Annotated in this window: 106 protein-coding genes, 1 pseudogene and 1 riboswitch (2 of these 108 only partly in view); of the genes and pseudogenes, 36 read left to right on the top strand and 71 right to left on the bottom strand. The window is 63.7% G+C overall.

Annotated elements, in window-relative coordinates; genetic code table 11:
- The 6 genes from GRI99_RS09655 to GRI99_RS09630 form a co-directional block, all read right to left on the bottom strand.
- Window positions 1–821 carry the 5' portion of a sugar phosphate isomerase/epimerase family protein gene (locus tag GRI99_RS09655; RefSeq protein ID WP_160771838.1) on the bottom strand. The gene continues 37 nt to the left of window position 1, outside the view, so 821 of the gene's 858 nt are visible here — the first part of the coding sequence; it begins with the start codon at window positions 819–821; the stop codon falls past the left edge of the window.
- Entirely contained in the window at window positions 818–2,116 is a 1,299-nt protein-coding gene (locus GRI99_RS09650) for an MFS transporter (protein WP_160771837.1), read from the bottom strand. The genes GRI99_RS09655 and GRI99_RS09650 overlap by 4 nt, the downstream gene beginning before the upstream one ends.
- A 2-nt stretch (window positions 2,117–2,118) precedes the next feature.
- A complete protein-coding gene (locus GRI99_RS09645) occupies window positions 2,119–3,030 on the bottom strand; it encodes a ThuA domain-containing protein (protein WP_160771836.1) in 912 nt (303 codons plus the stop codon).
- A 128-nt stretch (window positions 3,031–3,158) separates the two neighbouring features.
- Window positions 3,159–3,929, bottom strand: a complete 771-nt coding sequence (locus GRI99_RS09640) for a TIM barrel protein (protein ID WP_160771835.1) — start codon at window positions 3,927–3,929, stop codon at window positions 3,159–3,161.
- Window positions 3,926–4,927: a sugar phosphate isomerase/epimerase family protein gene (locus GRI99_RS09635; RefSeq protein ID WP_160771834.1), complete on the bottom strand. Its 1,002-nt coding sequence runs from the start codon at window positions 4,925–4,927 to the stop codon at window positions 3,926–3,928. The genes GRI99_RS09640 and GRI99_RS09635 overlap by 4 nt, the downstream gene beginning before the upstream one ends.
- 14 nt (window positions 4,928–4,941) lie before the next feature.
- On the bottom strand, window positions 4,942–5,325 hold the full coding sequence (locus GRI99_RS09630) for a C-glycoside deglycosidase beta subunit domain-containing protein (protein ID WP_160771833.1): 384 nt from the start codon (window positions 5,323–5,325) through the stop codon (window positions 4,942–4,944).
- 136 nt (window positions 5,326–5,461) lie between these two features.
- Here GRI99_RS09630 and GRI99_RS09625 point away from each other — a divergent pair, with 136 nt between their 5' ends.
- Entirely contained in the window at window positions 5,462–7,084 is a 1,623-nt protein-coding gene (locus GRI99_RS09625; RefSeq protein WP_160771832.1) for a GMC family oxidoreductase N-terminal domain-containing protein, read from the top strand.
- 3 nt (window positions 7,085–7,087) lie between these two features.
- Here GRI99_RS09625 and GRI99_RS09620 read toward each other — a convergent pair whose 3' ends face one another.
- Window positions 7,088–7,909, bottom strand: a complete 822-nt coding sequence (locus GRI99_RS09620; RefSeq protein ID WP_160771831.1) for a 3-keto-disaccharide hydrolase — start codon at window positions 7,907–7,909, stop codon at window positions 7,088–7,090.
- Window positions 7,910–8,052: 143 nt separating this feature from the next.
- Between GRI99_RS09620 and GRI99_RS09615 the strand changes: the two genes are divergently transcribed.
- Window positions 8,053–8,655, top strand: coding sequence for a TetR/AcrR family transcriptional regulator (locus GRI99_RS09615; RefSeq protein ID WP_160771830.1), 603 nt, complete (start codon window positions 8,053–8,055; stop codon window positions 8,653–8,655).
- A gap of 134 nt (window positions 8,656–8,789) precedes the next feature.
- Window positions 8,790–9,299, top strand: coding sequence for a hemerythrin domain-containing protein (locus GRI99_RS09610; RefSeq protein ID WP_160771829.1), 510 nt, complete (start codon window positions 8,790–8,792; stop codon window positions 9,297–9,299).
- Between the two features lie 71 nt (window positions 9,300–9,370).
- Here the strand turns inward: GRI99_RS09610 and GRI99_RS09605 are convergent, their stop codons facing one another.
- From GRI99_RS09605 to GRI99_RS09575, 7 genes are all read right to left on the bottom strand, one after another.
- Complete coding sequence (locus GRI99_RS09605) at window positions 9,371–11,593, bottom strand: TonB-dependent receptor (protein WP_160771828.1); 2,223 nt, start codon at window positions 11,591–11,593, stop codon at window positions 9,371–9,373.
- A 42-nt stretch (window positions 11,594–11,635) separates the two neighbouring features.
- On the bottom strand, window positions 11,636–12,886 hold the full coding sequence (locus GRI99_RS09600; protein ID WP_160771827.1) for a serine hydrolase domain-containing protein: 1,251 nt from the start codon (window positions 12,884–12,886) through the stop codon (window positions 11,636–11,638).
- Window positions 12,887–12,993: 107 nt separating this feature from the next.
- A complete protein-coding gene (locus GRI99_RS09595; RefSeq protein ID WP_160771826.1) occupies window positions 12,994–14,088 on the bottom strand; it encodes a helix-turn-helix transcriptional regulator in 1,095 nt (364 codons plus the stop codon).
- A 388-nt stretch (window positions 14,089–14,476) separates the two neighbouring features.
- A complete protein-coding gene (locus GRI99_RS09590; protein WP_160771825.1) occupies window positions 14,477–15,916 on the bottom strand; it encodes an efflux transporter outer membrane subunit in 1,440 nt (479 codons plus the stop codon).
- An 11-nt stretch (window positions 15,917–15,927) separates the two neighbouring features.
- Window positions 15,928–19,119 (bottom strand): efflux RND transporter permease subunit, encoded by a 3,192-nt coding sequence (locus tag GRI99_RS09585; RefSeq protein ID WP_160771824.1) that lies wholly within the window; start codon window positions 19,117–19,119, stop codon window positions 15,928–15,930.
- A gap of 52 nt (window positions 19,120–19,171) precedes the next feature.
- Window positions 19,172–20,422: an efflux RND transporter periplasmic adaptor subunit gene (locus GRI99_RS09580; RefSeq protein ID WP_160772006.1), complete on the bottom strand. Its 1,251-nt coding sequence runs from the start codon at window positions 20,420–20,422 to the stop codon at window positions 19,172–19,174.
- Window positions 20,423–20,741: 319 nt separating this feature from the next.
- On the bottom strand, window positions 20,742–21,341 hold the full coding sequence (locus GRI99_RS09575) for a TetR/AcrR family transcriptional regulator (RefSeq protein ID WP_160772005.1): 600 nt from the start codon (window positions 21,339–21,341) through the stop codon (window positions 20,742–20,744).
- Between the two features lie 402 nt (window positions 21,342–21,743).
- Window positions 21,744–21,940, top strand: a riboswitch (cobalamin riboswitch).
- Between the two features lie 105 nt (window positions 21,941–22,045).
- On the opposite strand from GRI99_RS09575, the gene GRI99_RS09570 reads away from it, so the two are divergent.
- The 10 genes from GRI99_RS09570 (at window position 22,046) to GRI99_RS09525 (ending at window position 32,219) form a co-directional block, all read left to right on the top strand.
- Window positions 22,046–23,965, top strand: coding sequence for a TonB-dependent receptor domain-containing protein (locus GRI99_RS09570; RefSeq protein ID WP_160771823.1), 1,920 nt, complete (start codon window positions 22,046–22,048; stop codon window positions 23,963–23,965).
- Window positions 23,962–24,825, top strand: coding sequence for an ABC transporter substrate-binding protein (locus GRI99_RS09565; RefSeq protein ID WP_160771822.1), 864 nt, complete (start codon window positions 23,962–23,964; stop codon window positions 24,823–24,825). Before GRI99_RS09570 ends, GRI99_RS09565 begins: the two co-directional genes overlap by 4 nt.
- Window positions 24,822–25,784 carry a FecCD family ABC transporter permease gene (locus GRI99_RS09560; RefSeq protein WP_160771821.1) on the top strand — a complete coding sequence of 321 codons (963 nt, stop codon included), beginning with the start codon at window positions 24,822–24,824 and terminating at the stop codon, window positions 25,782–25,784. The genes GRI99_RS09565 and GRI99_RS09560 overlap by 4 nt, the downstream gene beginning before the upstream one ends.
- Window positions 25,784–26,527: an ABC transporter ATP-binding protein gene (locus tag GRI99_RS09555; RefSeq protein ID WP_160771820.1), complete on the top strand. Its 744-nt coding sequence runs from the start codon at window positions 25,784–25,786 to the stop codon at window positions 26,525–26,527. Before GRI99_RS09560 ends, GRI99_RS09555 begins: the two co-directional genes overlap by 1 nt.
- Before the next feature lie 99 nt (window positions 26,528–26,626).
- A complete protein-coding gene (locus tag GRI99_RS09550; protein WP_160771819.1) occupies window positions 26,627–27,274 on the top strand; it encodes an acetyltransferase in 648 nt (215 codons plus the stop codon).
- Entirely contained in the window at window positions 27,271–29,058 is a 1,788-nt protein-coding gene (locus GRI99_RS09545) for an AMP-binding protein (protein ID WP_160771818.1), read from the top strand. The genes GRI99_RS09550 and GRI99_RS09545 overlap by 4 nt, the downstream gene beginning before the upstream one ends.
- Window positions 29,055–29,903 (top strand): hypothetical protein, encoded by an 849-nt coding sequence (locus GRI99_RS09540; protein WP_160771817.1) that lies wholly within the window; start codon window positions 29,055–29,057, stop codon window positions 29,901–29,903. Before GRI99_RS09545 ends, GRI99_RS09540 begins: the two co-directional genes overlap by 4 nt.
- Window positions 29,900–30,976 (top strand): MBOAT family O-acyltransferase, encoded by a 1,077-nt coding sequence (locus GRI99_RS09535; protein WP_160771816.1) that lies wholly within the window; start codon window positions 29,900–29,902, stop codon window positions 30,974–30,976. The genes GRI99_RS09540 and GRI99_RS09535 overlap by 4 nt, the downstream gene beginning before the upstream one ends.
- Window positions 30,973–31,128 (top strand): hypothetical protein, encoded by a 156-nt coding sequence (locus tag GRI99_RS09530; protein ID WP_160771815.1) that lies wholly within the window; start codon window positions 30,973–30,975, stop codon window positions 31,126–31,128. Before GRI99_RS09535 ends, GRI99_RS09530 begins: the two co-directional genes overlap by 4 nt.
- A gap of 14 nt (window positions 31,129–31,142) precedes the next feature.
- Window positions 31,143–32,219 carry a ketopantoate reductase family protein gene (locus GRI99_RS09525; RefSeq protein ID WP_160771814.1) on the top strand — a complete coding sequence of 359 codons (1,077 nt, stop codon included), beginning with the start codon at window positions 31,143–31,145 and terminating at the stop codon, window positions 32,217–32,219.
- Between the two features lie 211 nt (window positions 32,220–32,430).
- Here the strand turns inward: GRI99_RS09525 and GRI99_RS09520 are convergent, their stop codons facing one another.
- The 6 genes from GRI99_RS09520 to GRI99_RS09495 all read right to left on the bottom strand — a co-directional run bounded on the left by GRI99_RS09520 (window position 32,431) and on the right by GRI99_RS09495 (window position 35,117).
- Window positions 32,431–32,664, bottom strand: a complete 234-nt coding sequence (locus GRI99_RS09520; RefSeq protein ID WP_160771813.1) for a hypothetical protein — start codon at window positions 32,662–32,664, stop codon at window positions 32,431–32,433.
- 50 nt (window positions 32,665–32,714) lie between these two features.
- Window positions 32,715–33,275 (bottom strand): JAB domain-containing protein, encoded by a 561-nt coding sequence (locus GRI99_RS09515; protein WP_160771812.1) that lies wholly within the window; start codon window positions 33,273–33,275, stop codon window positions 32,715–32,717.
- 8 nt (window positions 33,276–33,283) lie between these two features.
- Entirely contained in the window at window positions 33,284–33,754 is a 471-nt protein-coding gene (locus GRI99_RS09510; RefSeq protein WP_160771811.1) for a hypothetical protein, read from the bottom strand.
- Window positions 33,755–33,791: 37 nt separating this feature from the next.
- The gene (locus GRI99_RS09505) at window positions 33,792–34,115 is read right to left on the bottom strand and encodes a hypothetical protein (RefSeq protein WP_160771810.1); all 324 of its coding nucleotides are present in this window, start codon (window positions 34,113–34,115) and stop codon (window positions 33,792–33,794) included.
- A 56-nt stretch (window positions 34,116–34,171) separates the two neighbouring features.
- Window positions 34,172–34,762, bottom strand: a complete 591-nt coding sequence (locus GRI99_RS09500) for a helix-turn-helix domain-containing protein (protein ID WP_160771809.1) — start codon at window positions 34,760–34,762, stop codon at window positions 34,172–34,174.
- Between the two features lie 145 nt (window positions 34,763–34,907).
- Complete coding sequence (locus GRI99_RS09495; protein ID WP_160771808.1) at window positions 34,908–35,117, bottom strand: hypothetical protein; 210 nt, start codon at window positions 35,115–35,117, stop codon at window positions 34,908–34,910.
- 306 nt (window positions 35,118–35,423) lie between these two features.
- On the opposite strand from GRI99_RS09495, the gene GRI99_RS09490 reads away from it, so the two are divergent.
- Window positions 35,424–36,074, top strand: coding sequence for a response regulator (locus GRI99_RS09490; protein WP_160771807.1), 651 nt, complete (start codon window positions 35,424–35,426; stop codon window positions 36,072–36,074).
- 243 nt (window positions 36,075–36,317) lie between these two features.
- Here GRI99_RS09490 and mobF read toward each other — a convergent pair whose 3' ends face one another.
- From mobF to GRI99_RS09455, 8 genes are all read right to left on the bottom strand, one after another.
- On the bottom strand, window positions 36,318–39,227 hold the full coding sequence (gene mobF / locus GRI99_RS09485) for a MobF family relaxase (RefSeq protein ID WP_160771806.1): 2,910 nt from the start codon (window positions 39,225–39,227) through the stop codon (window positions 36,318–36,320).
- 44 nt (window positions 39,228–39,271) lie between these two features.
- Entirely contained in the window at window positions 39,272–41,638 is a 2,367-nt protein-coding gene (locus GRI99_RS09480) for a type IV secretion system DNA-binding domain-containing protein (protein WP_160771805.1), read from the bottom strand.
- Window positions 41,628–41,957: a hypothetical protein gene (locus GRI99_RS09475; protein ID WP_160771804.1), complete on the bottom strand. Its 330-nt coding sequence runs from the start codon at window positions 41,955–41,957 to the stop codon at window positions 41,628–41,630. Before GRI99_RS09475 ends, GRI99_RS09480 begins: the two co-directional genes overlap by 11 nt.
- Window positions 41,958–42,630: 673 nt before the next feature.
- A complete protein-coding gene (locus GRI99_RS09470) occupies window positions 42,631–42,852 on the bottom strand; it encodes a hypothetical protein (protein WP_160771803.1) in 222 nt (73 codons plus the stop codon).
- A 312-nt stretch (window positions 42,853–43,164) separates the two neighbouring features.
- A complete protein-coding gene (locus tag GRI99_RS09465) occupies window positions 43,165–43,563 on the bottom strand; it encodes a single-stranded DNA-binding protein (protein ID WP_160771802.1) in 399 nt (132 codons plus the stop codon).
- Window positions 43,564–43,830: 267 nt separating this feature from the next.
- Window positions 43,831–44,040 carry a hypothetical protein gene (locus GRI99_RS18485; protein ID WP_237438275.1) on the bottom strand — a complete coding sequence of 70 codons (210 nt, stop codon included), beginning with the start codon at window positions 44,038–44,040 and terminating at the stop codon, window positions 43,831–43,833.
- 28 nt (window positions 44,041–44,068) lie between these two features.
- On the bottom strand, window positions 44,069–45,361 hold the full coding sequence (locus GRI99_RS09460; RefSeq protein WP_160771801.1) for an ATP-binding protein: 1,293 nt from the start codon (window positions 45,359–45,361) through the stop codon (window positions 44,069–44,071).
- Complete coding sequence (locus GRI99_RS09455; RefSeq protein ID WP_160771800.1) at window positions 45,361–46,068, bottom strand: response regulator; 708 nt, start codon at window positions 46,066–46,068, stop codon at window positions 45,361–45,363. The genes GRI99_RS09460 and GRI99_RS09455 overlap by 1 nt, the downstream gene beginning before the upstream one ends.
- Before the next feature lie 194 nt (window positions 46,069–46,262).
- Between GRI99_RS09455 and GRI99_RS09450 the strand changes: the two genes are divergently transcribed.
- The 3 genes from GRI99_RS09450 to GRI99_RS09440 all read left to right on the top strand — a co-directional run bounded on the left by GRI99_RS09450 (window position 46,263) and on the right by GRI99_RS09440 (window position 48,300).
- Entirely contained in the window at window positions 46,263–46,871 is a 609-nt protein-coding gene (locus tag GRI99_RS09450; RefSeq protein WP_160771799.1) for a hypothetical protein, read from the top strand.
- A gap of 137 nt (window positions 46,872–47,008) precedes the next feature.
- The gene (locus GRI99_RS09445) at window positions 47,009–47,431 is read left to right on the top strand and encodes an EF-hand domain-containing protein (protein WP_160771798.1); all 423 of its coding nucleotides are present in this window, start codon (window positions 47,009–47,011) and stop codon (window positions 47,429–47,431) included.
- Window positions 47,431–48,300 (top strand): sterol desaturase family protein, encoded by an 870-nt coding sequence (locus GRI99_RS09440; protein ID WP_237438257.1) that lies wholly within the window; start codon window positions 47,431–47,433, stop codon window positions 48,298–48,300. The genes GRI99_RS09445 and GRI99_RS09440 overlap by 1 nt, the downstream gene beginning before the upstream one ends.
- A 182-nt stretch (window positions 48,301–48,482) precedes the next feature.
- Here the strand turns inward: GRI99_RS09440 and GRI99_RS18700 are convergent, their stop codons facing one another.
- The 3 genes from GRI99_RS18700 to GRI99_RS09425 all read right to left on the bottom strand — a co-directional run bounded on the left by GRI99_RS18700 (window position 48,483) and on the right by GRI99_RS09425 (window position 51,418).
- A complete protein-coding gene (locus tag GRI99_RS18700) occupies window positions 48,483–48,653 on the bottom strand; it encodes a CPBP family glutamic-type intramembrane protease (protein WP_230292605.1) in 171 nt (56 codons plus the stop codon).
- Between the two features lie 162 nt (window positions 48,654–48,815).
- Window positions 48,816–49,589 (bottom strand): hypothetical protein, encoded by a 774-nt coding sequence (locus tag GRI99_RS09430; RefSeq protein ID WP_160771797.1) that lies wholly within the window; start codon window positions 49,587–49,589, stop codon window positions 48,816–48,818.
- Window positions 49,590–50,014: 425 nt separating this feature from the next.
- Window positions 50,015–51,418, bottom strand: coding sequence for an NAD(P)/FAD-dependent oxidoreductase (locus GRI99_RS09425; protein ID WP_160771796.1), 1,404 nt, complete (start codon window positions 51,416–51,418; stop codon window positions 50,015–50,017).
- Between the two features lie 57 nt (window positions 51,419–51,475).
- On the opposite strand from GRI99_RS09425, the gene GRI99_RS09420 reads away from it, so the two are divergent.
- Genes GRI99_RS09420 through GRI99_RS09395 form a run of 6 tightly spaced genes read left to right on the top strand, consistent with a single transcriptional unit; the run spans window position 51,476 to window position 60,303 of the window.
- Window positions 51,476–52,516, top strand: a complete 1,041-nt coding sequence (locus tag GRI99_RS09420; protein ID WP_160771795.1) for an efflux RND transporter periplasmic adaptor subunit — start codon at window positions 51,476–51,478, stop codon at window positions 52,514–52,516.
- 3 nt (window positions 52,517–52,519) lie between these two features.
- Window positions 52,520–55,660, top strand: a complete 3,141-nt coding sequence (locus tag GRI99_RS09415) for an efflux RND transporter permease subunit (protein ID WP_160771794.1) — start codon at window positions 52,520–52,522, stop codon at window positions 55,658–55,660.
- A gap of 3 nt (window positions 55,661–55,663) precedes the next feature.
- On the top strand, window positions 55,664–57,151 hold the full coding sequence (locus tag GRI99_RS09410; RefSeq protein WP_053833465.1) for an efflux transporter outer membrane subunit: 1,488 nt from the start codon (window positions 55,664–55,666) through the stop codon (window positions 57,149–57,151).
- Complete coding sequence (locus GRI99_RS09405) at window positions 57,132–58,370, top strand: patatin-like phospholipase family protein (protein WP_063612557.1); 1,239 nt, start codon at window positions 57,132–57,134, stop codon at window positions 58,368–58,370. Before GRI99_RS09410 ends, GRI99_RS09405 begins: the two co-directional genes overlap by 20 nt.
- A 32-nt stretch (window positions 58,371–58,402) precedes the next feature.
- Entirely contained in the window at window positions 58,403–58,792 is a 390-nt protein-coding gene (locus tag GRI99_RS18480) for a hypothetical protein (protein WP_046903475.1), read from the top strand.
- Window positions 58,793–58,821: 29 nt separating this feature from the next.
- Window positions 58,822–60,303 carry a phospholipase D-like domain-containing protein gene (locus tag GRI99_RS09395; protein WP_191229312.1) on the top strand — a complete coding sequence of 494 codons (1,482 nt, stop codon included), beginning with the start codon at window positions 58,822–58,824 and terminating at the stop codon, window positions 60,301–60,303.
- A 21-nt stretch (window positions 60,304–60,324) separates the two neighbouring features.
- Here the strand turns inward: GRI99_RS09395 and GRI99_RS09390 are convergent, their stop codons facing one another.
- Window positions 60,325–61,605 (bottom strand): mechanosensitive ion channel family protein, encoded by a 1,281-nt coding sequence (locus GRI99_RS09390; protein ID WP_230832551.1) that lies wholly within the window; start codon window positions 61,603–61,605, stop codon window positions 60,325–60,327.
- Between the two features lie 110 nt (window positions 61,606–61,715).
- Here GRI99_RS09390 and GRI99_RS09385 point away from each other — a divergent pair.
- A protein-coding gene (locus tag GRI99_RS09385; protein ID WP_160771793.1) for an IS3 family transposase occupies window positions 61,716–63,067 on the top strand; the annotation gives its coding sequence in 2 pieces (ribosomal slippage) (window positions 61,716–62,051 and window positions 62,054–63,067; 1,350 coding nt in all).
- 49 nt (window positions 63,068–63,116) lie between these two features.
- On the top strand, window positions 63,117–63,536 hold the full coding sequence (locus tag GRI99_RS09380) for a hypothetical protein (RefSeq protein WP_160771792.1): 420 nt from the start codon (window positions 63,117–63,119) through the stop codon (window positions 63,534–63,536).
- A 218-nt stretch (window positions 63,537–63,754) separates the two neighbouring features.
- Here the strand turns inward: GRI99_RS09380 and GRI99_RS09375 are convergent, their stop codons facing one another.
- On the bottom strand, window positions 63,755–63,955 hold the full coding sequence (locus GRI99_RS09375; RefSeq protein WP_174539186.1) for a hypothetical protein: 201 nt from the start codon (window positions 63,953–63,955) through the stop codon (window positions 63,755–63,757).
- On the opposite strand from GRI99_RS09375, the gene GRI99_RS09370 reads away from it, so the two are divergent.
- Both GRI99_RS09370 and GRI99_RS09365 read left to right on the top strand, forming a co-directional pair.
- Complete coding sequence (locus GRI99_RS09370; RefSeq protein ID WP_082347913.1) at window positions 63,954–64,499, top strand: sensor histidine kinase; 546 nt, start codon at window positions 63,954–63,956, stop codon at window positions 64,497–64,499. The two genes, GRI99_RS09375 and GRI99_RS09370, sit on opposite strands and share 2 nt — an antisense overlap.
- 71 nt (window positions 64,500–64,570) lie before the next feature.
- Window positions 64,571–65,029 carry an ion channel gene (locus GRI99_RS09365; RefSeq protein WP_087910621.1) on the top strand — a complete coding sequence of 153 codons (459 nt, stop codon included), beginning with the start codon at window positions 64,571–64,573 and terminating at the stop codon, window positions 65,027–65,029.
- A gap of 422 nt (window positions 65,030–65,451) precedes the next feature.
- Here the strand turns inward: GRI99_RS09365 and GRI99_RS09360 are convergent, their stop codons facing one another.
- From GRI99_RS09360 to GRI99_RS18475, 5 genes are all read right to left on the bottom strand, one after another.
- Window positions 65,452–65,829: a hypothetical protein gene (locus tag GRI99_RS09360; RefSeq protein ID WP_063612560.1), complete on the bottom strand. Its 378-nt coding sequence runs from the start codon at window positions 65,827–65,829 to the stop codon at window positions 65,452–65,454.
- 65 nt (window positions 65,830–65,894) lie between these two features.
- Window positions 65,895–66,164 carry a hypothetical protein gene (locus GRI99_RS09355; RefSeq protein ID WP_046903470.1) on the bottom strand — a complete coding sequence of 90 codons (270 nt, stop codon included), beginning with the start codon at window positions 66,162–66,164 and terminating at the stop codon, window positions 65,895–65,897.
- A 129-nt stretch (window positions 66,165–66,293) separates the two neighbouring features.
- Complete coding sequence (locus GRI99_RS09350) at window positions 66,294–66,764, bottom strand: MarR family winged helix-turn-helix transcriptional regulator (protein ID WP_046903469.1); 471 nt, start codon at window positions 66,762–66,764, stop codon at window positions 66,294–66,296.
- Window positions 66,761–67,186: an organic hydroperoxide resistance protein gene (locus GRI99_RS09345; protein WP_046903468.1), complete on the bottom strand. Its 426-nt coding sequence runs from the start codon at window positions 67,184–67,186 to the stop codon at window positions 66,761–66,763. The genes GRI99_RS09350 and GRI99_RS09345 overlap by 4 nt, the downstream gene beginning before the upstream one ends.
- A gap of 232 nt (window positions 67,187–67,418) precedes the next feature.
- Complete coding sequence (locus GRI99_RS18475; protein WP_202393023.1) at window positions 67,419–67,712, bottom strand: hypothetical protein; 294 nt, start codon at window positions 67,710–67,712, stop codon at window positions 67,419–67,421.
- 924 nt (window positions 67,713–68,636) lie between these two features.
- On the opposite strand from GRI99_RS18475, the gene GRI99_RS09335 reads away from it, so the two are divergent.
- From GRI99_RS09335 to GRI99_RS09325, 3 genes are all read left to right on the top strand, one after another.
- Window positions 68,637–69,974, top strand: a complete 1,338-nt coding sequence (locus tag GRI99_RS09335) for an Ivy family c-type lysozyme inhibitor (RefSeq protein WP_237438256.1) — start codon at window positions 68,637–68,639, stop codon at window positions 69,972–69,974.
- A 96-nt stretch (window positions 69,975–70,070) separates the two neighbouring features.
- Entirely contained in the window at window positions 70,071–70,409 is a 339-nt protein-coding gene (locus tag GRI99_RS09330; RefSeq protein WP_160771791.1) for a WYL domain-containing protein, read from the top strand.
- A gap of 217 nt (window positions 70,410–70,626) precedes the next feature.
- On the top strand, window positions 70,627–72,249 hold the full coding sequence (locus GRI99_RS09325; RefSeq protein WP_237438255.1) for a hypothetical protein: 1,623 nt from the start codon (window positions 70,627–70,629) through the stop codon (window positions 72,247–72,249).
- A 103-nt stretch (window positions 72,250–72,352) separates the two neighbouring features.
- On the opposite strand, the gene GRI99_RS09320 is transcribed toward GRI99_RS09325, so the two are convergent.
- Window positions 72,353–72,985 (bottom strand): tyrosine-type recombinase/integrase, encoded by a 633-nt coding sequence (locus tag GRI99_RS09320; RefSeq protein ID WP_160771789.1) that lies wholly within the window; start codon window positions 72,983–72,985, stop codon window positions 72,353–72,355.
- A 119-nt stretch (window positions 72,986–73,104) separates the two neighbouring features.
- Here GRI99_RS09320 and GRI99_RS09315 point away from each other — a divergent pair, with 119 nt between their 5' ends.
- Together GRI99_RS09315 and GRI99_RS09310 are read left to right on the top strand one after the other, a co-directional pair.
- The gene (locus GRI99_RS09315; protein ID WP_160771788.1) at window positions 73,105–73,395 is read left to right on the top strand and encodes a type II toxin-antitoxin system RelE/ParE family toxin; all 291 of its coding nucleotides are present in this window, start codon (window positions 73,105–73,107) and stop codon (window positions 73,393–73,395) included.
- Entirely contained in the window at window positions 73,385–73,687 is a 303-nt protein-coding gene (locus GRI99_RS09310) for a HigA family addiction module antitoxin (protein ID WP_202393022.1), read from the top strand. Before GRI99_RS09315 ends, GRI99_RS09310 begins: the two co-directional genes overlap by 11 nt.
- 372 nt (window positions 73,688–74,059) lie before the next feature.
- Here GRI99_RS09310 and GRI99_RS09300 read toward each other — a convergent pair whose 3' ends face one another.
- The 9 genes from GRI99_RS09300 to GRI99_RS09260 form a co-directional block, all read right to left on the bottom strand.
- Window positions 74,060–75,445, bottom strand: coding sequence for an efflux transporter outer membrane subunit (locus tag GRI99_RS09300; RefSeq protein WP_160771787.1), 1,386 nt, complete (start codon window positions 75,443–75,445; stop codon window positions 74,060–74,062).
- On the bottom strand, window positions 75,445–76,638 hold the full coding sequence (locus GRI99_RS09295) for an HlyD family secretion protein (protein WP_237438254.1): 1,194 nt from the start codon (window positions 76,636–76,638) through the stop codon (window positions 75,445–75,447). Before GRI99_RS09295 ends, GRI99_RS09300 begins: the two co-directional genes overlap by 1 nt.
- Window positions 76,635–78,311, bottom strand: a complete 1,677-nt coding sequence (locus GRI99_RS09290) for an MFS transporter (protein WP_160771786.1) — start codon at window positions 78,309–78,311, stop codon at window positions 76,635–76,637. The genes GRI99_RS09295 and GRI99_RS09290 overlap by 4 nt, the downstream gene beginning before the upstream one ends.
- Window positions 78,304–78,939: a TetR/AcrR family transcriptional regulator gene (locus tag GRI99_RS09285; protein WP_160771785.1), complete on the bottom strand. Its 636-nt coding sequence runs from the start codon at window positions 78,937–78,939 to the stop codon at window positions 78,304–78,306. The genes GRI99_RS09290 and GRI99_RS09285 overlap by 8 nt, the downstream gene beginning before the upstream one ends.
- 113 nt (window positions 78,940–79,052) lie before the next feature.
- Entirely contained in the window at window positions 79,053–79,742 is a 690-nt protein-coding gene (locus GRI99_RS09280; RefSeq protein WP_237438253.1) for a glutathione S-transferase family protein, read from the bottom strand.
- Window positions 79,739–80,230 carry a MarR family winged helix-turn-helix transcriptional regulator gene (locus GRI99_RS18860; RefSeq protein ID WP_160771784.1) on the bottom strand — a complete coding sequence of 164 codons (492 nt, stop codon included), beginning with the start codon at window positions 80,228–80,230 and terminating at the stop codon, window positions 79,739–79,741. The genes GRI99_RS09280 and GRI99_RS18860 overlap by 4 nt, the downstream gene beginning before the upstream one ends.
- 11 nt (window positions 80,231–80,241) lie before the next feature.
- A complete protein-coding gene (locus tag GRI99_RS09270) occupies window positions 80,242–80,667 on the bottom strand; it encodes an organic hydroperoxide resistance protein (protein ID WP_160771783.1) in 426 nt (141 codons plus the stop codon).
- A gap of 274 nt (window positions 80,668–80,941) precedes the next feature.
- The gene (locus GRI99_RS09265; RefSeq protein ID WP_160771782.1) at window positions 80,942–82,123 is read right to left on the bottom strand and encodes a tyrosine-type recombinase/integrase; all 1,182 of its coding nucleotides are present in this window, start codon (window positions 82,121–82,123) and stop codon (window positions 80,942–80,944) included.
- The gene (locus GRI99_RS09260; protein WP_160771781.1) at window positions 82,120–83,112 is read right to left on the bottom strand and encodes a tyrosine-type recombinase/integrase; all 993 of its coding nucleotides are present in this window, start codon (window positions 83,110–83,112) and stop codon (window positions 82,120–82,122) included. The genes GRI99_RS09265 and GRI99_RS09260 overlap by 4 nt, the downstream gene beginning before the upstream one ends.
- Before the next feature lie 470 nt (window positions 83,113–83,582).
- Here GRI99_RS09260 and GRI99_RS09255 point away from each other — a divergent pair, with 470 nt between their 5' ends.
- Window positions 83,583–83,777, top strand: a complete 195-nt coding sequence (locus GRI99_RS09255; protein ID WP_160771780.1) for a hypothetical protein — start codon at window positions 83,583–83,585, stop codon at window positions 83,775–83,777.
- Between the two features lie 102 nt (window positions 83,778–83,879).
- Here the strand turns inward: GRI99_RS09255 and GRI99_RS09250 are convergent, their stop codons facing one another.
- A complete protein-coding gene (locus GRI99_RS09250) occupies window positions 83,880–84,113 on the bottom strand; it encodes a hypothetical protein (protein ID WP_160771779.1) in 234 nt (77 codons plus the stop codon).
- 340 nt (window positions 84,114–84,453) lie between these two features.
- On the opposite strand from GRI99_RS09250, the gene GRI99_RS09245 reads away from it, so the two are divergent.
- Window positions 84,454–84,690: a DUF6437 family protein gene (locus GRI99_RS09245; RefSeq protein ID WP_160771778.1), complete on the top strand. Its 237-nt coding sequence runs from the start codon at window positions 84,454–84,456 to the stop codon at window positions 84,688–84,690.
- Window positions 84,691–84,802: 112 nt separating this feature from the next.
- On the opposite strand, the gene GRI99_RS09240 is transcribed toward GRI99_RS09245, so the two are convergent.
- From GRI99_RS09240 to GRI99_RS09190, 11 genes are all read right to left on the bottom strand, one after another.
- Window positions 84,803–85,204, bottom strand: a complete 402-nt coding sequence (locus GRI99_RS09240) for a single-stranded DNA-binding protein (RefSeq protein ID WP_160771777.1) — start codon at window positions 85,202–85,204, stop codon at window positions 84,803–84,805.
- Window positions 85,205–85,521: 317 nt separating this feature from the next.
- Complete coding sequence (locus GRI99_RS09235) at window positions 85,522–85,959, bottom strand: DUF6915 family protein (protein ID WP_160771776.1); 438 nt, start codon at window positions 85,957–85,959, stop codon at window positions 85,522–85,524.
- A gap of 11 nt (window positions 85,960–85,970) precedes the next feature.
- Entirely contained in the window at window positions 85,971–86,456 is a 486-nt protein-coding gene (locus tag GRI99_RS09230) for a DUF6878 family protein (RefSeq protein WP_160771775.1), read from the bottom strand.
- A 124-nt stretch (window positions 86,457–86,580) separates the two neighbouring features.
- Entirely contained in the window at window positions 86,581–87,534 is a 954-nt protein-coding gene (locus GRI99_RS09225) for a DUF2493 domain-containing protein (protein ID WP_160771774.1), read from the bottom strand.
- Between the two features lie 344 nt (window positions 87,535–87,878).
- Window positions 87,879–88,304, bottom strand: coding sequence for a hypothetical protein (locus GRI99_RS09220; RefSeq protein ID WP_160771773.1), 426 nt, complete (start codon window positions 88,302–88,304; stop codon window positions 87,879–87,881).
- An 11-nt stretch (window positions 88,305–88,315) separates the two neighbouring features.
- Window positions 88,316–89,257 carry an ArdC family protein gene (locus GRI99_RS09215; RefSeq protein WP_160771998.1) on the bottom strand — a complete coding sequence of 314 codons (942 nt, stop codon included), beginning with the start codon at window positions 89,255–89,257 and terminating at the stop codon, window positions 88,316–88,318.
- Window positions 89,258–89,415: 158 nt separating this feature from the next.
- On the bottom strand, window positions 89,416–91,401 hold the full coding sequence (locus GRI99_RS09210; protein WP_160771772.1) for a ParB/RepB/Spo0J family partition protein: 1,986 nt from the start codon (window positions 91,399–91,401) through the stop codon (window positions 89,416–89,418).
- A gap of 153 nt (window positions 91,402–91,554) precedes the next feature.
- Window positions 91,555–92,277: an RES domain-containing protein gene (locus GRI99_RS09205; protein WP_160771771.1), complete on the bottom strand. Its 723-nt coding sequence runs from the start codon at window positions 92,275–92,277 to the stop codon at window positions 91,555–91,557.
- Window positions 92,274–92,687: an MbcA/ParS/Xre antitoxin family protein gene (locus GRI99_RS09200; protein WP_160771770.1), complete on the bottom strand. Its 414-nt coding sequence runs from the start codon at window positions 92,685–92,687 to the stop codon at window positions 92,274–92,276. The genes GRI99_RS09205 and GRI99_RS09200 overlap by 4 nt, the downstream gene beginning before the upstream one ends.
- A gap of 57 nt (window positions 92,688–92,744) precedes the next feature.
- On the bottom strand, window positions 92,745–96,980 hold the full coding sequence (locus GRI99_RS09195; RefSeq protein ID WP_160771769.1) for a strawberry notch-like NTP hydrolase domain-containing protein: 4,236 nt from the start codon (window positions 96,978–96,980) through the stop codon (window positions 92,745–92,747).
- 80 nt (window positions 96,981–97,060) lie between these two features.
- Window positions 97,061–97,963 carry a DUF7146 domain-containing protein gene (locus GRI99_RS09190; protein ID WP_237438252.1) on the bottom strand — a complete coding sequence of 301 codons (903 nt, stop codon included), beginning with the start codon at window positions 97,961–97,963 and terminating at the stop codon, window positions 97,061–97,063.
- Window positions 97,964–98,089: 126 nt separating this feature from the next.
- On the opposite strand from GRI99_RS09190, the gene GRI99_RS09185 reads away from it, so the two are divergent.
- Window positions 98,090–98,767: a lytic transglycosylase domain-containing protein gene (locus GRI99_RS09185; protein WP_237438251.1), complete on the top strand. Its 678-nt coding sequence runs from the start codon at window positions 98,090–98,092 to the stop codon at window positions 98,765–98,767.
- A gap of 293 nt (window positions 98,768–99,060) precedes the next feature.
- Here GRI99_RS09185 and GRI99_RS09180 read toward each other — a convergent pair whose 3' ends face one another.
- The 4 genes from GRI99_RS09180 to GRI99_RS09165 form a co-directional block, all read right to left on the bottom strand.
- Window positions 99,061–100,356 carry a fumarylacetoacetate hydrolase family protein gene (locus GRI99_RS09180; RefSeq protein WP_160771768.1) on the bottom strand — a complete coding sequence of 432 codons (1,296 nt, stop codon included), beginning with the start codon at window positions 100,354–100,356 and terminating at the stop codon, window positions 99,061–99,063.
- A complete protein-coding gene (locus GRI99_RS09175) occupies window positions 100,346–101,326 on the bottom strand; it encodes an MBL fold metallo-hydrolase (RefSeq protein WP_160771767.1) in 981 nt (326 codons plus the stop codon). Before GRI99_RS09175 ends, GRI99_RS09180 begins: the two co-directional genes overlap by 11 nt.
- Before the next feature lie 267 nt (window positions 101,327–101,593).
- Entirely contained in the window at window positions 101,594–102,466 is an 873-nt protein-coding gene (locus GRI99_RS09170) for a methylenetetrahydrofolate reductase (RefSeq protein WP_160771766.1), read from the bottom strand.
- Window positions 102,467–102,493: 27 nt separating this feature from the next.
- Window positions 102,494–104,158, bottom strand: coding sequence for a formate--tetrahydrofolate ligase (locus GRI99_RS09165; RefSeq protein WP_160771765.1), 1,665 nt, complete (start codon window positions 104,156–104,158; stop codon window positions 102,494–102,496).
- 635 nt (window positions 104,159–104,793) lie between these two features.
- Between GRI99_RS09165 and GRI99_RS09160 the strand changes: the two are divergent.
- Window positions 104,794–105,195, top strand: a pseudogene (locus GRI99_RS09160) (transposase); the annotation flags it as partial.
- On the opposite strand, the gene GRI99_RS09155 reads toward GRI99_RS09160, so the two are convergent.
- The 7 genes from GRI99_RS09155 to GRI99_RS09125 all read right to left on the bottom strand — a co-directional run.
- A complete protein-coding gene (locus GRI99_RS09155) occupies window positions 105,161–106,396 on the bottom strand; it encodes an NAD(P)/FAD-dependent oxidoreductase (protein WP_160771764.1) in 1,236 nt (411 codons plus the stop codon). The pseudogene GRI99_RS09160 and the gene GRI99_RS09155 sit on opposite strands and share 35 nt — an antisense overlap.
- Before the next feature lie 5 nt (window positions 106,397–106,401).
- Window positions 106,402–106,719 carry a 2Fe-2S iron-sulfur cluster-binding protein gene (locus GRI99_RS09150; RefSeq protein WP_160771763.1) on the bottom strand — a complete coding sequence of 106 codons (318 nt, stop codon included), beginning with the start codon at window positions 106,717–106,719 and terminating at the stop codon, window positions 106,402–106,404.
- Window positions 106,719–107,831: an S-(hydroxymethyl)glutathione dehydrogenase/class III alcohol dehydrogenase gene (locus GRI99_RS09145; protein ID WP_160771762.1), complete on the bottom strand. Its 1,113-nt coding sequence runs from the start codon at window positions 107,829–107,831 to the stop codon at window positions 106,719–106,721. The genes GRI99_RS09150 and GRI99_RS09145 overlap by 1 nt, the downstream gene beginning before the upstream one ends.
- Window positions 107,832–107,999: 168 nt before the next feature.
- Window positions 108,000–110,510: a TonB-dependent receptor gene (locus tag GRI99_RS09140; protein WP_160771761.1), complete on the bottom strand. Its 2,511-nt coding sequence runs from the start codon at window positions 110,508–110,510 to the stop codon at window positions 108,000–108,002.
- Window positions 110,511–110,823: 313 nt separating this feature from the next.
- Window positions 110,824–112,008: a cytochrome P450 gene (locus GRI99_RS09135; protein ID WP_160771760.1), complete on the bottom strand. Its 1,185-nt coding sequence runs from the start codon at window positions 112,006–112,008 to the stop codon at window positions 110,824–110,826.
- Between the two features lie 49 nt (window positions 112,009–112,057).
- On the bottom strand, window positions 112,058–113,293 hold the full coding sequence (locus GRI99_RS09130; RefSeq protein WP_160771759.1) for an amidohydrolase family protein: 1,236 nt from the start codon (window positions 113,291–113,293) through the stop codon (window positions 112,058–112,060).
- Window positions 113,290–113,432: the end of a Rieske 2Fe-2S domain-containing protein gene (locus GRI99_RS09125; RefSeq protein WP_160771758.1), read on the bottom strand. 934 nt of this gene lie beyond the right edge of the window; 143 of the gene's 1,077 nt are visible here — the last part of the coding sequence; its start codon lies beyond the right edge, outside the window; it ends in the stop codon at window positions 113,290–113,292. The genes GRI99_RS09130 and GRI99_RS09125 overlap by 4 nt, the downstream gene beginning before the upstream one ends.

Raw genomic sequence — 113,432 nt, 5'->3', positions numbered from 1 at the left:
CCGTCGCTGACCACCTCCATCGGATCGGCGAAAAAATCGCGCCATACGCGGGTGGCGGCGGCAAGCTCGGGCACGGCCTGGCCGAAGGCCTCGATGGTCAGCCAGCCATCGTATCCACGCGCCTGCAGCAGGGCGATGGCTTCAGCGATCTTGGCGTGGCCCTTGCCGGGTGTGCCCCGGTCATTTTCGGCAATGTGGATATGGGCGACAACCTGCGCCGCCAGCAAACTGTCCAGTGCCGCGATCGGATCCTTTTCCTCGATGTGCGCATGGAAAGTGTCATACAACACGCCAACTGCGGACGAATCGACACGGCGCATCATGGCTTCGGCCTGCGCGCCAGTGTTGAGCAGATAGGCCTCGAACCGGTTGAGCGGCTCGACCGCACAAACCAGTCCCGCATCGGCAAACAACGGCCCGATAGTCCGCAGAAATTCGGCACAATGGTCCAGTTCCTGCGCGGTCGCCGGACTGCCAGTGAACTCGCCAAGCGGCTGGAACAGCGGGCCGACAATGCTCTGCGCGCCAAGTTCGACCGCACAATCGAGCAGCCGGCGCACGTGATCAACTGCGGCCGTGCGGGCGGCAGGATCCGGCGAAACCGGGTTGTGCGCCGCATCGGGTATGGTGGAACAAACCGTTCGCGCCAGGCCCAAATCATCCAGCAACTGCCCTAGCCGGCGATAGTGCGCGGGGTCCGAGGTATCGAACACGGGTATCTCTGCCCCGTCGTACCCCGTTGCGGCGATGGCTTCGAGCATCGGGCGGTGGGCCGGGGTCACATGCCCGGTCCACAACAGCAGGTTGATACCGATCTTCATCGCGTGTTCTTGCCCCGCTCGAAGAACCAGACCGCACCGAACACGAAGAACAGCACCACCGGGATCACCGCCACGGTCTGGAATGATGTTTCCGCCGCATAGGCCAGTACGCCGTGCATTTCGGGCGTGCCCGGTTGCAGCGCGGCCAGTGCTTCTGCCCCGCCGGCGCGCGCCAGCTTGGCCTGGTCATAGATCGCGCCCAGTTGCGGCAGGACGAAGCGGATCGCCAGCGCCCCGGCAAAGCCGACGAGGCCAATGCCCCAGGGCCCGCTCTTGGGAAAGCGGCGGGCCACGGCGGCCAGCATGGTGGGCCACATGAAGCACACGCCAAAGGCCCAGAACGTGGCCGCGAACAGCGCAGTGGCGGCCGATGTCGCCGTGCTCAGCAGGTAAAGCCCGATGGCGGCGGGCACGGTGGTGAACCACAGCAGGCCCATGTCGGAGAAGCGGTGCTCCAGCGCGCCGGCAAAGTGGCGCATCACGAACATGATCGCGCTGACATAGACCAGCACCAGGATGCCCGAGAAGCCGACCGTCTCGGTCAGCGTCACGTCCACCCACGCGCCGGGGGCCAGTTCCGCGCTGGCGGTGAGGAACATGATCGCAAAGAAAATCCAGAAGGTGGGCCGCTTGAACGGTTCGGCCATCATTTCATTGAAGCTGACCCCCGCCACCGTGCTTTCCGTCTGCGGAAACGTGTGGCGCATGGCCCAGACGGCCAGCGCCAGGCCGGGAATGATCGGCAGGGCAACCAGCAGCCGCCAGTCAAGGTCGAGCTGGCGGAAGAACAGCACCGACAGCAGCCCGCCGACGATGATCCCCGCCGGCCACCAGGCGTGGAGCGCGTTCAGTTTGCCCGTCTTGTCATCCGGATAAAGCGTGGCGATGACGGGGTTGATCGATGCCTCGGTGGCCCCCCAGCCGAAGCCCCACAGCACCATGGCGACGTTGAGCACGGCATAGATGGCACCGCCCGTCCCCGCGCTGGCCAGCACCAGCGCCGGGCCCACCACGAAGCAGAAGGCGGCAAACAGGATCACCTTCTTCGCGCCGAACCGGTCCAGCAAAGGGCTGATCACAAGCAGGCTGAGGGCAAAACCCAGGAAGCTGTTGCCCAGCACCGTGCCGATCATTTCGCCAGAATGGATGGCATCGATCGGGTCGAGCAGGTCGGCCTTCATTGCCCCGGCCGCCCCGGCACGAACGGCATTGGCCAGCGCGGCGGTGAACAGCGCAAGCACGCTGATCCAGTAGATGGCCGATCGGTTGATCGCCGGTTGTGGCTGGCTGGCCATTCCTATTCCCCTTCCCCGTTGGTCCCGTTGGTCGGTGCCGGATCGCAGCCCTCCCCTTCCAGCCGCAGCGCCCAGCGCGTGGCACCCAGCAGCAGGGCGACATTGCCGGCCTCGGCGTAATATTCCGCCTTGTGGCCCAGCGCCGAGAAGAACGCGCGCCCCTGGCCCTGGCAGTGCCACCAGACCATCGGGTGATCGGCCCCCATCGCCAGGTCCTGCCCCATCAGCCCTTCGGGCTGGTAGGTCGCCTCATCCAGCGTCAGCAGCACGTTGTAGCCCTTGGCCCGGGGCGAGGCGGCGAAGGAATACCACTCCTCCTCGCGCGTCCATTCGTCCGGCAGCGTGGCCGTGGCGGGGTGGTTCTTGTCCTCTACCCGCAAGGTGGCCTGCTGGAACTGCGGGTCCATCGGGTGGCCGATGAACTGCGCGCCGATCAGCTCGTCGACATACCAGGTCCAGGCATATTCATTATCGCCACCGCTGCCGTGGAAACCCACGAAGCCGCCGCCGTTCTCTATGAAGGACTTGAAGGCTTCGCGCTGATCGGGGGTGAACACGTCGCCCGATACGTTGTTGAACACCACCGCATCGAAGCGGGCGAGGATTTCGGGCGAGAAGGCCGCGCCGTTTTCAGTGGTGTAGATGCCCCAGCCGTTCTCCTGCGCCAGTCGGGCAAACAGGTCATTGGCAGCCGGGATCGCCTCTTCGTGGCGGAAGCCGTTGGTCTTGGAGAAGACCAGGATGGCCGGGCGCGGCAGGTCGGCGGGAATATCGGGCGCCTGCGTCTCGTAGACTTTCACCCCGCCCAGGAACATGCGCTGGATCGTATCGCGGTTGACCAGCAGAAACAGGCCCAGAGCCACGATCACGCCCAGCACCAGCAGGCCGCAGCCCTTGCGCGAAACCAGCTTCATCGATCCACCCCTTATCGCCGCGCCATGCTGCGCGGTCCGTTCAGGGCAGACCTTAGGGCCAATGGACCGATTGATGAACCGCTTTGAACGGATAGGGAGCTATCCGCCCGCTGGATAGCTTTGCGGCCTCAGCGGCAAAGGTTCCGGATGTGGGCGAAGGCTTCGGCCGACGGACGCTGCGGCTGGCATTCGATGCCGATCAGGCCGCGGTAGCCCAGCCGTTCGAGCATCGCGAGCGCGCCCGGCCAGTCGATAGCGGCAGACCCCGGTTCACCCCGCCCCGGCGCATCGGCAATCTGGACGTGCACCACCTGGTGCATCGCGGCCTGCAACTCGGCTTCCGGATCTTCGCCCTCCACCACCGAATGGTAGAGATCGTAGAGCACCTTCACGCGCGGACTATCGACCATGTCGGCTACCACCACGCTGTCTTGCGTGGTCGAGCACAGCACGCCGGGATGATCGTGCCGGGTATTGGCCGATTCCAGCAGGATCGTGGTGCCCAGTTCCTCGGCAATCGGCACGATCTTGCGCAGCGCATCGGCAAAGATGGCAAGCTGCACCGGCCGCTTCAGCCAGGGCACGCCGCGCCCGGAAGTGACCACCACGTTGCCGCAGCCCAGGAACCGGGCGTTCTCGGCCGCCTCGCGGAAGGTTTCGCAGAAGCCGTCATGCGTGGCGGGGTCGACCAGCTGGGTGACGTAGTCCGCCACAGTGCTGACCAGTTGCACGCCGTTGGCATCCAGCGCCGCCTTGATGGCTGGCAGGTCGCGGCCCTTGAGAAGGAACAGTTCCACCTTGGTAAAGCCCGCAGCGGCGGCTGCGGCAATGCGGTCTTCGATCTTCTCGCCCGCTTCAGTGAAGCCATATTCGAGGTTGACGGATAGCTCCCAGCTCATGCGTCCGGCCCCCACACCCGGCGGGCCATCGCCTGGTGGCGGCGCACCTGTTCGAAGGCGTCGCGCATGTCATAGGCGTGGCCTTCCCACTCGCTCACCATCGTGCCGGTGAAGCCGCCATCCTTGAACAGGCGCAGGATCGTGTCGTAGTCGATCGCTTCCTCAACCAGGTCCTCGCTCACGCCGTAGAACTTGCCGTGGATGTGGATCGTGCGGTCAACCAGCGCGGCCCAGCTTTTGGGGTCGTGGTTGGAGAGGATGAAGAAGGCCAGGCACGCCGCCTGGATGTGCAGCGGCTCATGCCCGTGGGCCATGCCCCATTCGCGCAAACGCCCGGCCTTTTCGTAGCTCTGCCCGTCCTGCAGCCAGACTTCCTTCAGCTTGTTCAGCAGGTCTTCCTTCGCACCCTTGGCGCGGGCGGCGTCCAGCATCGATTCCGGGATGCGGCTGGCCGTCCCACCGAAGTCCGGAATCCAGCCCAGGTAGGGGGTGTTCAGCTTGTCGTACATCTCGCCATAGGCCTGCACGGCCGGGTGGCCGGCCCACATCGGCGCGTGGACTTCCACGCCCATGCGGATGTCCAGCTCCTCGGCATAGGGAGCGACCTCGGGCAGCAGGTGGACCGGCAGCGCGAACTGGTAGCGGACCAGCTGGAAGCCCAGCTTCTTGGCGCTGCGCAGCTGGCGCTTGTGGTACTCCACCAACGCCGCGTCCTCGATCGGCTGCTGGCCGGGCTTCAGGAAGCGGTCGGAATTGATCGCGCAGGACACGGGGTTAAGGCCGGTATCGGCCATCATCTGCTGGAACTGCTCGGCGAAGGCGTCCGACACGTCGGGGAACTCGCGGAAGCTCTGGAAGCCGATGATCTCGATGTTGGGACCAAGCTTGCGCTTCGCCACTTCGGCCAGCAGCGTATCCAGCTCGAACTGGCGGGTGAGGAATTCGTTGGTGAACGAATAGAGCGTGACGCCCACTTTGGGGCCGGTGGCGGTGGTCATTGTTCGATCCTCTCTCAGGCGGCCACGCGCAGCGTGTCGGTCTGCGGGTTCACGCGCTTCATGCCGGGAATGTAGGGCGGGCTGACGAACAGGTTCAGCGCCACCTCGTGCTCGCTGTCGACCGGAAGGGCCAGCGAGGGAAGCACCAGGAACGACGAATCGCGGATGAACCAGAAGGTGTCGACCTTCTCGCCATTCTCGGCCAGCGGCCAGCTCTCGCCATTGTATTCGATCTGCGCGTCGGAGAGGTCGACCGCCCTGCCGTCAACCTCCAGGCTGGCCACTTCGACCACCGAGAACGGCAGGCTGCGATACCACGGCAGGCGCATGGCCAGTTTCACGCCGCTGCCGCTGGCAGCAAGCCCTTCTTCCCCGATCACACGTTCGACTGGCAGCATCGCTATCCTCACCCACAGAATTGGAAGTGACCTTGGGGCCACTAATAGAATTGGGCTTCTAATTTTCTGGACGAGCGCGGTCAAGCCCATTATGACGCGCCGGACAAACGCAATCAGGCCCCAGGGGACGGGATCAGTGGACAGCTTCGACTACATCATCATCGGCGCAGGCTCGGCCGGCTGCGTCCTCGCCAACCGGCTCAGCGCCGATCCTGCCACCCGCGTCCTGCTGATCGAGGACGGGGGCGACAACCAGCACCCCTTCATCAAGATGGCCGGCGGCTTCGTGAAGATCATGGGCAACCCGGCCTACTTCCGCGTCTACCCGCTGAAACCGCGCGAAGGGATGCGCGGCGGCATCCACACCTATGGCCGCGGCATGGGCGGATCGAGCGCGATCAACGGCACCTGGTACCTGCCCGGCATGCCGCAGGACTTCGATAGCTGGACCGCCATGGGCCTGCCCGGCTGGGGCTGGGACGAGATCGCCCGCTGCTACAAACAGGTGGAAAGCTATCGCGAGGCCGGCGCCCACCCCGGCCGTGGCCGCGATGGCGAGCTGCAAATCACCGCCAGCACCTATCAAAGCCCGGTGTTCGACGCGCTGGCGCAAGGTTTCGCCACGCAAGGCATGCCCTGGCTGGACGACATCACCCAGCCCTACTCCCACGGCGTGGGCCGCTCGCAATACACGGTGGACCGCAAGGGCGTCCGCGAGAGCACCTACAAGGCCTTCATCAAGCCGGTGGAGGGCCGCCGCAACCTGGCCGTGGCCATGCACACGGCGGTGAAGCGCATCGTGATCGAAAACGGCCGCGCTACCGGGGTTGTCACCGAGGCCCACGGGCAGGAACGCACGTTCACCGCCAAGGGCGAGGTGATCCTCTCCGCCGGGGTCTATGGCTCGCCCCACCTGCTCCAGCTCTCCGGCGTGGGGCCGGGCGCAGCACTGCAGGGCCTCGACATCCCGGTGCTGGCCGACCTGCCCGCCGTGGGCCAGAACCTGTCCGATCACACCAAGTTCGGCGTCTCGTTCGACCTGACCAACCACCCCGGCACCAATCGCGAGTTCTTCGGCTGGCGGCTGTACCGCAATGCCCTGCAGTATTTCCTCACCGGCACCGGCCACCTGGCCCGCGTGGGCATGCCGCTGACCGGCCTCGTTGCCAGCGAGGGGGTGGACGCGGACTGGCCCGATTTCCAGGTGGCCGCCGCCCCCTTTGCCATGCGCACGGTGAACGAGATGGCCGCCAAGCCCGGTAGCCCGCTCACCCCCAATCCGGGCCTCACCTTCTCCGGCTATCACCTGCGCCCCAGGAGCCGTGGCAGCGTGACGGTGACGTCACCCGATTTCCGCACCGTGCCGGTGATCGACACCGCCATCTGGGCCGACCCCTACGACAAGGCCAAGTCGATCGAGCTGTTCAAGCTGTTCCGCGCCATCGCCACCAGCGATCCGCTGAAGCCCTTCATCGGCCGGGAGCGGATGCCCGGACCGGAAGTGCAGGATGACGAGGCCATCGCCGCCGAACTGGCCAAGATGGTAGAAGGCGGCCTGCACGGCACCGGCACCTGCCGCATGGGCACCAGCCCGGCGGATTCGGTCACCGATGCGCGCTGCCGCGTTCACGGCGTGGCAGGGCTGCGGGTCATCGACTGCTCGATCATGCCCACGCCCGTTTCCGGCAACACCAACGGCCCTGCCATCGCGGTGGCGCAGCGGGCGGCCGAACTGGTGCTGGAAGACGCGCGCGGCTGAGCCTTACAGCGAGCGGATGCGGACGTTGCGGAAAGAAATTTCCGCGCTTTCGATCTGCAACAGGATGCGCCCGCGCGTGACACTGGCATAGGCGCGATCGGCCTCATGCTGGGCCTGCAGGCCATAGAGCGCGGTGACAATGCGCCCGTTGACCACGTGGGCCGCGCTGTCACCCCGGCAGATCAGCTCCACCGTGTTCCAGCCTTCCAGCGTATCGAAGTTGCCGTCTGCCCGGATATGCTGGCGCAGGTTGGGCCCGGCATTCACCTGCGGCGCATACTGCGTGTTGCCGGGGAAGTCGCGCGGCCACGAAGGCAGGCCCCCGGCGGATATCGCCTGGATCGCCCGGTGGTTGACCGGGATGGCATCGCCCGTGCTCTGCTCCATGATCTGGTATTCCACGCAGTCCGGCCACAGGTAATCACGGCCCGAGGGGGCGTGGTAGAGGATGCCGCTGTCACGCTTGGCCAGTTCACGCGGGGCAAAGCGGCGCGGGCCCCACTTGTATTCCAGGCTCAGGTGATAATCGCCGTATTCCTCCGCCGTGGCGATATAGCCCATGCCGGGGTTCTCCGGGCCTGTGTATTCCGGGCCCAGCACGTGCATCTCGCCATCGTGGAAGGCGATCACCCCGTCGCGGTCCTGCGCGCCCACGCCATCCTGGAAGAAAGTCCAGCCGGTCAGGTCACGCCCGTTCAGCAAGGGCCGCCAGTCGCCGCCCGCGCTCCCGGCTTGCGCCAGCACGCCGCCCGGCAGCAGCGCCGCTGCTCCCGCACCCAGGCCGAGATGGGCCAGCAGGCCGATGGCTTCGCGTCGTGTCGTCATGGTCTGTCCGCTCCCCGGCGGGGCGATCCTTGCGCCCTTCGAAACGCTATCTAAGCGTTGCTTAAATTAGATGCAAGCGCCAGATTGGGCTGGCCCCCGCGCCAATCGGTGTTAGGGCGGCAGCGAACGGAAAGCCCAAAGCGATGGCCAGCAAGAAGCCCTATCACAAGGAAGACCTGCGCGGTGACCTGCTGGCCGCGGCACGCGGCTGGGTGGCAGCGCACGGCCACCTGGGCCTGTCCATGCGCACGCTGGCCCAACAGGTGGGCGTTTCGCCCGGGGCCCCCTATCACCATTTCCCGGACCGGCGGGCCCTGCTGCTGGCCGTTGCGAGCGAGGGCTTTGCCGAGATGCTGAGCCTGTCGCGCGTGGCTGTGGCGGCGACGGGCGATCCGGTGGCGCGGCTGCGCGAACTGGGCCGCGTGTTCGTGGCCTTTGCCGCCGCCAACCCCCACCTGGTGGACCTGATGTACGAAAGCGAGCTGACCACGCCCGCGATCGATCCGCTGCTGCTGGATTACCAGCTTGGCGCGCACGAAATGCTCAGTGGCGCGGTCGTGGCTGCCTGCCCGGATATCGACGGCGCGGAAGCTGGCCTGCGGTCCATCGCCTACTGGTCGGCCATCTATGGCTTCGCCTCGATGGTGCGCAAGGGCGTGATCCGTTCCAGCCGGGTCCTGCCTTCCGCCGAGAAGCTGGGCGATGCGGTGGTGGAACGGGCCTTGCGGTCGGCCATTGGCGCCTAGGAATGGCCGGGGCTTGAAAACGGCTGGCCGGCAGGCCCGGCGCTAGCGCGTTTCCACTCGTCGCGAAACTGGGAACGGCCCTGCCCGTGCATGATTAGCGGAGTCCCCCACCCGCTTACCGGAGAGGTAATCCCATGCCGACCAAGACCACTCGCGCCAAACCCAAAAAGGGTGCGCGCACTACCCGCCGTGCCACTGCCGCCGCCAAGCGCCCGCAGGATGCCATCGCCCTGCTTAAGGCCGATCACCGCGAGGTGAAGAAGATGTTCGCCGATTACGAGAAGCTGGAGGAGGATGCCGACAAGCAGGCCCTCGCCACGCAGATCTGCGATGCCCTGACCGTGCATGCCCAGATCGAGGAGGAAATCTTCTATCCCGCCGCCTACGAGGCGCTGGACGAGGACGACCTGATCGACGAGGCCGAGGTGGAGCACGCCAGCGCCAAGGACCTGATCGCCCAGATCCAGGCCAGCAGCCCGGCCGAACCGCTGTTCGATGCCAAGGTGAAGGTGCTGGGCGAATACATCGACCATCACGTGAAGGAAGAGGAAGGGGAGATGTTCCCCGAATGCCGCTCCAGCGACATGGACCTGAAGGCGCTGGGCGAGCAGATGCGGGCACGCAAGGCCGAACTGGCCGCCTGATCGCGGTTACCCGCAAGGAAAGGCCGGTGGCGACACGCGGTCGCCACCGGCCTTTCCCTTGGCGGCTGCGCTCAGTATCTGGCAGAGACGCGCACGCCGAACTCGCGCGGGGCACCATAGAATTCGTTGAGCCCGAACTGGCCCGAGACGTAGCGTTCGCGCGTCAGGTTGGTGCCATAGGCTTCCACCGTGACTGGATCCATCGCCAGCGTCAGGCTGGCGGAGACCAGGTCATAGCCCTCGATCAGGTCGGTCACCGGATCATAGGCCAGGTAGGTGAAACGATCGCCTACGTGCGAGTAGTTGACCCGCGGGGTCAGGTACATGTCGCCCCCCAGTTCGATCTCGTAGGCTACACTGGCGTTATAGGTCCACTTGGGCGAATAGAGGCTTCGCCCGCCCTGGGTGGTGACGATGGCCGGGGTATAGTCGAAGCATACCAGCGGGTCGGCAGGCACGCCCGCCGGGCACTGCGGCACGGTGGTGCCGCTGGGCACCAGCCGGGTGTTGACGAAGGTCAGCCCGTCGATGTTCGACTTCACATAGGCCACGCTGCCATCCAGCATCAGCCCGCCGAAGCGGCCCTGCACCTGCGCCTCCAGCCCCTTGATGGTGCCGCCGGCCACGTTCTCCACCCCGCTGAAGCCGGTGGACGGCTCCAGGATCTCGAACTGGAAATCGTTGTAATCGTAATAGAAGGCATCGACCTGCGTGCGGATGTGGCGGTCGAACAGCTCGCTCTTCAGCCCCACTTCGTAGTTCCACACCGTTTCCGGCGCGAAGCGCGAAGTGGCGGAGTTGAAGCCGCCCGGCTTGTAGCCGCGCGAGGCGAAGGCATAGAGCAGGTGGCCATCGTCCACCGTCCAGTTCAGCGCCACCTTGCCGGTCACCATGTCGTCCTTGTGGCGGCCGGACAGGTCTGCCACCGGCAGGCCATCGGGCGGGAAGCCTGGAATGCCGCGCCCGATCAGCACCTCGCCCGTGCCGCTGGCTTCGTACGATGACCAGCGCGTGCCCACCTGCAATTCCAGGTCAGGATCAAGCTGGTAGTTGACCTGGCCGAACAGGCCCAGCGTGGTGCGCTTGTTGTCCGGGAAGATGTCGGTGGGAAAGCCCGCCTGGTCCTGGAAGATGCGCACGGTGATCAGGTTGCGCTGGAAATATCCGCCGACCACCCAGCTCAGGTCCCCATCGGTGGGGGAGATCACGTTGATTTCCTGGCTGTACTGCTTCTCGCCCGCGAAATAGTCCGAGCTGACCTCGCCGCCGACGATGGTAGGGGGGCCGTTGGGATCGGGGATCAGGAACGGGGCCTGCGAGGCATCGTCGTCGTTGAGCGCGTTGATCCGCTTGTGCTGGAAGCCGCTGAGCGAGCGCAGCACGGTGCCGTCGCCCAACTCCTGGCGCAGTTCCAGGCTGGCCTGCACCGCCCGCTCGCGCCGCGCGGTGGGGGTGTCGAAGCTGAGCGTGTAGATGTCGCCCGTGCGATAGGTGCCGAACTGGGTGCCCGCGATGGGGCGGTAGGCATAGCCGCCGGTTTGCCGGTCGTTGATCTGCACGCGGGCCAGCGCCTCGAACGCACCCGGCTGCCAGCGCAGGGTGAAGCGGCCCGCCGTCTCGTCCAGCCGCCCGGCCTCGTTGGCGAAGGGGCCGACATCGGTGTAATAGCTGTCGCGCTGGCGGTGCAGGCCGGCGGCGCGGAAGGCCAGGTCTTCGCCCAGCGGCACGGTAACCGCGCCTTCCACGGCGAACAGGTCGTAACTGCCCGCCTCGGCCTGGGCATACCCCTCTACCGCGCCGAATTCCGGCTTCTGCGAATTGAGGAAGATCGCCCCGCCGGTGGAATTGCTGCCCACGAAGGTGCCCTGCGGCCCGCGGAACACTTCCACGCCGGCCAGGTCGAAGAAGCTGTTGGATTGCACGATCGGTGGCTGGAACAGCCCGTCGACATAGGTGGCAACGCCCGCAGTCACGTTGGGCGACCCGGCGGCTAGGCCGATGCCGCGGATGTTGACCGCCTGGGTAATCCCGGCATCGGTGATCGAGACGGCCGGGGCGATGGTTTCCAGCCCCAGCGTGTTGATCACCCCGCGGTCGGCCAGCGCCTCCCCATCAAGCGCGGTGGCGGCCACGGCCACGTTCTGCAGGTTCTCCTCGCGCCGCTGGGCGGTGACGATGATATCGCCCAGCCCTGCGGTGTCGGCACTGGTGGCAGCCTCATCCTGCGCCGCGGCGGCCTGCGGCAGGGCCAGCGCCAGCACACTGGCAGCGGCAAGATAGCGGGTGATGCTCATGATGGTCTTCCCCTCTGATATATTATGGTTTTGTCGTGACTGTCAGCGCGGCTGCCAGGCCGATGCGGCGCGCAGGAAAGCCTGCGTCTCGTTGTCCGCCTCATCGCCCAGCGGCGGGAAATAGCTGAGCTTGACCACCACGGTGCGAGTGGCCGGATCGACGAAGATGTACTGTCCCTGCAGGCCGATGGCGGAATAGGCGGTATCGCCCATGGTCCACCACTGCATGCCATAGCCAAGGCCCGGCTCGGGCACGCGCTCGGTAGGCCGGGTGGACTGGGCCACCCAGTCCGCCGAAACGATGCGCCGGCCGTTGGCCACGCCGCCGTCCAGCATCATCTGACCCACGCGGGCAAAATCGCGCAGCGTGGCGTTATAGCCCGCGCCGCTGAACTCGCGGCCCACACCGGGCGCGCCGTCCATGATGAAGAAGCCGTCCGCCTCGGCCCCCAGCGGCTCCCACAGGTTGCGCGCCATGTAGGCGGCCAGCGGCATCCCGCTTACCCGTTCGAGCAGCAGGCCCAGCACGGCAGTATCCAGCGTCTTGTATTCGAACAGCGCGCCCGGCTCAGCCTTGCGCTCGATGGTCCGCGCGGCATCCACGAAACGCACCCGGTTCTGCACCAGCGCACCGATGTGGTTGCTGGCCGCCGCGCCGGGATTGGCGAAGTCGTAACGCTCCTCGTAAGCCACGCCCGATCGCATCTGCAGCACCTGCCGCACCGTCACCCCGCGATAGCCGCCTTCGGCCAGTTCGGGCAGGTAGCGGTCAACGGGATCGTCCAGCGAGGCGATCAACCCCTGCTCAGCCGCCACGCCGACCATGATCGAGACCAGCGACTTGGTGGCCGACCAGCCCATGAACCGGTCCGCCGGGGTGCTGTTGTTGCGGTACGCCTCATAGACCACGCGCCCGTCCTTCAGCACCATGATGGCGTTGGTATAGGTCCGCTCGATCCCCTCCTGCGCCGACCAGGTGCGCCCGCCGAAGTCATAGCTGAAATCCAGCGCGTGGCTGGCCTGCGGCAGCACCCAGGGCTGGCCGGCATGTGGCACGGTGCGGGTGGTGAACAGCCGGTCCATGCTGCGAAACGCCAGGCTGCTGAACGGCTGGTCCAGCATCAGCCAGCGCAGGTTCTGCACCGTCACCGGCACTTCGCTGGCCGCCGCGCCACCCTGCAGCACCTCAGGCAGCACGGGCTGGCCAAACGCGGCAGTTCCGGAAACCGCAGCGGCCAGCGCGCACAGGCTGGCCAGCCCGGTTCTGATACGGCCGGTTCTGAAACGGGTCATCGGTAATCCTCCTCCATGTTTGGAGGCCGGATTACCGGGGCGCGAAACTCGCGATCAGTACCAAATGGGATATGCGGGGCCGAATTGTGACAGGTGCTGCGGTGCGGTTACAGCCGCGCCAGCGCAGTGCACACGTGGCGCACCAGATCGGTCTGCCGGCCCACCCCGGCCTTGGCGAGGGCACTTTTTAACTGCATCCGCGCGGTCCCTTCGGCAATGCCGCGACCGGCGGCATACTCCTTCACCGTCAGCCCCTGCACCAGCGCAGCGGTCAGCAGCGCCTCGGCGGGCGTCAGGCCGAAGAACCGCTCGATCGCAGCCGCGTCCACCTGCGGCGGCATGCGCGGCGAGGTGAGCGCCAGCAGCGTCAGGTCCCGCTGCCAGGTGTCGGGTCCGGGGCTGGCGCGCTGCAGGTAGCGCAGCAGCACCCCGTCCAGCGGCAGGTCTCCCGCCACCAGGCAGGTGCCGCCTGCCGATCCGCGCACAAGGTCGCGCACGGCAGCAGCGGCCTGCGGCTGGCGGAACTGCAGCGCGTTGCCCGCCAGCCGCACCTGCGGCAGCGCCTGCAGCAACCGCTCCGCCGCGCCGTTCAGCCAGTGCACCCGCAGGCCATCGTCGCAGGCCAGGATCGGCAGGGTGGCGGACTGCATGATCTGTTCCGCCAGGGCAAACCGCGCGCGCGCTTCCGACAGGCTGGCGATCTGCCGCGAGATCTGCCCGAAATGCGGGGTCAGCGTGTCCAGGAAGCGCTGCTCGCGCGGGGTAATGTCATGCCATTCGCCGCGCGGACGGTGGCAGATCAGGGTTATGAAGTCGCCCGGCTCCAGTCGGTAGCCGATCCAGAAGCCCGATCCCAGGCCGCACCCGGCCAGGCCTTCCTGCAGTTCCTGCCGGTCCTCCGGAGTGAAGGCCTCGCTGCGCTGGTCGCTGTCGATCTCCAGTTCCACCGTCTGCTGGGTATCGCTGCGAAAGCGCGGGCTGGCGGGGGAATTGGCCCAGGCATCGTGCTCTGCCGCGTGGGCGCTGGACCAGGAATCGCGGAAATTGACCAGCGGAAGCAGCAGGTTTTCCTGCGTGCCCAGCCGCTGCACCACCACGCTGGCCAGGCCCAGCCGCTGCTTGATGGCATCGAGCGTGGCCGTCCACCGCGCGGGGTCGGTCGTTGCGCCGTAGAGCGAGGCAATCAGCGCGTTGTCGTCCATGTCCAGGTGCTCCTCCCCAGCAGCCTGCGCCCGTTGCCGGGGTGACGATCATCGTCGCCCTGCGGTCTAGCCGTGCGGCCATACCCGCGCAAGCGAAGCGCGGCCCCCCGCCTATCGAGCCCGTCACCTTCGATCCGCCCGAATGGGCGGCGCCCCAGTGAATCCGCCCGAGTGGGTGCCGCCCGAATTCGATCCGCCGGAAATCACGCCGTTCGACTGGACCAGTTTCGACGATGCCGACTACCCGGGCTCCGAGCCGACGGCCGGATCGTGTCGATCCACGTGGGCCGCTGAGCCCTACCGCCGTGCCAGCAGGGCCACTCCACCATCTTGCCGGACCGCCCCAATTTGCGGATCGCCCGGGTCCGGTAATCCGGCCCGGCTGTCACTATGACCGTACGTCGTCGGCACGAGCGGGAGTCTGCGCCGACCACCCCCCGCCAAGAGCGAGGAAGACCCGGATTTGCGCACGCGAGACAAGGGCGTCCTGCTCGGCCAGTGCGGCCCGGGCCTCCGCCAGGGTGCGTTCGGCGTCCAGCCGCTCGAGCGCGTTGGTGGTCCCTTCGCGCTGGCGGGCACGGCTGATCTGCATCGCCCGCGTGGCCGCAGCCTCGGCCGCCTGCAGCCGCTGCCGCCTGTCGAGCGAGCGGGCGTAGGTGCTGAGCGCTGTCTCGGTTTCCTGCAGTGCGATCAGCACGGCACCGTCGAACGCCGCCAGCGAGCCCTGTGCCTCGGCATCGGCGGCGTCGATGCGCGCCCGCACCGCTTCGGTGTTGGGAAAGGCCCAGTCCACCAGCGGGCCAAGGAGGAAGCGAAGGGCTCCGCCGGTCAGCAGGTCGCCCAGCCCCGCAGCACTCGCGCCTACCGACCCGCCCAGCGTCACGCGCGGGTATAGGTCTGCGGTGGCAATCCCGATGCGGGCGGTGTCGGCTGCCAGGCGACGCTCCGCCGCGCGAATATCCGGGCGACGGGCGAGCAGCGCGCTGCCATCGCCCACGGGCAATGGCGTGGCGATGGTCAGCGCCACGCTGCGCTCCCCCGCAACCGGCGGAAGTGCGGCAGGCGTGCGGCCGGTCAGCGTTGCCAGGGCGAAGAGCGCCGCCTGCCGCTCGGCCTGCAGCAGGGGGATGGCGGCGGCGCGCTGTTCGCGCAGGGCCTGCAACTGCGCCAGGCCAAGTCCGCTTTCCACCCCGGCTTCGTGGCGGCGGCTGGTAACGGCAATCGACCGGTCCAGCAGCGCCACGATATCCTGCGCCACGGCAACCTGTGCTGCCGCGCCGGCGGCATCGGCATAGGCGCGAGTGGTCTCTGCCACCACGAGCACGCGCACCGTGTCGGCATCGGCCTGGGCGACTTCCACGTCCGCCCGCGCCGCTTCTACCCCCCGGCCCACCCGGCCGAACAGGTCTGCCTCGTAGCTGATCGACAAGCCGCCATCATAGGCAAAGCCTTCCCGGTCCGCGCCCGGCGGCAGCGTGCTTTCAGCCGCGCGGCCATAGCTGGTGCCGGCCCCGAGCCCGGTCTGCGGCAACTGCCCGGCCCGCGCCCCGCGCAAGGCAGCACGGGCGCGCTGTATACGGGCGCTGGCCTGGCGCACGTCGGTGTTGGCGGCCAGGGCATCGGCCACCAGGCCATCGAGCACGGGATCATCGTACAGCCGCCACCACTGGTCGGGCAGCGGGGTGGGCGTCACCACGCCCGCCTCGACGGAAAGAAAGGGGCCGGTCGTCGCCAGGGGTGGGGGGACTGGAGCGACGTAATCCGGCCCCACCGCGCAGGCCGCCAGGGCCAGCGTGGATAAGGTCAGGGTAAGAGAGCGAAGACGCATGGCGAACTCCATCATTCAGCGGGCGTGGCCACGGGCGAGCCGGCAGCCGGGCGGGACCAGGAGGCGCGCAAAGCGGCCAGACGGTCACCCAGCGCGCGGCAGACGACGTAGAACGTGGGCGTGAACACCAGGCCGAACCCGGTCACCCCCAGCATCCCGAAGCATACCGCCGTGCCCAGCGCCTGGCGCAGTTCCGCGCCTGCCCCGGTGGCGACCACCAGCGGCACCGACCCCAGGATGAAGGCAAAGCTGGTCATCAGGATCGGGCGCAGGCGGGTGCGGGCGGCCTGCACCGCCGCTTCCACCGGGGTGAGGCCGTGGTGCTGCTCACCCTGGCGGGCGAACTCCACGATCAGGATCGCGTTCTTGGCTGCCAGCGCAATCAGCACCACCAGGCCGATCTGCGTCAGCACGTTGTTGTCCATGCCGCGCAGGTTGACCCCGATCATCGCCGCCAGCAGGCACATCGGCACGATCAGGATGATCGCCAGCGGCATGATCAGGCTTTCATACTGCGCCGCCAGCACCAGGAAGACCAGCAGCACGGCCAGCGCGAAGACGATGGCGGCGGTGTTGCCGGCCGTATCCTGCTGGTAGGCGATGCCGGTCCATTCCACGTCCCAGCCGCGCGGCAGCACCTGCGCCGCCACCTGCTCCATCGTCTCCAGCGACTGTCCGGTGGAGAAGCCGGGTGCGGTATCGCCGTCCACCGCCACGGCCGGCACCAGGTTGTAGCGGGTGACGCGGTAGGGGCCGGTGGTGTCGGTCAGCGTGGCCAGCGAGCCCAGCGGCACCATCGCCCCGGTATTCGACCGGGTGTAGAGCCCGGCAATATCCGCCGCATCATCACGAAACGGGGCATCGGCCTGCGCGGTCACGCGATAGGTGCGGCCCAGCAGGTTGAAATCGTTGATGAAGGCGCTGCCGAGATAGACCTGCAGCGTCTCGAACACGGCACTGGGGGACACGCCCAGGATCTGCGCCTTGTCGCGGTCGATATCGGCGTGGACGCGCGGCGTGCCGGTGTCGAAGAAGGTATAGACCCCCGCCAGCCCCGGCCGCTGGTTGGCCTCGGCAATCACGGCATAGGCCATGTCCTGCATCGCCTTGTAGCCGGCACCGTTGCGGTCCTCGATCATCATGCGGAAGCCGCCGGCCGAGCCAATGCCCCGGATCACCGGCGGCTTTACGATCATCAGGCGCGCCTCGTTGATATCGGCCGTGGCAGCCTGGGCGGCGGCCATCAGGCTGTCGATATCCTGGCCAGCCGCCGCGCGATCTTCGAAATCATCAAGCACCCAGTAGGCCGCGGCCGAGCTGGCGCTCTGCGTCTCGCTGGTGCCGTCGAAGCCCGACAGCATGACCGTGCCCGATATCCCCGGGATCGGCAGCATCCGTTCGGCCACCTGCTTCATCACCGCATCGGTGCGCTGCGTTGAACTGCCCGGCGGCAACTGGATCACGGTCAGAAAATAGCCCTGGTCCTGCTGCGGGATGAAGCCGGTGGGGGTGGCGAACAGCGCCAGCGCGGTGGCCGCGATCAGGCCGCCATAGACCGCCATCATCCGCTTCGGCATGGCCACGGCCCGCGCCGTCCAGCGACCGTACCAGTCACTGAAGCGATCGAAGGCGCGGTTGAACCGGTCGCCAGCGCCGTGCAACACCTGCCGCCAGCGCGGGTCGTTGCCGTGCGGGGCCTCGTGCTTGCTCAGCAGCAGGGCGGACAGCGCCGGGCTGAGCGTGAGCGACACCACCAGCGAGATCACCGTCGCCGCCGAGATGGTCACCGCGAACTGCTGGTAGAACGCGCCCGACAGGCCGCCGATGAACAGCGTGGGCACAAACACTGCGCACAGCACCAGCACGATGGCGATCAGCGCCGCGCCAACCTCGTCCATGCTGGTGCGCGCGGCCTCCAGCGGGGTCATCCCCGCCTCCAGGTTGCGCTCCACGTTCTCGACCACCACGATCGCATCGTCCACCACGATGCCGATCGCCAGCACCAGCCCGAACAGCGACAGGTTGTTGAGCGAATAGCCGAGCATCGCCAGCACCGCGAAAGTGCCCACCAGCGAAATCGGGATCGCCAGCACCGGGATCACCGAGGCGCGCCACTTCTGCAGGAACACCACGATCACCAGCACCACCAGCACGATCGCCTCGATCAGAGTCTTGATCACCTCGTCGATCGACTGGGCGATGAATTCGGTGGGATTGTAGACGATGCGGTATTCCAGGCCTGCCGGGAAATCGGCCGACATTTCCGCCATCGCCGCCTGCACCGCCTCGGCGCTGGCAAGCGCGTTGGAGCCCGGCTCCTGCAGGACGGGGATGATCACCGAGTCCATCTCGTCCAGGTACGCGCTGGTGGCATAGTCCTGTGCGCCGATTTCAACCCGCGCCACATCGCCCACGCGCACCTGGCGGCCAGCTTCATCGGTGCGGATCACCACGTTGGCGAACTGCTCGGGGCTGGTGAAGCGGCCCTGCGTCTCCACGTTGACCTGGAAGGCGCTGTCGGGGCTCGGCTGCTGGCCCAGGGTACCGGCGGCCACCTGCACGTTCTGGCTGCGCAGTGCCTGGACGATGTCGCCCGCCGTCAGGCCCAGCGCGGCGGCGCGGCCGGGATCGATCCACACCCGCATGGCCAGCTCGCGGCTGCCGAACAGCTGCACCCCGCCCACGCCCTCGATGCGGGCCAGCCGGTCCTTGATGCGGGTCTGGGCATAGTTGGAGATGTATTCGCGGGTCAGGCTGCCATCGGGCGAGACCATGTTGACGATCAGCAGAAAGTCCGGCGTAGTCTTCGCCGTCACCACACCCAGCCGCTGCACCTCTTCGGGCAGGCGCGGCTCGGCAATCGCCACGCGGTTCTGCACCAGCACCTGCGCTTCATCGAGATCGGTGCCCGGCGCGAAGGTGACGGTGATGGTCACCCGCCCGTCACCGGTGGACTGGCTGGACAGGTACAGCATCCCGTCCACTCCGTTGATCTCCTGTTCGATCGGGTTGGCCACGGTATCGGCCACCGTCTCGGCAGACGCGCCTGGGTAAACCGCGTTTACCGTCACCGTTGGCGGCACCACTTCGGGATACTGGGCAACCGGCAGGAACAGGTAGGAGATGGCTCCCGCCAACGTGATCAGGATGGCGATCACCGCGGCAAAGATCGGCCGGTCGATGAAGAAGCGGGACAGGCGCATGGCAGGGCTCCGTGACGGGAGTGAGGGGCGACCGGTGGCGGGTGCGCGGAGGTTAGCGGGTAACGGTGGCGCTGGAGGCAGCGGCGGCGCGCACCGGCGCCTCACCCGGATCGTTTGCGGGGGCCGGCGGGGCGGCGATGGTGCCGGGGCGGGCCTGCACCTTCTGGCCGGGGATCGCCATCTGCACGCCCTGGATCACCACCCGATCGCTGCGCGTCAGGCCGCTGCGGATCACTCGCAGGCCATCAACCAGCGGCCCCAGTTCCACTTCGCGGGCGGCAACGGTGCCTTCGCGGTCAACCACCAGCAGCAACTTGCGCGTCTGGTCGGTGGTAACGGCGGTATCGGGTACCAGCAGTGCGTTCACGGTGGTTCCGGTAGCCATGCGCATGTTGCCGAACAAACCGGGAGCGAGGAACCCGTCGGGGTTCTGCAAGACAGCACGGGCGCGGATCGTGCCCGATCGCGGATCGAGGCCGTTGTCGGTGAAGTCCAGTCGTCCCTGCCAGCGATAGCCGGTCTCGTCGGCCAGGCGGATTTCCACCTGCGCATCACCCAGCCCTTCCCGGCGGGCCTTGAGAAACAGCGCCTCGCTGCCCTCGAAGCTGAAGTGGATGGGGTCAACCGCGTTGATCGTGGTCAGCAGGGCGCTGTCGCCGGCCACGAGATTGCCGGCATCGATCCGGCGATCGGAAACCCGCCCTGCAATCGGTGCGCGCACGGTGGTGAATTCCACGTCCAGCGCCCGGATGCGCGCAGTCGCCTGAGCAGCGGCCAGCGCGGCTTCGTTCACCCGCACTTCGGCCCGCAGGCGGTCGACTTCGTTGGCCGCAATGGCGTCCTCGGCTACCAGCCGCTCGGCTCTGGCGAGGTCGCTTCGGGCCAGAGCCAGCGCGCTCGACGCGGAAGCCACGCGCGCCTGGGCTTCGGCCAGGCTGGCGCGATAGGGGCGCGGATCGATGGTGAACAACGGCTGCCCGGCACGGACGAACTGCCCATCAGTGAAATGCACGCCGGTGATCTGGCCGGAGACGCGCGGCCGCACCTCGACGCTGCGGCTGGCTTCGAAGCGGCCGATGTATTCGTCCCATTCGGTCACCTCGCGCTGCAGCGGGGCTGCCACCACGACCTGCGGCACCGGGGCGGCAATGGCCGGCGCACGCTCCCCGCGCAGCAGGGTCCAGGCGGCGGCCAGCACAATGGCGATCAGCGCAAGATAGAGCCAGCGGCGGCGTGACGGCGGCGGCCCCTCGGTCTGGGCCGCATCGAGAGGCCCGACGCCCGTGGGTTCGAGCGAAACCATCTCGGAATCATCATCCACGCCATAGCGCTGGCGGTCGTTATGCATATCGAAAGGCGTATCTAACATGGATCCCCCACCCCCTGATCCGGGGCGAACTGGCTCGCGCCCACAAGCCATGCGCCCGGGGCTGATAACAGGTTGCAGACATGGCCGGACTCGCCCGCAAAGCCCTGAATGGCCGCGGGTAATTCCTCGCCGGGGGGCCAACCCCAGCCAGGCCTAATTTCTATACCGATAGGTACGTAATCTGCCGTTCAGGTCAAGTGATATTTTTATACTGACCGATATTTTTTTCGCACTGCACCATTTTCTGGCTTCGTCAGCGCGAGGGCCACATCACCAGTGTAGCCTCGGCAACCTGTTGCAATTGCTGGCGATCAGCCCCGGCACCGGCCTGCACCGACATACCCTGCAATACGGCCATCAGATAGCGAGTGATCGTCTCGGCATCGGTAGGGACGGTGAAATCGCCTTCGTCGATCGCCCGCTGCATGCGATTGATCAGCGCCTGGCGCGACGATTCGGCACGGCGGGCAACGTCATCCCTGATCGATGGTTCGGCGCTTTGGCAGGCGACCGACGCGATCACCCCCATGCACCCGCGACACTCACCACCGGTGACCGTATCGATGGCCCCGAACAGCAGGTTTTCGGCCACCCCGCGCGCCGTTCCGGCCGCCAGCGCCTTGCCCACATAGGTCAGCTTTTCGCTTTCATAGAGGTCGAGCGCCTGCTTGAAGAGCGCCTCCTTGTTGCCATAGGCTGCATAGAGGCTGGGCCGGGTTATCCCCATTGCATCGGTCAGGTCGGACAGCGACGCCCCCTCGTACCCCTTGGTCCAGAAGACGCGCAGCGCCGCCGCCAACGCAACGTCGGCATCGAATTCGCGCGGGCGCCCGCGGGTGGCAACCTTTTCCATATCGAACGGTATAGATAGAGGCGGGGAAAAGATCAACCAGGCAGGCGAAAGGACCCAAGCTGTTGGTGGCTCAAGCCGGGCTGGATCGCGCTGGCTCCAGGCCATCGACGAGGGGATAATGCCTTTGTCCAGAGTCTCGGCCCGCTGGTAGTAACGGCCCCTGCCCTGCGCCCGGGCTGCTTGGCCGCAGGCGATGCGCTGTTGGGTCTGGGAACACGAGAGGGTGGCCATGGGTGATCGCCTGAAGGATCGCATTGCAGTCGCCACAGGTGCCCGCAGCGGCACGATCGTAACGATGGCGGCAAGATTGGCAGTCCAGCCAGAAAGTGATTTCGCGTGGTCCCCGCCTTTGGCCGGGCCTTTCCCGCATCTTCACTTTTCGACCCGAGAGATGCGCGGTAGATGCACCTCGACGCCAGAGGTCCCGGCCATTCGCCGGGTGAAAAGGGAAGCCGGTGAGATGCCGGCGCTGCCCCCGCAACTGTAGCCGGCAAGCGCGTCGTCCGATAGGCCACTGGTGGGGTATTCTCCCGCCGGGAAGGCGGGCGATGCGCGTTCGAGCCGGAAGCCAGGAGACCTGCCACTGGTGGTCGTTCGGATGCAGGCGGGGTGCACTGCAGGCCAGCGGAGCGCGGCGCCGGTCGGACGGCGGCGGGTTTTGCCATGAGCGACGGTGTTTCGATCGTTCACGGAAGGCAAATGGCGTGTCCTGTTTCCAAATAGCGGCATTCACGGCGGCCTGCCTGATCGCTATCCCCGCGCAGGCGCAGGAGGCGGATGACGCGCCGCAGGAACCGCTCGTCATCTATCACCCGCCCGACGATGCCTTCATCACCGTGCTGGCCAGCGGAGTGGAAGAGCCGACCTTGTGGAACGGCGTGGCCGTATCGGTGTTCGACCGGGCGGATATCGAAGCCGTGCAGGGGGCAGACCTCACCCGCCTGCTGGAACGTGCGCCCGGCGTGGTCCTGTCGCGCAACGGCGGCACCGGCAGCTTCACCGCGCTGCGGGTGCGTGGCGCCGAAGCCGAGCAGGTGCTGGTGCTGGTCGATGGCGTGCGGCTGGCTGATCCCGCCGCGCCGGGGGCGGGCTTCGATCTGGGCACGCTGATGCTGGGTAACCTGGCCAAGGTGGAATTGCAGCGCAGCGCCAATTCCACCCTGTGGGGCAGCCAGGCGCTGGGCGGAGTGCTGGCGGTGACCAGCGCGGTGCGCGCCGGTCCGGCAGCGGCAGTGGAATATGGCGGGCACGACAGTTCCTATGCCACCGCCTCTGCGGCCGGCGAACTGGGGCCGCTGGACCTCGGCATATCGGGCGGCTGGCGCGACAGCGCCGGATTCTCCGCCGCCGCCGGTGGCACCGAAGCTGACAGTCACCGGCAGTTCGACCTGTCCGGGCGCATCGCCGCACATCTGACCGGGCAGGTGGAAGCCTTCGCCCAGGGACGTCTGGCCGATGCCCGGCTGGAAACGGACGGCTTCCCCTTCCCCGCTTACCTGTTAGCCGATACCGCCGAATATCAGGCCATGCGGCAGATTTCAGGTGCGGCGGGTCTGGCCTATTACGGCCGCGACCTTACCCTACGGACGAGCTATTCCGCAGCCGAGACAGAAAGGCAGAACTACGATCCCGCTTTCGGCAGCGATCCCGGCTATGCCACCAGAGGCACCAGAGAGCGGATCGAGTTGCGCGGACAATGGGGCCGGATCACCGATCGCTGGCAGGTGCAGTTTGGCGCGGACTACGAGTGGCTGGGCTTCTCCACCCTGTTCGACGCGGCGCGCACCACCGGCATCGGCGCGCTGTTCGCACAGCTCGATTACGACGAAAGCCCGCTGCACTTCGCCATTGGCCTCAGGCGCGACGAGCACCGCCAATTCGGTGGCGAGTGGAGCCTGGGAACGGATGCCGCCTATGACCTCGGGCGCAATCTGCGACTGACCGCCAGCTATGGCGAAGGGTACATGGCGCCCAGCCTGTTCCAGCTCCTGTCCGACTATGGCAACGCCGAATTGCGCCCGGAAAGGGCGCGCAGCTATGATGCGGGACTGGCCTTTGATGGCGTGGTGGGCGGCCATCGCGCGCGGCTGGCGCTGACGGCTTTCCGCCGGGACACGCGCGACCAGGTCGTGTTCGAGAGCTGCTTCATGGTCGGTACGGGCATCTGCGCCGGGCGCCCCAACGGAACTTACGACAACCGCGCCCGCACCCGTGCTTTCGGGCTGGAGGCTGAAGCCGGTCTGTGGCTGGCCGAAGGGTTGGAGCTTGCCGCTGTCTATGCACTGACCCAGGCTTCTGATCGCACCCCCGGCTCGACCACGCGCGGCAATGCCCTCGCCCGCCGTCCGCGCCATGCGGCGACGATCTCGGCGCAGTGGCAACCGGTCGAGAGGCTCTCGCTCGCCGCCGACCTGCGGCTCGTCAGCCATGCGTTCGACGATGGTGCCAACCGCGTGCGGCTGGGCAGCTATCAGGTGCTGAACTTGCGCGGCGCGCATGACCTGTCAGACTTGCTGCAACTGTTCGCCCGGATCGAGAACCTGACCGATACCACTTACCAGACCGCAGCCGGATATGCCCAGGCGGGCCGCGTGGGCTATGTCGGCGCGCGGTTGCGACTGTGAAGGGCAGGCCCGCGTTCCTCGCCCTGTGGGCGCTGGCGGCGGTTCTGGCGGGCTGCGCCCGTGCGCCGTCGTCAGAGCCCGAACCTCCCTTAGCCGCTCGACCCACCGTGGTCAGCCTCAACCCCTGCACCGATGCGATCCTGGTTCAGTTGGCTGATCCGGCCCAGGTGCTGGCGATCTCGCACTACAGTCACGATCCGCGCGCCTCGTCGATGCCAGTAGCACAGGCAGCGCGCTTTACCGCCACGCGTGGCTCGGTGGAGGACGTGCTGGCACTGCAACCCGATGTTGTGCTGGGCAGCAGCTTCACCGATCCGGCGACGGCCAGCGCCTTTGCCCGCCTCGGCCTGCCGCTGGAGCGCTTTGGTGTGGCCGGGACAGTGGCCGAAAGCCGGGCGCAGATCCGCCAGATAGCGGCGCTGGTCGGCCACCCTCGGCGAGGCGAGGCTTTGATCGCGCGGATCGACCGGGCGCTGGCACAGGCGGCCCCGCCCCCGGGCGCAGGACCCGTTTCTGCGGTCGTGTGGCAGGCCGATGGCCTGGTGCCCGGCGAGCAGACCCTGATCGTGGACTTGCTGCAGCGGACAGGATTTGCCAACCACGCGGCCCACCAGGGCCTTGGCCAGGCCGACCGGCTTTCACTGGAGCAGCTGTTGACCAAGCCGCCACGCGTGCTGCTGACCATCAACGAAGGTCCCGACCGGATGCGTAGTCACCCGGCGCTGGCCAGCCTCGCCTCCACCCAGCGGCACAGGCTGGACCCGCGCCTGCTCTATTGCGGGGGACCCACGATCATTGCTGCGGTGGAGCGGCTGGCGCAAGTGCGCCGCCGCCTTGGCGCGAGGCAACCAGGCGCATGAACCGGGTTGTCCTGATCCTTGCCGGGTTGCTGACCGTGGCCATGCCGCTGTCGCTGCTGGCAGGACAGGTGTGGCTCGACCCTTTCGCCACGCCGGTGCCGCAGGCGGGGGTGATCCTGCTGGAACTGCGTCTGCCACGCGCGGCGCTGGCGCTGGTGTTGGGCGGCGGACTGGGCGCGGCTGGGGCGGCGATGCAGGGCTATCTGCGCAACCCCCTGGCCGATCCCGGCCTGTTCGGAATTGCGCCGATGGCTGCGCTGGGGGCGGTGCTTTCGTTCCATGCGGGTTATCAGGCGCAGGCCGTGCTATTGCCGCTGTTCGCGCTGTTGGGCGGAGCCGCCGGCATGGCGCTGCTGGCGCTGATCGCGGGCAAGGCGGGCGGTATCACCCTGTTCACGCTGGCTGGCATGATGCTGGCCAGCCTCGCGGGTGCCTTGACCAGCCTGGCGATCAGCTTGTCGCCCAACCCCTTTGCGCTCAGCGAGATCGTCACCTGGCTGATGGGCGCGCTGGAAAACCGCGGCTGGCCAGACGTGTGGCTTGCCCTGCCCGCCACCGCCGCCGGGCTATTGCTGCTGCACCGCGCCGCCCGGGCCCTCGACGCATTGAGTCTGGGCGAAGCGGCGGCAATCTCTCTGGGCGTAGACCCCGTACGGCTGCTGTGGCTGATGATCGGCGGGGTGGGCCTGATCGTGGGCAGCGGGGTGGCCGTCGCCGGGGTGATCGGCTTTGTTGGCCTGATGGTGCCGCATCTGCTGCGCCCGTTCACCAGCAAGCTGCCCTCAGCCACGCTGGTGCCCTCGGCACTGGCAGGCGCATTGCTGCTGCTGCTGGCCGATTGCCTGTGTCGCATCGCGCCACTGGCGAGCGGCGAACTGCGCCTGGGAGTTGCCTTGTCGCTCATCGGCGCGCCGTTCTTCCTCTATCTGCTGCTGCGCCTGCGGCGCGAGCTGGTGTGATGCTGGAGGCCCGCGATATCCATCTTGCCGGGCGGCTGGCCGGGGTAAGCGCGTGTATCGCGCCGGGGCAGTTGACCGCGATCTGCGGCCCCAACGGAGCGGGCAAGTCGACCTTGCTGGCCGCACTGGCCGGACTGGTCGCTCCGCAAGATGGCAAGGTGCTGCTGCACGACCAGCCGCTCGCCGCCCTGCCCCGGCAGGTGCGCGCGCGCACGCTTGGCTATCTGCCACAGCAGGCCAGCGTTGCCTGGGACTTGAGCGTGCGTACGCTGGTTGCGCTGGGGCGTTTACCCTACGCCAGCGGCGCAGCCGAGGATGCCCGCGCCGTGGCCACCGCCCTTTCCACCATGATGCTGGAGGAGCTGGCCGAACGGCCCGTCTCGACCCTTTCCGGCGGCGAGCTAGCCCGCGCCCATCTGGCCCGTGTCCTGGCTGGCGAGCCGCGCTGGATCCTGGCTGACGAGCCGCTCGCCGGTCTCGATCTGGCGCACCAGACCAGCCTGCTGGCGCATCTGCGCGACCTGGCCGATGGCGGGCAGGCGGTGGTGCTGGTGATGCATGATCTGGCCGCAGCGATGAACTGGGCTGACCGGGTGATCGTGCTGCACTGCGGCCGTGTGGTAGCAGACGATGCGCCGGACGTGGCGCTGGCCGGCGATGTGCTTGCTGCGGTGTGGCAGGTCAAGGCCGAGTGGATGGGCCAGCCCGGCGCCCGTGCGCTGGGGTTGCGGCGGCAAACCTGATCGGGAACGATGCGCAGGATCATGGCCCCGGGAAACTCTGATCGGGTGGTTTCGAAGGCTGGCTTGAGTATCTTCGCGCTGTAAGTAAAGGAACAGCGGATGATCCTGTTCGGTATTCGCAGCCCCCTCGTGATTGACTATGAGGAAACGCTGGCGCGGTGTGGCATGCCATTGGCGGCTGCTGTCAGCATCGGTGGCGTCCCGCGCCTGCTCGATCGGCGGGTACTTGTTGACCTGGCGGATTTCGTCGCCCCGCCCGGCGCTTCCTTCCTCGCTCCTGCCTTCGCCCCGCTACGACGCCGCGAATTGTGGGATCAGGCCCTGGCACTGGGGCTGTCGCCGGCTGCGGCGCTGGTCGATCCCACAGCCGTTGTGCCGCGCAGCCTGCGGCTGGGTGCAGGCACCTTCGTCAATGCCGGCGTGGTGATCGGCGGCCTTTCGATCCTTGGGGAAGGCGTGCTGGTCAATCGCAGCGCTTCGCTGGGCCATCACTGCATGCTGGGCGATTTCGTTTCGGTCGGGCCGGGGGCTGTCCTGGCGGGCAATATTCACGTCGGGGCCGGATCGGTAATCGGCGCGGGCGCAGTCGTCTTGCCCAACATCAGGATCGGCACGGGCGCGATCGTGTCGGCCGGGGCCGTGGTCCGCAAGCATGTGGCCGACGGGACACTGGTCATCGGCAACCCCGCACTGCCGCACCGGTTCAACCCGCTCAAGTCCTCGCTGGCGGTGGAAGACGGCGAATGACTGCGCTGCAAGACCTCTGGACGACTATCGCCGAGGGCGACAAGCGCGACTTCATGGTGCTCCCCCGGCAGCGCGTCAGCTACGCCGATCTGCGCGAAATGACCGGGCAGTGGCTGAGCTGGTTCAGCGCCGCCGGCATCGCGCCGGGTGACCGTCTGGTGATCCGCACGGCTGACGAGGTCGCAGCCGTTACTGCTTTCATCGCCGCGCTGCTCGACGGTGTGGTACCGGTGTTGTTGACCGCCGATACGCCCGATGCCCGGCTGGCTGGCGTGGTCGAGGCGGTGGAGCCGGCGGGTGTCGCAGCAGACATTTTGCCGGCGGGTGTGGACACGCGGATTGCCGTCCTGGCGTTATCTCCGGCTCCTGCCCCTGCCAGGCCTTCGTGGTTCTCGCGGGATCGGCGGGCAAACACGCTTGCCTTCCTGCCCCAATCGGACTCCCGGCGGGTGCCCCACCTGCCTGGCGACGATGCCGGTCTTGCCTACCTGCTGTTCACCTCGGGCACCACGGCAGCGCCCACCGGGGTCCAGATCACCAGGGCCAACCTGCTGGCCAACCTTGCAACGCAGACCCGCCTGTTCGGTTACGATGGCAAGGCGCGCATCTTCAACGACATGATCCTGGCCCACGCCGACGGGATGATTCAGGGTCCGATCCAGGCATTGTACTGCGGCGGGACCGTGATCCGCGCGGGCGGCTTCGATCTGGCGCGGATCGAGCAGTGGCTGAACCGCGTCCGGGCCGAGCGGGCCAGCCATGTGATCACCGTGCCCACCGTCTGGGCGATGATCGACCGCTATGCCGCGCACGACGACTATTTCGATGCGCCAGAGTGCCGCCTGCTGCTGTCCTGTGCCGCGCACCTGCCGGAGGACCTCTGGCGGCGGCTGGAGGCGCGTTTCGCTCGCCCCGTGTGCAACCAGTACGGTCTGACAGAAACCGTGGTCACGGCACTGTGGGCCGGGCCACACCCGGAGATGGGCAAGGTGGGAACCCTGGGCAAGGTGGCAGATGGCGAGGCACGCGTCGCCGATGCCGATGCAGCGGGGACGGGCGAACTGCAACTGCGCGGCGACAACGTTTTTCCCGGCTATTGGCGCGATCCCGCGCGGACAGCCGCCAGCTTCACGGCCGATGGCTGGTTCAAGACAGGCGACCTGGCGCGGCGCCTGGCTGATGGCAGCTTCGCCTACATGGGGCGCAGCAAGACGGTCATCATGGCGGGCGGCTTTCTGATCCGGCCCGAGGAAATCGACGAGGCCATGCTGCGCCATCCCGCCGTGGCGGAAAGCGTGACAATCGGGATCGAGGATGACCTGTTTGGCGAAGTGCCGGTGACCGCCGTGGTGCTGGCGCACGGCGCTGCCGCAGCAGACGAAAACGCGCTTGCCGCGCACGCCCGCGCCTGTCTCGAGGCGCAGAAGGTGCCCAAGCGGATCGTGATGGTGCCAGCGATTGCGCGCGGTCCGTCGGGCAAGCCGGTCCTGGCAGACCTGCGCCGGTTGCTGACGGCAACCGTGGTGGGCGATCCGCTTCCCGCCAACCACCGGGACATCACGGCAGAAGTGACGGCCCTGGCGGCAGACGTATTCCGTGTGCCCGCCGAGGCGCTGGCGCTGACATCCGGTCGCGGTTCGGTGGCCGGCTGGGACAGCTTCTCGCAACTCAATTTCGTGTTCGCCGTGGAACACCACTTCGGCCTGTCGATCCCGGCGGCGCGCGTGGCGACTATCGAAACGATTGCCGACATGGTTCGCACGGTCCGGGACCTGAGCGCTTGACGTCGCGCGCCCTCGCCAGCGCGTGGGCCTTGGCCATTGGCGTGCTGATGGTGGCAGCCGCCGCGCTGGCAGCCAGTGCGTTCAGCATTCCGCCGGTTTTTGGCGGTGCTCAGATTGCCGTGATCGGCTCGTCCCAGAGCAAATATGCGTTCGCAAAACACGCCGGCAGGGATACGGAAGACGGCACTTCCAGCAGTCTGCTCGGTGATGGCCGCAGCCATTTCCGCATCGGTCTGCCCGCTATCAGCGAGGCCGAGGCCGTGGCCCTCGTCGAACAGGCGGCGGCGGAGCGGGCAGAACTGATCCTGCTTGAGGTTTGGCCATTCATTTATGAACTGCCGTCCCTCCACGCCGCGCGCCGGTGTGACCAGCCGGCCCGCAGGCTGCGCGTCTGGCTGAAAGAGAGGCAACACCAGCAGACCGATGTGGTCGCCCGCCTGATCGGCCGGGCCACCAGCACCGACGACGGTGGCGAACCGCCCGATATCGACAGGCGCACCCCGGAACACTTCGCCGCGACGGCACGCAGTTACGGGCTGGTCATGCGCGGACCCTGCGACATGGACCGTCTGGCGCGCGCGGTGCGCGGTGCCCAATCCGGGGGTAGTCGGATCATCCTGGTTGCCCCGCCGCGTTCTACTACGGCGGAAAGGCTGCTGGGCGCAGACCAGGTGCAGGCCCTCGACAATGCGGCGCGTGACCTTGCGCGCCGGCTCGCCGTGCCGTTGTTTGCCCCGGAGGGGCCGTGGCCGGACGACCTCTTCATATCGATCGGCCACCTCAGCGGCTCCGGGCGGGCGCAACTGCAAAGCCGGCTCCGCGACTGGAGCGATCGTCGACCGTGATCGATCTCGCCACCCTGCTGATTGTCGCGTCGTGCGTGGCTGTGGTGCTGGCCTGGCTGGTGCCGCGATCCTGGGCGTTCGACATTGTGGCGCTGTGGACGATGGCAATACTCGCCTGGCTTTCGTGGCCCACCGCGCTGTGGCTGGCACTGGTCACGCTGCTGACGCCGCTGGTGCTGCAGGCCGGGGAGCGGACGCCATTTCGTGGCGCGGTTGCCGGGTCATGGGCGGCGGTACTGCTGGCCGGTTTCGTTGCGGCGCAGGTGATGGTGTCGCAAGTGTGGATCGGCGCTGCATTCTTCACCTTGCGCGCCCTGCACGTGATCGGAGACTGGTGGCTGGGCCGCCAGGCCGCGCCGGGCTTGCGGGCACATTGGCGATATCAGCTGTTCCTGCCGGTCCTGTTTGTCGGCCCGATCCATCGGTTGCCGCATTTCGTCCGCCAGGTAGAACGGCGCCGATGGGACCCTGCCGATTTCGCCGCCGGGGCAGAACGAGCCCTTACCGGCCTGTTCTGGGCCACGGTCTTCGGCGAATACCTGGTGGGGATAGCCCGCCAGCAGTTGCTGCCACACAGCGTAGGCCCGCAAGACTTTGCGGTAGACTGGCTGGCCTCGGTGCTTGATTGGGTTGCGCTGTATTTCGTTTTCGCAGGCCTTACCGGGGTGGCGCTGGGCCTCAGCAGGATGGCGGGTCTTACCCTTGAGGAAAACTTCGATCACCCCTGGCGCGCCCGCAACCTGATCGACTTCTGGACCCGCTGGCACATGAGCCTGACGAGCTGGTGCCGCGACTATGTGTTCACGCCGGTCACGGCTTTGACCCGCAGCCCGGTTGCCGGGCTGTTTGCCGCCATGCTTGTGGTGGGGCTGTGGCATGAGATTTCGCTGTACTATGTCCTGTGGTCGGCGTGGCAGGCTGGCGGCGTCTTGATCAACCACATGGCCGGGCGCCATCTCCCGCTGCACAGGGTGCCGGATCTGGCGCGGCGGATATGCGCGCCGTTCCTGATCCTGGGCTGGCTCTCGCTGGCCCGCCCTGTCATCGTGAGACTGCTGGAGATTGTCCAATGACCCCTCTTTCGCGCCTTGCCGCCAGATTGCTGCCCCCGGCGCTGCGGATACCCGTATTGGGGTTGATCTATGCGGCCATGCTGGGTGCCGTGTTCCTGGCCAGCCGGGCCGAATACGGGCAGATCATCTATGTCGACGTGCGGGCGCGTTGATGGGCGCGCGCGCAATGAACGTGCTGGTGCTCGGGGCCAGCTATGGCCTCCTGCCAGCGATCAAGCTGGCGCTGGCCGGGCATGCCGTAACCGTAGTGGGTCGTGAGGACGAGATAGCCGCGATGGCCGATGGGCCGGTGCAGCTTGAAATGGCGATGCGCCGCACGGGACAGCGGATCGTTCTGGCCGCTCCGCTGGTCGCTCACCCAACCCCGGGAAGCCTGACGCTGCGCACACCGGCCGGTGCCGCTCCAGAGCAGGCCGATTTCGCGCTGCTGGCGATGCAGGAGCCGCACTTTGCGGCACCCGCGGTGGCCGCGCTGATGGCGCGGATCGCGGCTGCGCGGGTGCCGTGCCTGTCGCTGATGAACCTGCCACCACCGACATTTCTGGCGCGGCTGGATAGTGTCCCGGAATCAGCATTGGAGGGCGTATACAGCGCGCCACAGGCATGGGCTGGCCTTGATCCCGCGCTGATCAGCGTGGCAAGCCCGGATGCGCAGGCGCTGCGACTGGACGGCACCCGGCCCGGCGTTCTGACCGTAACCCTGGCGTCCAACTTCAAGGCCGCGCCGTTCGCCGATCACGCTGCACAGTCCCTGCTGGAGAGGCTGGCGCGCGACATGTCACACTTGCATGTGCTGTCGGCAGGGGAACCGGTCCGTCCGCCGGTTGCACTCATCGCCGCAACCTCACGCCACGTGCCGCTGGTCAAATGGCCGATGCTCCTGGCGGGAAATTGCCGCAGCGTCACCCGGGCGGAACCACGGCCGATCGCTGAGGCGATCCACGCTGACCTGCCTGCCAGCCGCGCCTTATACGATGCAGTGTCCGATCTGGTGCTCCGGCTTGGCGCCCGGCCGGCCGATCTGGTGCCGTTTGACACCTATGCGCGAGCCGCAGCGCAGCTTACCCGCCCGTCTTCCATCGCGCGCGCATTGGATAGCGGCGCGAAGGAGGTAGAACGGATCGACCGGTTGGTATTGAACCTCTTGCGGCACCATGGCCGGGATGTTGCCCCGGTGGCGGAGATTTCCTCGTTGATTGACGCCCTGCTGGAGGCCAACCGCAGCCCCGGACACCACGGCTGACCGCTGCCGGTCAACACGCCCGGAAATGGTGAAATGGGTGCTGTCAGTCTGGTCGCAGCGCAACTTCGATTGGCGGAGTTCGTGCTAACCCAGCAGAGCCCCTGAAATCTCATCCGGTCGGGTCCCATCCCCGGCGGGTTGGGATCATGGAGATGGGACCCTCGGATGTCGTCGATTTGGGGCAAACGACACCCGTTTCCGGACGGCTTGCTCAGTCGTTGTCGGCTTCAGGACTGCCTGCGCCAGTGCGGTTCGATGACGGCGCGGAAGGGCCATCGCTCTGCCTGGTGCGCTGCGCACCCTCGAGCGCCATTGCTATACAGGCAGCCTTCAGTTCCGGGGACGCCTGTGACCCCAGAACATCGTCAAGGCTGCCGAGAACGACGAGCTTGGTGCTGGCTTTCCCCGACACGGTGGGAAGCTTACCCTTGTTTGGCTCGGTCAATTTGCTTGCTCCTTGATGAGGATGGGCATTGGCCTGTGACTGCGGCTGCGTCAGATGAGCTTGTTCTGGGCCATGCTGAAGACGCAGCCCCGGGCGACAATGCAGTGATCGACCAGCTTGATGTCGAGCGAGGCCGTGAGTTGCCTCAGGCGCTCGGTGGCATCGCGATCCATGGTGCTTGGCGTTGCAGAACCGGACGGGTGATTGTGCGCCACGATCAGACCGAAGGCACCCAAATCAAGGGCCCGATGAAGCAGATAGCGCAGCCGGACCGAAAGACTATCGCGGGACCCTTGCGACACGCGTTCGTCTCTTATGAATCGGTCATCACGATCCAGGTAGATTGCCTGGAGGCGCTCCTCGGCAGGGTTGTCCAGCTCCGCGATCAGGTAGTCGCGAAAGGCCGGGTTCAACGGGCTGACCCGCTCGCTGACCAACTCCTCCAGGGTACTTATCCGGATCAGTTCGCGGCAGGCGATCACGGCATCGGCAACAGATGGATCCTGCTTCAGGGCTTCCCGGAGCGCATCGGGCGAGGCATTGATTATTCCGGATATCGACCCGAAGCGGCCAATCAGTGTCTCGGCGAAATCATCTGACCGGCTGCCCAAAAGCGGCGTCAGGACTCCCGCCAGGACCGGTAAGTGCCGTAGATTTGCGTTCGGCGACGATGAGCGACAAGTCCGGCCGAGAAGGCCAGCACCTGGATATAGGACGGAGCGTGGACCAGCAGGAAATAGGCGATCGGCGGGACCTGTGAATCCAGTTCCCGGCCAAGGTGCATCAACGTCGCGATCAGTTGTGCGGCAAGCATCCATAACGGGTAAATCCGGTTTGCCCTGATCGCCAACCGCATCAGCAGAACCAGCACGACAAGATCGATTGCCATCAGGCCAAGGTCGATCTTGTCGTACACACCGCTCCGTCCGGCGAGATTGTGGTAGACGAGAAACACCACCACCATCGCGGACAGGATTGCTCCGGCCTGCTTTTCAGGGCCGGCTCCCCGCGCGAAAGCGTAAGCTGTCAGCGCGAAGATGATCAGGTATTGAATATAGGCTCGGTACTCGACGAGGAGAGTGTGGATCACCAGCCGCCGATCGGCGACAATCCAGACCCTCCCCCGATCATGCGCTCTCGGCGACCTTGGCGACTTCGGTTGCGGGACAGCGCCCGGGTGTGTCGGGCAAGGCGGTGATCTTCGTGAAATCATCGCGCAGCGACTTGTGAACACGGGTCAGGTTGCTCATCGCATCGACCATGTGCCGCTGGGCTTCCTGCAAGCGGATGAGGGCGGTCTGGCCCTGGTATTGGGGCACGTCCGTATCGAGCCGGACATTCATCATGCTCACGTTCAGCCGCGCAAGGGCGCGCAGGCTTTCATTGGTCATCCGCTCGGCTTCCTCGAGGTCCCGTGCCACGCGGGCCCCTGCGATTTCGACAGTCAACATGCGTAATCCTCCTGCAGTTCGATACAGGGGCACTCGTGCAGGTAGATGACAGCGCGTCACACCAGCTCGCCGATCTCCGATGCAACCGCCAACAGGACCAGGCAGAGCACCAGCATGCCGAGGGCTAATCCCACGGCGGCCAGCATCCGGTTGAGCGCGGCGCTTCGACCTTCCAGCACCCCCGGAACTACAGCCGGCTCAGACTGCGACCCCCACGGCGCCGCGACCTCGAAAGGGATCGCATCGCCGAGGAACATGTCCTCCACCGACTGGTTCCGGTGATCTGTCTGCTCACCGGGAAGCGATGCGGATAGCTGAAAGGATTTACCGGTAAGATCGTTACAGGCTGCCTGGCCGGGGCGCCACAGCGGATCATCGGGGCATTCGACACGCGCGGTGGTACCGTTGCTTTCCTGTCCAAGCGACTTGAGATAGCTGCGGTAGGTTCGCGCAAGGTCCTTGCGAAGCACCCCGCCGGCCTTGCGGCGGACCGTTTCGATGCGCTGAACCGCAGCACTTTCGGAAATGCCGAGACTGCGGGCGATTTCCTTGCTGGTGCGCCCCTCGCCAAGCAAAGCCATCGTCTGCCTCTGCCGCTCGGAGAGGGAATCGAACACTTCAAACAGAGGGGAACTGGGCGTTGTCATTGTGCGTAGCGCTTTTGCGGCGGGGGGTGCCTCAGGGCAAGATAGCGTGTCGAGCCAGAATTGGAAAGTTAAGCGAAGAGCACCCGTCGCGTCTGAGCGGCTGTCAACCTAGCTGAAAGGCTAGGCCAGGGCGATGGTCGACCGGTCAAGCGCCGGGTGCATGGTCGCCAAAAGGCCGCCTATCTACGGGGCAGTAGTTTGGTGACTTTTCCGTCCCTGTCTCGCCGCCGGTTAAAGGCAATGATTCCAGAAGCTTGCGCACCTGATCGTTGAGCGCATCAAAGTCCAACTCGCTTGCAAGCTGTACGGCAAGTTCGCCAAACCGATGCCCTTGCGGGAACTTGCCACTCGCCATTGCGAATCCTCAAGGATTGCCGCTCTCAGGCGCTACCACAGCAAAGCGGTCATGTAGCGTCGAGTATGACACTGTATCGAGAGCGTAGCTGGGGGAGCGGCCGCACGTGTGCAGATTGCCCCCCAGAAGCTCCCGACCCGGAGGAAACATCGGGGCACGGCCGGAAGGTGATCCTCTAACCCTGCAGGAACCGAGAATTGCCTGTGATGTTGCGGCGCAATTGCAGGCGCAGACCTGCCGCGTGTCAGGCGAAGGCGGCCAATAGAGCCTTTGGCGAATAAGGTTACCGCCCACAACCGCCCCAACGTGCTGGACGGCCGGGACGGGGTAGAGATCGTGGTCGAGGATGAAGGCACGGGTATGACTGCCGAGGCGATCGAGAAGGCGTTCGAACCGTTCTTCACCACCAAGGAGGTTGGCCGCGGCACGGGTCTGGGCCTCAGCCAGGTTCACGGCTTCATCAAAGCCGCCGGAGGCACGGTTTCGATTGCCAGCGAAATCGGCAGCGGCACCCATATCCATCTGCTCCTCCCCCGGGCGGACCGGGAAACCGCAGCCATTGGTAATACGACCGAAGGGCCGGGCGCAGACTTGACCGGGAAAAAGGTGCTTCTGGTGGAAGACGATCCGGCCCTGAACGAGCTTATCGGGCAGATGCTGGAAGAGCGGGGGTGCAAGGCTTCATCTGCCCGGTCGGGCAGCGACGGCTTGCACATGATCAGGAGTGAGAGTTTCGATATCGTGCTGTCCGACATGGTCATGCCCGGGCCCCTGGGGGGTCTCAACCTGGCACGGGAGGCACGCAAGCAGCATCCCGACCTGCCGATCGTGCTGATGACCGGCTTCAGCGAAGCAGCAAGAGCCGCTGTCTCCGAGGGCTTCCCTCTGCTGCGCAAGCCCTTCAGGGTCCCGGAAATGGAGAAGGCATTCACCCCCCTGCTAAGAATGGGGAAATGACAGCGCCACGATGACCGACTGTGCCGCGCAAAGCCGTCTGTTCCGCGCCTTTGCGCGGGTCGCCTGTTAACGGAGACAAGTTATCGGGATGTCTGGCGGAGAGGGTGTCCGATTAAAAATCCAGATAATCACTTGATCTAACGCCATATTTACTAGCCATAAAAGTAACAGACCCTCACATAGACCCACATTTTCATGCGGTTGCGGTCGGACATTCTAGGACCCACAGCCCTCGCATCGCCGCTAAATTCCGATATCCAATGCCTTGCTCTTCTCTCGCTGGAGCTCTTCCCGTGATCGCGAAGGTGTCTCAGTTTCATGCCCCCTGGCAGATCCCGTAAGCGCTGCAGCTCGCAATCTCTCCGTCACCTCCAGCGCCGAAGCCTTGTCACCCTTGTTTTCCGCCATCGCCCCACCGAGCCGCGAAGCGCTGTCAATCACCAGGGTCAAATGATCACGCAGACGGGTCACGGTTACGAGGAAGGTCTTCTGGTTGGCCAGATTGCGCTCGCGGCTGTCCATGACTGCAATCCCGCGATCCGAGGTCAGCCCTTGTGCCATATGGGCATTGAGCGCGTAGGCGAGATCGAGCCGTTTGAGCATGGGATCGTCGGCTTTGAACTCGACACGGTCACCCTTTGCCGTCTCCACCGTCACGCGGTTAACTTCGATAGCAAGGATTGTGGCACGGTCGGCGTTGAACAAGCCGCGCTCGTGATCGTTGCGGGTCCAGCGAATTCGGTCACCACGATGAAGCTCGAGCTGGCGCTCCTCGTGCAAGGCAAGATTGTCGTCTTTGCCGGTATTCCTGACCTGTGACGGGCGGAGCCGATGCAGCCGCCCATCCATGTCGATCAGCCGGACGGTGCCCTTGGCCGCGTCGATGGCATCCACCTTGTACTCGCCGCGTTTGAGGCCGAGCGAGCGCTCCCTTTTTGTGACCTCGAGCACCATGCCCGGGCGATATGCAGCAGGATAGCGCAGTTCCTCGCGGGTCAGATTGGCCCGATCGAGCACGCCCAGCGTGATCGTTTCGGGGCCGATATCGCGATTGGCGAGGAGGCCTCGCTGGACTGCTTCGTTTACCGCGGACCGTATGCGGCGGCCCGAGGCGAAGATCATCGTCTGGTCCCGTTCGGCAGGCGACAGCGCTAGCCAGCGTTCGGCGGCAACGATCGCCCCCTCCCCTTTGGTTTCGACTGTATACTCCCTGAGGTGGTCGAGAGCGGCATGGACCAGACCAGCCTGGGCGGCAGCCTGTGCCTGCCGCAGCACCGGATCACGCCCGCGCAGGTTGACCGACATCTCGGCTTTGGCGATCCCGCCCTGCTGGAGCAGCGCGAACGGTTTGCCGGCATCGACTGCCCCCAACTGCTTGTCATCGCCCATCAGGACCAGACGATGGACTCCGGCGAGATTGGCGATGCGGATCAGCCGTTCCTTGTCGGCGTTCGAGACCATCGAAGCCTCGTCGAGAACCAGCACATGATCGCCCAGCGCTGCTTTCGCCTCGGCCTGATGGGAGCCAGGTCCCGGATCGTCGATCAGCTTGCCCCAGTCCTTGAGGAACCGAGAAAGCGTCTGCGAACGGAGGCCCGTGTCCCGCTCGAGCATCTGGACCAGCGTGTTCTGCACCGCGAGTCCGATCACCGGATGTCCCTGCTCGGCGAGCACTTCGGCCACGGGCTTCAGCACGCTCGACTTGCCCGCTCCGGCAACACCCTGGATCGCGATGATACGATCGCTCGAGGTCAGGATAAGCCGGGCGGCCGAGAGCTGGCCCTCGTTGAGAGACAAGCCGTGGTTGATCGCTGCCGAAGCCTGCACGCGCTCGACAGCCTCCGTGTCGGTCAGGGACGGCGCTATTGCCCCACGCCCTTCCCCGGCGAACGCCAGGATACGGGTCTCCAGTTCGACCGCCTCGCGGCTCGCCAACCAACCCTTGTGTGCGCCCTTCCCTTCGATCAATTGGCCGGTTCGAACCAGCGCGCCAACCGCGCGTTCGACATGATTGATGGTCGTCGGCAGGCCAAAGTCGAGTGCAGCCTTGTAGAGCGCCACACGCTCGAAGCCGGCTTCACGCTGCGAGAGATGGCGCACGCCCGAGGCGACCGCCTGGGCTGCGGCAATGCTCTGCCGATCACCTTTCACCACGGCGGATGGAACCAGCTTATCGCGGGTGTCGCCGCGAATACGGGCAGCGAACTCGGCGAGCAGCGCCCTCCCCCGCTCGATCAGATTGGCGGGACGGCTTGCTGCCTTGTCTTGTTGCCCGGACTTGAGCAGCGCCGCCGCGACCAGCGGCTTGAGATCGAGACCCACGTCTTGCGCAGCCGCCTCCCATCGTTCTCCGAGAACTCCCCTGTCGACCACGCCGTCTTTTGGTGCACGGGTAGCCAATGCCGCGATCCGTCCGGCTTCGAGGCCGTGTCCCTGCCTCGCCGCGAGCACTTCCTGCCGCCTGGTGGAGAACGCCATCAGCTGCTCGCTGGTGATCCCCCTCGCCTCAAAGTTGCCGTGCTTTAGGGTTGGCCCGACCTCATAACCCAGCTTCTCAATGCTGGTGCGAAAGCGCGCCATGGCGATCGAGTTGAGCAGGGTGTTGAGCGACCAGAGCTTGTCATTCTTGAGAGTGCGCCACACCCCATCAGGCCCGCGCGTGACGTTGGCGACAACCGCATGGAAATGCAGGTTCGGCTCCTGGTTGCGGTTGGTGTCGTGCTGGAACAGGCCGATCGCGAGGTTGCCGGTGGCAACGGTTCGCAGCTTGCCCTGCTCGACAAGCCGGGTCTCGGCGGCATTCCTTTCGGCCCAGGCGAGCGTCTCGATGACCGCTTCGCGATAGGCCTCGATGATCCGCTGGTCCTTGCCGACCAGCGCCAGCAGCGACCAGCTCTTGGGCAGCGAGAAAGTCAGATCGGTGCCCGCACGGTGCCTCTGCCCGGGATTGCCGACACTGCTCCCGTCGGGCAGTTCGCCGCGCAGCAGAGCATCGAAGACGGCGGTCTCGACCTCGCCCTTGAGGCCTAGCAAGTCTGCGCATTTACCGAGCCATTGGCCCGAGCGGTCCGCATCGACGCGGGCATAGTAATTGTCGGCGGCAAAGTAGCTGGCAGCGGCCGAGGCCGAGCGGACGTTGGCAACGGACAGCATCGATCATGGATCCTGGTCAGCCCTCCCGGCCCCTCCCTGCCCGATCAGATCTCGGGATCGACATTGCCGATGTCGTGAGCCTGGTCCGGCTTCGAAGCACCGCCAAGCAAGGCGCGTTGCTGCTCCTCGTGCTGGCGCTGTTCGGCCTTGTTGCGGCCCTTTGAAGCCTCATTGGCGGCCTGCGGATCGGGAGCATCGGTCCGGGATGAACCAATGCGATTGGCTGGCTCTGCCTTCGCCTCACCCAGTGGCAACTCGCACTGAGCCGCCCCCTCCTTCTTTCCGGCAGGCGTGGCGTTACTGGCGACCTTCCCGGCAACCCGGGCCTGATCGTCGAGGATGGTCTTGTGTCGATCTTTCGGTCCGCCCTTTGGCTGGCGCTCGTTCCGCTTTGGCAAAACCTGTCTGCCTGATGCGCGCACCTTCTGCTTGTTAGCGGGCGCCTGACGCTTGCCTGCCATACGCCGCGGGTCGCTGCCTTCGTCAGCGCTTTCGTCGCCATGATCGCCATTGTGATCGCCATCATGATGATGACCATCATCGCGCTGATAAGCGCCCATGGTAGCCCCAGTCTGACGACCAACGGGCCGCTTTGTGTCCGGCGATGGCGTTTCCAGATCGCGGGCAATAAACCCCTCAGCCACGCGCGGCCATTTGCGCGGGGACAGGGTAACGGGCGCCGCCGGAAAGCCGTCGGGGAACTTGATGAACCCCGACAGACTTGGCAGCTCCATGAACTCGTCGGGCAACAGCAGCGGCACGACCTGGCGGCGCGGGGTCAGGCTGACCGCATCGCGGGCATTGTTATAGCCATAGCTGTAGCCTTCCTCCATTTCCCGCACCTCGCGGTGTCCGATGACATCGGAACACCAGGTCGCTGTCTCGCGATCGGAGGTCGCAAGGATCAGCTTGGTGCGCGAGAGCGACGACAAGGTCATGGCCATGTTCTCGCCGTAGACGTCCTTCAGCTTGGCGAAGGCGTGGACCCCGGTGACGATGGCGCCGCCAAAATTGCGCGCGGTCTGGAGGCCCTTCTCGAGTGATGGCAGGCGGTGCAACGCCCCGAGCTCGTCGATCAGGAACCACAGCTTGACGTCTCGCGTGCGCCTGCCGGTCATCAGCGTGTTGATTGCGGTATCAAGCCACAAGGTGAGCAACTGCGAGAGCACACTCATGTCGACATAGCGCGCTGAGAGAAACAGCAGCGAGCCGGCCTCGCCCTCGCCGCGCACCCATTGGCGGACCGAGAATGGCGCGCCGTCGGCGGGCAACATCTGCATCGCCTTGGCGTTGACGTTGAACACCGCGCGCACCGATTCCGCCATCTTGGCAGCGGTCGGCGTGGTGATAGGACCCGCCATGGTATCCTCGAGCAGCTTGTGCAGATCGGTGAGGTCGGCGTTCATCAGTTCGTCGGCGAGCGCCTGGTTGCTGCCTCGCCCTTCAGCCGCGAGCTTGACGCAGGTCTCGACAAACATGGTGCGCGCGGCGAGCACCCAGAACTGCTCGGAACCGCCGCCATCGTGAGGCACGAGGGACTCGGCTGCGGCATGGAACTCGGTGCGCGTGGTGCAGTCGTTGAACACGCTCCAGGCCGGACACCGGGCATCGAGCGGGTTCAATATCACGTCGGTATCGGCATCGTAGAATGTCTCGATAAAGGCCCCCGTGAGATCAAAAATGACTGCCCGCTCTCGTCTTTTGCGGATCTCGGCGACCAGCTCGGTGAGGGCCACGGTCTTGCCCGTCCCGGTAGTCCCGACGAGCATGGTGTGGCTCTGTTCGCGGCGCCACGGCCAGGTCACCCCGGCAAGATGCGCGGGCGCGTAATAGCCTGCCTCATGCAGGGCTTTGGCCCCGACAAGCCGCCAGCGCCAGCCAAGGCTGTCACCATATTCGGCGGCGCGCTCGCGAGCGTTATGGCGGGCAAGCTCATCCTCGAGTTCGGGCAGAGTGACGAGCGAGGCGCCGCGCACGTGCTTCTTCTGCTTCGAGCGTTCGCCGAAGCGTTCGGCAAACCACCAGAAGAAGGCGAACAGCGGCAGGAGCACCACGCCCGCAATGACGAGCGCGGAGCGCACCGCGTTGGCGAAGGCGGCGGCAGCCTCGCGCATCGGGGGATAGTCGGTGATGACCCGCATCGGGAACGACACCAAATCGCCATTGCCCAGTTTGAGGTGCACGAGTTTGTCGGGATCGAACTCCAAGAAGGTATAGGCCGAGACGTAGACATGCATCCACAGGAGGTAGACCTGGTGTTCGGACAGGCTGGTCTTTACTTCCCACCAGGTAAGCCCAAGCATGAGGGTAATGGTGAGGAACAGCGGGCCCTTGAGCCCTGCGGCAAACATGAAGCCGAAGTGGCCGAGGAGCTGGCTGCCACGGGTGAAGTTGACGAGACTATGCTTCATCGTTGCCTCCCTTGGCGGGAGCGGCAATGAGGCCCAGCGCTGCGAGCCGGCGGTGGTAAGCAGCGAGCGTACGTTCACGCAAAGCCGGGTCGTCATGGTGCATCAGAAGGGCGTCGAGCGCGACGGTCATGAACACCAGTTGCCGCGTCGGATCGGTACCTGACGAGCGCGAAGCAGGGTCACTTTCGCGGTTCCAGGCGGCGACCAGTAGGTCGCGCATGACCACGCTGACGCTGGTCTCCTTGAGGCGCGCCTGCTCCCTGATCCAGTCCGCAATCAGCGGCGGAACATAGGTCTGGATTTTCGTATAATGCTGCATTGTACCAAGCTCCTTGAACAACAAGAAACCTGGTCCACCCTGCGGAAGGCGAGGATCACTCTACGCAGCAGTCGACCTGTAGGAAAACGAAAAGTTCGCGTTTAACTTCAATGCCTTCGATGACGATGATCCTCTGGCGGATCATGGCGGCGGATCATGGATCGCCCGGGGATCAGTTACTGCACACCCTGAAAATCGCATCCATCCTGTTGAAGATAAACACAAATACACGGCAGCACCGCTGCGTACGGTGTGCCTGTCAAGTTCCCAATTGCGCGGACGTCTCCAGTAGCTCGCCAGTCCCGTTCAATAGATTGTTTTTGCGCTCTTATTTTCGGAGCGAGAGCAAACGGGCGTTGCTGGGACAACGCGAGATTTTAGCCCAAAATTGCTCTGGGCTACAAACTGGCCTTACATCGGCGGAAATCGTGGTCGGCTGAATGCGTTAGGTCGATCTCCACAACCATCTGGAAACCAATCACAAAGCACCCCGGATTGGTGTCGCGGCGGGGACCAGATAGCATTCACCAGACGCGTTGATGTCGGACACCACGTGCGGTTCTTCACGTCCCTTTCCACCGAGGTCAGGTTCGGCATATTGGTCAACAGTTGCGGCTCGGCGAACAAGAAAAAAGGGCAGGAGCCGTTGCCGACCCCTGCCCTCTTCGTGCGGTCAGAACTCGTCTGACATCGCCCCGTGGATTGTGTGCACCACGCGCGCTGCAAGGTGCGCCGGAAGAGCGTTGTAGTCGCCCTCGTCCAAGGCAAAATATCCAAGGCGCTTTTCCTCAACGATGTGCTGATCGAAGAAACTGTGCAGCGCCCGACGTTCCGCCACAGCCAGTGCAGCAAAGTAGCGATCCGAAGTCGAGGTGCGTTGAAATTGCGTAGCCATTGTATCCTCCTGATGTCTGCCGTTGACGGCAGGAGCAGGACGGATGGGCGTGCGGCCGGCGGGTCAGGGATCGCCCCACGGGCGACCGCGATAGCGGCGGTAGGGGTAACGATTTTGTCGGACCTTAGCGCAGCGAAGGGGAGGCAAAATGGGGGGACCCTGCCGTCCTTGACGCGCCGGTTGCACGCCCATCAGAATAGGACAACCGTGAGCCAAGCCCCCTCCCCCGCCAGAGAGTTCGAACAACAAAAGAAGGGCGCTGTCCGGTCTGGACAGCGCCCTTCTGAGGGGGATCGATGATGATGATGGATATCAGTCGATATCGGGAGCGTCGGTGTTGTCGTTGTCGTCACCCGAGCCGTTGCCGCGGGAGAGGAAGTCGACCTTGTCGGCGAGGATCTCGGTACCATAGCGGGTGACCCCGTCCTTGTCCTCCCACTGGGTGTAGTGGATGCGGCCCTGGACGCTGACCAACTGACCCTTGGAGCAGTACTGACCGACTGTCTTGGCGAGGCCGTTGAAGCAGGTCACCCGGTGGAACTCGCTTTCCTTGGCGGTGTAGCCGTTCTCGTCCTTGTAGGTCTTGCCGTCCTTGTCGCGTGCGGGGCGATCGGTGACGACGGTGATCCCGGTGACATTGGTGCCGCCCTTGGTCTCGCGGGTATCGGGATCGCGGGCGATGCGGCCGGTGAGGATTGCGATATTGGTCATGATGAAAGTTCCTTCAGTTCCTCAAACCGGAGACCATCTCCGGCTTGCGAACATCCAGAAGAAGCAGGGCATGGGAGGACTGCACCGCAGGAGCGAAGCTCCAAGGGAAACCTGTTCATGACGGGTGGTGCGGGCAGGCAGCGCAGCTGCCAACACGGCCGGAAAGGAACGGGTTGCCGTCCTCAGCTGACCTGGTTCAGGACTGTTCGCGAAGAAAGCCGGATGGGTATCGGGTGCGGGTCTGAAGGTGCCAGGAACCTGCCGCAATCAGCTTTCCCCATCGCCCTCCGATGCCGCCAGGAGATCCATGAAGTTGCGCGCCGCCTCCCGGTCTTCTTCGCTTTCGAACGCCACATCGAGATCGGGGGCGGACCCGAACATGTGCAGGAACGACCACAATGCAAAGCGCTTGCCCCGGTCCAATTCTGGCTCGGCTTGCGTCGGCATTGCGCCGCAATTGCGGACCGAAGCGGCCAAATTCAAAGCTCCTGCAAGCGGACGTTCTTCATCGGTGGTCACCGTTCGAGCGATCGATTGTCATCACAGCACTAAAACCTCCGTCGCGTTCGAAGTGAAGTAATCCGGCGTTCGCCGCCACGGCACGCTGTGCGATTGCGAGGCCAAGCCCCGATCCGGCTGTGCTGCGCGCCTCGTTGCCGCGCACGAAGGGATTGAGGAGTCGCGCCTCCGCGCTGGCGGGAAAGCCCGGTCCGGCATCGGTGACCCTGATCTCGACGCCTGCATCATCACGGCTCGCCAACACTTTGATCGGCGGTGTCCCGTGGACCAGCGCATTGCGGATGAGATTGCTGAGACCGCGCGTCAGCGCCTCGGCGCGAATGGAGATGGCAAGTTCGGCTGGACAGTCCACCGTGACGACGTCCTTGCCATCCGCCCGAGCCACCGCCTCGGCAAGTACAGGTGCGAGTGTGCAGTCGGCCACCGGCTCGTCCTTGAATCCCCGCGCGAAGTCGAAGAACTGGCCGAGCATGAGATCGATCGTATCGACCTGCCGGTCGCAGCCTTCCAGCAGGTCGGCATCCTCGCCCTTCATCATCGCCAGCGAGAGTCTCAGCTTGGCCAGCGGCGTTCGCAGATCGTGGCTGATCCCGGCGAGCATGATCTCGCGCTCGCGCTCGACCGCGCCCAGTCGCTCGCCCATGCGGTTGAACGAGGCGGACAGCTGGGCGATCTCGGTCGCCCCGTCCTCCAGCAAAGCCGCATGCGGACGCTGCGGATCGAAGGCGTCCGCGGCGCGGGCCACGCGTTCGAGCGGGGCGGACAGGCGCCGTTGCACGAGGAAGCCCGCCAGCGTCGCAGCCACCAGCGTGATCGCCATGACGAGGCTCAGCGTGGTGAAGGGCGTCCACAGGCGCGGGCTTTCCAGCGCCATCCAGTATTGTTCGCCGCCGAGGCGCAGGTGGAGCCACAAGCGGCTGTTCTCGTCCATCCGCCAGGTAATCGACTCCTGTCCGCGCAGGCTCTTGGCGAGCATGCCCAGGTAGGCGCGCTCCAGCATGCGCGGGCGCTTGTTCTCGCCGCGCGGCTCGGCCCCGTCGGGCAGGATGATCGCCGAACGTTGCTGCGCATAATGCTCGATCACGGCGGCCCGCTGTTCGGGCGGTACGGCATCGAGCGTCACCGAGAGGTTGTCGACCATGTCGGCGACGATCGAGGTGGCGCGGTCCAGTTGCGGGCGGATCACGAAGACGGAAACCGCGACGCCCGCAACCAGCTGGGCCATGAGGACCAGTACCACCAGCAGCGCGAAATTACGCCCGAACAGCGAGCGGAACATCACTCGCTGCCCGTGGCCAGCATGTAGCCGGCACCCCAGATGGTCCGCACCCACTGCGGGTTGGCCGGGTCATCGCCGATGGCCTTGCGCAGCCGCGCAATGGCAACGTCGATGGCGCGGTCGGTCACCTCGGCATCGCGGCCGATCGCCCGCTCGACCAGCGTTGCGCGCGACAAAGTGCGCCCCTGCGCTTGGGCCAGGGTACTCAGCAAGGCAAATTCGCGCGAGGACAGCGCGATCTCGGCGCCGTCTCGGCTCAATCGATGCCCGGTCACGTCGAGACTGAAGGGGCCGAAGGCAATCGCCTCCTCGACGACCGACGCACCGGATGGTGTCATCCGGCGGAGGATCGCGGTGGCACGAGCGACGAGTTCACGCGGCAGGAAGGGCTTTGCCAGATAGTCGTCACAGCCCATCTCCAGCCCCAGCACCCGGTCGACCGGATCGCCGCGCGCTGTCAGCATCAGGATCGGGATGCTTTCGCCATCGGCGCGCAGACGGCGAGTGATCGCCAGCCCGTCCTCGCCCGGCATCATCAGGTCGAGCACAAGCAGGTCGGCCGGTTCGCGTCTCAATTCGCGATCCATCTCCGATCCACTGGAGGCAGTGCGAACCTTGAACCCGTGCTCGCTCAGAAAGCGCTGCAACAGGCCGCGAAGTTCGGGATCGTCATCGACGACGAGAAGTCGGGGCGGTTTCGTGCTCATCGCGGCATCTTCTGCCACGTCTTTTCGGGCGTGGCGAGGCGAGGATGTTACGAGATGTTTCAAGCAGCCCGCGCCGTCACAGGCGGTCGCATCTCGCCGGTTTTGCGTCATTTCCTCGATACACCTGTGTGGTGAAAGACCCCTGTCAGCAGGGCCATGGCGGTCCTGCCCGAACACAAGCAGGAGTACCCGAGATGAAGACCTTCAAGATGATGACCGCCGTTGCCGCCATGGCCGCGATGATGGTGGCGGGCACCGCCGATGCGCAGCAGGCCCGCATCAAGGCGCGCGGCCAGAACGGTACCGTAACCGCTGCCGCAAATGCCAATGGTGGCGCCGTGGTCCGCGGTCGCGGCAAGGTCGAGAATGCCGATGGCTCCACGACCGTGGCGAGCGGCGGCGCACGCCGCACTGCTGCAGGCGGCCGCGCCGTTCGCGCCGGCACTGCGACCTATGACGAGACGACCGGCGCCTATTCCTCGCAGCGCGGCGCGGCCGTGCAGGCGGCGAACGGTGCGACTGCAACCACCCAGTCGAGCACCAGCGGCACCCGTGGCGAGGGCTTTACCCGCAGCGGCTCGACCTCTGCCAATGGCGAGCAGGGCAGTGCCTCGACCAGCAGCAATTACACCCGCAATGCCGACGGCAGCTGGGCCGGCGGCAGCGACACGACGATCACCGGCAATGCCTCGGGCATCACCTATAACGGTACCACGACCATCGACCCTGCGACCGGCCAGCCGGTCCACAGCTACAGCTGCACCGACGCCAGCGGCGCTGCGGTCACTTGTCCGACGCGTTGATCGCGGGCGATTGCACCAACCCGACACCCGAACGCATGACCCCGGACGGTTTTGTCCCGTCAGCCCCTCCCCCAACCCCGGAGCCGACCGGGGTCATGCACCCGGCCAGAAGCGATTTTCCCAGAAAAGGCATAATCATGAAGACCTTGTTTACTTTGACACTCGTAACGTTGGCCGTCGCCGTCGCACCGATCGCGCAAGCACAGGATGGCTCGCGTATGATGGAGCAGATGGCCAAGGCGGACAGCAACCGCGACGGCAATGTCTCGAAGGCCGAGTTTCTCACCTATCGTGCCCAGCAATTCGATCGGCTCGACCGCGACGACAACGGTGTACTGAGCGACAGCGATCTGCCGCGCATGGCGCGTATCGCGGAAATGATCAGACAGCACACGGCCGCCATGGATGCCGACGGCAATGGTGTGGTCACCCGCAGCGAGTTCGCCAATGGTCCGACCACCGCCTTCGACATGGCCGACACCAACAAGGATAATGTCGTAACTACCTCCGAGTTGCAGGTCGCGCGCGCCACGCTCGAAGATATGGCGAAGAAGCGGTGATGTCTCCCGACTTCATGAGCGGAGCCAACGAATACCGCCCGTTCATACTGGCGCTGGCCCTGGCGTTGGCCCTGGCTGAATTGATCTGGCGGCGTTGGGGCTTGGGACGGGGATATGACCTCGGCTCCGCCGCCGCCAGCCTGGGCGTGATGGTGCTGGGTATTGTGCCCAAGCAGATCGGCGCTCTGGTGTTAGGCACGGTTCTGTTCGCACTTTCGTGGCTGGCGCCATGGCGGATGCCGATGGATGACTGGCGCATATGGGTGGCGTGCTTCCTGGGCGTCGAACTCGCCTATTACTGGTTCCATCGTTGCAGTCATATGATCCGCTGGTTCTGGGCCAATCACGCAGTTCATCACTCCGCCAATGAGTTCGTTTTGCCCAGTGCTTACCGGCTCGGCTGGTTCGGACCGTTGATGGGAAGCTGGCTGTTCTTTGCTCCGCTGGTGCTGATTGGCTTTCCACCAGCGATGGTCATGGGGCTGCTGGGCATCAACCTCCTCTACCAGTACCTGCTCCATACCGAACTGGTCGGACGGCTCGGGCCGCTGGAATGGGTGCTCAACACGCCATCGCACCACCGTGTGCATCACAGCCGGGAGGAGGCCTATCTCGATTGCAATTTCGGCGGCGTGGTGATCGTTTTCGACCGGCTGTTCGGGACGTATCGGGCCGAGCCTGAGGGCCGAAGGCTCGATTACGGTTTGGTGCACCGTTTAGAGAGCAACAATCCCCTGCGGATCGGCCTGCACGAGCTGGGCGCCTTATGGCACGATGTTCTGGTCGTGCCTGGCTGGCGGCAGAAGGTGGCGGTGCTGTTTGCGAGCCCTGCGGACAGCGAAAGGCTGGCCGAGAGTTCTCGTGCATGACCGGTTCGGGACGGTGCCGGGAAGGTCCATGCCTAGGTGGCGCCAGTCACCGATAAAGCGGTGCGGGCAGCATTGAGAGCCAAATGCTGCGGATTGATGTTATACAGCCGCTTTGCGCCCAAATGCGGTCATTTCACGGGCAGAATGCTGATCCCGGAAGCGGTCATTCCGGGAAGACATCTTCACACGATGAACGAGAGCGAATTGCCGAAATTGTGAAGCAGAACTGGCAGGAGCAGGCTTCCGGTGCGCAAACGCAGCCAGACCGCGATAAAGGCTGGGATTGCCGTCAGCGCCATCGTGATGGGATCGAAGGCAAAGCTGTCGTCCGAGAAGCCACAGGCATGTGCCAATCCGAACAGGAAGCACGACAGGACCGCGCCCCATCCCCAATCGACCCGAGGAACCGTCTCCTTCCGGTGAAAGCCTGATTCAGCGCGAACAGCAGGATGCCACGATGGAAGAGCTCCTCCTCCAAACCCGGCAAGGTAAGCTGAAACGCGATATCTTCGCCGCTAGCCGGGTCTCCAGGGAAGATGAGAGCTATGACGACAAAGAAGGCGCAATAGAGTGCGGCGGCTACTCAGCTGCGGCACTGGTTGATCGAATGACGGACCGGTTTCCGCTACGTCGAAGGTCAACACCGCCGGACGCACGACCAGAAGCCGGCCCGCCAACCATAAGCCGAATGTAAGCACCATTGCGTTCTGAGCCATCGAAAAGGCAAGCGGGCGCCACGCGAAACCAAACATGGCGTCTGCCGCAAGATCGACGAACAGCATCCCGCTGAGGAGGATTACTACCACGGAGCTGGCGTCATGCCGTTGCTGGATCAAGTCGCCCCGGCGCTCGGCAAGAAGTCGCGAGACAAGATGCACGACTATGGCGAAACCCAGAGCCACGAGAAATATCGATAGCCCTTTGCTGGCGAAAGCTTGGCCGAACAGCCCCCGATCCAGAGCGGCAAGGAACGTCCAAACCAAGCCGACGCCCAGCACCCCGCCGCGCAGCCCGAACTGGCGATCGAAACATGAGAGGCAGAACCACCACAGGAAGGCGACGGTGAAGTCGCTTGCGGCATGAGCGACGGCACCGATTGAGCCGGCCGGTATTAACGAAGACATCGGCGTATTGCCCGCGACAAAACCGGATGTGCACAGCGCCATCGGTGCGAACAGGATGGCGGGCATACGAACGTGACGGTGCTGGCGAAGCAGGAGCCATGCTAGCAAAAGCATCGTGCAGATGGCCCCGGCGCGGATCATAAAGTCGAGATGAGCGATGATCATCCCGCCACGTTAGCGGCAGCTTTCGATGGTTGAAATCGGATTACCTGCTATTCCGCGTTCCACCCACTTCGAGCCGTCCACCTGACGAACAAGTTCTGATTGATCGAACGATGGCTTTCTGGCGGTAAAGCACCCGTTGCAATTGCTCGACATCCGGCCCGTAGTGTCGCCGAAGCCGTTCGGTCTTCATGCGACCGCCATGCCTACCGCTGCTTAGTCAACTGAGGTAGATCGACGCCAAACACAGATACGCTGATCTTAGATGCGGTTTGGCTTCGAGCGCTTCCTGCGATCAAGTGCAAGCTAGGTCGCGACAACTTGCAGGTGATGGATAGCGAGGCCAAGCGAGCCTTCGAATGGTCCTTAATGGCGGTGCGGGAGCATGCTTTCATCATGGTCAACTATTTGAATATTGGCTGAGACCGCTACTTGTCATCGGGTCGCCCGCTTTCTGCGTCCCTGAGCGGCGGCTGCCGGGCATCGCTTGTGGTTGATCCCGTCAACAACCGCGCCCCGCGTCCGTAAGTAAACCATGCCCAAGCCCAGTTGACATAGACGACTAGGCGGCTGCGAAAGTCCACAAGCAGCATCAAATGTATAAGTGACCAGACCAGCCAGGCGAGAAATCCCGTGAGCCGGAGCCTGCCGAATTGCGCCGCCGCACGCGAGCGCCCGATCACCGCCATGGTACCATAGTCGCGGTAGCGGAAGGCGCCGGGCTCGCGCCGACCGGCGATACGGGCCGCGAGCAGCTTCCCGACATATGTGCCCTGCTGCTTGGCAACTGGTGCAAGAGCCGGCAAGCGCTCGCCGCCGCCTGCTTCGAAACTTGCGACGTCCCCGATCGCAAAGATGTTTGGATGACCCGGCACCGAACAATCGGACCGGACCGTTACAGCCCCGTTGCGGACCCCATCGATTCCAAGCCATTCAGCAGCCGGACGGGCCTCAGTGCCGGCACACCACAGCACGGCTCCGGTATCTATCCGCTCGCTACCGAGCACCACGCCGGTGGGATCGATTGCCTCGACGGCCGTGCCAATCCGCACCTCCACCCCCATCGAGGTTAGAGCTTCGGCCGCATAGGTCGAAAGCGCGGGATCGAAACCCGACAGCAAACGGCCGCCCGCCTCGCATAGGACCACCCGCGTGTCGCGCGGATCGATGCGAGAGAAATCGCGCGCCAAAGTCGCGCGTGCGAGTTCGGAGATGGTCCCAGCCAGTTCCACGCCAGTTGGGCCGCCCCCAACAATAACAAAAGTCAGGAGGCGTCGTATCTCTGCGTCGTCGGTCGACTGCTCGGCCCGCTCGAACGCTTCCAGCAACCGCGCGCGGATGGCAAGCGCATCCTCAATCGTCTTGAGAACCAACGTGTGTTCGCGCCAGTTGTCCTGTCCAAAAAAGCTCGAGGCCGATCCCGTGGCGAGTACGAGATAATCGTATGACAACCGATGCCCATCGCGCAGCAGCACCGAGCGCGCCCTGATATCGACGCCTGTAACCTCCGCCATCAACACACTTAGGTTTGACACGCCGCGCATCAGCACACGGGTGGCCGTAGCGATGTCGGACGGGGAAAGCGCCGCAGTCGCGACCTGGTATAGCAGCGGTTGAAACAGGTGATGATTGGTTTGGTCGATCAGCGTCACTTCCGCGGCATTGCCGCGAAGAGCGCGCGCTGCAGCCATGCCGCCGAAACCGGCGCCGACGATGACGACCCGGGGGCGGTTCGCCGATTCGGGATGAGACAGGTTCAGCGAAAGCGTTTGGCCTTGCAATTGGGTCTTCCTACTGCGACGAGCGATGATATGTAAACTTATTCGTTTCATTTTGGGCGCATGTCAAAGTCTGATTCGCGCCGAACCATTTTTGGGCCCGAACCCTTCATGCTGCGCATATTCGTTTCGCTCATTTTCACATGTCTGATCGCAGGTTGTGACAACGCCCCCGTTCCGGAGGAGGCCGATCGGCGTCCGGTCAAACTCTACACCGTGGCGGCAGGCGGTCAGGCGAGGACTTACGAGTTTCCCGCGATCATCGAGGCAAGCACATCTTCGGATCTAACCTTCGATGTGCCGGGCAAGATCGTCCGGCTGACGGTGGACCAGGGCGATTTCGTCAGGGCCGGCACGGTGATCGCGCAGCTCGACCAGACCATCGCGCGCAACCAGCTCGTCCAGGCACGCGAACAGTACGAGGCGGCACAGGATGCATTCCGCCGCGCCGACGCGCTGGTCGGCGAAGGCGCGATTCCGCGGGCAGTGCACGTTCAGCGCGAAACGCAGCGCGACACTGCGCGAGCCGAACTTGACAATGCGCGCGAGCAGTTGGAGAAGACCGTCTTGCGGGCGCCCTTTTCGGGCCGCGTGGCCAGGCGACTGACCGAGCCGTTCGAATATGTTTCGCCGCAGCAGCCGGTCGTGACCTTACAGACCGCCGGTTCCGCCAAGGTGGTGGTCCAGGTTCCCTCGTCCATCGTTGCCAATGCCGAGCAGCGGGCCCCGATCAACGCGGCGATCGCGCTCGACAGTCTTCCCGACAGGCGGTTCGCGGCCCGGTTCGGCTCGTTCGCCACCGACGCCACGCGTCAGTCGCTCACCTACGAGGCGACGTTCCTGTTCGATCCGCCTTCCGGCGCGCTGATCCTGCCGGGCATGACGGGAACACTGCATGTCGAGCTCGATACCGATGATGCCGAGATGCCGGCTGTGCCACTGGAAGCGATCGTTGGGCGTGACGAAAAGACATTCGTCTGGCGCGTGGACCGCAGGACGGGAGCCATCGCGCTGCGCCGCGTCACCGTAGGCAAGGGAGCAGGCGGAATGCTGCCTGTAACTGCCGGCATCGGCCGCGGAGACCTGATAGTGGCTGCTGGCGTGGCCAATCTCGAAGAGGGGATGAAAGTCCGCCCCTACGAGCGGGACTGAGCCATGTCGTTTAATCCCGCCGTCTTCTCGATCAGGAATCGCCTGCTCATCCTGCTCGTCATCATCGGGACGATCGTTGCCGGGATGGCGGCCTATGGGTCGCTGCCGCGCTTCGAGGATCCCGAGTTCACCATCCGCCGCGCTGTCGTGGTAACACCCTATCCTGGCGGATCGCCGATGGAGGTCGCCACCGAGGTCACCCAGCGTCTCGAGCGGGAGATCGGGCAGATGCAGGAGGTGAAGGAGATTGTTTCGACCTCCGAGGCGGGCCAGTCGCGCATCGAGGTGGAGATCAAGTACGAGTTCGGGCGCAACAAGGAACAGCTCCAGATCGTCTGGACCAAGCTGCGCAACCGCGTGGCCGATGCCGCCCGGCTGCTTCCGCCCGGGGCAGGTCCCTCGATCGTCAACGACGATTTCGGCGACGTCTTCGGCATCTTCTACATGCTAACCGCCGATGGTTATTCGCCGGCCGAGCTGTACGACTATGCCGAAAAGCTGCGCACCGACCTGAGCGGTGTGGAGGGTGTGGGCAAGGTGGTGCTGTCGGGCGAGCAACGCGAGGCCTTCTATGTCGAGATCATGCGCGAGCGGGTCGCGGCGCTGGGGCTGTCGGTGCAGAGCGTCTATCAGGATCTAGCACAGCAGAATTCCGTCGTCGCAGCGGGCAGCGTGCGCGTCGGCGACCAGCGTCTGGAGATCGTTCCCACCGGCGAGATCGATTCGGTCGAGGAATTGCGCGATCTGCCGGTGATGACCGGCCAGGAAGGCGCGGTCGTGAGACTGGGCGATCTGGCCCGCGTGACGCGCGGCTATGTCGATCCGCCGATGCAGATCCTGCGCTACAATGGCAGGCCGGCGGTGGGCATGGGCATCTCGAATGCGACCGGCACAAATGTGGTCGAGGTCGGCGAGGCGATCGAAGCCAAGCTGCGCGCGAGCGAGAGCGACCGCCCGATCGGCATCGAGATCCACGAATTCTACCACCAGGGCAAGGTGGTGTCGGACGCGATCGGCGATTTCGTGATCAATGTCGCGACGGCGCTCGTCATCGTGGTGGTCACGCTGCTGATCTTCATGGGCTGGCGCTCGGCCGTGGTCATCGGCGCCGTGCTCATGCTCACCGTCGCGGCGACGCTGGCTGGGATGAATGCCGGCGGGATACCGATGCACCGCATCTCGCTGGGCGCGCTGATCATCGCGCTGGGAATGATGGTGGACAACGCCATCGTCGTGGTCGAGGGGATGCTCGTCGGCCTCAAGCAGGGCAAAAACAGGCTGGAGGCGGCGCGCGCGATCGTGGGCCAGATGCTGTGGCCGCTACTAGGAGGCACGCTGGTCGGCATCATCGCCTTCGCCCCGATCGGCCTCGCCCCCGGGCAGGTCGCCGAATACACCAATCACCTGTTCTGGGTGATGATGATCTCGCTCTTGTTCTCGTGGTTCTTCGCGGTCACCGTAGCGCCTTTTCTCGCCAACTGGCTGTTCGAGAAGGAGGAGGATGCTGCCGCTTCCGGCACTGATCGGGAGACAGGATTCGATGCAGGCCACGACGGTCTCGAGGACGAGGCCGCCCCGCAGCGCGAAGCCGGCCGGATCGGCACCGCCTATCGCGAATGGCTCGCGCGCGCGCTGCGCCATCGCTGGCGTACCATGGGCCTGACCGGGGGGTTGTTCGCCGTCTCCCTTGTGGGCTTCGCGTTCGTGGAACAGGGTTTCTTTCCCGCCTCCACCACGCCGCATTTGATGGTCGATTACTGGCTGCCTGCGGGCACCGATATCGAGCGGACCAATGCCGACCTGGAGGAGATTGAGGAGGATCTGGCGACGATGGACGGCGTTACTGACGTTCAGACCGTGGTCGGCATGGGTACCTTGCGTTACAAGCTGGTCTATCAGCCCGAGGCGCCGACATCCTCCTTCGGCCAGATGATCCTGCGGGTTGAGGACGCCTCGACGCTCGAGCGGCTGCAGGCAGATGTGCATGCCTATTTGCAAAAGAACGCCCCCGAAGCGCGCGCCAAGGTCTGGCTGTTCGAACTGGGGCCGGGTGGCGGCTCGAAGATCGAGGCGCAGTTTTCGGGGCCCGATCCGGCGGTTCTGCAGAGCCTGGCGCAGCAGGCCAAGGATGTCTTCGCCGAGGACGAAGCGGCCATCCTCGTGAAGGATGACTGGCGCGAGCAGGTGCCGGTCATCCACCCGCTCTATTCCGAAACGCGCGCGCGTCGCCTTGGCGTCAGCCGCGAGGACGTGGCCGAGGCCTTGCAGGGCACGTTCGCGGGCCGTCCGATAGGCGTCTTCCGCGAGGGCGACGACCTGATCCCGATCATCGCCCGCTCGCCCGAAAGCGAAACGCGCGACGCGCAGAACATGGAAGCAATCCAGGTGTTCAGCGCCAGCGGCGCCTCGCTTCCGCTGCAGGAAGTGATCGACGGTTTCGAGACCCGCTGGCGTCATTCGCAGATTCAGCGGATCGATCAGCGCTGGGCAATCAACGCCCAGGCCGATCCCGCGCCGGGCGAAACCGCCAACCGTCTGCTCGATCGCGTGCGCGGAGACGTCGAGGCGATCGAACTGCCTTCCAGCTACCATTTCGAATGGGACGGCCAGGAAGGAACGAGCACCGAGGCGATCGATTCGCTGATTGGCGTGGTCCCGCTCGGTGTCATCGGCATGGTGCTGGTGGTAGTCGTGCTGTTCAACGCAGTGCGCCAGCCGGTGATCATTTTCATGATCGTGCCGCTGGCGATCATCGGCGTAACCATCGGCCTGCTCTTCACCGGCATAGCGATGGAGTTCATCGCCATTCTCGGTGTGCTCTCGCTCTCGGGCCTGCTGATCAAGAACGCGATCGTGCTGGTCGATCAGATGGATATCGAGATCGGCGAGGGCAAACCGCGTTTCGATGCCATCATTGAGGCAGCCTATGATCGCGCCCGCCCGGTCATCCTGAGTTCGCTGACGACGGTACTCGGCGTCATCCCACTGCTGTTCGACGCCTTCTTCAAGGCGATGGCCGTGGTCCTGGCCTTCGGGCTGGCCTTCGGGACGGTACTGACCCTGTTCGTGGTGCCGGTCCTCTATGCAATCTTCTTCAAGATCGGCCCTGACGAGACCGCAGCCGAGCCACAGGGGGCAAGTTGAACCATGCGCATCGTCCCTCTCACCGCCATGTTGCTCGGCCTGATGCTGGTGTCAGGCTGCTCGCATCCCGACAGGGTCGGCGATGGTCCGGTCGCACCCGCCCGCGCGGCCCTGCCGCCTTTGCCGGAACGCTGGCGGGCAGTCGCCGATGCCGCAGGGCCGGTCGCGGACGGATGGGTCGCCGCCTTCGGCGACCCGCGCCTCGCCGCGCTCGTGGCCGAAGCGCAGGAGAAGAACAGTGATCTTCAGGCCGCCGCGGCGCAGGTCCAGCGCGCCGCAGCACTTGCCCGTCAGGCGCGTTCCGGGCTGCGTCCGGCCGTTCAGGCGGTCGGCCTGGGTTCGCGCAGCCATATCGAGATCGATGATATCGAAATCGGCGGGCAGGCCGGACTGCCGGTGCCGTCCAGCATCGAATATGACAGCACCAGCTTTCTGGGACTGGCGCAGGCGAGTTGGGAAATCGACCTGTGGGGCAGGATCAGCGATGGCTGGTATGCCGCGCTCGAGAACGAGGCGGCTGCCCGCGCCGACTATTTCGCGGCCCGGCAATCGATTGCCGCGGGCGTGGCGCGCGCCTATCTGGTCTCGATCGAGGCTTCGCGGCAGGTGGGGCTGGCCGAGGAAGCGGTTGATACGCTCGAACATCTGCATCGCTTGGTGGGTCTGCAGGTCCGCGAGGGCGTCGCGATGGATGGCGATCTGGCACTGATCCGCGCCAATCTCGAACAGGCGCGCGAGGCTCTCGCACGGGCACAGGGCGCGCGGCGCGAGGCGATCCGTGCTCTCGAACTACTGGTCGGGCGCTATCCCGCGGCCGAGTTCGCCTCGGGAATTGACTTGCCGCCCATGCCAACGCCGCCGCCTGCCGGGCTGCCTTCGACGCTGCTCGAGCGGCGGCCCGATCTGGTCGCGGCCGAGCGGCGCGTCGCCGCCGCACTGCATGCCGAGGACCAGGCCAGCAAGGCGCGCCTGCCGCGCCTGTCGCTCACGGGGCTGGCGGGCGCGGTGTCGGACGCCCTTGAAAATATCTTCGATCCTACCGCGACCCTGTTCAGCATTGGCGGCAATGTCGCGGCGCCGATCTACCAGGGCGGCGCGCTGGCTGCCGGCGAAAACATTGCCGATGCCGAACTGCGCGCGGCGATCGCGCAATATGCCGGCGCCGCGCTGGCCGCTTTCGAGGAGGTGGAAACCGCGCTCGACAGCGGCGTGGTGCTTCGCCGCCGCCGGGACGCGGCCGTCATCCGCGTGCGCGAGATAGAGGAAGCGCTCAGGATCGAGGATCTGCGGTACAGGGTCGGCGAAAGCAGCCTGCTTGACGTGTTGCAGATCCGGCAGCAGGCGATCACTGCGCGCAGCGATCTGGCGACGATCGAGCGCATGGAACGCGAGCAGTTCGTCACGCTCAATCTGGCGCTCGGCGGAAGCTGGAACGCGCCGGAGGCTGATCCCCCAGAGATTTCCGAGAAGGATGGCGATGCGAACCCGTAAAGAACTCCGCCTGACCATGATGCCGGGACAGGCCATCGACCTGGTGCGAACGCTCGTCCTGGGAGTGCTCGGCCCCGCATTGCTGCTTGGCGGTTGTGCCAGCTTCGACCGGCAACCGTTCGAGGCCGCGCAGATCGAAGCCGCGCACGCGCCGGATTCGCCGAAAATCCGCCATTGGGCCAATTCCCCCGACCTGTTGACACAGATCTCGATCGCCCCGCCACCGCCGGGCGAGCCACTGCGCGTGCTCGCGCTGTCGGGCGGTGGGGATGACGGGGCCTATGGTGCGGGTTTTCTCAACGGATGGTCGCAAACCGGCAAGCGACCTGAATTTGCCGTGGTCACTGGAGTCAGCACCGGGGCTCTCATCGCCCCCTTCGCGCTGCTCGGGCCGGACTACGACGACGAGCTGAAACGCGCCTATACCGAGATCACGCCCGACGACATTTACAAGGACCGCTTCGCGTTGGCGATCCCGTTCTCGACCAGCGTCGCGACGACCGGGCCGCTCGAGGCTCTAATCGCCCGCTTCGCCACTGATGCGGTGATCGATGCCATCGGCGAAGAGCACCGCAAGGGCCGGCGCCTGTTCGTCGGCACCGTCAGCCTCGACCGCCCCGGCAATGCGATCTGGGACATGGGAGCGATCGCGGCCGGTGATGCGCCCGGTCGCTATGCCCTTTTCCGGCGCATCCTGCTCGCCAGCAGCTCCGTCCCGGTGCAGTTCCCCCCGGTGCTGATCGAGATGGAAGCGCAGGGAGAGCGAATCAGCGAACTCCATGTCGATGGCGGCACCATTGCGACCCTGATGGCCGCTCCGCCGGTCGCGAACGACCAGATCCTGCGGGACAGCCAGTCCCCAACGGAGCTGTATCTGCTGGTCAACGGCAAGATGGCAGGCGAGTTCGAGCTGATCGAAGCAGGTCTCTCCAGCATCGCCAAGCGGACGCTTGAGGTGATGCTCTTCTCCAGCCTCCAGGACCGTGTGGCCTCGGCCTATGTCTGGGCGAGATCGACCGGCGCCGGATATCACTTGACCTTTATCGAGCAGGACTTCGACGCGGACGAGCACGATCTTTTCGAGCAGGATTATATGCGCACGCTGTTCGACTATGGCGTGGAGCGCGGTCGGGCACAGGCATGGCAGGATAGTCCGCCATCGTCGGATCCGGACACTGTCGCATCAGCCGTGCCCGAAACGACGAGTTCCGAGGATTAGCGCCCGTCATGGCACCGGGACGAACATACCGCATGAGCTTCGCCTTTTCCGATATCCCCCATCAATCCGGACGGCCGGCCGTCGTTAACGGCGCCAATAGCGGCACCGGCTACGAGATCGCCCCGCACCTGGCGATGAAAGGCGTGCGCGTGCTGCTGGCGTGTCGCGATGCCGAGCACGGCACTTTGCGTGTCTTACAGGCCGTGACCGATCCGCAAGCGGAAGGCGGCGACCATCCCGGTCCTTGCGGTCTCATGGGGATGCGTGGCCAGACTTCGGGTCGCGCGGTCGTGACAGACCCGACTCGCGACCGGGAGATGACGAGAAAGCTGTGCAACAGGTCGGTTGCACTAACCGGAACAGAACCGGACATTGGCCCTGCTGTTCCGTCGCAGACAACGCCTCCCGACAGCGCACCGTAACGCGGATGCGCGACCGGCACCCTCCGTTCATGATACAGCGCGCAGCTTCTCATGCGTTCGGAAATACGGCACTTTCCGCAATCGGCTTGAGTGTCGCTAAGCACGCGGTGGGCCATCCCGGCCTGACGGGCGTTGCACTTGTCGAGGACGGCATAGACGCGTTTGCCATCCGCTCTCGACTCATCGCCGCGGCCGAAAGATCGATCGACCTGCAATATTACATCTGGCGCGACGATCTGACCGGTAATCTCCTGCTGGAAGACTTGCGCAGAGCGGCAGCGCGGGGTGTACGGGTCCGTCTGCTGGTTGACGATAACGGCATTCCCGGCCTCGACCGCAAATTGCGCTGGCTGGCCAGCGACCGCAATTTCGAAATCCGCATTTTCAATCCGTTTCGAAACCGACACTTCAAGCCGCTCGATTTCCTGCTGGATTTCCACCGCGTCAATCGCAGGATGCATTCGAAAAGCTTTACAGTCGACAATCAGATAACCTGTGTCGGCGGGCGTAATGTCGGAGACGAGTACTTCGCCAACCGAGAGCAGGGGATTTTTGCCGATGTGGATGCGCTTTGCGTAGGCGCGGTGGTGCAAGAAGTCTCCGAATGTTTCGATGCGTTCTGGAATTGTCCCGCTGCAGTCGAAATCGACTGCATCGTGAAGGAAGATCCGAAGCAGTACGCGGCAAGCGGGGCAACTGATTTCACGCGGTCAGTTTCCGGCCCCTCCGCGACCGATTATCTAAGCCGTGCCGCCGGATCTGTTTTGCTTGAGCGTGCGCGGGCCGGACGGATTGAATTCGAATGGGTGCCCGTCGAGCTGGTCAGCGATCGGCCCGCCAAGGTTTTCGGACAATCGCGTCAAGGCGATCTCATGGCTAGCGTCCTCAGGAGTCTCATCGGTCAACCGGAAAGGGAATTGCTCGTCGTTTCGGGCTATTTCGTGCCGACCTCATCAGGTGCCAGGGCCTTTGCGCAAATGGCACGCAACGGGGTCGATGTGCGCGTCCTGACCAATTCCTTTGCTTCGACCGATGTCGCTATGGTTCATGCCGGATATGCAAAGCATCGGCATTTTCTCGTGAAGTCGGGGGTGCGTCTGTATGAGATGCCTGCCCCTGGAGACCGGCCCAAGACCACCCGCAAATCTCTGCGTCGACCTTCGCCGCGCAACACAAACGAGAATGCCACCCTGCATGCCAAGATGTTCGCTGTAGACGGCCGTCGGGTCTTTGTCGGTTCTTTCAATTTCGATCCGCGCTCTTTCGCTCTCAATACTGAGCTCGGGATCGTCATCCAGAGTGAGAATCTGGCGGCACAGATGCACCACGCCTTCGATACCATGATCGCGTCCGGCTCCTACAAAATCGTCGTGGATGACAAAGGCCGACTGAACTGGATGGACATGCGCGACGATGTCCGTCAATGTGAACTGGCCGAGCCTGGAACCACATGGTGGTCGCGAGTGCTCACTCGCCTTCTCAGCAAAACGCCGATCGATTGGCTGCTGTGAATACCATCTGGGCGCGGCGACCTACGCGCCGACGTCATTCTCCTGGGTCACCAAATGGACCGTCCGCGTCGGGTAGGCGATAGCGAGACCGGCTGCCTTCAACCTCTCGAAAATGGCCAGCAGCAGTTCCTGCCGGATCAGTCGGCTTTCCGCGTAATCGGCAACCATGATGTAGGACCAGATCTCGATATCCAGCGAGCTCTCGCCGAAATGAGCAAATCGAGCACGGAGGCCATCCTTTTCAATCAGGTGGTGATCGCGCAGGATCTGCTCGATAATCTCCACGGCCCGGCGCAGCTGGCCTGCGGAGATACCGTATTCGACGCCGATCGTGGGATTGAAGAGAAAGCGGTCGCGCTTGGCGAAGTTTTCGATCTCGCGGGAGGAAAAATCACCGTTCGGGATGGTGACGAGCGTGCGTTCATTCGTGCGAATCCTCGTCGAGCGCATACCGATATCCTCTACGGTGCCGACAATATCTCCCGCGCGGCAGAAGTCTCCGACCTGAACAGGGCGGTCTGCGATGACGTTCAGGCTGCCGATCAAATTCTCCACGGCCTTCTGTGCGCCTAACGCCAAGGCGATGCCGCCAATGCCCAATGCGGCAATGCCCGTGGTCACATCGACCCCCAGCGTGTCGAGGACCGCTACCGTCGCCAATAGGAAGAGCACTATCTTTGCCGTACGCCGCAACAGGACGACGACCGACACTGCCTGCCGCCGCTGGCGGCGTTCCATCCGGGCACTAGCAACGCGTGCGATGGCATCGACCAGGCGCAGCGCAAACCAAGCAAGCGCTACCCAGCCAACGATACCGATATAGCGCAGCAAGGTCTGGCGCGCGACGATGGACGCCTCGATGCTGCCCGTCCACAGGTGGAAGGTCACCACTGCGAGAAACAGGCTGAGCGGCGGCAAGGCGGCCTGCGTGAAGCGGTAGATCGCGCTTTTCTCGCGGTCGGCCACAAAACGCCGCATGATGGCCAGAAGTCCGGCCGATATAAGCCAGTAGAGAAAGAAACTGCCGGCTGCGCTCCCGAGCAAGAGAGCCCAGTCCTGCAGCGGGGCTCCGGCCACCTCGGCGCTTTCACCGTCTTCCGGTTCAGCCGGATTTGTCGCCGCCACAGACACTGCTTCGAGAGCTTCAACGGTCTCCTGCGAAATCCCCCAGACCTCGCTGCCGACAGGGCTGTCGGTCCGGGTGAGAAGGATCGGCAGACTTTCCTCGCCGCCGAGCCTGCCTACCTCTTCGGTGTCGGCCGGCAGTTCATCGTCGAGACGCCCACTCGCTTCGTTCGACAAGGCACCGAAAGGCAGGAGCGTCCCCTGTCCCCCGTCAGCGCCAATGGCACAGATTTGAGGTTGTGATTTAAGGAGGATTTGGGCTTCGTCGTAGTGACGAAGGAACGAAGATGAAGCCCAAATCCTCAAGGTCCAAAAAGCCCGCCGAACAGGTGGTAAAGGACATCCGCCGCAAGACCCGCCGACACTTCTCAGCGGAAGACAAGATCCGGATCGTGCTCGATGGGCTACGAGGCGATGACTCCATTGCCGAACTTTGCCGCCGCGAGGGTATCGCCCAGAGCCTGTATTACACCTGGTCCAAAGAGTTCATGGAGGCTGGCAAGCGTCGCCTCGCCGGTGACACGGCCCGCGCTGCGACCACGGACGAGGTGAAGGACCTGCGCCGTGAGGCCCGCGACCTGAAGGAGTGCGTGGCCGACCTCACCCTGGAGAACCGCTTGCTCAAAAAAAGCATGATCGCGGATGGGGGAGGCGGCGAATGAGATACCCCGCATCCGAGAAGCTCGAGATCATCCGGATCGTCGAGCAATCGCACCTGCCCGCCAAGCGCACGCTGGACCAGCTCGGCGTTGCTCGCCGGACCTTCTACCGCTGGTATGATCGCTACCTTGAAGGCGGGCCCGAAGCGCTGGCAGACCGGCCATCGACGCCGAGCCGGGTGTGGAACAGGATCGCGCCCGAGGTTCAGGATCAGATCGTCGACATGGCTCTGGAACACAGCGAGCTATCGCCGAGAGAGCTGGCGGTGCGCTTCACCGACGAGAAGCGCTACTTCGTGTCCGAAGCCACGGTCTACCGCCTGCTCAAGGCCCACGACCTCATCACCAGCCCGGCCTATACGGTGATCAAGGCGGCAGAGGCGTTCCACACGAAGACCACGCGCCCGAATGAGATGTGGCAGACCGACTTTACCTACTTCAAGATCATCGGGTGGGGCTGGATGTATCTGTCGACCGTGCTCGACGATTACTCGCGCTACATCATTGCATGGAAGCTCTGCAGCACCATGCGAGCCGAGGACGTCACTGACACGCTCGATATGGCGCTAGCAGCCTCAGGCTGCGATCACGCCAACGTGCTGCACAGGCCCCGCCTGCTCAGCGATAATGGCCCCAGCTACATCGCTGGCGAACTAGCCGAATACATCGAGGCCAACAAGATGAGCCACGTGCGCGGCGCACCCTTCCACCCACAGACCCAAGGCAAGATCGAGCGCTGGCACCAGACCCTGAAGAACCGCGTGCTGCTGGAAAACTACTTCCTGCCCGGCGATCTCGAACAGCAGATCGAGGCCTTCGTCGAGCACTATAACCACCAGCGCTACCACGAGAGCCTGGACAATGTGACACCCGCCGATGCCTACTTCGGCAGGGCTGCCGCCATCATCAAACGAAGAGAAAGGATCAAGCGAAAGACACTCGAACATCGGCGCTTGCAACACTGCAAGCTCGCCGCCTAAACATCAATCCGAGACGAGGCCCACACTCCGCTGATCTACGCCACGAGTTGTGCCAAATGTTCTGACGACGGACAGCCCCATTCGCGAGCGCCTGGAAGCCGTTGCGCATAAATTTCTAGAAGCCTCGCTCACCGCAGAAGGCCGCGGCATACAGACCTTGCTGACATGGCTTGCCAATTACCGCCCCGATTTGCAGAACAAGATCAGGGCCAAAGCCGTGGCTGACGTTACCGGCGTTATGAACCAAATTCTAAAGGACGGCTACGCAAACGGAGAAATTGCGTTCTCAGACTTCCCGGCGATCGCTAAGATAGTCTTCGACTTATTATTCTCCTTGCCGAATTATGAAATACTGAGGGGCATGGGTCCCGAATATCATGGCAGCGAATCCGTCAGCCTGGACAAGGAACTTGATTTCGTGATGGCTGCACTTCGCACTGGCGTCGTCTTTTCGACGAATGGGCGGTAAGCTGGCGCATATCTTATAAATCAGTAACTTCGTTGCATTGGTTTGAACCTAAAGATATTTCAGTATCCTTCGGATTCATCGTGATCGGAGTGTCCAGAAGATGGCCCCGGCTCAATGTGCTCTGGAATCTCGTCGAGCAATGTTCTGCCAGAGGCGTACCGCCGCCCGAGCGTCTCGATAAACCCTTAGTAACGCTTCGCATCACGATCTCCTACAGATCAATGCCGTCGTCGGGGTTGCGAGGCCTGTCGCGCCAGCCCTTGCATCCGTCGCCGCAAGGCCGATGCGCGCGCAGCTTCATCCGGGTCATCCTCGAAAATCGCGAACTCGCCGGTCGGTAACGAGTCCGGCGTTTCTCGTGCGATATCGAGATGATCGGGCAGTTCGGGTTCGCGGCGGAGCCCATGAGTTTTCTCCATGACGGGCCGGTCGGGAGCCTCTCTCCTGACCTCAAAACTTTCACGAAGCGCAGCGTCGCCCTCTTACTATAAAGAGAGCGACGCCGCGGTCTGGGCGACGGTGGAGGTCAACCTTACGGCTCTGACTGGTGATCTATTGGCGCTGCATTCAGATGAGGACCGCATCGGCCTCGACCTTTCGCCGGCAAGCCATGTGCTGGGTGATCCCACCGCGCTCGGACGGATTTTTGATAACCTCGTCGATAATGCCCTGCGCCACGCCTCGACCGTCACGGTAAGGAATGTTTCGGATGGCGGTAAGACCTGCTGGTCGTTTGAGGACGATGGCCCGGGAGTTGCGCCCGACCAACAACTGACGTTAGGCACGGCCTATGCCCGTTTCGATCCGTCACGCGATCGACAGACGGGCGGAGCCGGCCTTGGCTTAGCGATCGTCTGCGGACTTGCCGAAGCCATAGGCGGCTCCGTCTCGTTCCGGTCCAAGCCGGGCCGAGGACTGCATGTGCAAGTCGTGCTGTTGTCGGCGGGTAGAAGCTCAGAATGAGCGAGACTCCACTGCAGACTGATAATAATCGGAGGAGTAAATCAAATTGATAAAATTGAGGATCATCAACGATGAGTATCGTCGCTCAACTCGCGATCGGAACGGTGACCGTTGCACTTACCATCATCATGCAAGCGTGTTTTGCCGCAATAGCCTTCTCAGTCGATGATCGCTTCACGCCGCCTCGCACGCGAACAACACGCTTTGGAGCGACCTTGCTTCTTGCCGCTTCTACGATATGGATGCTGCTCGCTATCACGCTGGCGGCTTGGATTTGGGCGGGCCTGTTTATTGTATTGGGTGCCTTCGAAGCGCTGGAACCGGCGCTCTATTTCGCAACGGTTTCCCTGACGACGCTAGGCTTCGGCGACGTTATCCTCTCGCAGGATGTGCGGCTGCTGTCTGCGATCGTGGCTGCCAACGGCCTCGTCATGTTCGGTTTGAGCACTGCGTTTCTTCTCGAATTCGTGGGTCAGGTGCGCGAGGAGAAAGGCAGTTCGACGCGATCCCACATTTCGACGGCAGAATGACTTCGTACAGAACCGGCTCACTTTGGCTAGCATAAACGATTGTGCCTGCCCACTCTACCCGCATCGCCTTGTCCAAGTAGAAAACGCCGATCCGCCCGGGTTTCGACAAATAGTCTGGGGCTTGGCGCTTGCGTAGACTGGATGGTCAAAAGTGGAATGGCGGGTTGCGACTCTAATGTCGGTCCTAACCACCAACTCGGCGGTTCGCCAGAAGCAGATGTTCGCATGGCATGCGCTCAGGTCGGCTTCGCCCTCTCATCCCAGTCATCCGAGCATTGAGGGCTACGTTCCGAAAGCGGACGTCGGTTCGAGGGCGTCGGAGCGATGCCCATATCGGACAATAGGATTAGTCGGCTTAACGGAGATGGATTGGGCTTAAGGACATCTCGAACGGTGGCAACAAAGCGACCTGGGTTCGGTCTTTATCCGCCTTTGACTTGTGCAGGGTCGAGCGCCTGCACCGGGGTTGCGAGAAAGCGGAATGGCTCGGCGGTTCCTTGCTTCGCGGCCGCGACAGCGTTGATGAGCAGCGCCGCCGAAGCGGCAAACCCTTCGATTGAATTTGCCTTGCCAAGCCAGACCCGCGAGGCCTTGGGCGACACGCCCACGGTAACTTCCAGCGCGGCATTGCGCGAACGCGCGGCCGACCGGTAGAAGCTCTGGTCATCAAAGGGGTCGAGCGAATAGTCCAGATCCTGTCCGGCAAGGATCTTGGCATCGGCCTTCGTGGCACTTCTCCGGTGAACGCCCGACAGCCACAGAGTCCGCGCCTGGCCATTCTCCAGAAATGCGGCGGCCATGGTTGAACGGGATATCGGCAAGAGCCAGGTCGGTGGAACGGCTCGACGTCTCTGACCTTGCCGATTCATCGGAAAGCCTCGCGGTTTGGCTGAAGTGCGATCTCACCTTTGATGCTGCCGAGATTGTCGCGAACGTCGACTACGCCAACCTCGTCTTCCAGCAGCGCCTGCACGTCCTGCGACAGCTCTTGCAGCTTCAACATGTCGGGGCCGGTCAGGACGATTTCGATCGGATCGCCCGATGTTGGCTGTCCGGTCTCGGGTGCCACCAGTAGAGTGGCACCGGCGACATTGCGGTCGAGATAGGTCTGTAAAGTCGGGTCGGCAGTCCTCATTTACGCGGGCGGGCGAGAGGAAACGAACTGCATCGCAAGGTCGCTCGACTATCGCCAAGCGTCCCAGTGGACGCCCCACGAAGATCGGACAGGCAATCCTCGCAGACGTGCGACACCTGCTGAGAGGCTTCACCTCTTCGAGCCGGTTTGCTCCGCAAGCAGTTCGACAAGCCTGCGCACGCTGTCCCGCAGTTCGTCAATCCCTTCGGATTTGCGCCCCCTCGCGAGGGTTTCGGGAACATACACTGCCTGGTTGCGCAGTATTTTTCCACTCTCGGTCAGTTCGATAACCACTCGGCGCTCGTCTTCCGGATCGCGTGTTCGTCGAACCAGGCCGGCGGCCTCCATACGCTTCAGCAGAGGGGTGAGAGTTCCGCTATCGAGGTAAAGCCGCGCGCCGAGGGAGCCCACCGTCTGGGGTTCTTTCTCCCATAATACCAGCATGACCAGATATTGCGGATAGGTGAGACCCAGCTCCCGAAGAACAGGGCCATAGAGGCGGCTGAGGAGGTTGGTGGCAGCATAAAGGGGAAAGCAAACCTGTCGATCGAGCAACAAGGGATCGCGCGGGTCCTGTGCTGCTGCCACTCCGTCATTCATTGGGCGAACACATTAATTTTCACATCGACGTTTCCGCTGACTGCGTTGGAATAGGGGCAAGCAGCGTGGGCGTTCTTCACGATCTCGTCAGCCTTTGCCTGATTGACCCCGGCAATTTCGACATCCAGTGTGACAGCGAGATTAAACCCGTCATTACCATTCGGCAAGAGGCCGACCTGGCAGGAGACTTCAATGTCGTCGTCACCCACCTTGTCGGTCTGTGCCCGCGTTACATGGATCACGGCATTTTCGAAGCAAGCCGCATAACCAGCAGCGAAGAGTTGCTCGGGATTAGTCGCGTCGCCCTTGCCACCGAGTTCCTTCGGTAGAGCGAGGTCGAGCTCGAGAATGCCATCTTCGCTTTTGACCTTTCCGGCGCGGCCACCATAGGCGTTAACGCGAGTGTTGTAGAGATTTTTCATGTTAGCTCCTTACGGTTAGACAGCAGGATAAATAGTATCCAATTATATTGTGCGCAATATATAATTTGCAAGGCGCGTCATGCTGGCAGACACGCCTTTGCGTCAAATTCTGACCGCGTCACCTGCCCAAAGCCCTCAGAATAGTCTTCTCGACCGGCGAGTAGCTATTGTCGGAACGCTCGAGACTGATCGGCTCACGCGGTAGCAGTGGCGGCTGCGCAATGAAGCGCGGCTACTTACCGTAATCCTTATATGCAGAATGCACGAGGAAAGGGTGGCACAGATACACCTTGCCGGCCGGACCCGTTGCCAGTTGCTCCAGGCGATGGGCCGATCCGGCGAATCCGTCCGAGGTCAACTCTCGAAGGGTCAGACCGGCTTCCTTGGCCGGTGCGAGTTGTCGCGCTGTATCGATATGCGAGCCGACCCGAATGCGCGTTGAGGAATCGTGAATACCCACATCCGAGAATAGGAACAGCATCAACAGGGCGCGGCCCTTGCGGTGCACATTGGCCCGCCACTCCATGAAGTCGGGCTTCTCATAAGCGAAGCTGACCTCGATGTGCCACCCGTCGTCTCCAGGTTCTTCGGCAGATGGAAAGCCAACAGCAAATGTTCCGAGTCCGCCCCGCGGCAGCCACCGACCTTTGCCCACAAGCTGGTCGAATGCTGTATGCAGGGCGGTTGTGTTTGCCGCTTCGTGAAACGGAGCCTGATCGAACCGCTCGAGACGGGCCGGGTCCAGGTGGTCGAGTCATCGGGATCGCATCCCGTGGCCACCCACAGGATCGCGCGCGCTTCTGCGGCCACCTTGGATGAAAATGCAGCACCCACCCAGACGAAGCCGTCGCGAACGAAGCGGGCAATGGCATCTGCGCCAAGCGCAAAGAAGTATCGATTAGGCGCGTATGGTCGAGCGGCATTGCTGCTTCACGAGCCGGAAACCCGGCCAGCTCAGCCCAACGGAAAGGGTCGAGGCGCGATTGAGAGTGATGAACTTCATGGGCTTCTGCTACCTGATGTATTGTAGAGACACGACAAACGGCTGCCATTGAACAGGTGCTGGGCATACATGGGTGGTCTGCCATGGGGTCGGAAGCAAAATGGCCGATTTGCATTGGTTGCCTGCCCAAAGCAGACAGTCAGCAACCGGCCCACATTCGGTCTTTCGTCGATCGCAACATGACCGCCCGCAATTGGGCCGAAAGACGACTGTCAGGTTTCGAGTGTTGGCCACGGAAAGCCGCCTTTCGGCAAGGCCCCGGATTGCGGCTATTGCTCTGGTTTGATTGGGCAGGAATGGATGCGATGGCTCGGTCAGCCTGACTGAGTCAACAGGGAATCGGAACGACCGTAGCCTGCTGGCGCGTCGTGCGAATTCCAGGTTTCGGCATCAATATTGACGCTCGAAGCATATGGACACGGCATAAGCTGACCTGCATAAATTTGGTTGACCAAATGGCTGGGTCGCCGAATCCCTGAAGACAGGCTTGGAGGTGAGCTGATGCGCAACATGTTCGGTCCGGCATTGCTGGTTGGGGCGCTGATGCTCCCGGTCTCTGCGCGGGCGCTTTCCGTGAACGGCCTCAAGGATCAGGGCGTTGACCACATTTATGGTAGCTATGCACGGAGCGGAGATTGTTCACGCGAACCGCGCGTGACGATCAGCGATGCCGGCATGGCCTTTACCTCCAGTGGCCGCACTGTGCAGGTCACACGGCTGGAGTATGCCGTGAGTTTTTTCGGCATGAGTTATGAAGGCATTTCTCTCGCCTTCTTTCCATTCCCGCAGAGCCGTAGCGATATGGGGCCTGTGCTCCTCTATGCGAACTACGATGAGAAGCCCGGCGCCCTCCTCATTGAAGCCAATGCAGAGCCCGGCCAGCGGCTCGATCCTTTCCATGCTTCGCTTGCGGGAGAGTATCAGCTCTGCGCCGGAACCGGCAGCACAGCTGCACCGGCCACGCCCGCCAGCACCGCAGCCCCTGCCCCGGTGGCGGGTACGCCTCTGGAATGGACCAATCTCGCTGCACTGGTGGGCCGCTATCCCGGCGCCTATTCCGAGGACAACATCGACCTGTTCGACAAGGGCACGATTGCCGCGGCCCTGCGCGCAGCCCTTGGCGCGAAGATGCCGGTGCTGGAGGCAAACCTGTCCGCGGTCACGCCCCTGCAAAGCGAGGGTGGACTCTATTATATCATGGGCAATGCCCCTCATCGCGGCGGGGAGGATCAGGCCTATGTGACCATCGACCCCGTGAAACGCGCGGTGCAGGTGGGACTGTGGGAACAGGGCAAGCTCACTGTCTATGCCCCGGCAAGCGGACGCCTGCCGGAACCACGGGAAGTGCGCGATATGCTGGCGCGCAGCCCCGGCGAGAGCGCGAATGCCGCGCCGGGCACGCCCTGGGAAGTGCTGCCCGTGAGTGGCCGCGTGCCTGTCGCCTATGTCGAGGCAGCGGCCTCGCCGAGCATCATATCGCTGACACTCTATTGCGAGAATGGCCGCCCCTACATGGCCATGCTGCTGAACAAGCCCGCAAATGGCGCGCGCAGCACCATGACCTGGAACTTTGCCGGACGGCTGGTGAATATCCCGGTTCAGCGGGCTAACAATGCCGGAACCTATTGGGTGGGCGGCATCACCGGCACGCAACTGGTCCCGCTGCTCATGACGCAAAGGGACATGGTCTATCTGCGCATCGATGGCAGGCTGGAGGGCGAAGCCTCCCTGGCGGATGCGCCCGCGACTGTTCGCGCAACTCTGCGCCAGTGCGTGAGGCTATAGTCCGGACGTCCGCGCCCCAGCGCATATTTGTTGCGTTGTCGCCAGGTTGTCACAGAGAGCCTTGTCGCATTGACCTTGCACGTCCATATTTGTGCAATGCAGCATACTTCAACCGACAAATCGACCGCAATGGAGGTCATTGCGCACGCTATTCAGGCGAAGCAGATGATCGCCGCCACATACAATGGAGCGAAGATCGAGTTGTGCCCGCATGAGCTATTCGTGCGCCGTCAGTCTGTTTATCTAAGGGCCCTGAATCCCAATAAAAGCCGCAGACACGATGAAGAGGCGAACCTGGGCAATTTCAACATCACGGGAATGTCCGAAGTAGTTTCCTCCAACCGATCCTTCAGTCCATTACCTTCCTTCAGCGAGATCGCCTCAGGCACCGATGAGCAGTCCATTATGAGCGTAATAGACGGCTACCTCGGCTAATGGGGCGGAAGGCGACTGTCCGGTTCCAGCGATGCGAACATGAAAACCGCCATTCGATCTTCGTATTCTTCGCCGCTACCCACCCCGCAACCACCGTACCCCCGTATGTTACCCGGTTTGTGCCGGACCGCTCTCAATACCGAGCGCGTTTCATTGTCCTGCAATGCAAGGGTCTGATAAGGTAAATCGCAAGGGCGCACGAACAGGGGGCACGCCAATGCGGACAAGGTTCATACTCGGTTCGGCAGCAGGGCTTGCGATGTTTGCGGCGCTGCCCAGTCATTCACAGACCTCTCAGGACAGTTCGCTGGAGGCAGCCTGCCGTGCAACCGAAATGTCGCAGCCAGCATCTTGCTCCTGCACCATCACGAAAGCACGGGCAGCGGGTGTCAGCAATGCCCAGCTGGTCTCGCTTTTCCGGGATGACGGACAGTCGGAGCCGGTCGACCAGGCGAGCTATGGCCGCTTCTGGCAGGTCAAGACACAGTGCATCGGTGAAGCGACCCTGGCGAGCATGGGCATTAGTGCGGCTAATCCGCTGCCGGGCGTGCCCGCACATATGAGGCCCGGAATGCCTCTGGGTGGAGCGGCGCCTGCGCCTGCCGGATCCGGCGTGCTTCCTCCTGCACCACCCGCCGCGATCCGCCCCGATGGGCCGACGCAGGTCGCGCCGCAGTCTGTCCCCCTTGCAACACCGACTTCCGGGTCTTCGGCGGCGGGCTCGCTGGCCGTGGGTCAGAATATCCCGGTATCAGTCAGCCAGCGCAGCTACGAATATGAAGGCATGACCCATGTCTCGATTGTCGAGGAATACACCTTTCCGAACTTCGACTACGAATTCTCCTATGACCCCGCGATCCGCGACAATCCGCAACTCTTTGCTCGGGCCAAAAGCGCGGCGCTGGAGGACCAGAAGCGCTGGCAGGAGGACTACAATACGCCCTCGCAGATTCGCGATATGGCCGGTTACAGCTGGTCCGCTCTGGGCGACCTGGGGCGGCTCATGCCGATTGCCATTTCCGGTTACACCAATAACCGTCCGCAGGGTGGTTTCCTCGGGGCACTGTTGTGGGATGCCGAGGCGGGGCGGGAGATCGCCTGGACCGACGTGTTCGATGCCGGACTTTGGAGCGGACGCATGCGACGTGAATATTGCGCGGGGCTGCAGGCCCAGCGGCGTGAGCGCGGGACGAACCAGAACCGATCCTGCCCCGATTTCGACAGGCTGCAGATCGGCTTTGCGAAGGATGCCCGGGGACAAATCCAACTCGAACTGACTGCACTTGCCTATACTGCGGGCAGCTATGCCGAGGGGCCTTACGAAGTGGAGCTCCCGCTCGATGCTGTCGTCCTCGGTGGAGTCAGGGAACCTTTTCGCGAAACGCTCGGAGCGAGCGGGGTGACCGGCGCGGTCGTGCTGCACGACCGCCTGGCGCCCGTCGAGGGCGAGTTTGATTCGGACAGCGGTTGCTCCACGGATATCTACTTCCTGCCCGCCAATGGCCGAATGCCCGCAAGCGTGGATCAGGCCTTTGCCCATGTCCGCACCCAGGTTCACTCGCTGTTCGCGACCAGCGTGGCTACTTCGATCAGGCATCCCGACGGGTGGAATCTGTCCGGCTGGAAGGTCAACTACAACGGAACGACGACGGTCCTCGAACCCGTTCCGGGATCGCAGGGGCTTTTCCGCAAGGGAGCGCTCAGCATGAGCGTCAATCGGATCGCGGAGGCGCTCTACGATCCCAATGAACCCTCTTTTGGTTTCATTCACCTGCGTATCGATTTCGAGGATGGCGGCCAGAGGGACAGCTTTGAGGCAATGCAGTTAGGCGGTTGCTGAGACGATAATCGTCCCGGACCGGGTCGTTTCCGGACTGTCCGATCATGGGGCCGAGTGATCTGAAGCGGCCGTGCACGACCGACGTGCACGGCAGCCCGATCCCTCAGATCTCCGTTCGTTCCGCCAGCAATAAGGCGTCTTCGACATCGACGCCGAGATAACGCACTGTGTTCTCGATCTTCGTGTGGCCGAGCAGGATCTGGATCGCACGGATGTTGCCTGTGGCTCGATAGATCATGGCGGCCTTCGTCCGTCGCAGCGAATGCGTGCCGTATTCTGCTTTTCTCAGGCCAATTGCCGTCACCCACTCGTCAACCAGGCGGGCATATTGCCGCGTACTCATGTGCCCCGCCGGATCAACGCGGCTCGGGAATAGATAATCGCTTGTTGATCCACCCCGACGCTCCAGCCAAGATAAGAGCGTCGAGCGAACATCGGCAGTTATTTCGAACTGAACGGGTCGATTGGTTTTCTGCTGAATGACGATTGCGCGGGTACGGCTGTCGGCCCCCGCAACTACGTCACCGATCTTGATCTTGACCAGATCGCAACCCCGCAGCTTGCTGTCGATGGCAAGGTCGAACAGCGCTTTGTCCCGCAACCGGCCCTCGCGATCGAGGTGGAAGCGGATCGCCCAGATTTGCTTCTGGGTGAGCGGACGCTTGGTCCCTACATTCTTTCCAGCGTTCCAGGCGGGTCGGCGCTGCATGGCCGGATCATATCTCGAATATCCCATTGTCGTTCTCCACGGTCGGAATTGACCGGGGCGGATCAGACGCTGGCAGGATGAACAACCTTCCCGCAATGTGTCGCGCGACACTTGACAATTTGCGGACTTGAGACTATCCATGCTGTATGGAAATCCAGAGCATCAGGCACAAGGGTCTGCGGCGTTTCTTCGAAACCGGCAATGCCAAGGGCCTGGTTGGCGATGTAGGCCGACTACGCAAGATGCTCGCATTCATCGATGCCGCCGAAGGTCTGGACGAATTATCGGTCCCGCCCAACTTTGGCCTGCATGAACTGACCGGAGACCGCAAGGGCACCTGGTCGATGACCGTAACACGCAATTGGCGCATGACATTCGGTGTGAATGATGAAGGCGCACTGTTCGATATGGATCTGGAGGATTATCATGGCGCTTAAGATGCACCCGTCGCTCGCCGTCAATGTGGGTGACTGGCTGAAGAGCGAGATTGTCGAACCTGCCGGGGTTAGCGTCACGGCTCTTGCCGAGCATTTTGGCGTTTCCCGCCAGGCGCTGAGTACTTTGCTCAACGGCAATGCCAGCCTGTCAGCGGATATGGCGATCCGGTTCGAGAAGGCCTTCGGCGTCAAGGCCGATACGCTGCTACGGATGCAGACGGCCTACGAGCTTGCTCAGGCTCGCGAGCACGAAGGCGACATCAAGGTCGATAAGTTCGCAAAGGCTGCGTGAGCGGCTTCTGGGCCGATTTTGGACCGTCTTCTCTCAGCCGGGCGACGGGGGAATGCCGACATTCGGCATGCGACAGTGGTCGCTAAGATCGGGTAGGCAGCATGCGCTGTTCCTGGTCAGCGATATGTCGAGTTTCGTAACGGGGTCGGCGCTTTGGGCCGACGGCAGCAATGCTGCGGTGAAACTGTGCCTACTGAACAAGGGCAATTGGCGCGAGGGCAGACCTCAGGCTTGTCTGGTTTCCCTCTTCCATCCCCCCACGATTGCCATCAGTGCTCAACCTCGCAGCGCTGGAAACGGTCGTATTTACGCGGGCCGATGACAGGCGAAAATTGGCCACTGTGCGACATCCAGCCAGTTACTGGATTTTGTTCATGACGGCGAGTCGCCCGGAGCGCCGCCCAGCGCCTGGTATAGCGCGACATGGGCATTGAGGCGGTCGCTCTGGATCTGAACTAGCGCGAGATCGACCGACAGCAGCGCGCGCTGCGCGTCGATCTGTTCGAGGTAGGGCGAATAGCCTGCACGATACCGGTTGGTGGCATGGCGAAGGGCATCGGCCACGGCTGCGCGCTGGGCCTGCAGGGCGCGCTCCTGCTGTGCCAGACGGTCAATCACGGCCAGTTGATCCTCTACCTCGCGAAATGCCGTCAGGACCGTGCGCTGATAGGCGAAGGCGGCCTGATCACGCTGGGCTGTCGCGGCGTCGAACTGCCCTTCCAGCCTGCCACCGCTGAACAGGGGTGCAAGGACGCTACCGCCAAACGACCAGATCCCCACCGGATCGTCCAGGTTCGACGAAAGCACCGCACCGGCAGAGGCGGCAAGGCGCAGTTGCGGAAGAAACTGCGCCCGCGCCGCGCGCAGGCGGGCGTCGCTAGCGGCCAGAGTGAATTCCGCCTGAGCAATGTCGGGCCGACGCCGCGTCAATTCGCTTGGGAGAACGGCGGGAATGGCGGGCGCTTGCAGATCGGCGAAGGTTCCGCCGCGGGCGACAGCGCGCGGGGTTTGCCCGACCAGCTGCGACAGCGCGTTTTCCTGCCTGGCAATCGCGGCTTCTATCGCGGGAATTTGTTGCTGCGCGGCGCGATATTCGGCCTCTGCCTGCCGCAGTTCGAGCTGCGAGGTATAGCCAGCCTCCGCACGGTCGCGCGCGATCCTCAGCGCCTCGGCGCGCGCGGCAAGCGCCTCCCGCAGAATTTCGAGCCTGCTATCGAGCGTCAGCAGGGTGATATAGCCAGATACCGTAGCTGCTGTAACAGCTAGCGTGGCGGCTTCCCGCGCTGCCTGTGTTGCCGCGCTGTTGGCGCGCGCGGCATCTATCTGTGCCCGGTTGAGGCCGAACAGATCGATCTCGTAAGCCGCCTGAAACAGCGGTTGCGCGGCCAGCCCCTCGTTGGCGCTGCCAAAGGCGTTCAGGCTGCGCGATTCGCTGATCCCCGCCGTGGCGTTGAGCGTGGGGAGCAGCAGGCTGCGCGCGGCGCGTTCCTGCCCGCGCGCTTCACGAACACGCGCGGCTGCGATGGCGATATCGGGATTGTTGGCCTGTGCATCGGCCACGATTTGCGAAAGTGCCGGATCGCCAAAGGCATCCCACCACTGCCGCTCTACATCGCCGCGCGCATCTAGGTGCGTCCGCCATGCGACAGGCGGCGTCACCACGCTGGCATCGGGGATTGGCGCAAGCGTGGGTGCGCATCCGGCCAAAGCGGCAAGGAAGGCGATCGGGGTCAAACGGCGGGCGGTGTGGCGGCGCATCAGCGATCCCCCGTGTGAACCGTTGCGATCACCGACATGCCCGGCCCCAGTCTGGCCGCCGCTTCCTGGTTCGGATCGATGCGAATACTCACTGCGATGCGCTGCGGAACCTTTACGAAGTTGCCTGCGCCGGTATCGGGCTTGATGACGCTGAATTCGCTACCCGCAGCGGGCGAGACGCTCTGCACCGTGCCTGCAAGTTCAAGCCCGCCCAGCGCGTCGATCCTGAGTGTGGCTGGTTGGCCCACTCTGATCCCGGCAGTTTGGGCTTCCTTGAAATTGGCGACCACCCACAGCTGTTCCGGCACCAGATACATCATCTGCGTGCCGGGCGAGACCAGCTGCCCTTCACGCACCGAAACCTCGCTCAGACGGCCATCGCGCGGGGCGCGAATAACAGTGTTGTCGAGATCGATCTGCGCAAGGTCGCGCGATGCGGTGGCTCCTTCGACCTGCGCTTCCAACCCGCCTTGCCCGACATCGACCGAGCGCAGCTGCTCGCGCGCGATGTCGCGTTGAGCCATGGCCTGCGCCACACCCGCCTCTGCCTGACGCAAGGCAGCCCGTGTCTGGTCGCGTTCGCGCAGCGATACCGATCCTTCGCCGACCAGTTCGTCGACCCGGCGTATATCGGCCCGCGCTTTGGCCAGCTGGGCGCGGGCATTGGCGACGGAGGCCTCTTGCAGGCGCAGCTGCGCCTCAGCCGAGCGCCGGCTCTGTGCCGCATTGGCGAGGCTGGCGTTCTGCGCTGCCATGCCGGCCTCGCCCTGTGCCACCCGTTGCCGGTAGATCCTGTCATCGATGCGCACCAGCGGTTCGCCCTCTTTTACATCGGCGAAATCCCGCACCAGCACTTCGGTGACATATCCGCCGACCTGCGGACTGATGACAGTGGTCTGGCCGCGCACATAGGCATTGTCCGTCGTCTGGCTGTCCGCCTGAAACGGCGGCAACTGCCAGGCATAGAGCACGGCCAGTGCGCCAGCGATGATGGCAAGGGCAAAGAAGATCGTCTTGAGGCGCGATCTCTCCGGGGCCCATCCTTCGGCACTGGTCTCGTCCGCCGTGGGTTCTGCCTCGGAACCCCCTTCACCGGGAATTGTACCGGTGCCGTTATCAGGTGTTTTGTCTGGTTGCATGTCCGGCCCTTTGCTGGCCCCTTCGGTTTGCTGGTCTGGCTTTTTCTGGCTCATTCTTTTGCTCCGCCCATGATCGCTGCAAGCGCCTCAAGTTCCTTGGCCAGGGGCTTGATCCCGCGCGCACGGTTGTAGAGCCAGTTCGCAAGGAGCACTGCAAAGGCGATGGACGCAATCACACCAATGAGGAAAAACATGTCGTTGAAGGCAAGGATCGCCGCGTCGCGCCCCGCCTGCTGGATCAGTTGCCCGGCGCCGCTGGCCTGCCGCAGCACCGGATCGGCCATGGTGGCGTTATAGGCGGCAGCACGCTGCTGGATGGCCTGCGCAACGGCGGGATCGGTCAGCGATAATTCCCGCCCGATTTCCATCAGATGCACTTTTGTCCGAATGGTCTGGAACGCGGCCAGCCCGGCAACACCGGCCAGCCCGCCCAGTGTTTGCGAAAGCGAGAACACGGCAATGAAGCTGATGATATAGTCCATCCCCCGTGCCAGTGCGCGCAGCAACCCTTCCATCATGGCCGATCCGATGAAGTAGATCGCGGCAAAGGCCATCATCGCCTGCGTCCAGTAGAAATTCTCCGGGCGCGACAGCAGGCCGGCGCGCGTATCGATGAAAGCCGCCACGGCAATCAGCGCCAGCGCCACCAGCAATGGGCGTTGCAGATCACTGACATCCAGTCGCACGATCAGCACCACAAGGCCAAGCAACGTCGCGCCGGTAATGATCCAGTAATAGGTCACCAGTTGATCGTTTATCATGCCGACTGTGGCCAGCAGGCCGCCAGCTCCAAAACCCTGTTCGGACAGCAAAACCCGCATCAGGGCGCCGGTAACGGCAAAGATGAGGATGTTCTTGCTCGTCATCCAGCGGGTATGCAGCATGGGATTGGCGCGGTTATGTTCGATCAGGAATGCGGCGCCGATCATCACCATGGCGCCCGCCAGCGCCCATCCCAGCCACGGGGTGGTCCACCACTGTATACGGCCCTGAACAAGAAAGGTGCATAGCAGCGCCATCCCGGTGGCCAGCAACGGAAAGGTGACAAGATCGAGCTTCTCGAATGCCTTTTCAATCTCGCCTGGCGGTAACGGCAGGATGAAGACCGAACCGAAAGCCACCAACGAAAGTGCGAATTGCAGGTCGAACAAGTGGGTGATGTCGCCCCCGGCAACCAGTGCGGGCGAGATGGCGCGTGCAAGCGGCAGGGCAATCTGCGACAGGCCAAGGCCAATCAGCACGCCCGCGATCCGCGCTTTCGGCGGCAGGCCCTGCATCAGGTAATAGATGCCCAGCGTCGATAGGCAGCTGGCGGCGATGCCGGAAATCCCGCGCGAGACGAGTTCGATCTGGTAGCCTGCGTCGAACAGTTGCACGAAGTTGGCCAGCAGCAACGCACCCATGGCGACCCTGACGAAACGCTGGATGCCGAACTGCTGGCGCATCTTGAACAGCAATATGCTCATGCACGCATTGGTCATATTGTAGGCGACAGTGACCCAGCCCGATTCCACCGGGGTGAGCGCGAGATGGCCCTGCAGACTGGTGAGATTGGCCAGCAGCAGGCCGTTCTGGAAACCGCCGAGCACGGCCAGATATATCCCTATCAGCAGATAGCCTGCCTTGCGCCGCGTCGGATGATCCGGGTTGGCGGGAGAACCGGCCAGGAAAGGCCGTTCGTGCGGCTTGAACACATAGCCGCCGGATGAAGGCGTTGCGTCAGTCACCGTGGAACAGCGGTTCGACAAGGGTTGCGTGCAGGGCTGCGCGAAAACGGCCATCATCGGAAAATTCAGGCGAATCCTGCGTCAGCCGGTCGCGCCGCAATATGCAGGCGGCCGTGCCGAAGGCGAATTGCAGGAAGGTCATTTCAGGATGCGCGGCGCTGATCGCGCCGTCCGCTTTTGCTCGTGCGATGAGAGGGAGGAATTGATCGAGCAGACGGCGAGTCACATGGTCATATATCCACTGCGCCCGTTCAGGATCATGATCGATGTCGCGCACCATGAAGCGCGCCGCGTCGGGCCGGGCCGCCATGAAGCCGATATAGGCACTCATCGCGGCTCGTAGCGTAGTGCCCGGATCGCTGAAGCCGGTGGTCTTGGCCAGCAACATCTGCGCCGCTTCGATCTTCTGGCCAATGATCTCGATGATCCGCTTCCACAAATCCAGCTTGGACCCGAAATTGTAAGACACCAGGGCCATGTTGACCCCCGCATCATCGGCGATTTCACGCAGGTTGGTGGCGTCAAAACCCTTGGCGGCGAATATGGGGACCGCGCTGTCCATGATGGCCTGCACGGAATCTATCTCGTTCTTTCTGGGCCGACCGCGCGTTCGTTCGGATTGCGCCATGATCTATCCTTCAACGCGCCGCGAATGGACAGGTAGATAGACGCAATTACTATTTAATCAAGTGATGAATTACGGATTCGGTGAGTTAATGCGTTTGTCGGGTCTCGTGGGGGTCAGGCGCTCGCCAGCTCGGGCGGCACCAGTGGGCCACCCCGTTCGATCGCCTTGATCAGGCCCGGTTGTCGGTGCAGCCGGTCCAGATAGGATTGTAGCACTTGATAGGCATCGAGGGCGCCTGCCATTCTGGCGATTTCAAGCGTATAGACCATCTGGATGTCGGCTAGCGTCAGTTCACCGCCCATCAGGAAAGGCCCTTCGCCCACCCCTTCGGAAATGTAGGCGAGCAGATCCTTGCCTCGCGCATCCGCGAACTGCGCGATCGGATCGGGAAGCCCGCCCATCATCCGGCCCAGCAACGGCAGCAGAAGCGGAAAACTGGCAGACCCCTCCGCCAGATCGAGCCATTGGTCGTGCATCGCGCCCTGTGCGGTGCCCGCCTTGGGAGAATGACGGCCATCGCCGTAACGAGCGTCGATATAGCGCAGGATCGCGCTCGATTCCGCAAGGACCAGATCGCCATCGACGATGAAGGGCGCCTTGCCCAGCGGATGGATATGCTTGAGATTTTCGGGCGCGCGTCCGCTAACCCTGGCGTGGCTTTGCAGCTCGTATTCGAGATCAAGCTCTTCCAATAGCCACAGAATACGTGTCGAACGCGAAGTTTCAAGGTGGTGAACGACGATCATGCGTTTATCCTCTGGAGTGGGCGCATAGTTTGTTTTTGGCGCAAGGGTCAGGATCATGCGGAGTGATGGCCGTCCTGCTCCGCGGCCTCTCCCAAACGCTCGACCAAGGCACTGGTCATGGCGCGCAGATCGGCGAGCTGGTTTTCCTCAATTCCCACCTGCTTCGACAAGGCACGCGGTATTTCCCGAGCTGCGCTATGCAGATCGCGCCCATGCGCAGTGGGTGCAATCAGAACGCGGCGTTCGTCTTGCGGATCGCGCATCCGTTCCACCAGCCCGGCACGCTCCATGCGCTTGAGCATGGGGCTGAGCGTGCCGACATCGAGGTGCAGGCAGGACTGCAGCGCACCTACCGTGACGGGCTCACGCTCCCACAGAACCAGCATCACGAGGTATTGCGAATAGGTCAGGCCAAGCGGTTCCAGCAGCGGCCGATACAGGCGCTGGAGAAGATTGGTTGCGGCATAGAGGGGGAAGCACAGCTGCCGGTCGAGCCGCAGCAGTTCATCCTCCTCTTCAGCTGATGGACGGTGCTCTGTCGTCACGGGCGATTCCGTTAGGCCTCTGCCCGAACCTTAAGGTCAACATCGACATTTCCGCGTACCGCGTTGGAATAGGGGCAGACTTCGTGTGCCTGTGCCACGATCTTTTCAGCCGTGTCCTGGTCGACCCCGGCAATAGCGACATCGAGTGCGACCGACAGGACAAAGCCACCTTCGGCATTCGGCGACATCGAGACCGTACCGACGACTGTGACGTCGTTATCGGCGATCTTGTGCGTGTTGCGGGTGACGTGGATTACCGCATTGCCGAAACAGGCAGCGTAACCAGCCGCGAAAAGCTGTTCGGGATTGGTCGCTCCACCCTTTCCGCCCAGTGCTGCGGGCAGGGCAAGATCGACTTCGAGCAACCCATCGTCGCTGGCAACGCAACCGCTACGACCGCCTGTGGCAGTGACCTGGGCAGTATAGAGTATCTTCATGGCATCGGTCCTTTTAACTGGCTAGCCATAATATGGGCTGCAATGTAATTTCGTCAAGCGGTCTCTTTTTCTATTTGGTCAGTTCCGGGGGCTGACTGACATGGGCTATGCCTGATGATTGCTGAAGCTTTGCCGACAGATCGCCACCGATGCATTCTAATGTCCGCTTCGAGGTGATCGTCGCATGGAATTCGATGGCCTTAATTTGGGGCGCAAAGCTGCCAAGCGAATTAGACCCCACGACATTGAATTCGAATCTCTGGAGCGCGAAATCTCACTGACGCCAGGGGGCTTCGGATAGCGCCAGTCTGCACGCGATTTCATCACCAATTTCGGTCGCAGCCTCAAGGAGGGAGGTATCATCCAAGTGTGCATACCGAGCTGTTGTCGAAACCTGCCTGTGGCCAAGGAGGCTTCCAATCATCGGCAAAGTCTCGGATGATCGCGCTGCCAGGCTGGCATAGTTGTGCCTCAGATCGTGGAGCCTGACGTCATCCAGACCGGCATCACGTCGGAGCTTGCGCCAGAACCAGTCAATCGCTGAAACCGACTGCCCCTTGAATGGAAACACCCGCTCATCCCTCTTCCCGCGCGGCAATCCATCGAGCACCGCCCTCGCCTCCTCGCCAAGCCAGACGATACGCGGGCCGGTCTTGGAGTCGGTCAGTTTGAGCTTCCTCCCCTGAACCTCGCCCCAGGTGAGGTTGAGGATTTCGCCGCGTCGGCATCCTGTCAACGCGAGCAGTGTGACTAGCGCCGCTTCGACGGGCTGGTCAGCGCGCCGGTCGGCAAGGGCTTTCCCGAGCCGCGCCATTTCGGCGTCGCTCAGAAACCGTTCGATCTTGCGCCCCCTGTTCTTCTTCACGCCTCGAAAGGGGTTTGAGTGCTCAGGAATATAGCCCCAGGCCTCGGCCTTGGCGAACATGGCTTTCAGAATTTCCATGGCGCGGTTTGCTGCGCCCGGCCCTGCCGAGCGCGTTACCTCCGCGTGCCAGCGCACCGCATCGGCATGATCGATCTCGTCGATGAACTTGCTCGCGAACGCATGATCGAGGTGCGTGCGGCGGTAGATGTCGTGGATCTCGCGCGTCGACTTCTTCCAGGTCGGTGCCGCCACATCCCAGTAGGACTGAAGGAACGCCGCATAGGTCGGCGTCTTCCTGCCGCGCTTCTTCTTGTCTGCTGGGTTCTGCCCGACCTCGATCCGGAGGATCAGACGGCGGGCAATATCCTTCGCGAGGCGCTCGGTAACAATGGCGGCATCGCCGATCGTTATCAACCGCTGCTTGCCGCCGATGGTCCGCTGGAGGACGTAGCTCTTGCGTCCTGAGCTGTGGATGCGCTCGCCAAAGCCCGGAAGCACATAGTCAAATCTCGTTCGCCGCTTCCCCGCCTCACCCGGAACAACGCGCGCGAGTTCCTCGGCCAGGATATGCTTGAGGTCGTATCCCGTCACGCCGCGATGCCCAGTGCGCCGGCGAGGCTCGAACAGATCCGCTCGGCACTCTCCAAGATGATGTCGTCGGCTAGGTGCGCATAGCGCGCGGTCGTCTCGGGCAACGCATGCCCCAAGAGCTTGCCGATGGTCGCGAGCGGAATGCCCTTGGCAATGGCCACCGAGGCAAAGCTGTGGCGAAGATCATGAAGCCGGACATCGGGTAGAGCGGCCTTGCGCCTGATTTTGATCCAGTGCTGTCCCAGATCGATTGGATTCTCCCGATGCAACGCCGGAAAGACAAGCTGGTCGTCGGCACGGCGGTCGAGGCCATTCAGAACGTCAATCGCTTGCCGGTTGAGATAGATGGTCTTCGGGCCGGTCTTGCTGTCGGGCAAGGCAAGTCGAGGAATCTGGACGTAGCGCCAGCGCAGTGTTGTGATCTCAGAGGCACGTGCGCCCGTGTAAATGAGCATGAGGAGCGCCGGGGTCACGAACGGGTTCGCAAACTCGTGACTGGCTAACACGCTGCCGAGCCGGCGGTATTCGTCGGCGGAAAGGTAGCGCTCCGGGAGCTCGCGCTTGAAGCGGGAAACACCGCGACAAGGGTTGGTGCTCTTGGCGCGATACCCGAGCTTCTCCGCATACTGCATCATGACCGACATGATCGGGATGGTGCGATTGAAGCTCCCTTCCTTCTTTGTCATGGAGTCGCGCCAGCGGTTGATGTCGGATCGTGCGATCATGTCGACCGGAAGTTCGCCGAATTGCGGTATCAGCAGCTGATCGATGCGCGAGCGGGAGCTCGTCCTGGTCGACGGTTTCCAGTGCGGCGAATAGTCGGTCCAGAATTCCTCGGCGAAGTCGACAAAGAGCGGGACCTTTTTCTGCTCGGGCGCAGACGGCAGGTCGGCAAGCGTAGCCCTGATGAGCAATCTGCGCGCGGCAGCGCGCGCGGCGGGAGCGCCCAGCGCACCTGCCGCCACTCCCGCGCGTCCCAGCGTCACCATCCTCTGCACGCCTCGGGGCCTGTACTTCAATATCCAGCTAAGGTGTCCGGACTTGCGCTTGCGCAGTCCGAAGCCGGGCAGTTCATTATCCCATGTAATCCCGAGCGGAAGTGAGGCTCGACGGGCCACATGACCGGTCAGTTTCAGCTTATTGGATTGGCGTTTGTGGGTGACGGCTGTGCCTTGCCCACCCACAGATTGCCGGTGGGTTAGAAATTTCGAACTATCTGTTTTTACTAGGTTTTGCTCCATAAATGCAGCTTAGGCTGCGTACGGTGTGCCAATTGTACCCCCTTTGCCGGTCGAAATCCGGCTGCCAGATCCGGTTCGTATCAGGAGGATATGGGGAATGCTGCCAAGCAAGAAGCGGGTACCTTTGACCGCAGCGGCAATTTGATGATGACGGTGTGAAAGTCGACCGCAGCGACCTATGATCATGGTCCCGGCAATGACGCGAGGGAGTCCATACCATGACGCAGGTGACTTTGAGCGCAAACCCCAAGGGCAATGGGTTCCAGACAAAGGTCACCTATTCCAATGGTGTGTCTATTAGCTCGGCCGAGGCTTTCCCGACCCGTGCCGAGGCAATCACATTCGCCGCGATCAAGGTGCTCGGCATGCCCGAACGGCTCGAGGCATTCGACACGCCAGAAGGCGGCGAGTGAGACCCATGGACTGCGCTATCCCGAACAACTACGGGGTTCGCAAAGGTCCTCGAGCAAAACAAAAGGAGGAAGCCCTGATGGACTTCCTCCTCGTGGCCGGTGTCAGAATTCGTCGCTGAGCCTGCCCGGCACGGTGTCGATGACCCGGTCGAGATAGGCCGGGGGAAGCGCCCCGTAGTCACCCTCGTCGATGGCGATGTAGCCCCGCTCATCGTCGGTCAGAACGTACTGGGTGAAGTAACTGTGGTAGGACCGGGCGTGGGCCTGGTCGAGCGCGGCCACGAAGGCTGCCTGGTCTGCCGAGATGCCCCGGACGGTGTGGTGTGAGATATGCATGATCGTTCCTCCTGATGGTCGATGCGTCGCATCAGGATCTGCACGGATGGGGGTGACGGGCTGGGTCAGGGACCGCGCCATGGCGCGGCCGCGCAGCGGCGATGGGGGCAACGATTTTGCTGGACCGTAGCGCAGCGAAGGGGAGGCAAAATGGTGGGGCCCCGTCGTCCTTGACGCGGCCCCAAAGCCCCCGTCACACTTGGCAAGTCTGCGAGAGAAACCTCTCTCCAACCCTCGCGGCATCGAGCTGCTCTCGCCCCAGAAACCAGTTTCCTACAGGAGCGAGCGAGTGGCACTGTCAGGGCTGGAGGGGACCAACGGCCAACGAAAGGTTTGTCCCATGGCCAGGTCCAAAGTGAATGCGCGCGATGCCTTGCGCAGATTGCAGGAGCAACGTGAACAGCTTGCCGTCGAGGAAGCGCGTTTACGCGAAAGCGTGGCCGCTGAACTCGGTGCGATCATGCTCGAATGCGGCGCAGAGACGCTCGAACCGGCAGCGCTCAAGCGGCTGATGCTGAGGGTACGCGAGCTCGGTATCGAGGAGACGATGAAGCGCATTTCCCCATCGCCAAGATGAGCCATCAGGCGGCGCGGGGGGTTCGATGCCCCTCGCGCCGCCATCGCCGGTGAGCACAGAAAAAGGCCCCGATGGCTCGCGCCACCGGGGCCTTGTTCAATGCTTGCGAGGGTCAGTCCTCGTCGATGTCGGGAGCGCCTTCGTTGGCGGTGTCACTGCCATTGGCCCGGCCCTTCGAGAGGAAGTCGACCTTGTCGGCGATGATCTCGCAGCCGTAGCGCTTGGTACCGTCCTGGTCTTCCCACTGGGTGTAATGGATGCGGCCTTCGACAGTCACCAGCTGGCCCTTGGTGCAATACTTGGCGACGTTCTGGCCGAGGCCGTTGAAGCAGGTGACACGGTGGAACTCGCTGTCCTTGGCGGTGTAGCCGTTCTCGTCCTTGTAGGTCTTGCCGTCCTTGCGGGCCGGGCGGTCGGTCACCACCGAGACCTGGGTGATCTCAGTGCCACCTTGCGTGGTGCGGGTTTCGGGGTCGCGAGCGATGCGGCCAACGAGGATTACGAGATTGGTCATGGTACTTCTCCTGATCGGGCAGCGCGGGTCCATCCCGGCTGCAAACCCGAGCAGAAGCGCCCAGTGGCGAAGCGCACCGCAGGGGAACCCGGATCTGGTACGGGTGGTGCGGGCAGCCGGGCACAGCCCGGCAACACGGCCGAACCCGATCCGGGTTGCGCGTCTCGACGCGGGGTGTTTCAGGGACAGGTTTGCATCGAAGCCGGGTGGAGCTGAATGCCCTGAGCGGGGTTAGCCAGCCTCGTTCTCGGTCCTGTTGGACAAGCTGTTCTCGTCCCCCAGCCACGCTCCGCAGGTGCCCTGTCAGATCGGCCTCGTCAGATTGGCGTGGTGACCGATCGAACCTCGGCCCCAGACACGGGCATGGCCTTGAACGCAGCGCCATCGCTCGCCTGCGCCATGTCCACCGTCACCACTTCGGCCTCGTCGAGCGGATGCCCACGCAGCATCCATGCCTGCGGGGAGATGAGGCGCGCCCAGTCGGCAAACGAGGGAATGACACCAAGGTCCTCGCGCACATGCTGTTCGCCGACGAGGCGCACCGGAACAGTGCGGCCATCGGCATTGACGATTGTCGCCCCGAACAGCGTCTCGAGCATGAAGATCCCCTCGGCATGGTGACGCAAGGCCCGGTGGCGCGGGTCGGCAAGAATGGCTTTCGACTGGTCGAACCACTGGTGGAGCGGGAGATAATCGTCGACCACCCCGCCCCATTTGCGGACCGAGGAGAGCGCGTGATAATAGCAATGAGCCATGAGCTGGTCTCCTAGAGCGCGGTCGAATGATCGTCGGTGGCGATGAAGCGCAGGCTGCAATCGAGCGCAAAGGTGCCCGCCGCGACGTCGATCACAAGCTGTCCGTAAGCACCGTCGTTGTTCTCCCACCCGGGATGATGCCGTTCGAGCGCAAGATAGGTCAGCTGCTCAAGCGCTGCATCGAGTGCCTGCGGCGTTCGGCCATCATCGCCAAACCCCTCATCTCCACCATTGCCTGCCCGCGCTTGGGCTGGGGGAAGTTCCAGCATCACGCTTGGACAGGTGATCGTCGCCCCGGCGGCATCCAGACACAGCACGTCTTCGACCGCGCCGCTGTCTCCCGCGCCGTCGAAAGTGACCTCGACCGCGGCGATCCCGCCAGCCCTGAGCTGCGGAATGAGCACTTCTTCCAGCTGCCCGATGCGGTCGGCGACGCGGATCTGCCGCGTCGCGAGATGGCTCGCAAATTCCGCCATCATCGTGGTCAAATCGTTCATCGTATCCTCCTTAGGCCTGGCGGTCCCGATGGCCTTCACCGGCACCGCAAAACCCTGCGCATGCCTCCTCTCTTCCGCGGTAACGCCAGCGCCCGCGGGCGCTGGCGCGAAGGCCTTGGCGGCCTTAGGAGGTGCTGGCCGGTGTGCTTTTCGGGCAGGTACCGAGCGGGCCACGGCGATCGACCACGGTGATCCGCCGGGCCTTGGCCTCGATCACCAGGCGTTCAAGAACGCCGTTACCAGGAAAGGCGACGACGTAGCGCGGATCCGCCGAGAGCATGCGCTCGTTGCGCTTGAACCCGGCCCGGGCACCAAGGCGCATATCGAGCGAGAAGGTTACCTGCGCGATCCCGCGCCGCTCGGCCCAGCTGGCCGCGAGCCGGTCGACCCCCTTGGTGTCGCCGCCGTGGATGAGGACCATGTCGGGAACCCGGTCGTGGACCTTGTCGAGGGTGGCCCAGACGTTGTTGGCAAAGGTCACCGCCTCGGCATCGCTTGCCTGGCGGGTGCGCCCACCGGCGAAGACGACCGGCGTGCCTTCGGGCATGGCGGCCCGATGCCTCGCCTCGGAACGCGCGCGCAGGAAGTCGCGGCCTTCGACCAGCGCGGAGGTCAGCATGGCCCCGTGGTTGAAGCGCGAACTCGACACCGGCTTCCACGAGGATCCGAACTCGTTGAGGTAGAGACTGGCGGCAACCTCGCGCATCTCTTCGAGCGCCAGCATGGCGCTCTCGGCGCATTGCGCTCGCTCGATCTGGGTCTCGAGATCGTGGGTGTGGACTTCCGAGCCATCGGCGGTGGCGATGAGTGCGCGAACCTCATCGGTCGCCCGGTCGAGCGCAGTGGATTTGCGCTGCGCAGACCGGTGGAACAGATTGACGAAGGCCCAGCCCAGGTCCTCTCCATCGGCTTCGAGCGCGGTCCCCGATACCATCGCAAACAGGTCGGACCAGACAGCGGATAGCGTCTGGTTGACCTCCTCCGAGGTCGGGAAGTCGGTCTGCGCCAAGGGCGCGGGTCCGATCGAGAACCCGGCGAGATCGAGCCCGGCGAGCTGGTCGACAAAAGTGGTGTGCATGGGTCTATCCTCCTGACTGGTGTGACGCTGACGCTTGCAGCATTGGGCTGCGCCAGCGAGAGCCCGTCAGGGTCAGCTTGAGGCGGGACCCGCACCGTCAGGGGAACCCGCTTGGGCGGGCTGGCGCGGGCAGGACTGGCCAAAGGCCAGGCCAACACGGGCCTGCCCAAGCCGGGTTGCGGGGAGCGCCGGCTGGCCCAGGGCCTCTCTCGCATGGCGCAAGGCCAAGCGCGGAGCGCACGCAATTCACATCGGTCGATGGGGTGATGCTCTGTACGCAGTCCGCCCCAAAGGAACGGCACTGATCCCCGCCGCAGAACGGTAGCAGGGGGGCTTGCGAAGTCTCAGGCCGCCTGCCGTCTCCGGTAAACGCCTTCGCCATTCGACATGTGCCCGAGGCAGTCGTAGTCGCCGAACAGGACATCGAAGCGAGGCGCAATCTGCCCCAGCCAATGCTGCGCGCGGGGCGAGCGGGCGTGCCGCCACTCGGCGTCCCAGTATGCACCGTCATCCCGCTCGGCGATCCACACGGCAACAAGCCCGCCGTAGACCGAGCAGCCGAAGTCGGCATAGGCGTTGCGCAGCAGAATGCGATCTTCGCGGCCGCGCCAGCCCTCGTGCGGAACGAGCGAGGGAAAGGCCTCTCTCGCCCGCTCGCGCAGATCATCGCGCAGCCATTCGCAGGCGAAGTCCCAGTCGTCTTCGTCGTCGGCTTCGAGCACAGTGAACGCAACCAGTGCGCCGCTCGGATAACTGACCGATCGTCCCATGATCGCCTCCCTCAGGCCGCCAGCTGGGTGTCAGCGGGATCCTCGTCGGCTTGTTCGGCGGCAAGGTGCCCGCCGAGCCGGAGCAGCAGGTGCGAGGCTTCCTCGGCCTTGGCCGCCGCGGTCAGGATCGCCCGGTCGTCCTCCTTGAACAGCTTCAGCCAGTGGTCGATGTAGCTCGCATGGTTGTCGAGATGCGCGACCGGCAGGCCCAGTTCTGCCCCAAGCATCGCGCTCGAGAGTTCGGCGACCAGTTCCTCGGCGGCATAGGCCGCCGTGCCGAACCGGTTCTTCAGGTCCCGCCCCAGGCGGCTGGCATGACCGGTCCAATGCGACAGCTCGTGGGCGAGCGTCGCATAATAGTGGTCGAAACCGCTGAACAGGTGCGCGGGCGGCATGGTGACCCGGTCGGCTGAAGGCTCGTAATAGGCCTGGTCACCTTGATGGCGCAGCATAGCCGGAATGGCCCCGAAGAAGGTGTCGAGCGCCTGCTCACGACCCTCCGGCTCAATCAAGTCGAGCGTTGCCGCCGGATGGAAGCGGTCGGGAAGACCGTCGACCTGATCGGCATTGAACACCGGATAGGCCTTCAGCACCCGGCGCGCCTCGTCGCTCTTCTCTCCGGTATCGGGCGCTTCCACCTCTTTGGTGTAGCTCTTGTAGAAGATGGCGATAGTCGCCTTCTCGCCCTTGCGCACCTGTGCGCCCAAGTCCTTTGCCTGGTTGTAGGTCATCCAGAATGGTGAGGCGTAGCCGCACATGTCGGCGACCATCCACAGCCAGAACACGTTCATGCCGCGATAGGGAATGCCGCAGGCACGCAAGGGCCGCGATTGCGGCACACCGCGCCAGGGCTTGATCCATGGCCTTGTACCGGCCTCGAGCCGGGCGATGATTTCCTGGGTGATGCGGGCGGCAGGCGACAAGCCGCTGCCACGTTGTTTGCGATAGGCCATGATGGATCTCCTGATCGACCGGCCAGCCTGATCGCCGGGCAGGTCCAACCAGCGCCCGAGCCCCCTCCCCTCTCCTGGCTACACGAAGAAGCGGCCCTCCGGCGTGAGCCGAAGGACCGCTTCCGTGTTGACGAGTGGTTCTGCCTGTCAGGAGGAGGTCAGGCAGCCAGCTCGTTCGGGGACCGGTTGGTGTCGTTGGCACTGGTCATGCCTTCCGCGCCGTCCAGTTCGGTCTTGTCCGCTGCGGGAGCAGCTGCACCAAAGCGCATCACCTTGGGCACCCAGGCGAGCGCCTTGTCGCGTACGGCGACCTCGGTGATGTAGGTTCCGGCAAAGACCCGTTCGGCGCTCATCGCGAGATCACCCTTCTTGACCGCAGCAAAGCGCGAGGAGAGTTCAAGCCCGCCGACATCGGTCAGAGCGTCAAGGATCACCTGCTTCGGCACCCGGTCGAAGTAGTTCGCCGCCGTCGGCCGCCACCAAGCCGCCATGTCGATGCCGATCATGCCGCCGAGATGTTCGTGGAAGGCGATGTGGCGTTCGCCGGTCATGTTGAGACTTGCTTCGAGCGTGCGGGCCACGACGAACCCGAGCCAGGCCGCACGGTCATCGTCGCTCAGCGCACGGAACAGGTCGAAGCGCGCAGCCACATCCTCGCCCGCCCGCCAGGTCTCATCGAGACCGGACCTGAGCTCGGCCAGCGACGCACTGGCGGCTGCGTCCTTGGCCTCGAACCCGACGATCGGACCGGCCGGGAGTGGCCCGCGCAGCGTGGTCGCCGCCCGGGCGCGCCAGTCGTGGCTGTCAGCATCAGCCAACGTGAAGATCATGAGATCGAGCGCGAGGGCCGGATCGGAGGCGAGGTGCAATGCGAGCACGTCGCGGCGCTGCATGGCGAGTTCATCGGCCAGGCGCTTCGACATGGTGGCACGGCGCTTTCCCTCGCCGCCCTCACCCGGCACGACTTCAATGGCATCGCCGTCATCGACATCCGGTCCCGGACGTTCGCCATAGAACACCGGCTGGAGCGTGGGGGTGCCGTCGCGCGCGAGGACAAGGATCATGCCCGCCTCGGCCTTCTGCTCGGGAGCGAGCACCGGAGGCCGCGCCCGAATATCCTGGCACTCGCGTTCGATCGCCTCGATCGCCGCTTCGGCCCCCGCGACGGCTTCTTCGGCGCTGTCCTCGCATTCCAGAATTGCGGCGTGCTCATCGTAGGACGCATCGAGTTCGTCGAGCCGGGCAATTTCTGCCTCGGTCAGCGGCGCAGGCTCGGCAGGCAGGCGGATCAGGCCTTCGACCAGGTCGTGGCTGGCATAGGGATCGAGGGTCGGCTTGACCCAGGCGAGCCCCTGCTCTGCAGCAATGATCCGGGCCTGCTCTTCCATCCTCGCGGCGGCGAGGGTCTCGAGAAGGGCAACATCGGCCCAGCTTTCGCTGTCCTCGTCGTCGAACAGTTCGCGCTCGATCCGGCCACCGGCGGCAAGATAGGCCTCACGGCCCACGAGGCGGGCACGGGGATCGCTGCCACGCACCGTGCCAGAGAGCACCATGCGCCGGATCGAGTCCGGATGCGGCGCATAATAGCCGGTGGTGACCTCACCGAACACGCGCGCCTGGATCACCTGATCCGAGGTCGCGCCGAAGGCCTTGGCCATATCGAGAGTGATCTCACCCGCAGCCAGAGCGTCGAACACGACCGGAGCGAGAGTCGCCAGGCGCAGCCGCCCTTCGACGAAGCGTACGGTCACGCCGAACCGGCGCGCGACTTCCTCGACACTTGCCCCCTGTTCGATCAGCGAGGCGAACGCCTGGGCCTCGTCGGCCGGGTTCATCGCCAGGCGGTGGAAGTTCTCGGCGAGACTGGTTCCAGCGGCGGCATCGCTGTCTTCGAGCACCAGGCAGGTGACCTCGTGGTCGCGGGCAAGGACCTTGTCTTCGGCGAGCGCCAGCAATGCCTGGCGGCGGCGTTCGCCGGCCTCGACCTCGAACTTGCCGCGTGCGCCGGGCTTGACGATGAGGTTCTGCAGCAGACCGTGCGCGGCAATGCTCGCCTTGAGCTCGGAATCGGCATTGGGATCGCCGTGACGACGGACATTGCGCGGGGACTGCACCAGCTTGCTCAGCGGGATCGACTTGATCATGGGACTTACTCCTGGTTGCGAGCCGGTCCATCGACCTTCGATGTCCATCTGGCTCGATCAGGGCAAAGCCCTCTCTCCTCTCTCAGAAGATCGCGTGGTTCTTTGCGGGTGCTGCAGCGTCAGGCGGAAGCGAACGGGCCGCAAACCCAGGGGTCAAGGTTGCTCGACCAGCCTGAAGACCGCTCCTGAACCTGAATCACGGACAAGATCGACGCGCTTACCGTCCCAATGATAATCGAGGTGCCGCCCCTGAACAGGATCGGACGCGCAATCAGGATAGAACAGCGCCGCACATTCACCGCCACTATGTCGCAGGCTGGGATAGACGACCCCGTCGGACCCGGCTGCGCGCAAGGCGACCCCCAGACTTTGGGATACCGCATGACTGTCGGCGGCTAGCGCAGGATGGGCGACGAGCTCCGGGATCCGCAGGTCATGTAGTCCTGCTTTGACCGTCAGAATGACCTCGCGAAACTGCGAGGTCCAGCCTTGAGCTTCCTTCGTCCGCGCCATGAAGCGGGCATGGTGATGGATTGTCTCGAACAGCGCGGTCTCGAACTCTCTGCCAGCATAGAGCACGCCGTAACTGCCATCGGTGAAGCGGCTCGGCCAATCCTTGCTGACATGGGTGAAGGGTGCCATGAGGTAGGAAGCGCCCTGCCCGCCCACCCGGCGATCGACCGGGACCAGGTCAAGATTACCGATCGTGGCCATGATGCGCGGGTTGGTTTTCTGTTCTGCCGAAATCAGCAGCGGCCAGTCAGCGGGATCCGCAATATCCTCGAACAGGTCAATCGGTGGGAAAGCGCTCCGGATGATCCTGACCGCGTCTTTCCACTGCACTTCGCAGAGCGGGATATCACCTGGGCCGGTCACCAGCCACCGCGCGCCGCATCAAGATAGCGCCGCACGCGCATGATATCGGTGAGTTCGCCGCCGAGCATGACGTCGAGTGCGCTGCCGCCGCCGAACGCTTCGTTGCTCGCCTTGATCCAGGCATAACCGCGCTGGCTCTCGGCAAACACGATCCGCAGCGCCTTGTGGATCCCCATCAGGTTGGAGAGCCTCGCGCTCCCGTCACGCGAGATACGCCCCGCCCCTTCCGCCTTCCAGCGGCGATAGGAGCGCACGGGCATGTCGAGCAGGGTGGCGGCCTGCTCATCGGTCAGCTCCCATTTGCCGAACAGGTTAATTGCCGCGCGGAACATGGCGGCTGCTTCGTCCTGCGAGATCGGCTCCGGCCGGAAGGCGGGAGCGAGAGTATCAACGGGTTGTAGCGCAAGCATCACCTGTCTCCATATGGCATCATATACGCAAATATCTGCCATTTGGCAATGGCGGGCTTATGGGTCGAGCCGCGCAATCACCGCCGCTGCACCCTCGAGCGGAACGAACAGCCGCGTCTGGTAGCGGATGATCTCGGTGAAACAGCCTTGCGCCTTGTACCAGTCGAGCCGCGCGGCGCTCCATCCGGTGAGTTCGAGGCGCTGCGAACCGTTGACCAGGCTGCGCTTGACCATGAGCGGTTCGCGGCTGGCGAGTTCCATCGCCCGGCCCGTCGCAATGACCGACCGAACAATATCATCGGTCGAGAGCTTCTGCTCGTGTTCGAGCCCCAGCGCCCGGCACAGGTCCGGCACGCAGTGGACCGGGACCTCGCGGCCGAGCAACGAGCGGCCATCGCTCGCCGCGATCCGGCTCACCCGCACGAAATCGGCCGGAAGCTTGTCCCAGACCGGCAGCAGCAGACCGGTCGCGAGATAGAGCCGCTCACGCTTATGGCTGGCGCGTGCTTCCTCGACCTCGGCAATCCAGCATTGGCGGAACTGACCGACATCAACATCCTCCCAACTGCTTTCCGCCAACTGGTCGGCAGTGATGTGGCTGCGCTTCAGGGGACGCAGAAGTTCGAACCGGGACACCCGCGTGCCATCGTCAGCGAGGATGCTGCGCGCAGGAACCAGCAGCGCAACACGCCCAGAGCGCGCATTGCGCACGCATCGCTGGCGCTCACCGCCGATACCATGCAGTTCCTCGAGCCGCTGCAGCGCCAGGGGCTTCAAAGCCCGGGCAATCTCGAGTTCAAACAAATGGGTCGTCGCGCCCAAGTGCGGATCGGTGCGCAGCAGCGTGTCGGACAGGATCGCAAAATCCTCGACCGCGATCGTCTCGAGCCCGAGATCAAGCGTGCCCGCCTGCCGCGCGGCATCGACCCGCGCCTCGACCAGACCCATGAACTCGTCGAAGATCGCGTTTTGCAAGGCGATCGGCAGGGCGAGGATGCGGTTGAGCCAGCGCTGGATCGAGGGCAGGTCTTCGACCATCGAACCATCGGCTGCTGCGATCCTGAGCCCGGTCAGGTCCTGGAACCGCGTCAGGCTGACCGCCTCGAGCTTGCCGGAAAAGAGCAGACCGAACCAGCGAAGGAGCGCTTCCCTGGCATAGGTGCTCTCCAGGTTGTCCGCCGGATCGAACAGGTTCTGTCCGCCGGTCTGACGTTGCCCGCGGGTCAGCGCGCCGAGACTGTCGAGCCTGCGGGCAATGGTCGAGATGAACCGGCGCTCGCCGCGCACGTCAGTGGTCACCGGCCGGAACAGCGGGGCCGAGGCCTGGTTGGTGCGGTTGGTGCGCCCCAACCCCTGGATCGCGGCGTCGGCCCGCCAGCCCGGCTCGAGCAGGAAATGCACCCGCCTGGCCTGGTTCTTCGCAGCAAGGTCCGCATGGTAGCTGCGCCCCGTGCCCCCGGCATCCGAGAACACCAGAATGCGTTTGGTGCCATCCATGAAGGCTTGCGTCTCGGCGACATTGGCGCGGGGCGAGCGTGATTGCAGCTTCTGGCGACCGTCATGCCCGACGATCAATCGCCGCGTCCTGCCGGTCACTTCGGCCACTTCGTCGACGCCAAACCGCTCGATGATGGCATCGAGCGCGGTTGCGATCGGCGGCAGCGCGCAGAGCTGCTCGATCATCCGGTCACGCGCGGCGAGCGCCGAGCGGCACAGGACCGGCGCGCCTTGCTCGTCGCTCATCGGTTCGGAACGCGGATTGCCGTTCTCGTCGGTAAACACCGCCATCAAGCGTACCGGGAAGCTCTTGGCGAGGTAGTCGATCACGTATTCACGGGGACTAAGGTCAATTTCGAGCGCCTCGAGTTCCTCAGGCGACAGTTCAGCCAGCCTGCGTTCGAGCATGGCCTCGGCGGTTGAGACCAGCTGCACGACCACGGCATGGCCATCGGCAATTGCGGTATCGATCGCGGGCAGCAGGCTGGGGAGCTTCATCGACAGGAGCAGCTGGGCGAAGAAGCGCTGCTTGGTTCCCTCAAAGACCGAGAGTGCCGCTGCCTTGGCACCTGAGTTCAACGTACCGCCGCTGTCGGCATCGACGATCCGGGTCGCTTCCAGCGCCTCGCGCAGATTGGCATGGATGATCGCCCAGGCATCGGCATAGGCATCGTAGACCGCGATCTGGTCCGGGGTCAGGCAATGTTCGAGGATCTCGTACTCGACACAGGCGAACGAGAGCGCGCGGGCGGTGTAGAGACCTAGCGATTTGAGGTCCCGTGCCACCAGTTCCATCGCCGCAATCCCGCCATTGCGGATATCGGCCACGAACGCCTCCCGGTTGGCGAAGGCGGTCTCGGGACCCCACAGACCAAGCCTGGTGGCATAGGCGAGGTTGTTGACGTCCGACGCACCGGTTGCTGAAGCATAGAGCACCCGGGCGCGTGGCAGAAGGTTCTGCAGCCGCACCCCGGCAACGCCCTGTTCCGATCCCTTGATCTTGCCGCGCGAGCCTTCGCCGCCTGCCGCATTGGCCATGGCATGGGCTTCGTCAAACACGATCACACCGTCGAAGTCGTCGCCGGCCCAGGCCAGGATCTGTTCGAGCCGGGACGCATCAACGCGGCCCGAGCGCAAGGTGGGGTAGGTGACGAACAGGATGCCCTCACGCATGGCGATGGGTGAACCGAGCTTCCAGCTCCCGAGCGGCTGGACATCGATCGGCAAGCCGCCGAGTGCAGACCAATCGCGCCTCGCATCCTCGAGCAATGCTTCGTTCTTCGATATCCAGATGTGCCGGCGCTCGCCGCGCACCCAGCGATCAAGAATGACGCTCGCGACCTGGCGCCCTTTGCCAGCACCCGTTCCATCACCGAGGAAATAGCCCTGACGATAGACCTGTCCCTCTCCTGATGCCTTGATGGAGCAGCCCTTGTCTTCAGGCTCGAAACGTCCCGGGAGGTCGCGCGCATGCGCGCTGGCCGCATATATCAGGGACTCGGCCTGGGCCGCCGACAGCAGCCCCTTGGCAACGAGGCCATCCGGCAAGTGCGGGACAGCATGGGGTATGGGTGCGGCGATCGACCCCATGGCGACGGATTCAACCAGCGGCGTGGGATGGTCTGCCGCACCCTCGATTGCGATCCGGCTTGGCCGGTAGGGCAGGTAATGGCCGACCTGGGCCTCGATTAGCGCAGGTGTCTCGAGCGACCGGTAGGTCAGCGGACAAATTGCGGTCGGCGCGGGAGCAGGACGGACCGCAATTGGCAGCGGTCGCCGTGAACTCGCAACGAGGCGGAACGGCGAGCGAAAGGGAATGCCTGATCGCTCCGCACTGGCTGCACCTTCAAAGCGCGCAGGTAAAGCATCGATCAGGGCTACGAGTTCGGCAAAGGCACTGGTGCGGGCGACAACGGGGTTACCCGCACCTTCAACCTTGTCGAGCACCAGCAGGCGCGTGGTGATGCCTGTGCCAGGGCGAGCAAAGGCGCGTTCGACCGCGACATTGAGCCGCAGTTCTGCGGGTCCCTTGATGTTGGCGAGGAATCGGCCGGTATCGAACCACTCGGGCATGACGGCGACAAGACGACCACTGCGCGCCAGGCGGTTCCAGGCCGAGCGCAAGTGCCGCGCCCCGGTCTTTCCATCATGGCCGCGTTCAACACCGTGCGAATATGGCGGGTTCATCAGCACGACTTGCGGCAAGACAGCGGGATCGAGCAGTTCGTCGATCAGCTCGCCGTCATGGCCCGTCACGCGGGACATGGGGAACAGATATTCCAAGCAATCGCGCCGCAATGGGGAGATTTCGTTTAGGGCAAGGCTTGCGCCGGCACGGGCACCCCAGACCGCCAACATTCCGGTGCCGGCTGAGGGTTCGAGAACCAGGTCGCCGGGCAGGAAGGAGCAGGCTCGCCCCGCGAGCCAGGCGATCCTTGGCGGAGTCGCAAACTGCTGCCACGAGATCTGTTCGTCGCTGCGGGTGGATTGTACCGGAAGGCGTGTCTCAAGCGCGGTGAACCAGCTATCAGCCTCATCGATGGACGCGGTGAGATCGATCGTCTCAGTGCCTTGCACGGACAACACCTGCGCCAGTTCGAGCGCGGCGTGAGCGTCGCGTAGCGACCAGCAGCCCTGGGCATCACTGCCGCCAAACAGGTCGGTAAGAATGCCGGTGATAGTCGCGCGAGTGATTGGAGTTCCCGCGATCAACTTTTCGCCAATAGTCCGTGCGGCGGCGAGCACCAGCGGCGGGTTGGTGTCCTCGAAGGGAAGGGCGGGAGCAAGACTGGACATGGCAAACCTCCTGACGAGGCACCACGATGATCGATGGGCCTCGCTCTGCTCGAAGCCTTCTCTCCTCTAGGGCTTGCGGTTCAGGTCTGCTGCATCTGGCGGGACAGGAGCACGTCGTTCCAGTCCAACCCTGGCGTCGCGGGAGCACGGGTCAGAATGCGCCGGTCTGGTCTCGCATAGGCTCTCAAAGCGCGCTCAATTGCGACTCTCCCCCCGGCATCGTGATCGACGAACAGATGAAGCTCGCGTACGCTCTCCGGGATCGCCACCAGGCCGAACCGTTCGTTCCCCAGCGTTGCCCAGCAAGGAATGCCGAATAGGGCCATGGCCGAGAGTGCGGTCTCGATTCCTTCGGCAAGGCCGAGGCGTTCATCTGAAGGTGGAGCAAGTCGCACCGCCCCGATGCCGAGGGACCCAAGTGCGCGCCGGGGGCGCTCGAACCGCGCCAAAGCCGAGCGCGCGGGATCGAGGAAGGTGCGGTGCACGGCGACAAGGCCCGTGTCGGTCGTCACTGCTGCCAGCATCGCAGGCAGGAACTTGACGCTGCCTTTGGGACCGAGTGGCGTCCGCTCAAGATAACGTATGGCGGACGGCAATTGCGCAAGGCCGCGCGACTTCAGGTAAACGGCAGCCGGACTTTTCGCCAAAGCGCGCGCTTCCTGCCACAAGCGGCGGGCGTTGTCCTTCGCTCGATCCGGAGAATGTCGCTCGACGACGGCGATGCGGGTGGGATCGAACAGGTCTCGCGTTCGCACACCAGCGCGGCCCAGAGCGGCCATGACCGCGGCATTCGGACAACCGGCAAAGCAATGGAAGAGGATCGCCTTGTTGCCCAAAGTCACGCTCAGCGACGGTGTTCGGTCGGTGTGCGCGGGGCAACAACACATGCCCTTCCCCTGGCGCCAGGTTCCCGAGAGGCGCTCGACGATCTGGCGGGCGCGGCGTTCAAGGTCATCGCCGTGGGCATGGGCATCGTATGACATCAGTTTGGCTCCGGATTGCATACCCTCCCCGGTGCCGCCTCCGCTCTCCCTATTGCGATGGGGCATTTCCTACAGCCATTGTTCTATATATGTTCCACCATGAATCGACCAGCCACGGATTTGATGATGATGATGGTGTTTGCAAAGGTTCTTGTCGGCATCTTGGGCTTAGCCCTTGCCCTCACCTCTCCGGCGCAAGGACGGGTTGTCACCAGTGTTGTGAGCGATTTTACCACTGAGACATCGCTAGGCGATCCTCACGGTGAGGATGCGACAGGTTTCCGGTTGGTGGAACACGGAGCTTGGCAGCGGCCGCAGTCGGCTGATGTTCAAGAGCCTGCGACCACAGCGGGCTTACAAAGCCAGTTTGATCACCATATATCCCAACGGGACCGCGCTTCATCAAACTTCCGTCGAGCGACCTACTTGGGCCACGTCAGAGCAGCCGAAGCGCGCCATGCCCTGCCCGCCGGCCTCCTCGATGCGCTGGTCTGGACAGAATCCCGCTACAATCCAACTGCTGTAAGCAAGGCAGGAGCTGCTGGCTTGGGCCAGCTGATGCCGGGAACCGCTCGTGACCTGGGAGTGGCCAACCGGTTTGACCCGGTGGCGAATGTCAACGGCGCCGCGCGCTATTTGCGGCAAATGCTCGACAAGTTTGGAGTGGTGCAACTGGCGCTCGCTGCTTACAACGCTGGGCCAAGGGCTGTCGAACGGGCAAGGGGCATCCCGCGCAATCGGGAAACCCCGACATATGTTCGCAGCGTGGTGCAACGTTGGAGAGCAGCAATGGAGGCTGAGTGAGTTGAGGCTTAGCCGTCCCGTACAAGAGAAGCAAAAATGTGCAGCGCACACTTCTCCTATGTTTCAAGCTTTTCCATATTACTTTTGGATGGGCAGATGTAATTCGAGTGCCTCGGAACCAAAAATTGAGGGCTGCCAGAGCCGTTGATGCCGGACATCGGGTCTGAGAAGCGGGCCTCTAACAGAGCGTCGGCGGCGGAGATGCTGAGGTGGCAATCAATTTCCATCCCAAGCCGTGCCCCGTCCCGCGACCGGAATGCTCTGCGGGTGGGTGCAGAAGAACACTTCGCTGGTCATACGTGGGTCCTTGCTGGAATGATCGTACCGGTGCATTCGCCAAAGCCGATGGAGACGAAGCTATCGGCCAGCGCGCGACCCTTGATGGACAGGGTATCGCCGTCTTCCAGCATCACGCGCGTGGCACCATCGGGCAGGGTTATGGGGTTCTTGCCCAGTCCGGTCAGCTCGACGAGACACGCACGCGCCTCGTCCGCCGCGCCGGACACGGTGCCGGTCGCGATCAGGTCAGCGTTTTCCAATGGCGCGCCGCCGCTCGCCTGGTGGGTGACCATCTGCGCCAGCGTCCAGAACAGTTCAGCCACGTTAGTGCGCACTATCTGCGCCGGGCCGTTGCCGGTATCCAGGTGCGCGGTCAGCTCCACGTTGAGGCCACCCGCCTGCCGGTCTCCCGGATGGTCAAGATAAGGCAGCAGCGCAGGCTCATCCCCCGTGCGGCCGCGCGCAGGAACGCGGAACGGAGCCAGCGCCTCCATCGTCACCACCCACGGGCTGATGGTGGTGAGGAAGCTCTTGCCCAGGTGCGGCCCCAGGATCATCTCGTAGAACTGGATGCCGCGGGCCGACCAATCGTTGACCAGGCAGCAGCCGAACAGCGTGTCTTCAGCTTGGTCCAGCGGCACCGTTTCGCCCAGCGGGTTAGCCGGCCCGCGCAGCCACGCGCCAAACTCCACCTCGAAATCCAGCATCGGTTCTGGCGCGAGCACGGCGGTGCTTTCCCCGCGCGGCACCACTTGCCCCATGGGCCGGATCACCGGCGCGCCGCTGACCGCGACCGAGCTGGCGCGCCCGTTGTAGGCCACAGGCAGCGTGGCCCAAGCCGGTTGCGGCGGGCGGCCGCCGTTCCTTGCCATGCGCAGGATATGGTCCGCGCTGGTGCAAAAGTCGGTGAAGGCGGGGGGCTTTGCCGGCATCAGCATGGTGGCAGAGGCGGCAGGAAGCAGCGCCGCCCCGGCCCGGTCCTGCCTGCCAGACTCCTCGCGATAGAGGTCTGACAAGGCGGCCCGCAGCTGCGAAACCTGGCCAGCCGGGGCCATGAACAGATCTGCCAGCGAGGGGCGGCTGGCCACGGCGGCAACCCCTGCCGCCGCGCCGTCCAGGAGGCCCGCGTCCAGCACGGCCGCAAGGTCGATGATCGCATCGCCCAGCGCCACCCCGCCGCGCGCGCCTTTTCCGTCATCGAACACACCAAACGGCAGGTTCTGGATCGGGAAATCGGTATCGGACGCATTGGCGCTGGCCACGAAGCTGCGGCGCGCGGGATCGTGGGTGGCGTTGATTTCAATGGGCATGGTGACACCCTTCATGACCGCAGGCGTGGCGGTAACGCAGCATTTCGGCGAACAATTCTGGCGGGGTGGCCGGTGCCATCTTCGGATCCCATTCCTTGTAGAGCGAATAGACATTGGCCACGACACGTTCGGCATCGGTCCAGTGTGCGTATTCCTTCAGCGGGATGTCGCGTGCAGCCTCGCGCCAGGGCATCCCGGCGTCGAACCGTCCGCGCGCCTCGGCCATCAGATGCTCGACGTAGCCGCGCAGGTTTCGCACCGCCTCCACCCCGCAGATCGGGCCATGGCCGGGGACGACCACTTCGGGGGCGAGGCTTTCGATATATTCGCAAGCGGCCACCCAGCGGCTCATCGGCCCGGCCCACAGGATCGGGTGGCCTTCGTTGAACAACAGGTCCCCGGTGAACACCACCTTGTCTTGCGGGACCCAGGCGATGGTATCCGACAGGGTATGCGCCGGGCCGAGGTCGACCAGCTCGACCTGCTTGTCCCCCAATGTCAGGGTGAGTTTGTCGTCAAAGGTGCGGGTCGGCAGGGTCAATTCGTCCACGCCGCTGAAATCAAACTGACGGCCCATCGTTTCCATCAGGAATTCGCCCGCGTCGCCCATCTTGTCCCAGTTGGTCGACAGGCCTGCCAGTGCGCGCGGATCGAAGTGGCTCATTTCCTCACGCATGGCGGCGGTGCCGATGATTTCGGCCCCTTCGACCACGCCGTTGCCGAAGAAATGGTCCGGGTTGGCATGGGTGTTGACGAGCAGGTCCACGTCGTCACCGCCGTCTACACGCGCAAAGTCGGCCAGCATGGCGCGGGTCAGCGGGACGCTCATCAGCGTGTCGATCAGCAGCGTCTGCCCGCGGCTGGTGACAAGGCCCGCATTGGACCAGCCCCACGTGCCATCAGGCTGAACATAGCCATACAGGCCGTTGCCGATATCGTGCACCCCTTGCCGGAACGGCCAGTTACCCAATGATCCTCTCCTCTCGCCGGGGAAGCCATTTCCCCAAAAAAAAAATCGTTTAGCACCAACGTGATTGTGCGGTGGCGGTCTGTTCTGTGCGCCCGGCTCCACAAGCAGGGAGCGATTGCCGCAAGCGGCGGGAGAGGCGCGCCGCACGGGGCGTCCAGTTACGGCCGGCGTGGGCGTGAGACGCGAAGCACCGCTCTGTGTGCAACCTGCTTTACCTGCGCCTTGGTCACTTGGTCGACCGCCTTGCCGTCAATCAGCTGGGCCATGTCAGGAATGCTTCGCGTGATATTCGTTGATCCACTCGGCCGAGGCGGTCAGCGCGCCGAACGGGTAGAGGTGCAGGCGCACGCGGCCGTGTTCGGCACCCAACTTCTTGTCCAGGCTGTTGACCAGCTTGTCCGGGCCGGCGCTGCCGATCAGGTTGGTGAGGCTGATGCCATACTTCTTCATGACGCTGGCCGACGCACCCACGCCGCAGCGCTTGGCAAAGCCCAGCAGGCGCTTGATACCGGCCGGGCCGGGGACGCCCAGGCGCACCGGCACATCGATGCCGCGCTGGCGCATCTCGGCCAGCCAGTTGACGATGGCGTCATCGTCGAAGGCGAACTGGGTGAGGACCAGCGGCACCATGCCGTGGGCGCGGATCGCGGCCAGCTTCTTTTCCATCCACACCCACAGCTCGGCAGGCGTGTTGTTGGGGTGGCCTTCCGGGTGGCCGCCGACGCCGACGATCTCGATGCCGTGCTTTTCCAGGAGGCCGGTCTCGATGATCTGCAGCGAGTCGGAATAGGGGCCTTCCGGCTCGGGCGGATCGCCGGCGATGATGAAGACGCGCTTCACCTGCGCCTTGCTGGTGATCTCGCCCAGGTACCAGTCAAGCTGCTCCTGCGACTCGATGCGGCGGGCCGAGAGGTGGACGATGGGTTCGAAGCCCAGTTCGCGCACCAGCACGGCGGCCTCGATGCGCTGTTCCAGCGTCTCGCCGGGCAGGAAGGTGACGGCCACCTGGGTAGCGGGGCGAATCAGGTGGGCCGCCTCGCGCAGGCCTTCGATTTCCTTGGCGGTCATCTCCAGCGAATAACCGTCCACCATGTTGAGGCGGGGAAGCTCCCAACGCGGGTGGATCTTCTCGTAAGACATTCCGAAACTTCTCCTCAATGAAATGCCTTAGAACAGGCCTTCGATCTGGCCGTTCTCGTCGAGGTAGATGGCCTCGGCCGAGGGAACCTTGGGCAGGCCCGGCATGGTCATGATCTCGCCCGCGATGGCGACGACGAAGCCCGCACCCGCGCTCAGGCGCACTTCGCGGATCGCCACGTCGTGGTTTTCCGGCGCGCCCAGCGCGGTGGGGTCGGTGCTGAACGAATACTGGGTCTTGGCCATGCAGACCGGGAAGTGGCCATAGCCCATGTCTTCCCACTGCTTCAGCTGGCTGCGGACCGAGGCCGGAATGGTCACTGACCCTGCGCGATAGATTTCGGTCGCGATGGTGGTGATCTTGTCGGCCAGCTTCATGTCCGACGGATAGAGCTGGTTGAAGTCCGGCGCGCCGGCATCGGCCTTGGCAGCAACGATGCGGGCCAGTTCCTCGGCCCCGGCGCCACCTTCGGCCCAGTGGGTGCAGATCACGGCCTCGGCACCGAACTCCTTGGCCATCTCCACGATCACGTCCAGCTCGGCCTGGGTGTCCAGGTAGAAGTGGTTGATGGCGATGGTCGGGGTGATGCCGAACTTCTTCACGTTCTCGATGTGGCGGCGCAGGTTGACCGAACCGGCGCGGACCGCATCCACGTTCTCGCCCTTGGTCAGGTCAGCCTTGGCCACGCCGCCGTTCATCTTCAGCGCGCGCACGGTGGCCACCAGCACCACGGCATCGGGCTTCAGGCCCGCCAGGCGGCACTTGATGTCCATGAACTTCTCGGCACCCAGGTCGGCGCCAAAGCCGGCCTCGGTCACCACGTAGTCGGCCATGCGCAGCGCGGTCTTGGTTGCGATCACGCTGTTGCAGCCGTGGGCGATGTTGGCGAAGGGGCCGCCGTGCAGGAAGGCCGGGCGGTTCTCCAGCGTCTGCACCAGGTTGGGCAGGATCGCGTCCTTCAGCAGCACGGTCATGCTGCTGTCGGCCTTCACGTCGCGGCAGAACACCGGGGTCTTGTCGCGGCGATAGCCGATGATGATGTCGCCCAGGCGCTTCTGCAGGTCATTGAGGTCCGAAGCCAGGCACAGGATGGCCATGATTTCCGAAGCCACGGTGATGTCGAAGCCGGTCTCGCGCGGGTAGCCGTTGGACACGCCGCCCAGCGGGCCGACGATCGAGCGCAGGGCGCGGTCGTTCATGTCCAGCACCCGGCGCCAGGTCACGCGGCGCAGGTCGATCTCCAGGCTGTTGCCCCAGTAGATGTGATTGTCGACCATGGCGCTCAGCAGGTTGTGCGCGCTGGTGATGGCGTGGAAGTCACCCGTGAAGTGCAGGTTGATCTCGTCCATCGGCATGACCTGGCTCTTGCCGCCGCCAGCGCCGCCGCCCTTGACGCCGAAGCACGGGCCGAGGCTGGGTTCGCGCAGGCACAGCAGGGTCTTCTTGCCGATGAGGTGCAGCGCGTCGGACAGGCCAACCGAAGTGGTGGTCTTGCCTTCGCCCGCCGGGGTGGGGTTGACGGCGGTGACCAGGATCAGCTTGCCGTTGCTGGTGGTAGGCAGCAGGGCGGTATCCACCTTGGCCTTGTACTTGCCATAAGGGATCAGCGCGTCGTCCGGCACGCCGGCGTTCTTCGCCACTTCGGTAATCGGGATCAGCGTCGCTGCGCGGGCAATTTCGATATCGGTGGGCATCTGGTGTGTACCTGAAATCTAGAGTGAATAACGCGCGTCGATAATGATAACGCGACCTAGGAAGAATTGCTGAAAGGCGCATCGATACCCGCGCCCCAGATGCGCTCTAATTCTTTGACCGGAGGCGAACGCAATTTGGCATTTCTCATCGGACCGCATCTTGATTGCTGTTACGGACAACTGTCATCCCCAAGCTGATCCAGACGGGACCCGCCGTGAAATTCCGGCACCGCCCCGCTCCTTAGGAGAGGAAAAAGGCGTGGCGGTGCCGGTGCCCGCGCGCTTGCACGCGGATAGTGTTTGCCCGGAAGTTCATCACGAGGGAGCGACTGATCGAGAGGTCCGGCATCCTCGCACGAGAATCGCTGTTCGTCCCGTCAGTTGGTGAGCTCGGTCCGGACAGCATAGGTATAGGCCCCATCCGACACGTCCCTCTGCCAACCTGTAGGATTGCCGAGCTTATCAAATTTTATCATGCAAGCTCTTGGATTGCATTTCTCCGTCGCTCCATACGTCATAAGAACTCTGGCAGAAGATCATGTAAAACGCTGATTACCTGTCCCCAATCCAAGGCAGAAACTGCATCTTTGAATGCGATCTATTGCACTGGCTTATGGCTCGATTCCGGCTGATGCGGCGGTCCTCGTGGCTATAATGCAGGCAAGAAGATCAAGGGCCACAAGCGCTACGTCTTGACTCACACCAACTGCAACCTGGTCCACGCCGTAATCCACACTGCCAAAAAATTCAGGACCGAAACCGGGCAACCCCTGGTGCTGGCCGCGAGCATCACGCGCTTCCCGTGGCTCCGAGATGCCTTTGCCGATGGTGGTTATGCTGGCGACAGGCTCCAGCAAGCTCTGCGCAGGATCGGCAGATGGGGCCCGGCAACCGCATGGCTGCCCATCGCCTCGCTTCAGCTCTTCGCCCGACGCATTGCAAGGCTTACAATGACGATGCACTGGTCAGATTGGCTGGCGCCTGGCGTGCGCGCAGCACGACTCAATGGCTTGAGGCAATATCTTTCAGTGACGTAGATGGATCAGCGAGTTTGTCGCCTCCGACCTTAGCCCTTCCTTCAACCAGCTTGCGGCCCTGGACATAATCCTTGGCCCGGTTGACGCAGTCGAGCGCGACGACTTTGCCGTGGCGCAGGTAGATGACCGAGAAGCTGCGCTCCGCCGGATTTCCCCGCAGGATGGTAGCGTCGTAACCGGTGTTCAGTCCGACCGTTTGCAGCTTGAGGTCATACTGGTTGGACCAGAACCAGGGTAGCGCGACATAGGACGCATCCTCGCCCATAACATGCCTCGCGACAGTAGAGGCCATGTCGTGCGCGTTCTGGACGCTTTCGACACGAAGGGTGGCGTCGTCGGCCCAGCCGTTCGCATAGGCTGCGCAGTCACCAATGGCGTAGACATCTGTAAGGCTGGTGCGGCAGTATGCATCCACAGTCACGCCGTTACCGTGTACGGCCCCGGCTTCGATTAGCGGATCCACTGCGGGCACGATGCCGATGCCTACGATCACGGCGTCACATGCCATGACCGTCCCATCACTAAGCTCAACCGCAGCGACACGGCCATTGCTGCCCGACAGGGCAACGACCTGCGCCCCGGTACGCAGGTCAACTCCGTGCGCGCGGTGCTCGGCTTCGTAAAAGGCGGACAGCTCCTCACCCGCAACGCGGGCAAGCACACGGGGCAACGCTTCGAGCAGGGTGACCTGACAGCCAAGCTTGGTCAGCACCGCCGCTGCTTCCAGGCCGATGTAACCGCCGCCAACCACAACGATCCGCTTCGCGCCGCCGTCGAGTTCGGCCATCAGGCTATCGACATCGGCCTTGTCGCGGATGCAGTGGATGCCCGCTAGGTTTGAGCCGGGACACAACAGGCGGCGAGGATCACCGCCGGTTGCCCAAATTAATTTGCCGTATTCGATCCGCTCTCCGCTCGCGAGTTCGACCTGGTGTGCTGAAGGATCGACCTTCACGACCGCACACCCGCCGCGCATCTGCACTTCGCGTTCCTGCCAGAAGGACGCCGGGCGGATCATGATACGTTCGAACGGCTTGTCCCTGGCCAGGTAGTCCTTCGACAGCGGGGGACGCTCGTATGGCAGATCGCCGTCGCGCCCCAGCATCAGGATCGAGCCGGCGAATCCTTGCTGGCGCAGGGCGATGGCAGCCTGTGCGCCGCCGTGGCCGGTCCCGACTATAACGATATCGACCGATTGCATGGCCGTCAGTCCTCCGGCGCGATGCGAACCGTCAGGCCGTCCAGGTCCTCGGACAGCGCCAGCTGGCATGACAGACGGGAAGCCTCGGTCCGATGATCCGAGCTATCGAGCAGGTCGTTTTCATCCTCGCTGAGCGGCGCAATGCGACCTGCGAAAGCGGGATCGACATAGACATGGCAGGTCGCGCACGAACAGCATCCGCCGCACAGCGCCAGCAATTCGTCGATGCCGGCATCGCGAATGGTTTCCATCACGCTGACGCCCGGCCGCAGCTTAAGCTGATGCCTGTCGCCAGCACGGGTGATGACGGTGACCGAGCCCATCAGAACACCACGACCGAGCGGATCGACTTGCCCTGGTGCATCAGGTCAAACGCGGTGTTGATCTCTTCCAGCCCCATCACATGCGTGATCATCGGATCGATCTCGATCTTGCCGGTCATGTACATGTCGACGATCTTGGGCACGTCGGTGCGGCCCTTGGCCCCGCCGAAGGCCGTGCCGCGCCAGTTGCGGCCCGTCACAAGCTGGAACGGGCGGGTAGCGATTTCCTTGCCCGCTTCGGCAACGCCGATGATGATGGAGGTGCCCCAGCCGCGGTGGCAGGCTTCGAGGGCGGTGCGCATCACGTCGGTGTTGCCGGTGGCATCGAAGGTGTAGTCCGCGCCGCCATCGGTCATCTCGACGATCTTGGCCACGGTGTCCTCGCGGCTCAGGCCCCGGCTGTTGAGGAAATGGGTCATGCCGAACTTGCGGCCCCATTCCTCGCGATCAGGGTTGATGTCGACGCCGATGATCTTGTTGGCTCCGGCCAGCCGCGCACCCTGGATCACGTTGAGGCCAATGCCGCCCAGGCCGAAGACGACCACGTTGTCGCCCACCTGCACCTTGGCGGTGTTGGTCACCGCGCCAACGCCCGTAGTCACGCCGCAGCCGATGTAGCAGGCGCTCTGGAACGGCGCGTCCTCGCGGATCTTCGCCACGGCGATTTCCGGCAGCACGGTGAAGTTGCTGAAGGTGGAGCAGCCCATGTAGTGGAAGATCGGCTGGCCCTTGTAGGAAAAGCGCGTGGTGCCATCGGGCATCAGCCCCTTGCCCTGCGTGGCGCGGATCGCGGTGCACAGGTTGGTCTTGCCGCTGAGGCAGCTTTTGCACTGGCGGCATTCCGGGGTGTAGAGCGGGATCACGTGGTCGCCGGGCTTGACCGAAGTCACGCCCGCGCCAACCTCGCGCACGATCCCGGCCCCTTCGTGGCCCAGCACGCTGGGGAAGATCCCCTCTGAGTCGAACCCGTCCAGCGTATAGGCATCGGTGTGGCACACGCCGGTGGCCATGATTTCCACCAGCACTTCGCCGGCCTTGGGGCCTTCCAGGTCAAGCTCGACGATCTCCAGCGGCTTCTTGGCCTCGAACGCTACGGCTGCCCTAGTCTTCATGATGGGAGGTCTTCACTGCAAATTGCTCCACGCAATACTGGACATACTAGCCAGGCAAATTCGGTATCTCGCCCTCACGGGCTCACAGCGCGAGGTGTTGCGCTGTGAGCCTGATCGAGGCTGGAATGCTGCACGCTGCCCCCAGGGCGCCGGGCAGCAACAGTCACGTCAGAAATCGAAACCGGCGCGAACCCCGAATGTGCGTGGTGCTTCGTAGGATACCGATATGACGTTGGGCGTGCCGGACGTGTAGTTGGTGAGCACGTCCTCGTTGGTCAGGTTCCTCACATAGGCGGTCACGAACCAGTTTTCGTCTGCGGGGCGCAGAGTCAGCGATGCGTCCAGGGTCAGATCCTCGCCCGATCTCGAAGTCGGTAGGTAGCTGATCGTGAGTTCACGGGTGCTGCGATAGAACCCGTCAACATTGCCCACCAGACTAAGCTCGCCCAGCTCGACAACCTGCTCGAGACCGAGCCGAGCTGTCCATGCCGGGGCATTTATCGGGCGGGTGCCCGAGCAATTGACAGCATAGGTCGCCAGAGGGCCCCGCGACGTTTGCACCGTCGAACCGGTGTACGGACAGCCCACAAGCGGTGTCACGAAATTAAACGGTGCTGGCCGGGTATTCGTATCCGGGACTTGATAGACATAGGCATCATTCGACGCATCGAGATATTGCACCGAACCGGAAATAGTCGTCGATTCAGTCGGCGACAGGGCAAAATCCACATCAATGCCCTGCAACGTGGACCGGCCGATGTTCTCGGTAAAGAAGGCGCTGGCACCGCTCAGGTCCAGGCCAATATGGCTGACCTGTTGGTCGCGATATTTCCAAATGAAGCCTTCGATATTAAGCTGGAGCAGTCCATCGAAAAACACGTTCTTCGACCCGACCGTGTAGGCATCCAAATATTCGGGCCCGTAGTTTTCCCGCCCGAAGGTGATGTTGAATCCGCCCGAGCGATATCCCGATTCATAACTTGCGTAGAGCAGGTTGTCATCGCTCAGATCGTACTCCAGCGCGCCGCGCCAGGTTACTCGGCTGAAGCTGCTTTCGTCCTTCACGATCGTGTTTCCGCGGATCATGATTGCCGGCTGTGATGGGTCGGCAAAATAGGGCACGGGAACACCCAGCGGCACCTGCAGGGGCGTCAGCCCCGAAACGAACAGAGCCGGGTTGATCGCGGCGATGGACTCTTCGATCGTCGGACGGAAGGGAATGCTGGGAACGGTCGAGCAATTCGGGGTTGCGGCAACGCAAATCGCAGCCAGCGAAGGTTGCGTCGCGTCGATCGACTTCTGGTCATCAGTATAGCGAATGCCGCCCACGATGCGCAGCTGATCGGTGACATTTGCCACTAGCCTGGCGAATGCCGCCATGGATTCGGTTTCGTTCCGCGCGTTGCCATTGTTCTGCAAGGACCATTGGTTGAACGATGCACGGAAGGTGGTCTTCTCGTTATAATAGAAGAGGCCGGTCACATAATCGAGCAGGCCGACGGAGCCGGCGAGACGCGCTTCCAATGAGACCTGCTCTGCCGTCTCGTCCTGCAGCGCACCCTGGAAGATACCCAGGCTGTAAATGTTGTGCAGCTCCTGCTTACGATAGGCAGGGATCAACGTGAATTGGGCAGCGCCCAAGTCGACATTGAACTCGGCATTCACGCCCCAGATTTCGTCGTCGATCGACGGATAGGCCGGAGCATTCGCGCGGGAAAACAGGGGCGCGGCCAGGAACTGGCCCAAATAGGCCAGCGATTGCGGAGTATACAGGCCCGAGAATGGCTCGGCAACGCTGGCGGGAGCCGCGGTGTAGGTCCAGTTGGGGATTGTTGTGGGGGTGTTGGGCGGCAGGAACACATTAGGGGTCAGCTGGTACGCCCCGATCAGGTTCCCGCCAGGACCGTTGCCACCCCTCGTGGAATACTCGGCCAGCACCCGAACATCGACCGCCGGGGAAATCTCGGCGTAGATCTGCCCGCGCAAGGCGAGGTTTTCGGCATCTCCGGTGCCATCGGCAAAGTAGCCATCGTGACCATTGATAATGCCTGACAGACGCAGGGCGACACTGTCGCCCAGCGGCGCGTTGATGGCTCCGGAAAGCTCATAGCTGTCGTGATTGCCGTATCCAGCGTGAACAAAACCGCCGAATTCCCCGAGTTCGGGATGCACGGGAATGACGTTGATCGCGCCGCCCGTCGCGTTGCGGCCATAGAGCGTGCCCTGCGGTCCCTTGAGCACCTCGACCCGCTGGACATCCATGAACGCCGCAGTCGAGGACGGGCGACCCACGTAGACCCCGTCAAAGTTGAACGCGACAGCCGGATCGGAAAGATTGTTATTGTTGAAGTTGCCCACGCCGCGAATAAAAAAGGACGTTGCACTGCCGGCCTGGTTCACGATGTTGAGCGAAGGGGCCACCTTGCCCAACTGCGTCACATCGGCCACGCCAGCCCGCGAAAGCTGTTCACCTGTCGCTGCAACAATGGGGATGGCTGCATCCTGCAGGCTCTCCTCGCGCCGTTGCGCAGTCACCATGATGACATTATCGTCAGCGACGCGTGCTTGTGTGCCTGAACCGCGCGAAGCCTCTTCAGGATTCGGTCCAGCTTGCGCCATCGCGGCATTGGGCAGCAGCCCGGCGCCCAGAATGCTTCCCACCAGCAGCAGCTTTTTCATGTTGATCCTCCCACACCCAAGACGGGCTTTTGTTCTGGGCTGAACGCTTATGGACTTGTCCGCAGTCTGCAAAATTCGTTGAATCAATCGGGACCAGAACCGCCACCGATAGGTCAGATTGATCTGCAATGGTGTGGCGATGCGTTGAAGATGGCGATTTTGACCGGTCGCTCGGACCTGCCCGGTGAAAGCGCGGGAAAAGCTTTTAGCGCACGAAATTAAAAGCTTAGGACAATCTCTTCAGCCTGCACCGAATGTAGGAAAATGCTCCTGCTTGCGCCCAGGATCGTTCGGACGGGCTGGAACCCGCTATTCAAGCCGGTTCGACTTCGACCGGAAGACTTCCGATCGCGTGAAGGGTGTTGTTAATCCGTCGCACTGGCGCGCCCTTCAGGGCTATCGACCCAACCTTGGCGGCCAGGGCGGCAGCAATCAGCTCGCCTTCCAGCCGGGCTACCATCTGCCCCAGGCATTGATGGATTCCGAACCCGAACCCAACATGACCACTTGTCTGTCGCCCCAGGTCGAATTCTTCGGGCCGGTCCCAATGTCGGGGATCGCGGTTGGCGGCGGCGAGGAACAGCAGGACTTTTGCCCCTTCCGGTATCCTGGTGCCGGCAACTTCGGCGTCGCGGGCAGCAGTGCGGAAAAAGGTCTGCACCGTGGGATCCCAGCGCAAACTCTCTTCGAACGCTTTCGGAGCAAGTCGGGGCTTCAAGCGCAGTTGTTCAAACTGCGCAGGATGGGACGCCAGAGCCAGCACCAGATGGGCAATTCCGTTCACGGTCGTATCGACGCCAGCAGAAAGAAACGAACGGACCAGACGCTCTGCTTCTGCTTCGGTGCATTCGCCGGCATCGGCCGCCTCGAAAACGGCCATGCCCCATCCCCCGGGCTTCAGGTTTTCCCGCTTGCAGGCATCGGCAACCCACGCAATCGCTTGCTCCTTACCGCGATTTCCCTCGTGGAAAACAGAATTGCGGGGCCCGAAAGCGTTGAATACGATTGAGGCATAGTCGAGCAGTAACTCGCGGCCATCATCGCGCAGGCCAATGGTATCGGGGAACACCCGCATCGGAAAGATTTCCGCCAGATCGCCGACTGCGTCGAAACTGCGCGCGCCGACCAGTTGGTCGATCAGAGTGCCAGCCTCTGCTTCCCATTTCGGTCGCAATTCCTTCAGGGCGCGCAACGAAACGATCCGGTTCATCAAACCGCGCGTCCGATCATGGATTGGTGGATCGGCTTCGAGTAACAGCGACGGTGGCCGGAAGGGCTCCTCTGTGGCGAAATCAGCCAAGCCAACGCCGCGGCTGGAGATGAAGGTTTCATGATCGCGCAAAGTGGCTTGCACTTCAGCAAACCTGGCCATGCCGTAGGCTTGGACACTTTCCAGCCAGACCACTGGTCCGGCGTCCCGCAACAGATCGTGGTGAGCGTAAGGGTCGGCCAGGAACTCGGGGCCAAACGGATTGATCTGCAATGAGGGCACGCTCATGTTAGCCTCCTAGATGATCGCCCGGTTATGCAAGGGATTTTGCGAGCTCTCAGTGACGCAGGACGGCTCGCTTATGGAATCGTCCATCCTTCATGATGGCCACCAGATTGTTCTTGCTCTCGAGAATGCTCACGTCACGGGTAGGGTCACCCTCGACAAGAAGCAGATCGGCAAGCTTGCCGGCGCGGATCTCGCCGACATCCATCCCCATCAATTCGCCGCCATGCCGGGTTGCCGCGACCAGCGCCTCGATCGGAGAATAGCCAAACAGGTCCACAAAAATACCAAGGTCACGCGCGTTGCGACCGTGCGGATTGTAGGGGAAGCCATAATCACCGCCCGGCAGGACGCGAATCCCCCGCTTCTTCATGGCGGGAACAACCGTTTGCATCAGTTCGAGGCCTGAGACCGCACCCATGTGTTCTGCCTCGGCCCGGCCGATGCCAAATTCTTCGGCTTCGTGGCAGCGGGCGTAAAGCAGACCCGGCGCCGGAGCCATGAACGTGTCGTGCTTGCGGGATTCGAACAGATCCAGCGCTTCTTCGTCGGCATAGGTGCAGTGGAAAATCATCCGGAATCCGGCCCGCAAGGCCCGCTTTACGGCTTCCGATGCCTGCGCGTGGCAGGCCAGCCAGATATCGTTTTCACGCGCAGCTTCGCCAATGGCCTGCGCCTCTTCCTCGGAATACATCAGCAATTGCGCGCCGCCAGGCGCAAAACCTTCGTCCGACGACATGAGGAACTTGATGGTATCGCAGCCCTGGTGTTTCATGCGCCGGATATAGTCACGCAATCCAGGAATATCGCGATCATGTGTGGGATCGTGCCCCGCCGGTACGCCCATCACGCCCTCGGCACCCTTCTCGAGCGCCGACGCACGCAACCGTGGTCCCGGCAGGTAACCGGCATCAATGCTGTCCCTCAGCGCAGGCTCTATCTTCTCGCCCAGCGCACCCGCCGAATAGACACTGGTGAACCCGTGATCGAGCACGATCCGGGCATTATGCGCGGTTACCAGCATGTGCTCCTCGATCGGGAGGGGCTTCATGCTGTTGACGACCCGCTCGACAGAACTGGGCCAGGTTAGGTGCCCGTGAGCCTCAACCAGCCCCGGCATCAGGGTCTTGCCCGCCCCGTCGATAACGTCAGCGCCTTCGTGTGGTAGTCGTTCATCGCCAACCGCCACAGCTGCGATCCGATTGCCCCGGATCAGCACTTCTCCTGGAAACAATGGGCTGCCGCTGCCGTCGAACACCGCAACATTGGTGAATAAGACATCTGTCACGAGGTTTCCCGCTCCATCCAGCGTGCAACGATGCGCCGCGCCTGCACACCGGGGCCATCGGCCTTGACGCTCTTTTCCAGCAAATGCGTAGGGCGCGGGTCGCGGCTCTGGACGCGTTGCACCGCCTCGATCATGACCT

This window comes from Alteraurantiacibacter buctensis, from assembly GCF_009827655.1.
In the GTDB taxonomy this organism is placed as follows: domain Bacteria; phylum Pseudomonadota; class Alphaproteobacteria; order Sphingomonadales; family Sphingomonadaceae; genus Alteraurantiacibacter; species Alteraurantiacibacter buctensis.
Note: the sequence above shows the minus strand (reverse complement) of the source record. Positions and strands in the feature narration are given on the sequence as shown.

Bases quoted from the DNA above. Each gene is read 5' to 3' on its own strand.
- GRI99_RS09650 (WP_160771837.1), bottom strand. From the start codon at position 2,116: ATGGCCAGCCAGCCACAACCGGCGATCAACCGATCGGCCATCTACTGG.
- GRI99_RS09645 (WP_160771836.1), bottom strand. From the start codon at position 3,030: ATGAAGCTGGTTTCGCGCAAGGGCTGCGGCCTGCTGGTGCTGGGCGTG.
- GRI99_RS09640 (WP_160771835.1), bottom strand. From the start codon at position 3,929: ATGAGCTGGGAGCTATCCGTCAACCTCGAATATGGCTTCACTGAAGCG.
- GRI99_RS09635 (WP_160771834.1), bottom strand. From the start codon at position 4,927: ATGACCACCGCCACCGGCCCCAAAGTGGGCGTCACGCTCTATTCGTTC.
- GRI99_RS09630 (WP_160771833.1), bottom strand. From the start codon at position 5,325: ATGCTGCCAGTCGAACGTGTGATCGGGGAAGAAGGGCTTGCTGCCAGC.
- GRI99_RS09620 (WP_160771831.1), bottom strand. From the start codon at position 7,909: ATGACGACACGACGCGAAGCCATCGGCCTGCTGGCCCATCTCGGCCTG.
- GRI99_RS09615 (WP_160771830.1), top strand. From the start codon at position 8,053: ATGGCCAGCAAGAAGCCCTATCACAAGGAAGACCTGCGCGGTGACCTG.
- GRI99_RS09610 (WP_160771829.1), top strand. From the start codon at position 8,790: ATGCCGACCAAGACCACTCGCGCCAAACCCAAAAAGGGTGCGCGCACT.
- GRI99_RS09605 (WP_160771828.1), bottom strand. From the start codon at position 11,593: ATGAGCATCACCCGCTATCTTGCCGCTGCCAGTGTGCTGGCGCTGGCC.
- GRI99_RS09600 (WP_160771827.1), bottom strand. From the start codon at position 12,886: ATGACCCGTTTCAGAACCGGCCGTATCAGAACCGGGCTGGCCAGCCTG.
- GRI99_RS09595 (WP_160771826.1), bottom strand. From the start codon at position 14,088: ATGGACGACAACGCGCTGATTGCCTCGCTCTACGGCGCAACGACCGAC.
- GRI99_RS09590 (WP_160771825.1), bottom strand. From the start codon at position 15,916: ATGCGTCTTCGCTCTCTTACCCTGACCTTATCCACGCTGGCCCTGGCG.
- GRI99_RS09585 (WP_160771824.1), bottom strand. From the start codon at position 19,119: ATGCGCCTGTCCCGCTTCTTCATCGACCGGCCGATCTTTGCCGCGGTG.
- GRI99_RS09580 (WP_160772006.1), bottom strand. From the start codon at position 20,422: ATGGTTTCGCTCGAACCCACGGGCGTCGGGCCTCTCGATGCGGCCCAG.
- GRI99_RS09575 (WP_160772005.1), bottom strand. From the start codon at position 21,341: ATGGAAAAGGTTGCCACCCGCGGGCGCCCGCGCGAATTCGATGCCGAC.
- GRI99_RS09560 (WP_160771821.1), top strand. From the start codon at position 24,822: ATGAACCGGGTTGTCCTGATCCTTGCCGGGTTGCTGACCGTGGCCATG.
- GRI99_RS09555 (WP_160771820.1), top strand. From the start codon at position 25,784: ATGCTGGAGGCCCGCGATATCCATCTTGCCGGGCGGCTGGCCGGGGTA.
- GRI99_RS09550 (WP_160771819.1), top strand. From the start codon at position 26,627: ATGATCCTGTTCGGTATTCGCAGCCCCCTCGTGATTGACTATGAGGAA.
- GRI99_RS09545 (WP_160771818.1), top strand. From the start codon at position 27,271: ATGACTGCGCTGCAAGACCTCTGGACGACTATCGCCGAGGGCGACAAG.
- GRI99_RS09530 (WP_160771815.1), top strand. From the start codon at position 30,973: ATGACCCCTCTTTCGCGCCTTGCCGCCAGATTGCTGCCCCCGGCGCTG.
- GRI99_RS09525 (WP_160771814.1), top strand. From the start codon at position 31,143: ATGAACGTGCTGGTGCTCGGGGCCAGCTATGGCCTCCTGCCAGCGATC.
- GRI99_RS09505 (WP_160771810.1), bottom strand. From the start codon at position 34,115: ATGTTGACTGTCGAAATCGCAGGGGCCCGCGTGGCACGGGACCTCGAG.
- GRI99_RS09500 (WP_160771809.1), bottom strand. From the start codon at position 34,762: ATGACAACGCCCAGTTCCCCTCTGTTTGAAGTGTTCGATTCCCTCTCC.
- GRI99_RS09495 (WP_160771808.1), bottom strand. From the start codon at position 35,117: ATGGCGAGTGGCAAGTTCCCGCAAGGGCATCGGTTTGGCGAACTTGCC.
- mobF (WP_160771806.1), bottom strand. From the start codon at position 39,227: ATGCTGTCCGTTGCCAACGTCCGCTCGGCCTCGGCCGCTGCCAGCTAC.
- GRI99_RS09480 (WP_160771805.1), bottom strand. From the start codon at position 41,638: ATGAAGCATAGTCTCGTCAACTTCACCCGTGGCAGCCAGCTCCTCGGC.
- GRI99_RS09475 (WP_160771804.1), bottom strand. From the start codon at position 41,957: ATGCAGCATTATACGAAAATCCAGACCTATGTTCCGCCGCTGATTGCG.
- GRI99_RS09470 (WP_160771803.1), bottom strand. From the start codon at position 42,852: ATGGCTACGCAATTTCAACGCACCTCGACTTCGGATCGCTACTTTGCT.
- GRI99_RS09465 (WP_160771802.1), bottom strand. From the start codon at position 43,563: ATGACCAATATCGCAATCCTCACCGGCCGCATCGCCCGCGATCCCGAT.
- GRI99_RS09460 (WP_160771801.1), bottom strand. From the start codon at position 45,361: ATGTTCCGCTCGCTGTTCGGGCGTAATTTCGCGCTGCTGGTGGTACTG.
- GRI99_RS09455 (WP_160771800.1), bottom strand. From the start codon at position 46,068: ATGAGCACGAAACCGCCCCGACTTCTCGTCGTCGATGACGATCCCGAA.
- GRI99_RS09450 (WP_160771799.1), top strand. From the start codon at position 46,263: ATGAAGACCTTCAAGATGATGACCGCCGTTGCCGCCATGGCCGCGATG.
- GRI99_RS09445 (WP_160771798.1), top strand. From the start codon at position 47,009: ATGAAGACCTTGTTTACTTTGACACTCGTAACGTTGGCCGTCGCCGTC.
- GRI99_RS09440 (WP_237438257.1), top strand. From the start codon at position 47,431: ATGTCTCCCGACTTCATGAGCGGAGCCAACGAATACCGCCCGTTCATA.
- GRI99_RS09430 (WP_160771797.1), bottom strand. From the start codon at position 49,589: ATGATCATCGCTCATCTCGACTTTATGATCCGCGCCGGGGCCATCTGC.
- GRI99_RS09425 (WP_160771796.1), bottom strand. From the start codon at position 51,418: ATGAAACGAATAAGTTTACATATCATCGCTCGTCGCAGTAGGAAGACC.
- GRI99_RS09420 (WP_160771795.1), top strand. From the start codon at position 51,476: ATGCTGCGCATATTCGTTTCGCTCATTTTCACATGTCTGATCGCAGGT.
- GRI99_RS09415 (WP_160771794.1), top strand. From the start codon at position 52,520: ATGTCGTTTAATCCCGCCGTCTTCTCGATCAGGAATCGCCTGCTCATC.
- GRI99_RS09410 (WP_053833465.1), top strand. From the start codon at position 55,664: ATGCGCATCGTCCCTCTCACCGCCATGTTGCTCGGCCTGATGCTGGTG.
- GRI99_RS09405 (WP_063612557.1), top strand. From the start codon at position 57,132: ATGGCGATGCGAACCCGTAAAGAACTCCGCCTGACCATGATGCCGGGA.
- GRI99_RS18480 (WP_046903475.1), top strand. From the start codon at position 58,403: ATGAGCTTCGCCTTTTCCGATATCCCCCATCAATCCGGACGGCCGGCC.
- GRI99_RS09395 (WP_191229312.1), top strand. From the start codon at position 58,822: ATGATACAGCGCGCAGCTTCTCATGCGTTCGGAAATACGGCACTTTCC.
- GRI99_RS09370 (WP_082347913.1), top strand. From the start codon at position 63,954: ATGACGGGCCGGTCGGGAGCCTCTCTCCTGACCTCAAAACTTTCACGA.
- GRI99_RS09375 (WP_174539186.1), bottom strand. From the start codon at position 63,955: ATGGAGAAAACTCATGGGCTCCGCCGCGAACCCGAACTGCCCGATCAT.
- GRI99_RS09365 (WP_087910621.1), top strand. From the start codon at position 64,571: ATGAGTATCGTCGCTCAACTCGCGATCGGAACGGTGACCGTTGCACTT.
- GRI99_RS09360 (WP_063612560.1), bottom strand. From the start codon at position 65,829: ATGGCCGCCGCATTTCTGGAGAATGGCCAGGCGCGGACTCTGTGGCTG.
- GRI99_RS09355 (WP_046903470.1), bottom strand. From the start codon at position 66,164: ATGAGGACTGCCGACCCGACTTTACAGACCTATCTCGACCGCAATGTC.
- GRI99_RS09350 (WP_046903469.1), bottom strand. From the start codon at position 66,764: ATGAATGACGGAGTGGCAGCAGCACAGGACCCGCGCGATCCCTTGTTG.
- GRI99_RS09345 (WP_046903468.1), bottom strand. From the start codon at position 67,186: ATGAAAAATCTCTACAACACTCGCGTTAACGCCTATGGTGGCCGCGCC.
- GRI99_RS18475 (WP_202393023.1), bottom strand. From the start codon at position 67,712: ATGGAGTGGCGGGCCAATGTGCACCGCAAGGGCCGCGCCCTGTTGATG.
- GRI99_RS09330 (WP_160771791.1), top strand. From the start codon at position 70,071: ATGCAGCATACTTCAACCGACAAATCGACCGCAATGGAGGTCATTGCG.
- GRI99_RS09325 (WP_237438255.1), top strand. From the start codon at position 70,627: ATGCGGACAAGGTTCATACTCGGTTCGGCAGCAGGGCTTGCGATGTTT.
- GRI99_RS09320 (WP_160771789.1), bottom strand. From the start codon at position 72,985: ATGGGATATTCGAGATATGATCCGGCCATGCAGCGCCGACCCGCCTGG.
- GRI99_RS09315 (WP_160771788.1), top strand. From the start codon at position 73,105: ATGGAAATCCAGAGCATCAGGCACAAGGGTCTGCGGCGTTTCTTCGAA.
- GRI99_RS09310 (WP_202393022.1), top strand. From the start codon at position 73,385: ATGGCGCTTAAGATGCACCCGTCGCTCGCCGTCAATGTGGGTGACTGG.
- GRI99_RS09300 (WP_160771787.1), bottom strand. From the start codon at position 75,445: ATGCGCCGCCACACCGCCCGCCGTTTGACCCCGATCGCCTTCCTTGCC.
- GRI99_RS09295 (WP_237438254.1), bottom strand. From the start codon at position 76,638: ATGAGCCAGAAAAAGCCAGACCAGCAAACCGAAGGGGCCAGCAAAGGG.
- GRI99_RS09285 (WP_160771785.1), bottom strand. From the start codon at position 78,939: ATGGCGCAATCCGAACGAACGCGCGGTCGGCCCAGAAAGAACGAGATA.
- GRI99_RS09280 (WP_237438253.1), bottom strand. From the start codon at position 79,742: ATGATCCTGACCCTTGCGCCAAAAACAAACTATGCGCCCACTCCAGAG.
- GRI99_RS09270 (WP_160771783.1), bottom strand. From the start codon at position 80,667: ATGAAGATACTCTATACTGCCCAGGTCACTGCCACAGGCGGTCGTAGC.
- GRI99_RS09260 (WP_160771781.1), bottom strand. From the start codon at position 83,112: ATGGTGACGCTGGGACGCGCGGGAGTGGCGGCAGGTGCGCTGGGCGCT.
- GRI99_RS09255 (WP_160771780.1), top strand. From the start codon at position 83,583: ATGACGCAGGTGACTTTGAGCGCAAACCCCAAGGGCAATGGGTTCCAG.
- GRI99_RS09250 (WP_160771779.1), bottom strand. From the start codon at position 84,113: ATGCATATCTCACACCACACCGTCCGGGGCATCTCGGCAGACCAGGCA.
- GRI99_RS09245 (WP_160771778.1), top strand. From the start codon at position 84,454: ATGGCCAGGTCCAAAGTGAATGCGCGCGATGCCTTGCGCAGATTGCAG.
- GRI99_RS09240 (WP_160771777.1), bottom strand. From the start codon at position 85,204: ATGACCAATCTCGTAATCCTCGTTGGCCGCATCGCTCGCGACCCCGAA.
- GRI99_RS09235 (WP_160771776.1), bottom strand. From the start codon at position 85,959: ATGGCTCATTGCTATTATCACGCGCTCTCCTCGGTCCGCAAATGGGGC.
- GRI99_RS09230 (WP_160771775.1), bottom strand. From the start codon at position 86,456: ATGAACGATTTGACCACGATGATGGCGGAATTTGCGAGCCATCTCGCG.
- GRI99_RS09225 (WP_160771774.1), bottom strand. From the start codon at position 87,534: ATGCACACCACTTTTGTCGACCAGCTCGCCGGGCTCGATCTCGCCGGG.
- GRI99_RS09220 (WP_160771773.1), bottom strand. From the start codon at position 88,304: ATGGGACGATCGGTCAGTTATCCGAGCGGCGCACTGGTTGCGTTCACT.
- GRI99_RS09215 (WP_160771998.1), bottom strand. From the start codon at position 89,257: ATGGCCTATCGCAAACAACGTGGCAGCGGCTTGTCGCCTGCCGCCCGC.
- GRI99_RS09210 (WP_160771772.1), bottom strand. From the start codon at position 91,401: ATGATCAAGTCGATCCCGCTGAGCAAGCTGGTGCAGTCCCCGCGCAAT.
- GRI99_RS09200 (WP_160771770.1), bottom strand. From the start codon at position 92,687: ATGCTTGCGCTACAACCCGTTGATACTCTCGCTCCCGCCTTCCGGCCG.
- GRI99_RS09195 (WP_160771769.1), bottom strand. From the start codon at position 96,980: ATGTCCAGTCTTGCTCCCGCCCTTCCCTTCGAGGACACCAACCCGCCG.
- GRI99_RS09190 (WP_237438252.1), bottom strand. From the start codon at position 97,963: ATGTCATACGATGCCCATGCCCACGGCGATGACCTTGAACGCCGCGCC.
- GRI99_RS09185 (WP_237438251.1), top strand. From the start codon at position 98,090: ATGATGATGGTGTTTGCAAAGGTTCTTGTCGGCATCTTGGGCTTAGCC.
- GRI99_RS09180 (WP_160771768.1), bottom strand. From the start codon at position 100,356: ATGCCCATTGAAATCAACGCCACCCACGATCCCGCGCGCCGCAGCTTC.
- GRI99_RS09170 (WP_160771766.1), bottom strand. From the start codon at position 102,466: ATGTCTTACGAGAAGATCCACCCGCGTTGGGAGCTTCCCCGCCTCAAC.
- GRI99_RS09165 (WP_160771765.1), bottom strand. From the start codon at position 104,158: ATGCCCACCGATATCGAAATTGCCCGCGCAGCGACGCTGATCCCGATT.
- GRI99_RS09155 (WP_160771764.1), bottom strand. From the start codon at position 106,396: ATGCAATCGGTCGATATCGTTATAGTCGGGACCGGCCACGGCGGCGCA.
- GRI99_RS09150 (WP_160771763.1), bottom strand. From the start codon at position 106,719: ATGGGCTCGGTCACCGTCATCACCCGTGCTGGCGACAGGCATCAGCTT.
- GRI99_RS09145 (WP_160771762.1), bottom strand. From the start codon at position 107,831: ATGAAGACTAGGGCAGCCGTAGCGTTCGAGGCCAAGAAGCCGCTGGAG.
- GRI99_RS09140 (WP_160771761.1), bottom strand. From the start codon at position 110,510: ATGAAAAAGCTGCTGCTGGTGGGAAGCATTCTGGGCGCCGGGCTGCTG.
- GRI99_RS09135 (WP_160771760.1), bottom strand. From the start codon at position 112,008: ATGAGCGTGCCCTCATTGCAGATCAATCCGTTTGGCCCCGAGTTCCTG.